Here is a 111,428-nt window from a genome sequence, read left to right on the forward strand (position 1 = left end):
CGTCCGTCATAGCCGCGATACTCGCCGCGCACCGGATAGGGCGGGGGCGGGCCGATCCGGTCGCGGGCGCGGGGCGGCGGGCCGCGGTCGAAGATCGGCGGGCCATAGATGCCGTCCCAGCGGCGGCGGTCGCGGTAGAAGTCGCGGCCCCGGTAGTGGTCGTCCCAGTAGCGGCCGAAGGAGTAGGTCACGACCGGCGCGCCGATATAGCCGACGACGTCCGGCCCGGTGTAGCGCCGACCGCCGCGCACGAAGGCGAGGTAGTCCGACGACATCCAGCCGCGCTGGCCGTAGAAGTCGACGTCGCACCACGAGCGGTTGGCGAGGCACCCGAAGACGTGGACGTCCTCGCCGCCCTGCACGACGTTGACCGCCGGATAGCGCGTCGAGGGGCCGGCGCGCAGGTTCACGTTGGTGGTGGCGATCGCGGTGGCGGCCTGGGCGATCTCGGGCACGAGAACGAGGGCGGCGAGCGCAAGGAGGGAGCGGAGGCGAGAGGGCACGGCGGAGCGTCCGGTTGGCGGTGATGCGTGCGACCCTAGCGCCCCATCCCTCAACGAAGGCGGAACGCGCCGTTCAGCGGGCGTTCAGGATAGCGTCCGCAACTGCAGGAACAGAAGGCTGACGACGCCCGCCAGAACAAAGCCCATCATCCGCTTTAGGACGGCGATGTCGGTCCGCGCGTCGCCGATCTGCTTCTGGAAGTCGGCTACCTCTTCTGCAGCCTTGCGTGCCTTCTCCTCGGTGACGTTCGCCGAGCGAAGCGCGTCGTAGAGAGAACCAACCATCAAGGCCATGGACGAACCGTTTCTCGTGGACCAGCCGTCGTAAGAATGGGGCAGGGTTTGCGGCCGCGCAAAGCAATGCGTCCGCGCCGCCGTCGGTTCAGAGCTTACGCTCCACCGCGTCCCAGAACAGCGCCGCCACGTCCGCCCCGCCGAAGCGCTTCACCTCGCGGATGCCGGTGGGCGAGGTGACGTTGATCTCGGTCAGGTAGTCGCCGATCACGTCGATGCCGACCAGCACCTGGCCGCGCTCCTTCAGTGCGGGGCCGATCGCATCGCAAATCTCGCGCTCGCGCGCCGTCAGCTCCGTCGCCTCGGCGCGCCCGCCCACATGCATGTTGGAGCGCGCGTCGCTCTCGCTCGGCACGCGGTTCACCGCACCCACCGGCTCGCCATCGATGAGCAGGATCCGCTTGTCACCCTTGCGCACGTCCTTGAGGTAGCGCTGCGCGATGAAGGGCTCGCGGAACAGGAGGCCGAAGGTCTCCATCAGCGAGGACAGGTTGCGGTCCTCCTTCGTCAGGTGGAAGACGCCGGCGCCGCCGTTGCCGTAGAGGGGTTTGAGGACGATCTCGCCGAACTCCTGCCGGAAGGCCTGGATCTCGGCCGGGTCCTTGGTGATCAGGGTCTCCGGCATCAGGTCCTGGAACTCGGTGACGAAGATCTTCTCGGGCATGTTGCGCACCCAGGCCGGGTCGTTGACCACCAGGGTCTTGGGATGGATGCGCTCCAGCATGTGCGTGGAGGTGATGTAGTTCATGTCGAAGGGCGGGTCCTGGCGCAAAAGAACCACGTCCATTTCCGACAGATCCACCCGCTCCGGCGCGCCCAGCGTGAAGTGCTTCCCCTCCTCGTCGCGCAGGTTCATGGCCTCGACGCGCGCCGTCAGGACGCCGCCGCGCAGCGCCAGCCGGTCCGGCGTATAGTGGAACAACGCGTGCCCGCGCCGCTCGGCCTCCAGCGACAGCGCAAAGGTCGAGTCGCCCCGGATCTGGATGCTGCGCACATGGTCCATCTGGACCGCGACCTTCAAGCCCATGGCGTCATTCCTTCGGCAAGCCTTTGCTTCCGGGCGAGGTAGCGGGGCAGCCGCCGTCTGTCCATGCGTGCGCGAAAACTGTGGCCGGCGGGCCGCAGCCCGGCAGGGGATCGCTGCCTATCACGCGAACGTCAGAGCGATGGCCCGCCCGAGCGCCTTCCCGCCGCTATCCACAATCTTGGCGAGCACGCAGAACCGGCCTGCAACTCCTGTATTGGACCATCCTCCCTTGAAAAGAACCGTTCTTGCCCTGACAGCGCTCGCCGCGCTCGTCTCCGGCTGCGCCCAGCCCATCGTGAAGACCACCGGGCCGCTCCAGATCCGCAGCGTCGCCGTCGCGGCCGCGCCCACCGTGAAGAGCGACACCGATATCGTGTCGCTGGTACGACAGACCCTGCCGCCGCAGATCGTCAACACGCGCGAGGGCCGATCCGCCGACCTCCAACTGACCCTGACCGAGGTCCACTACAAGAACCCGATCGCCTCGCTTCTGGTGGGCGATGCGAACCGGGTGCTGGCACAGGGCATCCTGCGCGGCGAGGACGGAACCGAGATCGCGCGCTTCGACACCGGCACGCTCGACCAGACGGTGCTGAACGGCATCAGCGGCGCGGTGATCGCGGCGGCGCAGGATCGCGCTCGCGTCGACCGGGCCCTGGCAAGGGGTCTCGCCAAGAACGTCGAGACGCGGATCTACGGCAACAACCATCGCGAGGTCATGACACCCGAGCTCGCCGCCAAGACCGCGCCCGCTCCGGCCGCGCCCGCGGCGCCGGCGCCCCGGCGGCCCGTTGTTCCCGCCCGGGGCGCGGCCGGCGTCTGACGGCTGCTCCGGCGCGGGCGTGCCTTATCGTCCGCGCCAGGCGTCCGGCACGTGCACCGGCCAACGGCGCGGCAGCACGGCCACGATGTCGAAGCGCAACGAGATGCGCGCATGGTCAGGCCGGCGCGTCAGCCACAGATCGGCGGCCGCCGCGATGCGGCGCTGCGAGGTGGCGCTCACCGCCTCCATCGCCGCTTCCAGCGTCGGGCGCGCCTTGACCTCGACGATCGCCACGAGGTCGCCGCGCCGCGCGATCAGGTCGATCTCGCCGAGCTTGGTGCGGTGGCGCACGGCCAGGATGCGGTAGCCCTTGAGGCGCAGGGCCCAGGCCGCGCGCCATTCCGCCCAGTGGCCGCGTCGCTCCGCCGCGCGCCGCCCCGCCATGCCGGTCTTGTTGTCGCCGCTGGTCTTCGGACTTGTCGTCCGCATCGCCTCGTCGCCTCCCCGCCACGATCGCGGATCGCAGCATGGACCGGATGCGTGCGCGCTTCAACCGAGCACGGCCACGCCTCAGCGCTTCTGGCCGCGCATCTCCAGCGCCCGGGCGTAAAGGTCGCGGCGCGCCAGGCCCGTCAGCCGCGACGCTTCCGCCGCCGCCTGCGCCGGCTTCATCTCGGCGAGCAGCCCGCGCAGGATCGCATCCGCCTCCGCCGCGTCCGCCGGTCCCGTCACGTCCGGCGGCGCCACGCAGACCACGATCTCGCCGCGCACGCGCTCCTGTGCGCCGAACGCCGCCGCCAGTTCGCTCAACGTCCCGCGCGTCACCGTCTCGTGCAGCTTGGTCAACTCGCGGCACACCGCCGCCCGCCGTCCCTCGCCCAGAACCGCCGCCATGTCGGCCAGGCTCTCCGCGATGCGATGCGGCGCCTCGAAGAAGAGGAGCGTGCCGGGAACCCGCGACACCTCTTCCAGCCGCCCGCGCCGCGCCGTCTCCTTGACCGGCAGGAACCCCGCGAAGAAGAAGCTGTCGGACGGCAGGCCTGACGCCACCAGCGCCGCCAGCGGTGCGGACGCGCCCGGCACCGGCACGACGGGAAGCCCGCGCGCGCCCGCCTCCACCGCCAGCCGAAACCCCGGATCCGATACCGACGGCGTGCCCGCATCCGTCACCACCGCGACCGAGCGCCCGGCCTCCAGATCCGCCAGAAGCCCTTCGGAAGCCTCACCGCCGCTATGCTCGTGGTAGCTCGTCATGGCGCGCCGGATGCCGTAGCGCGCCAGTAGCTTGCCCGTCACCCGCGTGTCCTCGCAGGCCAGCCGGTCCGCCGCCGCGATCACGTCCAGCGCCCGCAAGCTCACGTCCGACAGGTTCCCGATCGGCGTCGCCACCAGATACAGGCCCGCCTCCGGCCGCCGCGCGCGCATCACCACGCCGCGCAGCGTGAAGGTCCCCGGCTCGCCGGGCGCGGGATCGTCGGCGTCGGGGGGCTCGATGGTCATGGGAACCGGCGGGGCTGCCGCCCCGGTCCCCGCCCGGGAACGAATTCCCGGACCCTTCTACTCGTTTGGACAGCCTTTTCCATTGGGAGATGGGCCAGGGGCCCATCTCCCAATGGAACACTCTTCGAGCGGGGAGGGGTCCAGGGGAAATCATCTCCCCTGGCAGGGGTTTGGGGGTGGAGCCCCCATTGTCCCAGGGCTGCGATGCCCCTCACGCGAGGTCCGCGACCAGCGCGTCGAGCACCATCATGCCGGCGGGGGTGGCGCGGATGCGGTCGGGGCCGAGGCGCTGGAGGAGGCCGTGGCCGGCGAGGTCGCGCTCGGTCTGGCGGTCGATGTCGCGGCCCGAGAGGGCGCGCCAGCGTTTGAGATCGATGCCCTCGGCGAGGCGCAGGCCCATGAGCATGAGCTCGTCGGCCTGCTCCTGGGGCTCGAGGGGCGTGTCCTCGACGTGACCCTCGTCCCAGTCCTCGACCATCTTGAGCCAGGTTTCGGGATGCTTCTCGTTGGCGACCGCGTGGCGGGCGCCGTCCGGGCCCGGCAGGCGGGCGTGGGCGCCGGGCCCGATGCCGGCATAGAGGCCGTAGCGCCAGTAGGTGAGGTTGTGGCGCGATTCCGCGCCCGGCACGGCGTGGTTCGAGATCTCGTAGGCAGGCATGCCGTGGAAGGCGGTGAGCTGCTGCGTCGCCTCGTAGAGGTCGGCGGAGAGTTCGCCGTCGGGAACCTGGAGCTTGCCGGCCTTGTGGAGCGCGTGGAAGGCGGTGCCTTCCTCGATGGTCAGCTGGTAGAGCGACAGGTGGTCGGCGGCCAGGCCGATGGCCTGCGCGAGCTCGGCCTCCCAGGCCATGACGCTCTGGCCGGGGCGGGCATAGATGAGGTCGAAGGAGAGGCGCGGGAAGATCTCTCGCGCGAGCTCGATGGCGCCGAGCGCCTGGCCGACGTCGTGCAGGCGGCCGAGGCGGCGAAGGTCTGCGTCGTTGAGGGCCTGGACGCCGAGCGAGACGCGGTTGACGCCGGCCGCGCGGTAGCCGCGGAAGCGCTCCGCCTCGACCGAGGAAGGGTTGGCCTCGAGCGTGATCTCCGCGCCGTTGGCGACCGTCCACTGTGCGGCGACGGCCTCGAGGATGGCCGAGACGGTGCCGGGTTCCATCAGCGAGGGCGTGCCGCCGCCGAGGAAGATCGAGGAAACGGTGAGGCCGCGCGTGCGCGATCCTTGCGTCGCGATCTCGCGGCGGAAGGCCTCGACGAAGCGGGTCTGGTCGACGGGCTCGCGGCGCACGTGGCTGTTGAAGTCGCAGTACGGGCACTTGGCCGCGCAGAAGGGCCAATGGAGGTAGACGCCGAAGCCGGGATCGCCGGCGGGCGGCGCGAAGGGCTGGAGCGGGACCGGGGCGCGGGCGAGCAGGGTCATGGCGGGACCTATCTGACCCCGAGCGCGCGGGCCGCGAACAATTGGAAGGCGCGGGCGCGGTGCGAGAGGGCGGTGTCTTGTCCGGGACGCCAGCCGTGCTTCTCGTCGGACGACATCTCGCCGAAGGTGCGCGTCTCGCCTGCCGGCAGGAAGAGCGGATCGTAGCCGAAGCCCAAGGCACCGCGCGGCGGCCAGACCACGGTGCCCTCGATCTCGCCGCGAAAGAACTCGGTCTCGCCGGTGGGAGCGGCGAGGCACAGGACCGCGACGAAGCGTGCGGTGCGGCGCTCGGGCGCGGCGGCGCCGGCCGCCTGGAGCTTCTCCTCGACCTGGCGCATGGCCATGGTGAAGTCCTTGGCGGGCCCCGCCCAGCGCGCCGAATAGATGCCGGGATCGCCGCCCAGCGCGTCGACCGCGAGGCCGGAATCGTCCGACAGCGCCAGGAGGCCGGTGGCGCGCGCGGCCGCCAGCGCCTTGATCGCGGCGTTCTCCTCGAACGTGCCGCCGGTCTCGTCGGGCTCGGGCAGGCCCTTGTCGGCGGCCGACACGACCTCGAAGCCGACCGGCGCGAGGAGCTCCCGGAATTCCCGGATCTTGCTCTCGTTGTGGCTCGCCACCAGAAGCGGGCCGTTGGCGGGATCGAGGCGGAGCGTTGAGCCTTGGGTCGTCGAGCTTGGGGTCATGGCGAATCCGAACGGGCGCTGATCTGAGGGTTAGCGGCCGGAGCCGACCTGCGGCTGACCTTCGAGCACGGTGCGCTGACGCTCCACGAGCTGACCGATGCCGTGGCGCGCCAGGCGCATGAGCTCGGCGAGCTCGGCCTCCGAGAAGGGCTCGCCCTCGGCCGTGCCCTGGATCTCCACGATGCCGCCGCGCCCCGTCATCACGAAGTTGGCGTCGGTGCCGGCCGCCGAGTCCTCGAGATAGTCGAGATCGAGAACGGGGGTGCCGTCATGGATGCCGCAGCTGATCGCGGCCACGTGGTCGCGGATCACCTTGTCGCGCACCACCATGCCGCGCGTCTCCATCCAGGAGAGGCAGTCCGAGAGCGCCACGAAGGCCCCGGTGATCGAGGCCGTGCGCGTGCCGCCGTCGGCCTGGATCACGTCGCAGTCCACCGTGATCTGGCGCTCGCCGAGCGCCTTGAGGTCCACCACGGCGCGGAGGCTCCGACCGACGAGGCGCTGGATCTCCTGCGTGCGGCCCGACTGCTTTCCCGAAGCGGCCTCGCGGCGCATGCGCTCGCCGGTGGCGCGAGGCAGCATGCCGTATTCCGCCGTCACCCATCCCTTGCCGGCGCCCTTCAGCCAGCCCGGCACGCGCTCCTCCAGGCTCGCCGTGCACAGGACGTGCGTGTCGCCGAAGCGCACGAGGCACGAGCCTTCCGCGTGGCGCGAGACGCCGCGCTCCAGGGAAACCGCTCGCAACTCGTCGTTCTGGCGCCGGGATGGCCGCATGGGGAAGGTCCGCTTGGCTGATGAGGATGAGCGGCTTTTAGACGGCCCCTTTCGGCACCGCAAAGCAATTCGGCGGGACGCGCGCGGGCCGTTCCGCTTTGCGAGCGTCGCACCCGATCGTATATGAGACGGCATGAAGCCGCTCAACGCCGCGTCCCCGCTCGACCTGATCCACGGCCGCGCCGCCTCGGCGGGCGCGGGGCTGGACGAGCGCTCGCGCGACATCTTCCGTTTGATCGTCGACACCTACCTGGACAGCGGCGAGCCGGTGGGCTCGCGCAACCTGTCGAAGCTCCTCGCCTCGCAGCTCTCGCCGGCCTCGATCCGCAACGTCATGTCGGATCTGGAAGCGCTAGGGCTGATCTATGCGCCCCATGTGAGTGCCGGGCGCCTGCCGACCGAGCTCGGCCTGCGCTTCTTCGTGGACGCCTTTCTGGAAGTGGGCGACGTGCCCGAGCGCGAGCGCGCCGAGATCGAGGAGAAGATCCGCGACATGGGCGAGCGCCGCCCGGTGAACGCGCTGCTCACCGAGGCCTCGCAGCTCCTGTCGGGCCTGTCGCGCGGGGCGGGCATCGTGATCGCGGCGAAAAGCGACCCGCGGCTCAAGCACATCGAGTTCGTGCGGCTCGACGCGCGCCGTGCGCTGGTGGTGCTGGTGGACGAGAGCGGCGAGGTCGAGAACCGCGTCCTGGAGCTGCCCGCCGGCATCGCCGCCTCGCAGCTTGTTGAGGCCGCCAACTTCCTGAACGCCCATGTGGTGGGGCGCACGCTCGCCGAGGCGAGAAGCCGCGTCGACGCCCTGCGCGAGGAGACGGCGCGCGCGCTCGACGCCCTGTCGCGCCAGCTCGTCGACCAGGGGCTGGCCGTGTGGTCGGGCGAGGGCAGCTCGGAGCCCTCGCGTCTCATCGTGCGCGGCCGGGCGAACCTTCTGGAGAACGTGTCCGAGGCCGCCGACCTCGACCGGTTGCGCCATCTCTTCGACGATCTGGAATCCAAGTCCTCGATCGTGGAGCTGATCGACCTCGCGGAAGCGGGCAACGGGGTGCGCATCTTCATCGGCTCGGAGAACAAGCTCTTCTCCTTGTCCGGCTCGTCGCTGGTCATCGCCCCTTATTCCGACGCCGACCAGCGCGTGGTGGGCGCGGTCGGCGTGATCGGCCCGACGCGCCTCAACTACCGGCGCATCGTGCCGATGGTGGACTACACGGCGCGCCTCGTGTCGCGGCTTCTGGCGGGCACCGCGCGTCGACCCTGACGCGCGTCCGTCGCCATGATCCAGCCTTGATTTCGGTGGGGTCGCATTCGATATGCGGCCCGACATGCGTTTTTGGAGCGGCAGGGGTCGGCCCGCCATGCGGGCGGCCTCCGCCTTTGCGTCCGTCAGTGAAGGAGCATTCCCACCCATGACCAGCGATACGCAGCGCGACGAGACCGTCCAGCAGCCCACCGGCGCCTCGGAGGGCGCGGCCTTCTTCAAGGGTTCGGGGGTGGCGGGCGCGGCCGGCGGCGCGCCGGGGCAGTCGTCGCAAGCTTCCGAGGGCGACACGGTGCCGACCGGCGGCGAGGCTTCGGCCGAGACGCCGAGCCAGGCCGGCGCCCTGTCGCAGCGCCTTCTGGAGATGGAAGGCGAGAACGCCGAACTGCGCGACCGCATGATGCGGCTCGCCGCCGACATGGAGAACCTACGCCGGCGCACCGAGCGCGAGATCAAGGACGCGCGCCAGTTCGCGGTCGCCAACTTCGCGCGCGACATGCTGGCCGTGTCCGACAACCTCGCCCGCGCCATCCAGGCCCTGCCGGAGGGTGCGCGCGAGTCGGGCGACGCCGGCTTCTCGGCCCTGGTGGAGGGCGTCGAGATGACGGGTCGCGCCATGCTGTCGACGCTGGAGCGCCACGGCGTGCGCAAGCTCGAGCCCGAGGGCCAGCGCTTCGATCCGAACTTCCATCAGGCGATGTTCGAGGTGCCCAATCCCGACCTGCCCAACAACACCGTGGTGCAGGTGGTCCAGGACGGCTACGCCATCGGCGAGCGCGTCCTGCGCCCGGCCATGGTGGGCGTCGCGAAGGGCGGCCCGAAGGCCGCGCCCGCGGGCGAGACCCCCGCGAAGCCCGGCGTGCCCGACGAGAGCACCAAGGACGCCTGAGGCGTCCTGGCCGCCCGATCAGAAGCGCGGCGGGGTCGCTCCCGCCGCGCGATAGGCGGCGCGCACCGTGTTGGCCATGAGCATGGCCACCGTCATCGGGCCGACGCCGCCGGGCACCGGCGTCACGAAGCCGGCTACGGCCTCCGCCTCGCCATACCGCACGTCGCCCACGAGCCGCGTCTTGCCCTCGCCGCGCTCGGGCGCGTCGATCCGGTTGATGCCGACGTCGATCACCACCGCGCCGGGCTTCACGGCGTCCGCTCCCAGCATCTCCGGGCGCCCGACCGCCGCCACCAGGATGTCGGCGGTCCGGCACAACGCGTCGAGGTCGCGCGTGCGCGAGTGGGCGACGGTCACCGTGGCGTCGGAGCTCAGCAAGAGCTGCGCCATCGGCTTGCCCACGAGGTTGGAGCGGCCCACCACGACGGCAACGAGCCCCGACAGGTTCTCGCCGATCGCCTCGCGGATGAGCCGCATCGACCCCGCCGGCGTGCAGGGCACCATGGCGTCCGCGATCTGGCCGGAGGCGAGGCGTCCCGCGTTCACCAGCGTCAAGCCGTCGACGTCCTTGTCGGGGTGGATGCGGTTCACGACGCGCGCGGCATCGAGCCCCTTGGGAAGCGGCAGCTGCTGCAGGATGCCATGGATCGCGGGGTCGGCGTTCAGCGCGTCGATCAGCGCGAGAAGGTCGGCTTCCGCCACGTCGGCGGGCAGGCGATGCGTGACGGAATGGAAGCCGCAGGCCTCCGCCGTGCGTCCCTTCGAGCCGACATAGACCTGGGAGGCCGGGTCCTCGCCCACCAGCACCACGGCCAGCCCCGGTCGGACACCGTGCGTCTCGCGCAGCCGGTCGCCGGCCTCGCGCGCCTCGGCGAGCACCCTGTCGGCCGAAGCCCGTCCGTCGATCCGTTGTGCCGTCATGAAAGCCTCCGGGCTCCCGCTCATGTTGCGCCGCGATGGGCCTTATAGAAGCGCCGCGCGTGCGAGGCGAGGGCCGTGGACGCGTCCCACCGCGCGCCTATCTCCCGGCCAGGACCATAAGGGGATCGCGATGCAGCTTCGGGATCGGGTGGCGGTGGTGTCGGGCGCAGCTTCGGGGATCGGGCGCGCGATCGCCGAACTCTATGCGCGCGAGGGCGCGGCGGTGGCGGTGGCCGACCTCGACGGCGCCAAGGCCGCCGCGGCGGCGACCGCGATCGAGGCGGCGGGCGGACGCGCGCTCGGCCTCGCCATGGATGTCACCGACGAGGCGGCGGTCGACGACGGCATGCGGGAGATCGAGCGCACGCTCGGGCCCGTGGATGTCATGGTGGCGAACGCCGGCATTCAGATCGTCCATCCGATCGAGGACTTTCCCTACAAGGAGTTCCGGCGCGTCGTGGACATCCATCTCGGCGGCTCGTTCCTTCTCACGAAGGCGGCCGTGCGGCAGATGTATCCGCGACGGCGCGGCTCGCTCATCTACATGGGCTCGGTGCACAGCCACGAGGCCTCGCCGCTGAAGAGCGCCTATGTCGCGGCCAAGCACGCCGTGCTCGGGCTCGCTCGCGTCATGGCCAAGGAGGGCGGGCCGCATGGCGTGCGCTCCAACGTCATCTGCCCCGGCTTCGTGCGCACCCCGCTCGTCGAGAAGCAGATCCCCGAGCAGGCACGAGATCTCGGCATCTCCGAAGAGGAGGTGGTGAGCCGCGTCATGCTGGGCCGCACCGTGGACGGCGAGTTCACGACGCTCGACGACGTGGCGGCGGTCGCGCTGTTTCTCGCCGCCTTCCCTTCGGCCGCGCTGACCGGCCAGAGCATCACCGCCAGCCACGGCTGGTATACCGCCTGAGAGGAATCGCATGGACGTCATCGTCATCCAGCCCGTGGTCGCGCTCATCGCGGGCGTCCTGATCCTCCTGATCCCGCGGCTCCTGAACATCATCGTCGCGGTCTACCTGATCGCGGTCGGGCTGATCGGCCTGACGGCGGGCGTGAGCTGAGCGTGGCGCACCGGCTCCTGATTCTGGGTGGCGGCGCGGGCGGGCTGGAGCTCGCCTCGCAGTTTGCCGGGCACGGCGATATCGAGGTCACGCTGGTGGACCGGGAGGCGACCCATGTATGGAAGCCCCGCCTCCACGAGCTCGCCGCGGGCACGGTCTCGACCTCCCTGTCGGAGATCTCCTTCTACCGGCTCGGGCATCTCCGGCAGTTCCGCTTCGAGCAGGGCAGCGTCGAGGCGCTCGATCCCGAGCGCCGCACGGTGCGCCTCGCCGCCCTGCGCGACCGGGCGGCCGGAATCGAGGTACCCCCGCGCGAGATCGGCTACGACGGCTGCGTAGTGGCGCTCGGCGGCGTGACCGCCGACTTCGGCGTCGAGGGCGTGACGGAGAACGCCGTGCGCCTCGACGGCAAGGAGGATGCCGACGCCTTCCGCGAGCGCTTCGTGCTGGCCATGATCGGCGCGCGCGAGAGCGGTCGCCCGGCCGACGTCGTGATCGTCGGCTCCGGCGCGACCGGAACCGAACTCGCCGCTCACCTTCGCAACTCCGAGCGCGCCTTCTTCGACCAGAACGCGCGCGAGCGCGAGACGAAGCTGCTGGACATCACCATCCTCGAGGCGGGCGACGAGCTGATGCCGGGCGCCAGCGACGAGTTGCGGCGGGGCCTTGCCGCGCGGTTGCGCGAACTCGACGTCAAGGTCGTCACCAACGTCAGGGTCTCGGCGGTGGACCGGGACGAGGTGCGGGCGGGCGGCGAGCGTTGGCCCGCGACCCTGACGGTCTGGGCCGGCGGGCTCACGGGCTCCCCCGTTCTCGGTCGGCTCGGGCCGTTCCAGATCGACAAGCGGGGCCGCATCGTGGTGGACGAGACGCTGGCCGCGGAGGGCGTCCCGCATGTCTGGGCGATGGGCGACGCCACCAGCCTGACCCCGCGCGGCAGCGACAAGCCGCTGCCGCCCACGGCCCAGGTCGCGAGCCAGCAAGCCGACTATCTCGCGGAGGTCCTGCCCCTCACGCTTAAGGGCGAGCCAGTGGAGCCCTTCCGCTACCGCGATCGCGGCAAGCTCGTCTCGCTCGCGCGGGCGGGCGCCGTCGGCTCGTTGCCGGTCGGTCGCAAGAACAAGCTCGAGATCGACGGGGTGGCGGCGGTGGCTGCCTACAACGCGCTCCAGCGCCAGCACCAGTGGCGCGTGCTCGGCCCCTGGCGCGGCACGGTCGCGATCGCGGCCGACATGGTGTCGCCCGCCAAGGGACCCGCGCTGAAGCTGCACGGCGACTGAGCCGGCGGCTGGCCCATCCTTTCGAGAAGGCGGCCTTGCGGGCCTCAGAACTCGATGCCGACCTGCGCCTTCACGCCGGAGCGGAACGGGTGCTTCACCATCTCCATCTCGGTGACGAGGTCGGCGAGCTCGATCAGCTCCTCGCGCGCGTTGCGGCCGGTGACGACGACATGCTTCATCTCCGGCTTGTGGTCGCGCAGGAAGTCGACGACCTCGCCGACCGGGATGTAGTCGTAGCGCAGGACGATGTTGAGCTCGTCCAGCACCACCATCTGGTGCTCGTCGTCGAGGATCAGCGCCTTGGCGCGCTCCCAGGCGGCGCGGGCCGCCGCGATGTCGCGCTGGCGGTCCTGCGTCTCCCAGGTGAAGCCGTCGCCCATGGCGGTGATGGTCACCTGATCGCTGAAGCGCTCCAGCGCCCGTCGCTCGCCGGTCTCCCAGCGGCCCTTCACGAACTGGACGATGCCGACCCGCATGTCGTTGCCGATCGCGCGGAACACGAGGCCGAAGGCGGCGGTCGACTTGCCCTTGCCCTTGCCGGTGTGGACGATGAGGAGGCCCTTCTCCACGGTCTTGGTGGCGATGATCTTGTCGCGCGCGGCCTTCTTCTTGCGCATCTTCTCGGCGTGGCGGGCGTCGAGCTCCTCCTCGCTCATGGTGGCGAGGACGGGGGATTTCTCGCTCATGAGGCGATCCTTTGGTGCAAGTCGTTGCGGCGAGGATGCCAGAAGCCACGCCGCACCGCTTCCCGAAAACGCGCCTCCATCTCGGCGAGCGCCGCCGGATTGTGCCGCTCGATGAAGCCGCGCACCGCCGCGTCGCCGAGATACGCGTCGTGCAGGAGGTCGAAGTGGCGGCCGGGCACGGCGTTGGTGGTGGCGGCAAAGGCGAAGAGGTAGTCCACGGTCGCCGCCATCTCGAAGGCGCCCTTGTAGCCGTGGCGCATGACGCCCGCGATCCACTTCGGGTTGGCGGCGCGCCCGCGCACGACCCGCGCGATCTCCTCGGCTAACGTGCGCGGCACGGGGCGCTCGGGGTTTGAGTGGTCGAGGTGGTAGCTTGCGGGCGCCGTCCCCGAGAGATGCTCGACGCTCGCGGCGAGCCCCCCCTCGAACTGGTAGTAGTCGTCGGAGTCGAGAAGGTCGTGCTCGCGGTTGTCCTGGTTCTGGACGACGGCCTGCACGGCGGCGAGGCGGCGCTCCAGCGCGGGCCTCGCCGGCACGCCCTCCTCGCCGTCGCCATAGCTGTAGCCGCCCCAGACGAGGAAGCCTTCGGCGAGATCGGCTCGGCTTCGCCAGCCGCCCTCGTCGATCAGCGCCTGCAGCCCTGCGCCGTAGGCGCCGGGCCTGGAGCCGAAGACGCGCGCGCCCGCCATGCGGCGTGCGGAGTCAGTCGAATGCCCGTCGCGCCGGAGGCTGTCCGTCTCCTCGCGAAAGCGCGCGGCGATCGGGTTATCCTCCTCGTCCTCGTCGAGCAGCGCCACGGCGCGCACCGCGCGATCGAACAGCGCGATCTGCTCGGGAAAGGCGTCGCGGAAGAAGCCGGAGATGCGCAAGGTCACGTCGACCCGTCCGCGCCCGAGCCGGGCGGGCGTCAGGATCTCGAAGCCGGTGACGCGCCCGCTTGCGCGCTCCCAGGTCGGCTGAACGCCGATCAGCGCTAGCGCTTGCGCGATGTCATCGCCGCCCGTGCGCATGTTGGCGGTGCCCCAGGCGGTGAGCGCCAGCGCGCGCAAGGGTTCGCCGTGGTCCTGCGCGTGGCGGGCGAGCAGCAGCTCCGCCGAGCGGCGCCCGAGGCTCCAGGCGGCTTCGGTCGGCACACCGCGCGTGTCGACCGAGAAGAAGTTGCGCCCCGTCGGCAGCGTATCGGGCCGCCCGCGCGTCGGCGCGCCCGAGGGGCCGGGGGGCACGAAGCGCCCGTCGAGGCCGGCCAGCAGCCCCGCGATCTCGGCCGCTCCCGAGCGGTCCAGCGCGGGCGCAAGGCGCCCCCGAACGTCGCCAAGCACCGCGCGTGTCGCTTCCCAGGCGGCGTCCGGCTCGGTCTCGCCCTCGACCAAGGCGGCGGCCAGCGCCTCCAGCCGTTCCACGGTGTCGCCCCGGCTGCGCCAGGGACCGGTGGCGATGCTGGCGAGAACGGCCGGGCGCGCGCCGTCCCACGGCGCGCCCCAGTCGCCGCCGAGCGGGTCGAAGGCCAAGTCCAGATCGGCGCTCAGCGCGCGCGTCAGCGAGGCCTCGGCCGGCTCCAGGCCGCGCGGCAGGCGGGCGAGCGCCACGAGCGTGTCGCGCCGCAGCCGTCCTTCCGGCGAGCACCCGAAGACATGCAGCCCGTCGCGGATCTGCATCTCCTTGAGCTCGCACAGCCAGCCGTCGAGCTTTTGAACCGTCTCGGGATCGTCGATCGAGCCCAGACCGGCATCGGCGAGAAGCCCGCTCGCCTTGGCGAGGTCGGCGATCTCGCGCGCCAGGAGCCTGGCGCGGCGCGGATCGCCCTCGGTGGCCGTGAAATACTCGTCCACCAGCGCTTCGAGGTCGCGCGCCGCTCCGTGGCTCTCGGCGCGCGCGAGCGGCGGGGTCAGGTGGTCCACCACGACGCCGGCCGTGCGCCGCTTGGCCTGGCTCCCCTCGCCGGGATCGTTGACGATGAAGGGATAAAGGTGGGGCAGGGGCCCGAGGAGCGCCTGCGGCCAGCACGCGTCGCTTGCCCCCAGCGCCTTGCCCGGCAGCCACTCGAGGTTGCCGTGCTTGCCCATGTGGATCACGGCGTCTGCCGCGAAGCCCTCGCGCAGCCAGCCGTAGAAGGCGAGGTAGTTGTGCGGGGGCACCAGCGCGGGATCGTGGAAGCTGGAGGCGGGATCGATGTTGTAGCCGCGCGCCGGCTGGACGCCGATCGCGACGCCGTCGCCCAAGCGCAGGACGGGGATGGCGAAGACACCCTCGCTGAACATCGGGTCGTCCGCCGGCGCGCCCCAGCGATCGGTGACGGCCTGGCGCAGCGCCTCCGGCAGGGTCGCGAGAAAGGTCTCGTGCCGCTCGAGCGGCCAGGTTTCCCGGATTTGGCGGCCGGCGACGCCGGCATTGGTCGGTCCCTCGGCGAGCTGTCGCATCAGCGCGTCGCCGTCCGCCGGGATGTCGTCGACGCGGTAGCCGGCGTTCCGCATCGCCCGCAGCACGTTGACCGTCCCGGCCGGCGTATCGAGCCCGACGCCGTTGCCGAGCCGCCCGTCGCGGTTGGGATAGTTGGCGAGCACGATCGCGACGCGGCGCTCGGCCACCGGCGTGTTCCGCAGCCGCGCCCAAGACCCGGCCAGCGCGGCGGTGAAGCGGATGCCGCTTGCGTCCGGCTCGTGCGCGACCACGGAAATCTCGGTGCGCGCGTCGAAGCGCGCCTGTGCCTTGAAGGCGAGCGCGCGCGAGAAGACGCGCCCGTCCACCTCGGGAAGCGCGACGTTCATGGCAAGGTCCCGGGCGCCGAGGCCGCGTGGCGAGGCGTCCCACGCCTCGCGCGAGCCGGCCGCGAGGATGCCCTGCAGGACGACGGCCCCGCTCTCCTCCAGCACCGTCGGCACCCGCTCGCCGCGCAGGGCCGACACCGCGAAGCTCGTGAGGTTCACGGCGACCGCGGGCGGGCGCTCCCCGAACAGCGTGCGCAGGACGGCGGTGCTGGCCTCGTCCTTGAGGCTCGCGACGAACACGGGAAGCGGGTCGAGCCCCTCGCGCTCCAGGGCAGCGCACAGGGACTCCACGACGCCGAGATGCCCGCTCTGAAGAAGCGCGCGGTAGAAGCAGACGGCGGCCACCGGCGCGCCTGCGTTGCGGCGCGCCCGCTGCCATTCGCCCGCACGCGGCAGGGGACGGGCCGGCTCGGGCCAGGGCGCGTCGCCCAGGATCGCGCGCGTCGCCCGCAGAAAGGCGTCGGCGTTCTCCGGTCCGCCGGCCAGGAGATAGCCGGCGAGCCGCCCCGCCTCCGGCTCGCCCAACGTCGACAGCGCGGCCAGTTCGGCATCCGGCCGCTCGTCGCCCGGCAGGAACAGGACGGGAAATCCGTGCCGCCGGCCCGCCGCGCTCCAGGCCTCGCAGCCATGCGCCCAGTAGCTGCGCCCGCCCAGCACGCGGATCACCGCGAGACGAAGGCGGGGCGCGAGGCGCTCCAGCTGCGCGTCCACCGACATGGGATGGCCGAGCTGGGTCAGGTTCGCGAGCCGCAGCTCGTCGCGCGGCATGTCCAGCCGCTCGGCCGCCGCCGCCAGACTGGCCAGCTCCGTGTCGGCGGCCGACAGGACGAGGACGCGCCCCGGCGTCTGGCCGAGATCGACGGCCGGCGTCCCTTCGCTGAGCGAAACCCCTTGCGCGAGCGGCAGGTGCACGGCGCGGCTACTCGGCGGCCTGCGCCGCCGGGATGCCGGCTGCCGCGCGCAGGGCGTCCGCGATCGCCGCCTCGCCGTCCTCGATCCGGTCGTGCAGCCCGATCACCACCAGCGCCGAGCGTCCGTCCTCGCCGGGCGTGAGCCTGCGGTCGTAGTAGGTCGCGATCCGCTCGCCCACCGCCTGCACCACGAGGCGCATCGGCTTGCCCTCGACGCTCGCGAAACCCTTCACGCGCAGGATGTCGTGCCGGCGGATCGTGTCGCGCAACGCCGCCTCGAAGGCGGCCAAGTCGCGGATCGCGCCGAACTCCGCGACGAAGCTCTCGAAGTCGTCGTGGTCGTGCGGCTCGCCGCCCTCGTGCTCGATCTCGTGATGCGAGCGGCGGCTGGCGATGAGATCCTCGGTGCCGGCGCCAAGGCCCAGCAGCACGTCGGCCGGCAGGCGCCCTTGCGAGGCCTCCACGATCGCGGGCAGGCGATCGCCCGAGCTGTCCGCGATCGTCGCGCGCACGGCGGCGATCGCGGCGGCGTCGAGGAGGTCGCACTTGTTGAGGACGAGAAGGTCGGCCGCGCGGATCTGGTCCTCGAACAGCTCTTCCAGCGGGTCGTCGTGGTCGAGGCTCGCATCGCTCGCGCGCTGCTCGGCGAGCTTGTCCTCGTCATGGGCGAAGCGCCCGGCGCGGACGGCCGCCGCGTCGATCACGGTGACGACGCCGTCGACCGTGACGCGAGCCTTGACCTCGGGCCAGTTGAAGGCGGCGACCAGCGGCTGGGGCAGGGCGAGCCCGCTCGTCTCGATCACGATATGGTCGAGCCGGTCGGCGCGCTCGATCAGCTTTTCCATGGTGGGGATGAAGTCGTCGGCCACCGTGCAGCAGATGCAGCCGTTGGTGAGTTCCACGACGTCCTCCTCGCGGCACGTCTCGACGCCGCAGCCCTTCAGAAGGTCGCCGTCGACGCCGAGGTCGCCGAACTCGTTGATCACGAGCGCGATGCGCCGGCCCCCGGCGTTCTCCAGAAGGTGGCGGATCAGCGTGGTCTTGCCGGCGCCCAGGAAGCCGGTGACGACGGTGGCGGGAATCTTGCGCATTGGTTGTCAGCCCTTGATGCGGAGCGGCAGGCCGGCGACCACGAGGTGGACCTCGTGGGCGAGTGCCGCGACGGATTGATGAAGAAGGCCGGCCTCGTCGCGAAAGCGGCGGGCGAGCGCGTTGTCGGGGACGATGGACAGGCCGACCTCGTTGGACACGAGGACGACCGAGCTTTTGGGGGACAGGTCGCGCAAGGTCGCCAGGAGCGCCTCGCGCTCGGCCTCCATGTCGCGCTCGGCGAAGAGGAGGTTGGTGACCCAGAGCGTCAGGCAGTCCACGAGGACGGCGGTGCCCGCCCCTGCCTCGCGGCGGATCGCGGCGCCGAGCTCCAGCGGCGCGTCCACCGTGCGCCAGGGTGCCGGGCGGCGCGCCTGGTGCTCTGCGATGCGCCGTTCCATCTCGCGGTCGAAGGCCTGGCCGGTCGCGAGATAGACCGGCTCGCGGCCGGTGCCGCGCACGAGCCCTTCCGCAAAGCGGCTCTTGCCGGAGCGGGCCCCGCCCAGAACCAGCGCGAGGCTCACGCCGCGCGAAGCCCTGCGGGTCGACGCGCGCCCGCGAACCGCTCGGCGAGGATCCCGGTGAAGAGCCCCGCCAGCGCCCAGAACGCGGCGGAAACGAGAAGCGAGGCCATCACGAACTCCGCCGCGAGGCTGGCCGGCACGGGCGAGGCGATGTCGGCGGGGTGGGGCGCGCCCACAAGATGCGGCAGGACGAGAAGCGCGACCGCGCCAAGGCGCGCCGCCGTCTCGCGGCGGAAGACGAGAATCGCCGCGCCGCCCGCCGTCATCAGCACGGTCGCCAGCCACCAGATCTGCCGCGCGTGAAGGTCGGCAGCCGGCATGGCGGGCAGCTCCGGTGGCAGGCCCAGCGCCGGGGCAAGCGTCAGGACCGCAAAGCCTGCGAGGCCCCAGAGCGCGCCGTTGCGCCGCGTGATCGGGCGGTTTGCGGCCAGGCTCGCGGCCGACAGGAGCAGCGCGAAGCCGGCGCCGAGCACGAGGTTGGCGAGCAGCGAGCCGGCGAGGCGCTCGGCCGTGCCGGACGCCTCGCCGTCGCTGCCGGCCGGCGCATGGGCATGGGCCGGCGTGACGAGGGCGAGGGCGGAGTGCGCATGGGGCGCGTGGTCGTGGCCGCCGCCCTCGAAGGTCTCGGCCTCGAGGATGAGCGGCGTCGTTTTCAAATGCTGGAGGGGCGTGACCGCCGCGCCGGCCAGAATGCCGGCGACGAGCGCCACGAGAAGGGTTCGAACGATCATGACTTTCACCTGCGCGATCGCGGGGCGGCCTCAAAGGCCGGGCTCGGGCGATCTGGGACAAAGGAGGCAAGCCGCCGGCATCCCACGCCGACGCGATCCCGCCCGGAGGGCCGGTTGGTGCGAAGGCGAGGTTGCGTCGAAGGCCTAAGGCGAGGCGCGTCAGGGCGCCGGCCGTCGGCTCAGTGGCAGGGCAGACCCATGGCGTGGCGCACGTCGTGCGCCGTGTCGTGCAGCGCGTCGGCCGAGGCGAAGCCGGCGCCCCACAGGAGCGGCAGGGCGACGAGAAGGGCGGCCGAGGCGGCGAGCCAGCGGGCGGGCGTGGTGCCTTGCGCGGCGGGAGTCGCGGCGTGCGTGTTCATGACGGTTCAACCTCCGTGACGGCGACCCGGCGGGTCGCCCGATACGGATGGCAGGTCTCCTGGCTCACGGGTCGCTGGTCGTCTCCTGCCTTCCCGGACGCGAATCCAGTGGCGTTTCCGGGGGGTGACGCCCGGTGGAGGAACCTCGCCGCTCTACAGTCGCGGGGTCGGCTGCGATACGGGCGCTTGGTTTAAGTCCGCCCTTCGCATTCCCTCTTAGCCCGTGCGCACGAGGCGTGGCGCGGGACCATCCGCCGCGCAGGATACGGGGGCGGGGCGTGGAGTCAATCGCGCGCCGCGCTGCTAGGGGCGATGATCTTCGAGAGCGAGCGGCAGCTCGTCCAGGAGTTCGCGTGCCAGGAAGCCCACCGTGCCGATGCGGCGCGCCAGACGCCGTCCGGCCTCGGCATGGAGGAAGACCCCCCATTGCGTGGCAAGGCGCGGCGAGGCGCCGCGCGCGAGCAGCCCCGCCACCACGCCCGACAGGACGTCGCCCGAGCCGGACGTCGCCATGCCGACACCGCCGCCCGCGCAAAGCCAGGGCGTCTCGTCCGCCTCGCACACGAAGGTGGAGTTGCCCTTCATGGCCACCACCGCGCCGGTACGCCGGGCCGCTTCCAGGCCGGCGCGGGCGGGATCGGCCTCGACCGCGGCCCGCTCCTGCCCGAGGAAGGCCGCCATCTCGCCGGCGTGCGGGGTGAGCACGAGGCGTCCGGGCGCCGCGCGCAGGCGCTCGGCATCACCCGACAGACTGGTGATCGCGGCCGCATCCAGGACGATCGGCGCCTCGATCCGCTCGATCAGGCCGAGCGCCAGGCTGCGCGAGCCGGTCTCCTCCACCATGCCGGGACCCAGAAGCACGGCATCGGCGCGCGCGGCGTCGTCGACGATCCTCTCCAGCTCGGCCGGGTCGATCTCGCCGTCGCCGGTCTCGCGCAGCGAGATGACGCGTGCCTCCGGCATCACGATCGCCATGGCGAGGCTCATGGAATGGACGGTCGCGATCTGGAGTTTGCCGGCGCCGACCCGCAGGGCGGCGGTGGCGGCGAGCAGCGCCGCGCCCGGCACCTCGCGCGAGCCGGCGATCACGAGGATCGTACCCCGGTCGTCCTTGGAGCCGGCCGCGGCCAGATCCGGCAGCGGCTGCCCGAGAAGGAAGGAACGGTCGACCGCGACGGGTTCGCTCATCCGGCCGCCGCCTTGCGATCCGGCTCGGCCGTGACGGGCGTGCCCTCGCGCTGCATGGGTGCGGTGAAGTTGTAGAGCTTGAGCGCCAGCTCGTCGCCCTCGCGCCGGTACTGCGTGACGCCGCAGTTGGCGACCTCGGTCTCGCGGTCGATCCGCAGGATCGCCTCCTCGTCGAGGCGCTCGATCACGTAGCGAAGGCACAGGACCACGACCTGATGCCCGACGATCAGGACGCGCTTGTTTCCGTAGTGCAGCGCCACGGTGTCGAGCATGGAGCGAAGGCGCAGGATCACGTCGCACCAGCTCTCGCCGCCGGGCGGCCGGTGGTAGAACTTGCCGAGGATGCGGCGAAACTCCGCCTGGTCGGGATAAGTCTCCTGGATGCCGCGCGCCGTCAGCCGGTCGAGAACGCCGAACTCCTTCTCGCGCAGGCGCTCGTCGGTGATGACGCGGTCGACGCCGATGCCCCCTTCCGCGACGATCCGGCCGGCGGTCTGCCGGGCCCGCGTGTAGGGCGAGGACAGGACGATCTCGGGCCGCTCGTCGGCGGGCATGGCCGCGAACCAGTGACCGACCGCGTCGGCCTGCTCCTGCCCGAGCGGGCTCAGCGGCACGTCGACGTCGCGTGCCTCGATGTCGATGCGCGACAGGCCGTCGCGCATGGCGAGGTCGCGCGCGACGTTGCCGAGGCTCTCGCCATGGCGCACGATCCAGAGGCTTGCCGGCCAGCCCGTCCCGTCCGCCATGCGCGTTTCCTTGGTTCTCGCTTCACGTCCCGGTGAGCTAGGGCGGGCGCCCGGCTTCACCAGCGGTGTCGCGCGACGCAATCGTGAGGCGCGAACCGAGCCGAACGGTTGCGGGTGGGCCCGATCCGCTCGCCGACGGTCGCGGCCGGTCTATCTCCTGCCGATCCGCTGCCCCGCTTCGCCGATCGAGGATCCGACCCCATGCATCATCCCGCCATCGCCCCGCTGCACACCGCCGTCATCACGGGCGGCGCATCCGGCATCGGTCTGGCCGCCGCCAAGCGCTTCCTGCGCGCGGGGCTGAAGGTCGCGATCGTCGACCGGCGCATGGAGGAGCTGGAGCGGGCGCAGGAGGAACTTCTCGCCATCGCCGACGAGCCGGGCCAGGTGCTCGCGGCGGCCTGCGACGTGTCGGACCGGCAGGGGCTGGAGCGCACCGCCGCCCATGTCGAGCGCACGCTCGGCAAGGTCCACGTCCTCATGAACAACGCGGCGATCCAGTCGGGTTCATCGATCTTCGGCGAGCAGGCGGTCTGGGACGCGGTGCTGTCGATCAACCTGGGGGGCGTCATCAACGGGACGCGGGCCTTCGTGCCGGCGATGCGCGCGCACGGCGAGCCGGCGCTCGTCATCAACACCGGCTCCAAGCAGGGCATCACGACGCCGCCGGGCGATCCGGCCTACAACGTCGCCAAGGCCGGCGTGAAGGTGTTCACCGAGGCGCTGCAGCACGAGCTGCGCCAGACGGACGGCGGCCAGGTCGAGGCCGCGCTCCTGATCCCCGGCTTCGTGTGGACCGACCTCACGCGCGGGGAGCGCACCGAGAAGCCGGCCGCCGCCTGGACCGCCGAGCAGACCGTGGACTTCATGATGGAGCGCCTGGAGGCCGGCGACTTCTACATCCTGTGCCCCGACAACGACGTCTCGCGCGAGCTCGATGAGCGGCGCATCCTGTGGGCGGCCGGCGACATCGTGGAGAACCGTCCGCCCTTGTCGCGCTGGCACAAGGACTGGGCGGAGCGCTTCAAAGCGTTCGCCGAGGACCGCTGAGGCGTCCCGGCCTTTGCCGAAAACGCGTCAGCGGATCGCCTGAGGCTCCCGCCCGCGCGTCATGCGGCTCAGCGTCGCGTCGCGGCGCACGAGCCCGTGCCAGAGCGCCATGGCGATGTGGCCGGCGACAAGAACGAGAAGCGTCCAGCCGAGGAAGCCGTGCAGGGCGTTGCCGGGCGCGACGAGCGCCGGCACAGGCTCGCCGCCCGGCGCGACGAGCTGGATCCCGTAGACCCGGAAGCCGCGGCCGTTGCCGGCCGCGCGCAGGATGGCGAGCGTCGGCACCACCACCATCAGCGCATAAAGGGCGAGGTGCCCGAGCGTCGCCGCCCTCGCCAGAAGCGGCGGCCCCTCGTGCGGGGGCCGGCGCGACCAGTTGGCCAGGCCCCAGGCGCCGCGCAGGAGCACCAGCACCCAGAGCGTGAAGCCGACCGAATAGTGCGTGCTCCAGAAGAAGCCCTCGATCGCGGTATCCTCGGCCACGGCGCGAAGGATCGCGCTCGTGAACTGCCAGGCGAAGAGAAGCGCCATGCCCCAGTGAAGCGTGCGGGTGACGAGGCCGTAGCCGGACGGCTGGTCGGCAAGGGGGGCGGGGGACTGCGCGCCGGCGATGCTCATGGTCGACCTCGAATCAGACGTCCTCCCCGCCAAGCTAGGGCAGCACGATCCGAGGCGGGGTGAAACCTTGGTAAGGTCCGCGTGACTAACCGCCGACCCGGCGCGCGATGCGCAGAAGCGCGTCGGCGTCCACCGCCGCCTCCAGCCGGTCGGCGATCCGGTCGAGCGCCCGCTCCACGCCCTCGCGGTAGCCGGTCGGGGCGGGGGACACCACAAGGCCGAGCGAGGCGAGCACGGCCTCGGCCGCGCCGGAGCCCGCCAGGACGCCATGCAGGTAGGTGCCGGCCACGCGCCCGTCGGCGGAGCGCGCACCCTCCGCCCGGCCCGCGACCTGGGCAAAGGGGCGCGCCGCGTCGGGACCGGCGCTCTCGCCCATGTGGATCTCGTAGGCCTCGACGGTATGGCCGCCGACCGCGCCCTCGACCTCGCGCAGCGTCTTCTCGGGCCGAAGCTCGGTGTCGACTGCCAGAAGCCCGAGGCCCGGCACCGTTTCGCCGGTCGGTCCCTCGATCCCGTGCGGGTCATGGATCGTGCGCCCCAGCATCTGGTAGCCACCGCACAGGCCGAGCACGCGCCCGCCGCGCGCATGGTGCGCGAGGATGTCGCGGTCCCAGCCCTGGCGGCGGAGTTCGGTGAGATCGCTCGCCGTCGCCTTGGAGCCGGGCAGCACCACGAGCGCGGCCTCGGGCGGCAGCCGCTCGCCCGGCCGCATGAAGCGCACGCGGATCGCAGGGTGGGCGCTGAGCGGGTCGAGGTCGTCGAAGTTGGCGATGCGCGGCAGGCGCGGCACGGCGACGAGCAGCGCGCCGCCCGAGCCCTCGATGCGGCGCTCCAGCGAGACAGAATCCTCGGGGGGCAGGAGCGCGGCTTCCGGCAGCCAGGGGATGAGGCCGAGCGCCGGCCAGCCGGTGAAGCGCGTCACCGCTGCCATACCGTCCGCAAACAGCGCGGGGTCGCCGCGGAACTTGTTGACGAGAAAGCCTTGTACCGGCGCGCGGTCCTCCGCGGGCAGCACGGTGTGCGTTCCTACCAGCGAGGCGATCACGCCGCCGCGGTCGATGTCGCCGACCAGCACCACCGGCATTTCGGCCGCGCGCGCAAAGCCCATGTTGGCGATGTCGCCGCTGCGCAGGTTGATCTCGGCCGGCGAGCCCGCGCCCTCGCAGATCACGAGATCGGCCTCGCCCGCCAGCGCGCGGTAGCTGTCGAGGACCTCGGCCAGAAGCCCGGCCTTCATCCCCTGGTAGTCGCGCGCCGAGAAGGTGCCGCGCACGCGCCCGCGCACCACGAGCTGCGCCCCGGTCTCGCCCTGCGGCTTGAGAAGCACGGGGTTCATCAGGACGCTGGCGGGCACGCCGCAGGCGAGCGCCTGGAGCGCCTGCGCCCGGCCGATCTCGCCGCTCTCCGCCGAGCCCGGAATGCGCGCGACCGCCGCGTTGTTGCTCATGTTCTGCGGCTTGAAGGGGCGGACGCCGAGGCCGCGCCGCGCGAACAGGCGGCAAAGACCCGCCACGAGCACGCTTTTGCCGACATCCGAACCCGTGCCCTGCAGCATGAGGGCGGTGGGGCGGCTCATGCGGTGAGGAGCTTCACGGCCAGCGCGATGCAGACGCTCACGAGGAGCGGGCGGATCAGACGCGCGCCGAGGCGCGAGGCCTGCCAGGCGCCGACCTGCGCGCCCGCGAACTGCGCGACGCCCATCGCCAGACCCGTGCGCCAGTCGATCGTGCCGACGCCCGCAAAGACCGCAAAGGCACCGAGGTTCGAGGCGAAGTTCAGGAGCTTGGTGTGGGCGGTCGCCTTGAGGACGCCGTAGCCGGCGAGCCCCACGAAGGCGAGCATGAAGAACGAGCCCGTACCCGGCCCGAACAACCCGTCATAGGCGCCGATCACGGGCACCAGGAGAAGCGCGAACAATGCGGGCGAGAGGCGGCGATCGCGGTCGACGTCCGACAGGCCCGGCTTGAAGGCGAAGTAGAGCGCGATCGCGATCAGGAGAAACGGCAGAAGCCGCTCTAGGAACTCCAGCGGCAGGACGGTCGCGAGCCCCGCGCCGCCCGCCGCGCCCAGCGCCGACAGCGCGGCCGCCGGCAGGAGGGATCTGAGGTTCACGAGGCCGCGCCGCGCGTAGCCGATCGTCGCCGAGCCCGCGCCGAACAGCCCCTGCAGCTTGTTGGTGCCGAGCGCGGTCAAGGGATCCATGCCCGACAGAAGGAGCGCCGGCACGGTGATCATGCCGCCCCCGCCGGCGATGGCGTCCACGAAGCCAGCGAGAAACGCGGCGCCCACCAGGACGAGAAACAGGAGGTCGGGCGACATGGCAGATCTCTGGACGGCGGATCCCGGGGGCGGGGCGGGCGAGGCGCATAGAGCGCAAGGCGGCCGCCCGAGGCAACGCCTTTATGCGGTTCTCTCGTGTCGGTCCCGACATCGCGACGGAGTGCTCGCGGGTGGGGCGCGGGGGATGGAGGCCGTTCCATCGCTCCCGGCGCGGCACGCGACGGTGCTGGCCGGATGGTCCGCAACCCGCTTCGCCGGCGGTGCCGGGGCGCCGGGACCGCGACGCGACCGGGTTGGAGATCGCGAAAACGCTTCCTTTAGTCGTGGATCCTGCCTGGCAGCACGGCGCCCTGCCGTCGCGGGGGCCGGCGAGACGGCAAGGCCGCGCGCCAAGCTCAAGGGCGCTCCCGCCTGCGCGTGCCCGATCCTCGCCAAGCCCGCCATCGGCGACCGCGTCGGCAAGGACTGACGCTTCGCGTTGACGCCGCCTGTCGCCCGCTGTTTAACCGCCCTTGCCTGACGGTGCCCGCGAGCGCGGGCTCATGAAACGATTCCGGTCGCGGCCGACCCAATCCGGGGGCTGACGGGGAGACTGTCGGAAAGAGACACGCGGTGCCCTCGGGCGACGCGCCTCCTTTCGGCCTTGGGATGAAAGGAGGCGCCCATGAAGGCGCTCATGATGTGCGGCCACGGCTCGCGGGATCGCGGCGCCGTCGAGGAGTTCCGGGGCTTGGCCGAGAAGATGGCGCAGCGCCTGCCGGACTGGCGCGTCGACTACGGCTATCTCGAGTTCGCCACCCCGATCATCCGCGATGGGCTCGACAGGCTGAAGGCGGACGGCGCGAGCCGCATCCTGGCGCTGCCCGGCATGCTGTTCGCCGCCGGCCACGCCAAGAACGACATCCCCTCCGTCCTCAACACATACGCGGCGGCCAACGGCGTCGAGATCGCCTACGGGCGCGAGCTCGGCATTGATCCGAAGATGATCCGCGCGGCCGGGACACGCATCCGCGAGGCGCTGCGCCGCGACGGCTGGCGCGACGGCGAGCCGCTGCACGACACGATGCTGGTGGTGGTGGGACGCGGCGCCTCCGACCCCGACGCCAACTCCAACGTCGCCAAGGTCATGCGCATGCTGTGGGAGGGCCTCGGCTTCGGCTGGGGCGAGACCTGCTATTCCGGCGTCACCTTCCCGCTGGTCGAGCCGGGCCTCGCCCACGTCTCGCGCCTCGGCTACCGGCGCATCGTCGTGTTCCCCTACTTCCTGTTCACCGGCATCCTCGTCGACCGCATCTATGCCGGCGTCGACAAGGTCGCGGCCGAGCATCCCGAGATCCGCTTCCTGAAGGCGGGGTATCTCGGCGCGCACGACCTCGTGGTGGAGACCTTCGTCGACCGGCTCGCCGAGATCGACGCCGGCACCAACACGATGAACTGCCAGATGTGCAAGTATCGCGAGCAGGTGCTGGGCTTCGAGGCCGAGGTCGGCCTGCCGCAGGAAAGCCACCACCACCATGTCGAGGGCATCGGCACGGGACCGGCGGCAGGCGCCCACGACCATTCGCATAACCACGCGCACGACCATGGTCACCACCATCATGGTCACGATCACGCGCATGGTCACGGTCACGACCATGCGCACGGCGACCACGGCCACGCTCACCATGCGCACGGGCACGATCATCCCCATTCGCACGATCACGGCCACGACCACGCGCACGGTCATAGCCATTCGCATGGCCACGGCCACACGCACCATCCCTATCCCCATGCCGACCATCCGCTGGGCCCGCGCTCGATGAAGCGGTGAGGGCGATGGCCCTCAGCTACGAGCGCGATCCCGCGGCGATCTACGAGCAAAGCTTCCGCACCATCCGCGAGGAGGGAGCGGAAGCGCTCGCGCGCCTGCCGGCCGACGCGCGCGATCTCGCCATCCGCATCGCGCACGCTTGCGGCATGGTGGACGCGATCGACGATCTCGCCCTCTCGCCCGATGCGGTGGAGGCGGGACGCGCGGCGCTGGCGAACGGCGCGCCTATCTTGGTCGATGCCGAGATGGTGCGGCACGGCATCATCGCGCGCAACCTTCCCGCCGGCGTCGAGGTCGTGTGCCTCCTCAACGACGCGCGCGTGCCGGCGCTGGCACGCGCGGCCGGCACCACGCGCTCGGCCGCGCAGGTCGACCTGTGGGATACGGGCGGCGCGGTGGTCGCGATCGGCAACGCGCCGACCGCGCTCTTCCGCCTTCTGGAGCGGCTGGATGCCGGCGCGGCGCGCCCGGCCCTGATCCTCGGCTTTCCCGTCGGATTCGTGGGCGCCGCCGAATCCAAGGCCGAGCTGGAGCGGAACCCGCGCGGCGTTCCCTTCGCCGCCCTGCGCGGCCGGCGCGGCGGCTCGGCCGTGGCGGCCGCCGCCGTCAACGCCCTCGTCTCGGGCCTCGCATGACCGCCCCCTGGCTCCATGTGATCGGCATCAGTGATGGCGGGCTCGACACGCTGACCCCCGAGGCGCGCCACGCGCTGGACGGCGCCGAGATCGTGTTCGGGGGCGAGCGCCATCTTGCCATGCTGGGGAACCATCCGGCACGGCGCATCTCCTGGCGCTCGCCGTTCGCCGAGTCCGCCGCCGACATCCTCGCCGCACGCGGGACGCCCGCCGCCGTGCTGGCGACGGGCGATCCGTCCTGGTTCGGCCCCGTACGCTGGCTGCGCACGTTTCTCGACGCGGGCGAGATGCGCGTCCTGCCGGCTCCGTCCGCCTTTTCGCTGGCGGCGGCGCGCATGGGCTGGGCGCTGGAAACCGTGCGCTGCCTGACCGTGCACGGCCGCGCCGTGGAGACCGTCAACCCGCACGTCGCGCCCGGCGCGCGGCTCCTCGTCCTCTCCGAGGACGGCGCCTCGCCGGCGCTCGTCGCCGACCTCCTGCGCCGGCGCGGCTACGGCGCGAGCCGCATCACGGTGCTGGAACACATGGGCGGCGCAGCCGAGCGGGTGCGCGAGGGCGAGGCCGAGGGCTTCGCGCTCGAGGGCATCGCCGCGCTCAACACGCTCGTCGTGGACTGCCGCGCCGACGAGGGCACGCCGCACCACCCCTTCGCCACCGGCCTGCCGGACGACGCCTTCCGGCACGACGGCAAGATGACCAAGCGCGTGCCGCGCGCGCTGGCACTCGCCGCACTCGCGCCCGGCGCCGGCGAACTTCTGTGGGACGTGGGAGCCGGCTCGGGCTCGATCTGCGTGGAATGGCTGCGCGCCGCGCCCGGCGCCCGCGCGGTCGCGATCGAGCCGATCGCGGAGCGCCGCGCGATGATCGCCGAGAATGCCTTTCGCCTCGGCACGCATGGCCTGCGGATCGTCGAGGGCCGGGCGCCCGCCGCGTTCGCGGACCTGCCCGCACCCGACGCCGTGTTCATCGGCGGCGGTCTGACGGACGGCGTCTTCCACGCCGCCTTCGCGGCCTTGAAGCCCGGCGGCCGGCTCGTTGCCCATGCCGTGACGCTGGAGTCGGAGGCGATCCTCTTGGCCCTTCACGAAGTGCATGGCGGCGAACTCCTGCGCGTCGCGGTCAGCCACGCCGAGCCGGTCGGTCCCTATCGCGGCTGGCGGCCGGCCATGCCCGTGACCCACTGGTCGCTACGAAAGGTCCGGCTATGACCGGCACGCTCTACGGCCTCGGTCTCGGCCCCGGCGACCCCGAACTCCTGACCCTCAAGGCGCACCGCATCCTGCGCTCGGTGCCGGTGATCGCCTATCCCGCCGCGGAAGGCTCGACGAGCCTGGCCCGCGCCATCGCCGCACCGCACCTGCCAGGCGGCCAGCGGGAGATCGCGATTCCCATCCTCATGTCGGGCGACCGCGCGCCCGGCCGGGCCGCCTACGACAGCGCGGCGCCCGTGATCGCCGAGCACCTTGCGGCGGGCCGCGACGTCGCGGTGCTGTGCGAGGGCGACCCCTTCTTCTATGGCTCCTTTCTGTATCTTCATGCTCGTCTTGCCGACCGCTTTCCCACCCTCGTCGTGCCCGGCGTCTCGTCCGTGATGGCGGCGGCTGCCGCCAGCCGCCGGCCCTTGAGCGCACGCGGCGACGTCGTGACGGTGCTGCCCGCGACGCTCCCCGACGACGTGCTGCGCCCGGCGATTGAGGCGGCGACCAGCCTCGCCATCCTGAAGCTCGGCCGGCACTTTTCGCGCGTGAAGCGGCTTCTCGCCGAGCTCGGCCTCATGGACGGCGCGATCTATGCCGAGCGCGTCACGCAAGGCGGCGAGCGCGTCCGGCCGCTCGCCGAGACCGGCGACGAGGCGCCCTACTTCGCGATGATCCTGGCCTATCGCGGCACCGAGCCCGCCATCCGGGGCAGCCTCGCATGAGACCCGCCGTCGTCGTCCTTCATTCCGCAGCCCTGCCGCTCGCGCGCCGCGCCGCCGCGCTGGTCGGCGGCGAGGTGCACGGGGCGCGGGGACGCGCCGACGAGGCGGAGGTTCTGTTCGAGGCGGCCGGCGACCATCTGCGCCGCTTGTTTCGGGACGGCCGTCCGCTCGTCGCCGTCATGGCGGCCGGCGCCGTGATCCGCATTCTGGCGCCGCTGCTGACCGACAAGGGCGCCGAGCCGCCCGTGCTGGCGCTGGCCGAGGACGGCTCGGCCGCCGTGCCGCTGCTCGGCGGCCACCATGGTGCCAACGACCTGGCGCGGCGTCTGGCGGAAGGGCTCGGCGGCCAGGCCGCCGTCACCACGGCCGGCGACCTTCGCTTCGGCGTCGCCCTCGACGCGCCGCCCGCCGGCTACACGCTGGAGAACCCGGGCGATGCCAAGCGCGTCATGGCCGAGCTCGTCGCGGGCGCGGAGGCCTGGATCGAGGGCGAGGCGCCCTGGCTCCAGACCTCCCGCATTCCCGTCGCCGACGACGGGCGCGTCACGCTCGCCGTCACCGAAGAAGCGCGCGAGGCCGGGCCGCTCGAACTTCTCTACCGCCCCCGCACGATGGTGCTGGGCATCGGAGCCGAGCGCGGTGCGCCCCCCGAGGAAGCCGTCGCGCTGGCCGAGCGCATCCTGCAGCAGGCCGGCGTCTCGCCGCTGAGCCTTGCCTGCGTCGCCTCGATCGACCTCAAGGCCGACGAGCCGGCGGTGCATGCGGTGGCGGAGCGTTTCGGCGTGCCCGCCCGCTTCTTCGACGCCGCCACACTGGAGCGCGAGCGGCCGCGCCTCCTCAACCCATCCGAGATCGTGTTCCGCGAGACCGGCTGCCACGGGGTGTCGGAAGGCGCGGCGCTCGCCGCCGTCGGCCCGCAGGGCGCATTGATCGTCTCCAAGCAGAAGAGCGCGCGCGCCACCGCCGCGCTCGCCCGCGCGCCGCAGCCGATCGGCCCCGAGACCGTCGGCCAGGCGCGGGGGCGGCTCTTCGTGGTCGGCATCGGGCCGGGCGGTGCGCCCTGGCGCTCGCCGGCCGTCTCGGCGATGGTCGAGCAGAGCACCGACCTCGTCGGCTACTCGCTCTATCTCGACCTCCTCGGCCCCCTGGCCGAGGGCCGGACGCGGCACGACTTCGACCTCGGCGCCGAAGAGCTGCGCGTGCGCCACGCGATGGAGCTGGCAGGCACGGGGCGCGACGTCGCGCTCGTCTGCTCGGGCGACGCCGGCATCTACGCCATGGCGACGCTGGTCTTCGAGCTCCTCGACCGGGGCGACGTATCGAAGGCCGCGCGTCGCATCGCCGTCGAGGTCTCGCCCGGCATCTCGGCGCTCCAGGCGGCGGCCGCAAAGGCCGGCGCCCCGCTCGGCCACGACTTCTGCACCATCTCGCTGTCCGACCTCCTGACCCCCTGGGAGGATATCCAGCGGCGCGTGCGGGCCGCAGCGGAAGGCGACTTCGTCATCGCCTTCTACAATCCCGTGTCGAAGCGCCGCCGCACGCAGCTGGTCTTCGCCCGCGACGTCCTGCTGCAGCACCGCCCCGCCGACACGCCGGTCGTGCTCGCCACCAACCTCGGTCGCGTCGGCGAGAGCGTTCGGATCGTGACGCTCGCCGCGCTCGACGTGGACGAGGTCGACATGCTGACGGTCGTTCTCGTCGGCTCCACCAACACGCGCCGCCTCGTCACGGCGGAAGGGCGTGCGTTCGCCTATACGCCGCGCGGCTATGCCGCCAAGCCTGGCACCGGAATCCAGTCATGACCGTCCACTTCATCGGTGCCGGGCCGGGCTCGCCCGACCTCATCACGCTGCGGGGGCTGCGCCTCATCGAGCGATGCCCGGTCTGCCTCTATGCCGGCTCGCTGGTGCCGGAAGAGATCGTGCGCGCCGCACCCGAGGGTGCCCGCGTCCTCGACACCGCTCCGATGCATCTCGACGAGATCGTGGCCGAGATGAGCCAGGCCCACGCGGCAGGGCTCGACGTCGCGCGCGTTCATTCCGGCGATCCGTCGATCTACGGCGCGACCGCCGAGCAGATGCGGCGGCTGGATGGGCTGGGCATCCCCTTCGACGTGACGCCCGGCGTGCCGGCCTTCGCGGCGGCCGCCGCCGCCTTGAAACTCGAGCTCACCGTGCCGGAGGTCTGCCAGACCGTGGTGGTGACGCGCACCGCCATGAAATCCTCCGCCATGCCGGAGGGCGAGGATTTGCGGACGCTCGCGCAAAGCCGCGCGACGCTCGCCATTCACCTGTCGATCCGCAACCTCGCCCATATCGAGCGCGAGCTGTCGCCGCTGCCGGGCTACGGGCCGGACTGTCCGGTGGTGGTCGCCTATCGCGTCGGCTGGCCGGACGAGCTCTTCATCCGCGGCACGCTCGCGACGATCGCCCGGCAGGTGCGCGAGGCCAAGCTCACGCGCACCGCTCTGGTGCTCGTCGGCCGGGCGCTGGCAGCGGAGGACTTCCGCAACTCCGCCCTCTACGACGCCGCGCATCCGCATATCCTGCGGCCGCACGCCAAGCGCGCGAAAGCCGGCTGAGCGTTCAGCCAGTCGAGGACGGCGTCGAGATCGGTCGCGATCGGCGGCTTGGGTGGCGCGGGCCGCTGGATCATCACGACCGGCAGTTTCAGCTGGCGCGCGGCCTCGATCTTGGCATGGGCGCGACGGCCGCCCGAGTTGCGGCACACGAGATGCGTGACGCCGTGCGCTGCAAACAGCGCCGCCTCCTCCGCCGGATCGGTCGAGGGTCGGCCGAGGACGAGCGCGGCGGGAAAGGGTAGGGACCCTTCCGGCGCATCGACGACGCGCCAGACGAGCCGGAGGTCCGGCCGGTGGCGGAAGGGTGCGACATGTTGGGCGCCGAGCGCCAGAAAGGCCGTCGCCCCCCTCGGCAGGGCATCGCGCGCGCTCCGCAGGCAGTCCACCTCGATCCAGCGGTCCCCTGCCGCCGGCTCCCAGGCTGGGCGCAGGAGCGCGATGCGCGGCACGTTGCCCAGCTCGGCCGCTTCCGCCGCGTTGCGCGACATGCCGACGGCGAACGGATGGGTCGCGTCCACGAGATGCGTCACGCCCTCGGATCGCAGGAAGGCGGCCAGCCCCGCCGCGCCGCCGAAGCCGCCGATCCGGACCGCGACGCCGGGCGGCAGGATCGGCGCGCGCGTGCGCCCCGCAAGCGACAGGACGAGCGGCATCTCGGGATGCTCGCGCGCAAGCCGCGCGCCGAGGAGCGAGGCTTCGGCCGTGCCGCCGAGCACGAGCACCGATCTAGCTCGCATGGGCGATCACGTGGCCGACCCGGTCCACCACCACAACCTCGGGTGCGACGGGCGCCCCGCGCAGCGCCTCGCGCACCGTGCCGAGCGCGCGCGCGCCGACCAGCGCCGCGATGTCGAGCCCGGCCGCCGCGCTGAGGTCGAGCGCTTCCTTGGCCGTGTTGGCGCCGCGGATCGCACGGTCGAGCGCGTCGTCCGCCCCCGCCTTTCGTGCCAGCTCCGCCAGGAAGCCGAGGTCGACCTGCGAGCGTCCGGAATGAAGGTCGAGGGCGCCGTCCGCCAGCTTGGCGAGCTTGGCGAAGCCGCCCGCGATCGTCAGCCGCTCCACCGGGTGGCGGCGCAGATATTTCAGAAGGCCGCCCGCGAAGTCGCCCATGTCGAGATACGAGATCACCGGCAGGTCGGGGTAGAGGCGCCGCGCCGCCGCCTCGCTGGTGGAGCCGGTCGCGCCCACCACGTGCCCGACGCGCTCGGCGCGCGCCACGTCGATGCCGCGATGGATCGAATGGATCCAGGCCGAGCAGGAGAAGGGGTGGACGATGCCGGTCGTGCCGAGGATCGACAGCCCGCCGAGGATGCCGAGCCGCCCGTTCCAGGTCCGCTCGGCCAGGCGCGCGCCGTCGGTGACGCCCACCGTCACCTCGGCGTCGAGCGCCCGGTCGTGGGCCGCGCAAAGGGCTTCGAGCTCGGCGCGGATCATCTGGCGCGGCACCGGATTGATCGCCGGCTCTCCGGGCGGGATTGGCAGCCCCGCCTTGGTCACCGTTCCGACGCCCTCGCCGGCCCGGAATACGAGGCCGCAGCCGGGGCTGAGCCAGCGCACCCGCGCCCAGACCTCGGCCCCGTGGGTCACGTCCGGGTCGTCGCCCGCGTCCTTCACGATCGCGGCCAAGGCTTCGCCCTCGTTGAGCTTTTCGCGCGCGAGCGCGAAGGCCGGCGTCTCGCCGCGCGGCAGCGTGATCTCGACCGGATCGGGAAAGCGGCCCGTCAGCAGCGCCGTGGCCGCGGCCTTGGCGGCGGCGGTGGCGCAGGCGCCGGTGGTCCAGCCCCGGCGCAAGGGAGCGCCCTCGCGGCGGGGATCCGCCGTGCCGTCCCGTCGCTTGCCGAGGTTGAAGCCCATGGGGGGCTTATAGGCGGCGCGCCGTCGTGCGAAAAGCCGCCTGCCATGCCGAGTCCCCCATCCCCTTCCGGCCTTCTCGTCGCCGCCCCGCATTCGGGCTCCGGTAAGACGCTGGTGACGCTCGCGCTTCTCGCCCACCTTCGGCGCGAGGGCATCGCCGTCCAGCCCGCCAAGGCGGGACCGGACTATATCGACCCAGCCTTCCATGCGGCGGCGGCGGGCGTGCCCTCCGTCAATCTCGACCCCTACGCCATGCGCCCGGCGCTGATCCGCGCGCTGGTGCAGGGTCCCGCGCCGCTGGTCGCGGAAGGCATGATGGGCCTCTTCGACGGCGCGGCCGACGGCTCCGGCTCCTCCGCCGATCTCGCCGAACTCCTCGATCTCGCCGTCGTCCTGGTGGTGGACTGCGGACGCCAGTCGCAGTCGGTGGCGGCGCTCGTGCGCGGCTTTCGCGACCACCGGCCACGCCTGCGCTTTGCCGGGCTCGTGCTCAACCGCGTCGCTTCACCGCGTCACGAGCGGATGCTGCGCACAGCCCTCGAACCGCTCGGCCTGCCGGTCCTCGCCGCGCTGCCACCGGCCCCGCACCTTGTCCTGCCGGAGCGCCATCTCGGCCTCGTCCAGGCCGGCGAGCATGCGGGTCTCAGCGCATTCCTCGGCGATGCCGCCGACTGGTTCGCGGCGGGTCTCGTTCCCGGCGCGCTGGACGCTTGGCTCGCCGCGCATGTTTCACGCGAAACGGCGCGGCCCGAGACGCTCGCGCCGCTCGGCACCCGCATCGCGGTGGCAAGCGACACGGCCTTCGCCTTCAGCTACCCCCACCTCCTCGACGGCTGGCGGGCGGCGGGCGCGACGCTGCATCCCTTCTCGCCGCTCGCCGACGAGGCGCCCGACCCGTCTGCCGATGCGGTGTTTCTGCCGGGCGGCTATCCCGAGCTCCATGCCGGGCGGCTGGCCGCGAACGCCGTGTTTCGAGACGGGATGCACCGTGCCGCTGCGGGTGGTGCACGGATCTACGGCGAGTGCGGCGGCTACATGGTGCTGGGCGAGGGGCTGGTGGATGCCGCCGGCGCGCGCCACGCGATGCTCGGGCTGCTGAGGCTCGAAACCTCGTTCGCGGAGCGGAGGCGGCATCTCGGCTATCGCCGGCTGGAGGCCCAGCCGGGCGGCCCTTGGGACGGGGCGCTCACGGCGCACGAGTTTCACTACACCAGTACGCTTTCGGAGCGCGGCGAGCCCTTGTTTCGTGCTCGCGATGCGCTGGGCGATGATCTCGGGTTCTCCGGCCTGCGGGCGGGCCGCGTCGCCGGCTCCTTCCTCCACGTGATCGACCGCGCATGAAGGAGGCGCTCGTCCACGGCGGCGCGCTCCAGGCCGCGATCCGCACCTATGGCGGCGCGCGCACCGACTGGCTCGACCTGTCCACCGGCATCAACCCATGTCCGCCCGCGCTGCCGCCGGTTCCGCCGGAAAGCTGGACACGCCTGCCGGAAGCCGAGGACGAGGCGCGTCTCTGCGACGCCTTCCGGCGCTTTGCGGGCACGGGACCCGAGGCGTGCATCGTCGCGGCGTCGGGCTCAGGCGCCCTGATCGCGGCGCTCCCCCACCTCGTGCCGCAGGGGACCGCCGTTGCCCTGCGCTTCACCTATGGCGGGCACGCCAAGGCGCTGGAGTCCGCCGGCCATGCGGTCGTGCGGGTCGAGGACCCACAGGACCTGCCGGCCGACGCGTCGCTCGCCTTTGTCGCGAACCCCAACAATCCCGACGGGCGGCGCTTCGCGGCCGCAGCGCTCCTCGATATCGCCGACCGGCTCGCGGGGCGCGGCGGCCTCCTCGTCGTGGACGAGGCGTTCATGGACGCCGACCCGCGCGAGAGCCTGGCATCCCACGCTGGGCGTCCCGGCCTCGTGGTGCTGCGCTCCTTCGGCAAGACCTTCGGCCTGGCGGGCCTTCGCCTCGGCTTCGCGCTCGTGCCGCCCGAGCTGGAGCAGCCGCTGCGCGACCGGCTCGGCGAGTGGCCGGTCTCGGGACCCGCCATCGCGGTCGGCCGCGCGCTGCTGGAGGACGGGCCGGGCCTGGAACAGCTGCGCCGGTCGATCGCGCAGGCGAGCGCCTGGACGCGTCGTGCGATCCGGAACGCCGGGCTGGAGCCGACCGGCGACGCCGCGCTCTTTACCCTCGTGCGCCACGGCCGCGCGCCCGCGCTGTTCGAGGCGCTGGCACGGCGGCACGTGCTCGTGCGTCCCTTCGCGATGGAGCCCGATGCCCTGCGCTTCGGCCTGTGCGCGAGCGGGTCCGAGGCCGAGAGCCTCGGCGCCTCGCTGCGCGACGCCGTGCGGGAGATCGCCGCGTGATCGCGCTGTCGCTTGCCCTCCTGATCGACCGGTTGTTCGGCGACCCGGACTGGCTCTGGCGCCGTGTCCCCCATCCCGTTGTCGGGCTCGGCTGGCTGATCGGCCGCGCCGAATGGCATCTCAACCGCCCGGACTGGTCGGAGCGGCGGCGCAGGCTGGCCGGCACGTTGGCGATCCTTGCGCTTCTCCTGCTGGCGGTGATGGTGGGCGCCGGGATCCAAGCCCTGTTTCGCGCGATCGCCCCGTTCGGCCTCGTGCTGGAGGCCGTGGTCGCCTCGATCTTCATCGCCCAGAAGAGCCTCGCCGATCATGTGGAGCGCGTGGAGCGCGCGCTGGACCGCGAGGGGCTGGAAGGCGGACGCACAGCCGTGTCGATGATCGTCGGGCGCGATCCCGACGGACTCGACGAGAGCGGCGTCTGCCGCGCGGCGATCGAGAGCCTGGCCGAGAACGCGTCCGACGGCGTCGTGGCGCCTTGGTTTTTCTATGCGCTGTTCGGCCTGCCGGGGCTTCTCGCCTACAAGATGCTGAACACAGCCGACTCTATGATCGGCCATATGGACGACCGCCGCCGCGCCTTCGGCTGGGCGAGCGCGCGGCTCGACGATCTCGCCAACCTCGCGCCGGCACGCCTTTCAGCCGCGCTCTTCGCGCTGAGCGCCGGACGCTACGGCTTCGCCGCCATGGGGCGGGCCTGGGCCGTGGCGCGGCGCGACGCGCCCCACCACCGCTCGCCCAATGCCGGCTGGCCGGAAGGGGCGATGGCGGGCGCCCTGCGCCTCGCGCTCGGCGGTCCGCGCCGCTACGGCGAACTGGAGGTGGACGCGCCGTTCCTCGGCGGGGAAGGGCGGCACCAGGCGGGTCTGTCCGACATCGCGCGGGGCTTGCGCGTCTTCCGCCGCTTCTGCGACCTTCTCCTTGTCGCGACGCTCGGGCTGGCGATCGTGTTCGCCTAGAGGACGAACGCGAAGCCGAGAAGCAGCGCGATCTCGCAGAGCTGCTGCGCGGCGCCGAGCGTGTCGCCGGTCTGGCCGCCGAGCCGACGGCGCAGGACGCGCGCGAGCCACAGGACCGGCAGGCCCGAAACAAGCGCGGGCAGGACGAGACCGGGCCAGCCCGCCACGGCAAGGCCGAGCGCCGCCGCGATCGCGAGGCCGAGAACGAGGCCGGCGAGCCCGGCCGACACCGACGGACGGCCGACACGGTCCGCCAGTCCGCCCGGATCGGCGGTCGCAAGCCGGCTCCAGAGCCACGCCATCCAGCCCCGGCTCGCGGCGGCCGCCGCTAGGAGCGCAAGCGCCGCCGCGCCCGGCCGGACGGCGCAGAGCTCGGCGAGAAGCGCCGTGCGCAGCATCAGCGAGCCCGTCAGCGCCAGCGCGCCGTAGGTGCCGATCCGACTGTCCTTCATGATGCGCAACGCGTCGGCGGCCGGCCGATGGCCGAAGAGCCCGTCCGCCGTGTCGCCGAGGCCGTCCTCGTGCAGAGCGCCCGTCAGGGCCACCAGCGAGAACACCGCGAGCGTCGCCGCCACGAGCGGTGACAGGCCCAGCGCGACCCCCAGCGGGAGGAGGAGCGCGGGTGGCAGGGCGATCACCGCTCCCGCAAGCGCAAACAACGGCGCGTCGCGTCCGAGCGGATGGGGCCCGCCGCGAAAGGCGACGGCCACGGGCGGCAGGCGCGACAGGAAGGCGAGCGTGCGAAGGAGGGCGAGGTCGGGGCGCATCGCGCCATAGGCCGGTATCGCCCTGATTCGCGCAAAGGTTTCCGGCGCGCGCACCGCTTGCCACGAGGCGCGGGAGGGGCCAAGACCGCCGCAACGCGTTTGCCAGGAAGACCCATGTCCAGCATCACCGGCCTGCCCTTCGACGACATCCGCGCTCTCCTGCGCACGATGCCGGGTCCCGATACGCAGGCGCGCCACGACGCGCGCCACCGGCAGGAGGAGCTGACCAAGCCTTCGGGCTCGCTCGGGCGCCTCGAGGAGATCGCCGAGTGGATGGCGGCCTGGCAGGGTCGCGCGCCGACCGTCGACCGGCCCGTGGTCTGCGTGTTCGCGGGCAACCACGGCGTGGCGGCGCGCGGCGTCTCGGCCTTTCCCGTGTCGGTGACGCAGGCCATGGTCGAGAACTTCGCGGCCGGGGGCGCGGCGATCAACCAGATCTGCGCGACCTACGACCTCGGCCTCAAGGTCTTCGACCTCGCCCTCGACGTGCCCACCGGCGACATCTCGCGCGAGGCCGCCTTCAGCGAGCGCGACTGCGCGGCCACCATGGCCTTCGGCATGGAGTGCCTGGCCGGCGAGCCGGATCTCCTGTGCATCGGCGAGATGGGCATCGGCAACACGGCGGTGGCGGCGGCGATCTTCGCCGCGCTGTTCGGCGGATCGGCCGCGGACTGGGTGGGCGCGGGGACCGGACACGACGCCGCCGGGCTCCAGCGCAAGGCCGCCATCGTGCAGGAGGCGCTCGACCTCCACGCCGGGCACCTGTCGGACCCCTTGGAGGTTCTGCGGCGCCTGGGGGGACGCGAGATCGCGGCGGCGGTGGGCGCGATCCTGGCCGCGCGCATGCAGCGCGTGCCGGTGATCATCGACGGCTTCACGGTGACGGCCGCGGCCGCCGTCCTCCACGCGCTCGACCCCTCAGCGCTCGACCATTGCCTGTTCGGCCACGTCTCGGCCGAGCGCGGCCACCAGGCGGCGCTCCAGCGCATGAACAAGGTGCCGCTTTTGGCGCTCGGCATGCGGCTCGGCGAGGGCACGGGCGCGGCGCTGGCCGCCGGCCTCGTCAAGGCCGCGGTCGCCTGTCATGCGGGCATGGCGACCTTCGCGCAGGCGAACGTCGCCAACCGGGACTAGCGAGCGGTCAGTCCTTGCGCGCCGGCTCGGCCGGCGCCGTCTGGTAGGTGATCAGGAAGGTCCAGGCCGCATAGGCGGCGACGATCCCGATCATGATCGCCCAGGTCGAGTCGCCCACGACAAGGAGCTCGACCAGCGCCCAGCCGGCGCAGAAGGCGACCAGAAGCACGCGCCGCCAGAGCGGTCGGAAGAAGGGGTGATTGTTGTCGCCGAGCGCCATGCGCCGCGTATCTCCGCGTCTGTGGTCCGCCTTACCCTTACGCCGCTCCCGGCCACCGAGGCCAGCCCGGCCGCGCTCACACGGGCGAGAGCGAAGGGCTGGCGGGTCAGGCGAAGAGTTGCAGCGCGCTGCGCAGCGTCATGACGAAGCCCCACACGAGGGGGATGCCGACGAAGCCCCAGGCCAGCGCGATGCGCCAGGCGGGGGTGGTGACGGTCTGCGTGGGCGACATGGCGTCTTTCCTTCAGGCCCGGGCCGGCTCGGCCGGCAGGTGGTGGCGCTTGTCCACCGGCGTCATCAGGAGGTTGAGGACGAGGCCCACCGCCAGCAGGCCGGCCATGATGTACATGGTGACCGTGTAGGCGTCGGCCTTCGCCACGCCCCCGTCGAGCTGGTACTGGCGGATGTAGTTGACGAGCACGGGGCCCGCCACGCCCGCGACCGACCAGGCGGTGAGCAGCCGACCGTGAATCGCGCCGACGTAGCGAACGCCGAAGACGTCCCGAAGGTAGGCCGGGATCGTGGCGAAGCCGCCGCCGTACATCGACATGATCACGGCGTAGAACAGGACGAACAGCACCACCGAGCCCATGCGCCCCGACGAGGGAACCAGCGCGTAGAGCACGAGGCCGAGCGCGAAGAAGATCATGTAGGTGGCGCGCCGGCCGATATAGTCCGAGGTCGAGGCCCAGACGAAGCGGCCCGCCATGTTGAACAGCGACAGGAGGCCGACGAAGCCGGCGGCCGCCGCCGCCGTGATGACGCCCGGAAACATCTCCTGGATCATGGCGGAGGCCTGGCCGAGAACGCCGATGCCGGCGGTCACGTTCAGGCAGAGCATGCCCCAAAGGAGCCAGAACTGCCGCGTCTTCATGGCTTCGTCGACATGGACGTCGGCGGTCGTGACGAGGCCCGACGACGTGCGCGCGGGCGCGTAGCCGGCCGGCACCCATCCGGCGCGCGGCACGCGCACGATCGCCGCGCCCACCATCATGAACAGGAAGTAGCCGATGCCGAGCACCACGAAGGTCTCCGCGACGCCGACGGAGCCGGGCGAGGCGAAGCGGCCCATCAGCCAGACCGAGAGCGGCGAGGCGACGAAGGCGCCGCCGCCGAAGCCCATGATCGCCATGCCGGTGGCCATGCCCGGCCGGTCGGGGAACCAGGTCATCAGCGTCTTGACCGGCGAGATGTAACCAAGGCCGAGGCCGGTGCCGCCCAGGACGCCGTAGCCGAGGTAAACCAGCCAGAGCTGGTGGAGATGGACGCCGAGCGCGGCCACCAGGAAGCCGCCGCCGAAGAAGGCGGCCGAGGTCGCCATGGTGCGGCGAGGGCCGACGCGCTCCACCCAGGCGCCGCCGAAGGCGGCCGCCAGGCCCAGGAAGACGATCGCGATCGAGAAGATCCAGCCGATCTCGGTGAGCGCCCAGTCGCCGGCGGTGGGCTCGGTGACACCCAGAAGCCGCGTCATCGGCAGGTTGAAGACCGAAAAGGCATAGGCCTGGCCGATGCACAGGTGGACGCAGAGCGCGGCGGGCGGCACCATCCAGCGGCTGAAGCCGGGTTCGGCAACGGTGCGCTCTCGCGACAGCCAGGAGCCGCGTGGCTCCGCCGTGTTGGTCACCATGATTCGCCTCCCGTTTCGAGGCGTTATGGTTTCAGAACGGGTCCGGGGCGGCAACCCGTCGGCCTGCCACTCCCCATCCCGAACGGCGTGGAAGAACGGCGCTCAGGCCGGATGGGGCGCGAGCTGCGGTTTGTCGGATGCGCTGGCCGGCAGGGCGGAGCGGGGCGCCTCGCGCGCGGCGACCTCGTCCGCGAGGCGCCGCCGCCACCTCTCCGAGGCGCGGATCACGGGCTCGGGGTCGATCTCGAACGGGGTGGCCAGAAGCCCCGAGCGACGGATGCGGTCGCCGAAGGCCGGATTGCCGGTGAGCGAGATGAAGACCGGGGCGACCAGAAGCGGCACCGCGATCGGGCACACCCAAAGAAAGAGCTCGAAGGCGTAGAAGAAGGTGGTGAACAAGAGCGCCGCCCCCGCGATCACCATCCACCAGGACGCCTCGAACGCGACGCCGAGCGGCAACCCCTCGTCGTCGCGGTCGGTGGAAGGCCAGCCGCTGTCGGTCTGGGCGAGGATCTCCACCACGGCCTTGGTCTGGAACATCATCATGATGGGCGCCAGCGCCGAGGTGAGCGCAAGCTCCAGCGCGCCGCCGAGCACGATGTTGGCCGCTCCGCCGAAGGCCGGTGCCCGGCGCGAAAAGGCGGTGCGCAGCGCGATCAGCGTCTTGGGCAGGAGGAGAAGCAGGAAGATGCCGAGCAGCAGCAGCAAGGCCTTGCCGGTCTCGGGGCGCGGAAACACGGGAAACAGCGAGTCCGCGGGAAAATAGTCGGGCGCGGGCGCCAGGATCGGATCGAGCAGCGAGACGATCAGGAACAGGAGCCAGATCGGCGAGGCGGCATAGGCCATGATGCCGGTCACCATGGAGATGCGGCTCCACAGGTTGATGCGCGGCGCGGGGATCAGCCGGCCGTGCTGCAGGTTGCCCTGGCACCAGCGGCGGTCGCGCTTGGCGTATTCGATAAGGTTGGTGGGCGCCTCCTCGAACGAGCCGTGGAGATCCGGATCGACACGCACCTTCCAGCCGGAGCGGGCCAGAAGCGCCGCTTCCACGAAGTCGTGGGAGAGGATGTGCCCGCCGAAGGGCGGCTTGCCGGACAGGTTCGGCAGGCCGCAGTGGGCGGCGAAGGCGCGGGTCCGCACGATCGCGTTGTGGCCCCAGAAGGGTCCCTCGCGGCCCTGCAACTGCGCGATGCCACGCGAGAAGACCGGCGAATAGAGCGCGGCCGAGAACTGGAGCGCGCGGCCGAACAGGGTGCGCCGGCCGATGATGAGGGGCTGGGTCTGGAGAAGCGCGAGCTCGGGGTCGGCGTCCATGCGCGCCACCATCTCGACCATGGTCTCGGGCCGCATCAAGCTGTCGGCGTCGAGGATCAGCATGTAGTCGTAGGCGCCGCCGCTGTTGGTGACGAAGTCGGCGATGTTGCCGGCCTTGCGGCCGATGTTCTTGGTGCGGTTGCGATAGAAGAGGTGGCCGCCCGCTTCCAGCGCCGAGGCAACCAGGAAGGTCGCGCGCCGCTCGGCCACGACGCATTCGGGCCGGGTCGAGTCCGACAGGACGTGGACGTCGAACCGGTCGAGCTTGCGGATGCCCCGCAGCCCCTCGATCATGGCGGCGACGCGCGCGAGCACCGCTTCCGCGTCCTCGTTGTAGACCGGCATCAGGATCGCGGTGCGGCCGGGCAGGCGGCCCGGCACGACCGGCGCGCGCCAGCGCTGGCCGCGCCGCGACGCGATGCCCACCACCGCCGTGTTGAAGCCCCAGGCGAGCCAGAGGCAGCAGATCGACAGGAGCAGGACCTGCACGACGTGGAGCCAGGTCGTTCCGTTGGCGGTGACGACGATGGCGAAGAGAACGCCCGCCGCCAAAGCGAGCAGGAGGGCGGTCAGCGCAAAGAGCAATCTGCCGAGAGCGATCATGGGCCTGTCCGCATGCCTTCAGGTCGGCGCCCTCTCGCCGGGGAGGATCGGCGGGGGCGGAGCGCGTTCCGATCGGCTATTTGCCGACGGAAATCAATGCGTTCCTTCGGCGCCTGCCGCAAGATGCTCGCGCAGGATCGGCTGCACCGGCATCTCGAGGCGAACGCGAGGCGGGGGCAGGACGAGCTGCCGCAGGAAGGTCAGCGCCTTGCGCTTGCCGAGCCGCGCCGCCTCGATCACCACGGCGGGCTCGGGGCCGGTGCGGTTCTCGAAGGCGAGGCGCTCGGCGATCGCCTGAAGGAGCTGGGCTTCGGTGAGATCCGGGCGACCCACCAGCTCGCCGGCCGGCCGCGTGTCGAAGGGTCGCGTCTCGCCGGGAGGGGCGGCGACGCTCACGGGCGTCCCGTCCACTGGTAGTGCCAGGTCTCGGACACGGTGGTCTGGTTGAACAGAAGCTTGGCACGCAGCTCGACCGGCATGGCGTCGAGCTTCTGAAGCTCGATCGACAGGCGCCACCCGCCGTCCGGCAGGCGGGCCATGCCGGTGTGCACGAGACGGGCGTTCTCCGGCACGTCGACGATCGGCGTCAGCATGGCGTCGGTGGGCAGGTTCTGCGCCGTGCCGCCGCCGAAGTTGATCTCGAAGCGCCTGAGGTCGGTCTCGGCCGTGTCGGCGCCGTTGCCGCCGACCCCCGCGAACGTGCCGGTGACGCGGGCCTGATGGCTCAGCGCATCCTCCAGGAAGCCCCAGCGCATGCGGTAGCGGAACTCGAACTGCGACCCCGGCTGCGGCTTCTCCTCGGGGACCCAGAAGGCGACGATATTGTCGTTGACCTCGGAGTTGGTCGGAATCTCGACGAGTTGCACGATGCCTCGGCCCCAGTCGCCCATGGGTTCGATCATGAGCGAGGGGCGCAGTTCGTAGTGCGCCTCGACGTCCTGGTAGTGCGAGAAGTCGCGGTCGCGCTGGAGAAGACCAAAGGCGCGCGGCGAGGTCTCGCCGAAGTAGGAGAGGGCAAGGTCGTCCGGGTTCTTCAGCGGACGCCACAGGTGCTCGCCGCTCGGACGCTGGATCGACAGGCCGTCCGAGTCGTGGATCTCCGGCCGGAAGTCCTCGCGCACGTTGTGGTCGTTCTCGCCGAAATGGTACATCGAGGTGAGCGGGGCGACGCCGAGCCGCTCCACGGCGCTGCGGAAGAACAGGCGGGCCGTCACGTCGATCACGGTCTGGACGCCGGGGCGCACGAGGAACGAGTAGGCGCCCGCCAGGCTCGGGCTGTCGAGCTCGGCGAAGATCTGGATGGTCACCTCGCCGGGCTGCGGCTTCACCACGTAGAAGTTGGTGAAGCGCGGAAACTCCTCCTCCACCGAGGTGGCGGTGTTGAGCGCGAGGCCGCGGGCCGACAGGCCGTAGCGGTTGTTCATGCCGAGCGCGCGGAAGTAGGACGCGCCCAGGAACGAGACGAGTTCGTCGAAGAGATCGGGCCGGTCGAGCGGCGTGTTGAGGCGGAAGCCCGCGACGCCCGGCAGCGCGAGACCCTGGTAGAGCGTCGGATCGAGCGGCGCCAGGAACTCGAAGTCGGCGCCCGAGAAGGCCTGGAGCTGGAAGCGCGTGCCGTCGCCGATGAAGACGTGCGTCGGGTCCTTGTAGAGGAAGCCCGGGAAGTAGGCCTGCATCTGGAACTGAAGCGGCTCGTTCGCCCAGACCGTGCGCTCGCGCCGGAACAGGATCCGGCGATAGCCGTCGTAGTCCAGCTCCTGGACAGGCTGGGGCAGGACATCGCCCGGCGCCTGGTAGGGCTGCGCGGCGCGGTTGCGCATGGCGGCCGTCAGGGCGTCGAACGAGAAGTTCTGGGTGTCCACCATGGTGGGCGGGGTCGCGGGCGGAGCCGGGGGCGCGGCGGCGGGCGCCGCGGAGGGCGGGCTCGCGGGGGCGGCCGGGTCCGTCTGGGCGCGGGCGTCGCGTGCCCACCAGACCAGCGACAGGGCGCCGGCCAGACCGTATTTCAGCGCGCTGCGCCGGGAAGCGATGGGACTCGGCACGATGGGAGGGATCTTCTCTCGATTCGACAACGCACGCATGGACTTGAGCATAGAGCAACAGGCAAGAGTTTGCCCAGCAGGTGCCCGAAACGGGTGCCTGCTGTCCACCGGTTCCGGCAGGTCGCGGCTAGGTGCCTGCCGGGCGAAGCGAAAATGTGGCGGCGCGCCGCGCAACGACGGCGTCCTTGTTCCGTGCGTCGCCGGCAGTCGCCTAGCGCAGACGGCGCAGCTTGGCCGTGAGAAGTCCGTCGATCTGGCGCAGAGCCTGGAGAAGGGGCTGGCGGTCGGCTTCCGGCAGGGCGGCGCCGAGTTCCGTTTCCAGTCGATCCCAGAGCTTTCGAACGTCGCCGCGGGCGGCCTCGCCGGCGGGCGTCAGCATCACCATCGTGCGACGCGCGTCGCTGGCGTTGCTGGAACGGTTGACCAGCTGCTTCTCGATCAGCCGATCCAGCATCTTGGAAACGGTGGACGGGCGTACCGCCAACTGTTCGGCGAGCGCCGACACGCTGATCGGTTGGCCCGGAACGAGGCGATGAAGGAGCTGATCCTGACCGGGGTGGAGGTCGATCTCTATCAGAAGAAGCGACAGAAAGGCCCGGGTGGTCTTCGAGATCGACAGGAGCGACGTCACCAGGCCCGCCTCTTCGGCGTCCTGGACCGTGATCGCAGCGGAAGCAACAAGCGAGGGGCGTTCGTTCATGCCGGCACAATGCGGCGGGCGAAGCAAATCGCGCATTAAACCATTTATAAGAGCAACAAATAAAACCTCGAAATACAGCCGCCCGGACTGGTATTGGCGGGTTCAAGTGACTCCGGTCGGTCCATCCAGAACCATGCGAACCCTTCGCGCGAGGTCCTGACGACCGTAGGGTTTGTTGAGAAGCTCGAATTCCAGGCCCCCGGCGTCGGTCCGCTCGATCGAGGTTTCGGCGTAGCCCGTGGTGAGAAGGATCTTGATACGCGGCCGCCGGCGGCGCGCCTCGCGGGCGAGCGCCACGCCGTTCATGCCGCCCGGCATCACCAGATCCGTGAACAGGAGATCGGCCGGCTGGCCTTCGTCCAGGCGGCGCAGCGCCTCGCGCGGCGCGTTCTCCACCACGACGCGGTAGCCGTAGTCCTCCAGCATGTCGCGGGCGAGTTCGGCGACGTCGGGCCGGTCGTCCACCACCAGGATCGTCTCCGTGCCCCGGCTGTTGGAGGCCCGCTGGCGCTCGCGCGGACGCGCGATCTCGCCCGCCGCCGCCGGAAACAGAAGCTCCACCGTGGTGCCGCGCCCGACCTCGGAGTCGATGCGCACGGTTCCGCCCGACTGCTTGGCGAAGCCGTAGACCATGGACAGGCCGAGGCCCGTGCCCTTGCCCTCGTCCTTGGTGGTGAAGAAGGGATCGAGCACGCGCGCCAGAATGTCGCGCGGGATGCCGGTGCCGGAGTCCGCCACCGAGACCGACACGAAGTCGCCGGGCTGGACGTTTCCGAAGGCGTCGGCGTCGTCGGCCGAGACGGACAGGTTGCGGGTGCGGATGCGCACGGTGCCGCCGGAGGAGGCCGACATGGCGTCGCGCGCGTTGATCAGGATGTTGAGAAGCGCGACCTCGGCCTGCGTCGTGTCGATGCGGCAGTTGGCCAGATCGGGGGCGAGCTCGGTCTCCACCGTGATCTGATCGCCGAAGGTCCGGTTGGCCATGTCGGTCATGCCGCCGACGAGGCCGTTGAGGTTCACCACGCGCCCCTCGAGGCGCTGCTTGCGCGCAAAGGCCAGAAGCTGCTGGGTCAGCGTCACGGCCCGTCCGGCGGCCGAGCGCACGTTGTCCACCGCCCGCGACAGGCGGGGGCGATCGATCTCGCTCTTGTCGATGCCCGACGAGATCACCTCAAGATAGCCGGTGACGACCTGCAGGAGGTTGTTGAAGTCGTGCGCGATGCCGCCCGTCAGCTGGCCGAGCGCTTCCATCTTCTGCGACTGGCGCAGGGCGTCCTCGGCGTCGCGCCGGCGCGAGACGTCGAGCTGGGAGCCGAAGAAGTAAACGAGCTTTCCGTCCGTGTCGTAGACCGGCGAGATGAACAGCGCGTTCCAGAAGGACGAGCCGTCCTTGCGGTAGTTCAGGATCTCGGTGGCGAGCTCGCGACGCTCGGCGATCGCCTCGCGCACCTCGTCCACGACCGCGGCCTCGGTGCTCGGTCCCTGAAGGAAGCGGCAGTTGCGGCCAATGATCTCATCCAGCCGGTAGCCGGTCATCTGGATGAAGGCGTTGTTGGCGAAGACGATCGGGTTGTCGGGCTGATGAGGGTCGGTGACCGTCATCGGCATGCGCGTGGTTTCGACGGCCTTGAAGAAGATGTCGTGGTGCGAGCCGTTCGGCTGGAGGGCCTGACCCGACACGCGCACGTCGTTGGGCTCCCGCGGCGGGGTCTCGGGAGTGTCGGTCATGAAAAGCCTGTGACTCTGTTTACTCGAAACATGGTTCCGACCTATGCCAAGGCAAGGCGCCCTCGGGGGGCGAGGCGCCGGACGGGCCCCTCGGCCGGCCGAAACTCTAAGAAGATGGCGAATGTCTGAACACGAAGCGCCGACGCGCGGCAAGGTCCTCCTCGTGGAGGATGATCCGATGATCCGGGCGCTGACCGTGGAATGGATCGAGGATGCCGGCTTCGAGTGCCAGGAAGCGGGCTCGGGCGAGGAGGCTCTGGAGAGCTTCGCCGGGACCGACGGCTACCGCGCCGCGATCCTCGACGTGACACTGCCCGACCTGTCGGGTCCCGATCTCGCGCAGGAACTTCGTCGGCGTCGGCCCGGCTTCCCGGTGCTGTTCGCCACCGGAAACCTCAACCTCCTGCCGGACGGGATCCTCGAGGAGACCGCGACCGACGTCCTGTCGAAGCCATACTCCAACCAGGAACTGCGAGAAGCGCTGACGACGCTGCTCGGCGGCTAGGGACCGGCCGTCGGCTCCCCGTCCTCGATCAGGAGGATGTGGAGCGTCGCGGGGCCGTGGACGCCGATCACGAGGCTTCCCTCGATGTCGGTGGTCCCGCTCGGGCCGGTCACCACGACGAGGTTGCGCGACCGCGAAAGATCGCTTCGCGCGACCGCATCTTCCAGGTGAGGCACGACGTCGCGCACGCGCACCGCCACGAGGTGGTGAAGCGGCAGAAAGGCGTCGAGTACGGCCATGCGCGGTCCCGATCGCAGAACCAGACTCGCGGTCTCGGCGACCGCGCATTCCGCGATCGACAGCGCGGCGCGCTCGTTGGCGTCGGCCACGAGGCGGATGCCCGAGCCCGACCAGTCGAGGTCCTCGAGGACGGGCTCGGGCGCGAGCTTCAGCGCCGGCTCGATCCCGAGGCCCGCAAGGCGGGCGGCCACATGGTCCGGCAGAGAATGCCAGCCGGCGACACGCGCCACCGAGGCGCCGGGCGGCAGCTTCGCCACCGCCACCTCGAAGAGCACGGAGGGCTCCGCATCGGGCAGGACGGGACGAACGCGCTCGGGTTCGCGCAACAGCCTGTGCGCGTCCGCCGCGATCTCCCCGGGCGAGCGGCGCGGGGGAGCGCCCAACGCGGCGCGCACCGCGCCCATCACGCGCTCGCGCGCGCCCGTCACGGCCGCGTCTCGCGGCGCAGGCGTTCCGCTTCCCGTTCCAGAAAGGTCGGCCCGGCCGGCGGAACGGGCAGGTCGCGATAGCGCGTCCAGGCACCGGCCAGAAGCGGCAATCGGCCGAGGCGGCCCCGGCCGCGGGCCACCAGGCGCAGCGCGCGCGCGGCCAGCGCCGCGCCCAGCCGGTACAGGCGCGGATGCGTTCCCGCCCACCGCCAGAACCCGAGCCCTCGGCGCATGGTCTCGGGCTCCAGTCCCTCGCGCCAGGAACGCGTGCGCCAGCCCTTGAGAAGGGTGGGGAGCGGGATGTCGACCGGGCACACCTCGCGGCAGCGACCGTTCAGCGTGCAGGCATGGGCGAGGTCGCGCGTCTCGGTCGACAGCCCGTCGAGCGCGGGCGTCAGCACCGCGCCCATCGGGCCGGGATAGGTTCCGCCGTAGGCATGGCCGCCGATCTGGTTGAACACCGGGCAGTGGTTCATGCAGGCGCCGCAGCGGATGCAGCGCAGCATGGGGCGCATCTCGCGGTCGGCGAGCATGCGCGAGCGCCCGTTGTCGACGAGGACGATGTGGAACTCGTCGGGCCCGTCGAGATCGCCCGCGCGCTTGGGACCCGTGTGGAAGGTCGTGTACTGGGTGAGCGCGGCGCCGGTCGCCGAGCGCACGAGAAGACGCAGCATCATGGCGGCATGGGCCGCCGTGGGCACGAGCTTCTCGATGCCGGCCGTCGCGATGTGGATGCGCGGCGGCGTGGTGGTCATCTCCGCGTTGCCCTCGTTGGTCACGGTGCACACCGAACCGGTGTCGGCGACCAGGAAGTTCGCGCCCGAGATGCCGACATCGGCCCGCAGGAAGCGCTCGCGCAGGTGCCGGCGCGCCGAGGCCGCCATGGCCTCCGCCGTTTCCTCGCGGTGCGGATCGGCGTGGTGCTGGCGGAAGAGGTCGGAAATCTCCTCGCGCGTCTTGTGCATGGCGGGCCAGATGATGTGGCTCGGCCGCTCGCCGGCGAGCTGGACGATGTGCTCGGCCAGATCCGTCTCGACGCGCTCGATGCCGGCCGCCTCCAGCGCATGAGGCAGGCCGATCTCCTCGCCAAGCATGGATTTCGAGCGCGTTACCGAGCGCGCGCCCGCACGCCGGCAGATGTCCACGACGATGCGGCAGGCCTCACCCGCGGTCTCGGCCCAGTGCACCACGGCACCGGAGGCTAAAGCGTTGCGCTCGAACTCGGCGAGGTAGTGGTCGAGGTTCTCAACGACGTGGTCCTTGATCTCGCGGCCGCGCTCGCGCGCCACGGCGAAGTCCGGCCAGGCGCCGACGATCGCGGCGCGCTTGGCCCGCGCCGTGCCGGCCGTGCGGTCAATCGCGATCTTGAGGCGGGCGTCGGCGAGCGCCTGGCCGGTGCGGGCGTCGAAGCCAGAGGTCTCGGCGAGCACGCTCATGCGCTCGGCTCCCCGAGCGCGGGCCCGTCGAGGCGTCCGGCCAGCGCCTCCACCGTATGGAAGACGCGCACGGGCGAGCCGCGCCGCTGCAGCTTGCCGGCCATGTTCATGAGGCAGCCGAGGTCGCCGCCGATCAGGAGTTCGGCGCCGGTGGATTCCACGCAGCGCGCCTTTTCCTCCACCACGGCATTGGCGATCGCGGGATACTTCACGCAGAACGTGCCGCCGAAGCCGCAACAGGTCTCGGCCTCGGGAAGCGGGACCCATTCCAGATCGGGAATGCGGCCAAGCAGCGCCTTGGGTTGATCGCGCAGGCCCAACTCGCGCAGGCCCGAACAGGTGGGATGGTAGGTCGCGGTGGCCCGATGGGCGGGCGGGGCGGGCCGGAACCCGAGGACGTCGTGGAGAAAGCCGACGATCTCGTGGGTGCGCGCCGCGAGCCGGCGGGCACGCTCGCCCCAGACCGGGTCGTCGGCCAGCGCCGTGCCCGCATCGTGACGCAACGAGCCGACGCAGGAGCCGGACGGGGCCACGACGTAGTCGTAGCCTTCCAGGACCTCGATCTGGTGACGCGCCAGCGCCTTGCCGCCCTCGCGGTCGCCCGAGTTGAAGTTGGGCTGGCCGCAGCACGTCTGGCGCAGGGGCACCTCGACCCGGCAACCCGCCGCAACGAGCAGGTCTCGCGCGCATTCGGCGATCGCCGGACGCATGACGTTCACAAGGCAGGTGACGAAGAGCGCGACGCGCGGTCCCTCGCCGGACGGGTTGGTGGTTGCCGCTTGCATGGGGAGCCTCCCGCTACCGTCATGGCGTGGCTGGGCTTCCGGTGCAAGCGTCGCCGGCCGCGGGGTGCGGCCGGGAGGGATATCAGAACGGGTAGTTGCGGCGAACGAAGAGGCCGCGGTCGATCTCGCGCTGGCGTCGCTCCAGATCCACGAGCGAGGTCGCCTCGTTGAGGTAGCGGTTGGCGCGGTCCTCGGGGGACACGGTGCGCAGGGCCTGGCGGAGGCGGCTGGTGATGGTCATGGGTTCGTTCCTTCTTGGCTGAACCCAATCTATGAACCCGCCGGCTCTGCTGCAACGCAACATAACTCATGGTCGCCATGCGCGGCGATCATGGCTCGCGGTAAGGTTTCCCTAACCCATGCCGAGTTTGCAGGCGCCTAGATCCGAAGCCCGGTGCCGAGCCCCATCGATGCCAGCATGACAGCGGTGTCGGGCTCGCGCATGGCAAGCGGCGCACCCAGACCGTCGCGAACGGCGACGACGGCGATCTCGGCATCGTCGGTATCGGCCACGTCGAACACGCTGGCCGCCCCGTCCTGCGTCTCGTCGCCGGAGCGACGAGCGTAGGCGAAGGCGTCGCGCAGGCGACGGAAAGCGCGGAACTTGCGGACTTCCTCGGTCTCGATCCTCACGACGAACATTGCGGTGTCTCCCGGTTCGCTATGAGGAAAAGTTAATCACGTGTGAATGACGCTGCCAAGACAGGCAGACCGGTTCTCCTCAGATCGGCAGATCGAACCGCTGCCGGGCCTCCAGGCACTCCGGATCGCCGGGCTCGCAGTCGCGGCACACGAGGGGTCGCAGCGCATAGATCGTGCAGCGCGTGGCCTCGCCGACCCGGCCCGATAGAGCCAGGCAGCGCTCGCCCTCGCAGCGCATCGCGCCGACATCGCGCAAGGGCTCGGGAATGCGCTCGATCTCCTCGTCGCTTTCCAGGGAAAAGCGCGGCCATTCGCGCGAGGTCGAACAGCAGGCGCCGCAGAGTTGGCAGTCGAAGGGAGCGGCCGGCGAGGGGGCGGGGATCATGACCGATCGCGGCCCGCCCGTGCGGACACGGGCTTGATGCCGTCAGGCACCTTGACCGGGGCGCACCCGACCGCGCGCCGCGACATGGGGGGCATCGTTGGCGAGCGTCGCGGCGACGCGGATCGCGGAATGGATGCGGGTCAGGCGCTCGACGTCGTCGGGCACGGCGCGTGGGACCTCGGGTGTGGCACCCGGCACCAGGGTGAAGCGCTCCACCAGCGCCTCGGCCTCGCGGCGCATGGCCTCGCTGCGGCGCGCGGCGCGCTGAGGCGCCAGGGTCAGGCGCGACCAGAAGCCGCCCTGCGCGTCGCGCGCCTCTTCGATCGAGCGCATCAGCTGCCAGAAGCGGATCTCGGCCTGCGCGTCGGTCCAGATACGCTGAAGCTGCATGGAACGGGATCCATCATGGTTAACGGAGACCAGTCATATCGAACTGGGCACGGGGGTTTCAACGTGGCACGGCCAACTGGCGCGAGCCTGCCCTGGCGCCGGTCCGGTTGTAGTCCGCTAACCCTTCCCGGAATCTTGCGATGCCTTTCGCTCAAATTGCAGCGGTTTCGGTGGCGATCGCGCAAGGACCTCGGGCGTAAGGTCCCCTCATGTCTCGCACGGACCTGCTTGTCCGCGCCGCCTCCAGGGGACCCGTCTTGCCCATGTCGAACCTGTCCACGATGGCCGTCGCCCGTTCCGGCCGCACCGCCGGCCGGCGTTCCGCCCGCGCCGCCACCGCCCGCAACGAGGGGCTCCGCCCCGCCAAGGGACTGCTGCTCGGCCTCGGCCTGTCGTCGCTGATCTGGTCCGCCCTGGTCGCCCTGGTGGTGTTCTGAACCGTCAGCCGGCGCCTCGGCAGCGACCCGCCAGCGCCGGGTCGCCATAGGCGATGAAATGCGGGTTGCGCCAGTCGCCGCCCCCTTGTCCATAGCGCAGCGCCTCGCCGTCCAGCGTCGCGGTCAGGCCGCCGGCCGCGCGCAGCACCGCGTCGCCCGCCGCCGTGTCCCATTCCATCGTGGGCCCGAGCCGCGGGTAGAGGTCGGCCTCGCCGGCCGCGATCCGTCCGAACTTCACCGACGATCCGCAGGGCTCGGCGCCGTGGCCGGGAAAGCGCTCCAGCCAGAGCATCGTTTCGGCGGTCGCGTGCGATCGGCTGCCGAGCACCACCGGACAGGTCGGCGCGGCGCGCACGCGCAGCGGGCGCCGCGATCCGTCCGGCGTGATCTCGAAGGCGCCCGTCTCGCGCGAGCCCGCGAACAGCCGCCCCATGGCAGGGGCCAGAACGACGCCGGCCACCGGTTCGCCGTTCTCGATCAGCGCGATGTTGACCGTGAACTCGCCGTTCCGGCTGATGAACTCGCGCGTTCCGTCGAGCGGGTCGATCAGGAAGAATCGTTCGCCGTTCGCGCCCGGCGACGCACCCGTCTCTTCGCCCACCGTCGGCACGTCCGGCTGATCGCGGCGAAGGCTGGCGAGGATCGCCGCCTCGGCCTCGGTGTCGGCGAGCGTCACGGGCGAGCCGTCGCTCTTGGCCCGTGCCTCGACCCCCGCCGCGTAGTGCCGCATCACCACCTCGCCGCCGAGGCGGGCGGCGTGGACGAGCGTATCGAGAAGCGTGGTCATGCGGTCATCGTCCCGGCTGGCTCGGCGTTGGCCGCCCCCTAGCACGATTCGCGCGATCAAAGGCGCTCGGCGATCCGGTCCGCCACGCGCAGGGCGTTGGCGATGATGGTGAGGGTCGGGTTCACGGCGCCGATCGAGGGAAAGAAGCTCGCATCCGTGACGTAGAGGTTGTCGATCCCGTGCGCCCGGCATTCGAGGTCGAGGACGCTGGTGGCCGGATCGGCTCCAAAGCGCAGCGTGCCGGCCTGATGCGCCGTGCCGCCGATCGGCGTGTCCTTGCCCAGATACAGCGTGCGGTCCATGAGGTGCGGGTGGATCGCGGCCTTGTCGCAGATTTGGCGCAGCATCTCGCGCAAGCCCCGTGCGCCTTCCAGGTTGGTCTGCGTCAGGTCGAGATGCACCTGGTTGTTGCGGTAGAAGATCCGGTTCTCCGCCTTGGGCAGGTCCTCGGAGGTCAGCCAGAAGTCGATCGAGTGCCGCGCGATCCAGTCGAACGGCTTTTCCGGCAGCCACTGGAGGAAGCCCGGCAGGCCCTCCGCCTCGATCTGGGTGCCGTCGGACTTGCCGACCATCTGGATGTGGCCGAGCGGATACTCGAACGGGTTCAGCGGCGACGTCGCGTGGGCGTGGTAGAAGTCGTTGAGGCCGAGCGTCTTCTGGAACTCGGTCGGGTTCGGATCGCGCGAGATGGCGAGCACGGTCGCGTTGTTGTGGCGCATGTAGTTGCGCCCGACCTGGCCCGAGCGGTTGGCGAGCCCATCGGGATGGCGGTCGTTGCCCGAGCGCAGGAACAGGAGCGCCGAGGAGAGCGCGCCGCAGGCCACCACCACGATGTCGCCCCGGATCGTGTGCGTGCGGCCCTCGATCACCGTCTCGACGCCTGCGATGCTCGTGCCCGCCGCGTTCGTCACGAGGCGCTCGACATAGGCGTTCTTGAGGAGCGTCAGGTTCGGGTGGTCGCGCAGCGCGGGATCGACGCAGATCACCTGGCTGTCCGACTTGCCGTTGGTGAGGCTGGGGTAGCCGTCGAACGGGTCGCAGCGCAGAAGCGGCGAGTGCGGGGTCGCGGCGCCCGTCTCGTCCTGGTCGAGAAGCGCGCCCATCGGCAGGTGGAACGGGTGGAGCCCCTCGCGCGCCCAGTCGTCGGCGAGCTGCTGGATGCGCGGCTCGTGGCGGATCGCCGGGTGCTTGTAGGGCTTGGGGGAGGGCGGCTCGGTCGGGTCCTCGCCGCGCTGGCCGCGCACCTCGAAGAGTTCTTCCGCCGCCTGGTAGTAGGGCTCGAACGTGTCGTACTTCACCGGCCATTCCGGCGCGACGCCGTCGGGGTGCGCGACCTCGTCGAAGTCCTCGGTGCGCAGGCGCAGGAGCACACCGCCGTAGACCTTGGAGTTGCCACCCACGAAGTAGTGCAGCCCCGGACGGAAGCTCTCGCCGCTCGACGAGACCCAGGTCTCCTGCGCCTGGTAGCGTCCCTTGGCGAAGACCTCCTCGGTATCCCAGTTCTCCCGCTCGCGCTTGAGGTAGTCGCCGCGCTCGACGAGGAGCACGCGCTTGCCGGTCTGGGCGAGGCGCCAGGCCATCGTGCCGCCGCCCGGCCCCGCGCCCACGATCACGACGTCGTAGCGGTCATTCATGGCCCGTGTCCCTGTTTCCTCGGATTAGCGAGCCGGGCAACGATCGGGCCGGGGCCCCGTTCCCAAACGCGTGATGACGATTCGTCCACCTGTGCAACCGCGCGAGGGCCGCGGCGTTCAGCGGCGGCACGCTCCAGCGGAAGGCCAAGGTCCCATGTCGCTCGTCATCGCCTTCGCCATCCGTCTCCTGCTCGTCGCGCTGTTCCTGCCCTTCAGCGCGATGGACAAGATCGTGAACTTTCGCGGCGCGGTCGGCCAAGCCGGCGAGATCGCCCCCTCGCGCACGCTTGCGAAAGCGCTGATCTGCCTCGGTCTTGCGGTCGAGATCGTGATGTCGCTCGGCGTCCTGACGGGGGTCGCCGACCGCATGGCCGCGCTCATCCTCGCCGGCTACTGCATGGTGACCGCCGTCCTGTGGAAGCGCTTCTGGGCGCAAGGCGACTTCGCCTTCACCGGCCCGAGCAAGGGCCGCGACCTGTTCTGGGACTTCCTCAAGAACTTCGCGCTGGCGGGCGGCTTCCTGCTCGTCACCTTCGGCACGACAGCGGCCAGCGTCGATCGCTTCTTCGCCGACCCGTTCGGCTCCACCCATCCCTACAGCCTCACCGAGATGCAGCCATGAGCGACGACACCGCGCCCCGCGTGCCCTACTGGCACCTCTACACGGACGAAGACGGCGTCAGCCGGCAGCGCCGATGCGAGATGACCGAGTTCGAGCTGAAGAGCATGCAGCCGCCCGCCGCCCCGCAATGGCAGGGGGAGAAGCACCACGACGGCATGACCGTGATGGTGACGGTGCAGCCGGTGGGCTGGGAAGGCGCCTGGCACGAGAACCCCGCGCCGCAATGGATCATCCCCTTGTCCGGCCGCTGGTACGTCGAATCCATGGACGGCACGCGCGTCGAGATGGGGCCGGGCGAGATCTCGTTCGGCGAGGACCAGGGCACGCGGGAGAAGGATGGCCGCAAGGGTCACATGTCGGGCACGGTGGGCGACGAGCCGGCCGTCCTCATGGTGGTGCAGTTCGACTCCCAGCGCGACCGGACGACGCCGTGCCGTTTCCGCTGACCGGCGGCGTCCCAGATGCCGGGCTTCCCATCGCCGACTTCCGCTTCGAGACGGTGGAGCCCGAGTTCGACCAGCTGACGCTCTCGAACGCGCCGGTAGAGGTGCTGGCGACGGGCTTTCGCTGGATCGAGGGGCTGGTCTGGATGGGCGACTGGGCGACGCTCCTGTTCCAGGACCTGCCGCGCGGGCGCACGATGGCTTGGAGCGAGCGCGGCCGCCTCGCCGTCTGGCGCGAGCCGTCGGGCAACGCGAACGGGCAGGCGCGCGACCGCCAGGGCCGCGTCGTCGCCTGCGTCAACCTCGAGCGCGCGGTGGTCCGCGTCGAGCACGACGGGTCCGTCACGAGGCTCGCCACGCATTTCGAGGGGCGTCGCCTCAACTCGCCCAACGACGTCGTGGTGAAGAGCGACGGCTCGATCTGGTTCACCGACCCGCCCTACGGCATCGCCAACGACTACGAGGGCGAGCGGCAGGCGAGCGAACTCCCGCCCGCCGTCTACCGGCTCGACCCGGACACGGGCGAGCTCGCCGCCGTCAGTCTCGACTTCCAGGGGCCGAACGGCCTCGCCTTCTCGCCCGACGAGAGCCGCCTCTACGTCGCCGAGACGGGCGACCAGAGCCGTCCCGAACCCACCCAGGTCCTGCGCGTCCTCGATGTCTCCGGTGAGGGGCGCTCGCTCGGAAAGCCCCGCGACCTCGCCAAGGTCTCGCCCGGCTACACCGACGGCATGGCCGTCGACGAGGCGGGGCGCATCTGGTCGAGCGCCGGCGACGGCGTCCACTGCCTCGGCCCCGACGGCCGCCTCCTCGGGCGCATCCACCTGGGGCTCACCGTCTCGAACCTCACCTTCGGCGGCGGTCCGCACCTCAACCGGCTCTTCATCGGAGCGAGCCACACGCTGATGGCCGTGTTCCTGAACACGCGCGGGGCGCGCTGGCCATGAGCGACACGCTGCGTATCGCCGCGATTGTGCGCGAGGCGCGCGACCCGGCCGCGCTCGGCGCCTTCTATCGTGCGGCCTTCGACGCCGTGGCGGACGGCGCGGGGGCGGCGCGGCTCGGGTGCGAGCGCGTCGAGTTCGTGCCCGGCGACGGCCCGCCGGCTTCGGCCCCGTCGAACTCGGTCGGCTTCCAGCACCTGGCGATCATCGTCTCCGACATGGCGGCGGCGATGGATCGGCTGCGCGCGGTGCCGGGCTGGAGCGCGATCTCGCTAGACGGACCCGAGCAGTTGCCGGAAGCCTCGGGCGGCGTTGCGGCCTTCAAGTTCCGCGATCCCGAAGGGCATCCGCTGGAATTCCTCCGCTTCCCCGATGGACGGGCACCGGACCCCTGGCGCGATCGTGCGGGCCTGTTTCTGGGCATCGACCACAGCGCCATCTCGGTGCGCGACACCGACGAGAGCCTGCGCTTCTACGAGCGGCTCGGCTTCACCGTTCTGTCGCGACAGACGAACCGGGGCGCCGAGCAGGCGCGCATGGACGGGCTGTCCGACGTCGACCCGGCGCGCGTCGCGGTGGAGGTGACGGGGCTGCAGCCGCCCGGCGGCGCGCCGCCGCATCTGGAGCTCCTGTGCTACCGCACCCCGGCGTCGATCGCCGCCGTGCCGGGTCTGCGAACGGCACTGCGCCTATCGGGCGCCGGCGCGCTGCCGGCGCACGATCCCGACGGGCACGCCCTTCTCGCACATTGAACCTGTCGCCTCAGCGTCACGGGCAGGCGCTATGCCCTTGCGCTCAAGCGAGCGGCAGGGGACGGCACATGCAGATCGACGGGATCGGGCGGGAGCGGGGTTCGAAGCGCGGCATCCGGATGCCGCGCATGCGTCAGCCGCGCGACGAGGTGGCGGCGATCAGCTACGCCCGCCCGAGCGACCCGCTGGCGCGGCGCGCGCTGATCCGCTCGCTGGAGGTGCTGTCGGGTCGGCGCGAGCTGGAGCGTCTCTACCGGCTCTGGCGCGAGCGCGTGGCCGCCGGCCATCCCCAGCCCTTCCACCTCATGCTGGAGATGATGCGCATCCGCATGGACGTCGGCGGCGCCTGGCCGGTTCGGCCGCAGGATCTGCCCGAGCGCCTCGTCATGGTGGCCAACCATCCGTTCGGCATCGGCGACGGGGCGGCGATGCTGGCGCTCACTGAGCGGCTCGGGCGGCCGGCGCGCGTCCTTCTCCACAACGACCTCATGCAGATCCCCGAGATGGCGCGCTACGGTCTCCCGGTCTCGTTCGAGGAAACGCGCGAGGCGGTGGCGCTGAACCTTTCCACCAAGCGGCGCGCCGCCGAGCTTCTCGCCGAGGGCACGATCGTGATCGTGTTTCCGGCCGGCGCGGTCGCCACCGCGCCCAGGCCCTTCGGCCGCGCCGAGGACCTGCCCTGGAAGACGTTCGCGGCCGGGCTCGTGCGCCAGGGTCGCGCGGGCGTGCTGCCCGTCCACTGCGCGGGGCAGAACGGGCCGCTGTTCCACCTTGCCAGCCGCGTGTCGGCGACCGTGCGCCTCGGGCTCCTGGTGGGCGAGTTCCGCCGCCTGCGCGGACGGCAGATCCACGTCACGGTCGGCCGCCCGATCGCGCCGGAGGAGATCGGGCAGGCGAGCGACCGCCTCGCGCTGACCGAGCGGCTGCGCCGCTCCGTGCTCGCGCTCGGCTAGCGCGGCTCAACGGTAGCCGGCGGCCTGCAGCTCGAAGAGCTCGGCATAGCGCCCGCCGGCCGCCATCAACGCCTCGTGCGTGCCCTCCGCCTCGATCCGCCCGCCGGCCAGAACCAAGATGCGGTCGGCCCGGCGCACCGAGGAGAAGCGGTGCGAGATGAGGACCGCCGTGCGTCCGGCGCTGAGCTCGCGGAAGCGCTCGAAGACCGCGAACTCGGCGCGTGCGTCGAGCGCCGCGGTCGGCTCGTCGAGGATCAGCACCTCGGCGTCGCGCATGTAGGCGCGGGCGATCGCGATCTTCTGCCACTCGCCGCCCGACAGCTCGACGCCACCGGCGAACAGGCGGCCCAGCGGCTGTTCGTATTGTTCGGGCAGGCGCTCGATCACCTCGTCGGCAAGGCTGCGGCCGGCCGCCTCGCGGATGCGGTCCGCGTTCCCGCGCGCCTCGATGCGCCCGACCGCGACGTTCTCGCCCGCCGTCAGGTCGTAGCGCACGAAGTCCTGGAAGATGACGCCGACACGCGAGCGCAGCTCGCCGAGGTCGAAGTCGCGCAGGTCCGTGCCGTCGAGAAGGATGCGCCCCTCGCTCGGGTCGTAGAGGCGGGCGAGAAGCTTCACGAGCGTCGTCTTGCCGGCGCCGTTCTCGCCGACCAGCGCCACGACCTCGCCGGCGGGCAGCCGGAAGTCGAGGCCGCGCACGGCCCAGCGCTCCGACCCGGCGTAGCGGAAGCCGACGTTCTCGAAGCGGAAGCCCTCGCGAAGCGGGCGCGGTACGGGCCGGGGATGCGCGGGCACCGGCAGGCTCGCCCGCTCTTCCAGGAGGCCGAACAGGTCGTCGAGATAGAGCGCCTGGCCAGCCGTCGAGGAAAAGGAGGAGAGAAGGCCTTCCACCAGCGAGCGCAGGCGCAGAAAGGCACCCGACAGGAAGGTAAGGTCGCCGATCGAGAAGGCGCCCTGGAGCGTACGCGCGACGATCACGCCATAGGCGAGGTAGTAGGCCGCCGTGCCGAGCCCCGCCCAGAGCGTGCCCCATCCGGCTCGTCGGGCGGAGAGCGAGGCGTTGGAGCGATAGAAGGCGTCCGAGAGGCGGCGGTAGCGCTCGATCAGGAAGGGGTGGAGCCCGAAGATCTGCACCTCGCGCGCCGTGGAGGCGCTGGCCGCCGTGATGCGCACCGAATCGAGCTCGCGCCGCTCGGCGGTCTGCGCAAAGGACAGGCGGTAGCCCTCGGCGTTGAAGTGAGCCTCGGCCAGGAAGCCCGGCACCAGCGCGACGAGGAGCAGGCCCAGAAGCCACGGCGCGTAGGCGACGAGCCCGGCGGCGAAGCCCACGACGGTGACGAGGCTCTGCGCCTGGCCGAGAATGTTCGACAGGAGCGTCGTGCGCCCGCTCGCGAACCGCCGGGCCCGGTCCAGCTGATCCTGGAAGCCGCTATCCTCGAAGCGCGCGAGATCCAGCGTCGCCGCATGCTCCATGATGCGGATGCTGGTGAGGATCGACAGGCGGTCGGCGAGCAGCGCCTCCGCATAGGTCACGAGCCGGCCGAGAAGATCCATGGCGACGGCCAGCGCGAACTCGGCCAGAACGAGCCACAGGACGAGGCGGTAGCGCGCGTCGAGAAGCGAGAACACCGGAGCCGGCGGCAGGGCGGCGAGGCGCACCACCTCGTCCACGATCAGCTTGGCGACAAAGAGCGCGGCGATCGGCTGGAGCGCGCGGGCGAGCCGAAGCACGGCCGACAGGAGGGCGAGGCCCGGCTCGGCGCGGAACACCAAGGCGAGAAAGGGCGGCACATGGCGCAGCGCCGCGAAGCGATCGCGCCAGGTCGAGAGCTGACGGGGACGGGCCGGAGGAGCCAAGGCGGATCGAGGGGTCAGCCGTCGGGCGTCGCGCTGGCCGCCAAGCGCCCGTTGCCGATCGCCTGGACCAGCGCCTCGTGGTCGAGCGCGTTCTGCTCGCCGTAGCCCTCGGCCCAGTCGGCGAGCGCCTCGTCGAGACCCTCGTCCTTGGCGCTGCCGCAATAGCCCGAGATGGCGGCGGCGTCCCCGGTTCGGGCGTGCGCCCGGGCGAGCAGCGCGCCGTAGCCGAAGGCGAAGAAGACCAGCGAGCGCCCTTTGAGCATGGCGTGCGGAATCTCGCCCTTCATGTTCTTCATTTGGCGGACGTAGAAGGGCCGGTCCTCGATCGTGGTCCAGCCGAGCAGCGGGTCGCCGACCGCCTGGAGCAGGCGCTGGCCGTAGACGACGCGTGCCCCGTCGTGCGAGCCGTAGGGCTCGGGAAGCGGCGCGACATAGGGCGCCGCCGCGGGGCGGATCGCTTCCTTGACCTGCAGGAACAGGGCGTCGTGGTCGCAGTTGCCGAAGAGCAGCGCCACGAAGGCGCGCGTGCCGACGCTGCCCACACCCACCACGCGGTGCGCGACGTCCACCACGTGGTAGCGGCTCAGCATGAAGCGTCGCTCGCGCGGCAGGCTCTCGGCATAGTGCTCGAGTCCCGTGATCACGGCCTCGCGCGTCGCGTCGTCGACCGCGGTCAGGATTGGGGGATCGGTGCGGAAGCGCCAGCCGCCGTCCACCTGCCGCTCGCCGACCTTGTCGAGCAGCGACTGGTTGTTGCGCCGTCGCGCCTTTTCCACGGAGCGGTGGAGGATCTCGGCGGACTCGGGGTCGATGCTGATGCCCTTGAAGTCGAGGTGCTCGGCACGCGCGGCGCGATGCCAGACGTCGATCGGCCCCTGGGGGGCGAGCTCGATCATCGACAGACGGTAGCCCTCGACGCAGCCCTTCACGACGCGCCGCCGCTCCGAGCGACCGACGCCGGCATCGCGCGCGGCGATGTTGAGCGAGGCCGCAAGGCGCTTGATGTCCCATTCCCAGGGACCGATCGTCACCTCGTCGAAGTCGTTGAGGTCGAGCACCACGTCGCGCTGGGGCGTGCCGAACAGGCCGAAGTTGGCAAGATGCGCGTCGCCGTTGAGAACGACGTCGATGCCCGAGCGCGGCGTTCGGGCGAGGTCCGCCGCCATGACCGAGGCCGCCCCGCGCAGGAAGCTGAAGGGCGACTGCGCCATGCGCGCGGTGCGCATGGGCACGAGGCGCGCCTGGCGGCCCTCGTTCGAGGCCTCGACGAGGGCGACCGGGTCGGCGCGTCCATCCCTCGGCACGGGCTCGGCATGGGCGGCATGGGGCACGGCCTCGCGCAGCTTCTTGCCGGCGAGCCGTCGCCGTTCCCAGGGCTCGCCCGGCACGCGCAGGTCGATGCGGGGATAGCTTTCGGCGGGGGCGAGTACCTTGGCCTCGCGCGGGGCGGCCGCGTCGGGGCGCACCTCGGCCCCCTCGTCCGCTTCGGCGCCGGGCATCATCCAGTCCATCGCGCCATGCTCCTCGGCCGTCCGCATCCCGTCTGCGCAAAGAGGGGAGTTCACGAAAACGTCAAGAAAGCTCGCGTGCGAGCAAAGGCGGCCGTAGCCCTCGTGCAAACGAAAAAGCCCCGCCGGAGCGGGGCTTTTCGAACTTGCTGCGGCCAAACAGCCGATGCGAAAGCAGAGCGTAAGGTCAGGCCGACTTCAGGTTGACGGCCTTGGGGCCCTTGCCGCGCGTGTCGTCCTGCGTGTCGAAGGAGACCTTCTGGTTGTCCTTCAGCGAGGTCATGCCGGAACGCTCGACGTCGGAGATGTGGACGAAGACGTCCTTTCCGCCGTTGTCGGGCGTGATGAAACCGAAGCCCTTATCCGCGTTGAAGAACTTCACAGTGCCGATGGCCATTAAACTTTTCCATTGTTCCCGGGCGGACACTCATCCGCCTGCATCCTTCATGCGGGATTGTGAACGGGGAAGCAATGGAGGAGTTGCAAAGAATTACAAGAGTCTTCACGCGGCCGGGCGCGACAGAAGATAGGTCGAGGTCAGGATCAGGGTGATCGCGACGAGCCCGAGCACCGGAATCGGCGCCCCGCCGGCCCACAGCAGGAGCCAGCTCGCGCCCATCGACAGGACCGCCAGGACCTTGGCGCGGCGCGGCACCGCGCGCCGCTCGCGCCATGCCCGGAGCGAAGGGCCGAAGCGCGGGTGGTTGTCGAGGCGCGCTGCCCATTCGGGCGAGCCGCGCCGGAAGGCCCAGGCGCCGAGCAGCGCGAAGGGCGTCGCCGGCAGGCCGGGCAGCACGACGCCCGCGATCGCTAATCCGAGAAACAGCAGCCCCAGCGCCTTGTAGAGACGCCGCAGCGCGGGGCTGCGCACCGGGCCGGCGGAAGGATCGGGGTCGCTCGGGGACGGGCGTGAAGCGGTCAAGGGTCCGAGATCGCAAGGGGCGCGGCGCGCCGTGCCCCGTTATGGGTGCCGCAGGATCGCACGGCAAGGTGCGGTGCCGTCGGGCACGGCGTGCCTGTTCCCGGCCGTTCGCCGCGCCGGCGGCCGCAGCTTGAGGGCGGCGGCTCGTCAGTGCAGCGGCTCGACCCGCTCGCCGCTCGCCTCGTCGAACAGATGCAGCCGCTCGGGCGGCAGGCGCCAGGCGACGCGCTCGCCCGCCAGTCCGGGGGGCGGTCCCATCACGAAGGCCTTGAGCGCATGCGCGCCGAGCCGGGCATGAACGATCGTGCCGAGGCCCGTCGGCTCCACGAGGTCGATGGGAAGGCGAAGCGCGCCCTGTTCGTCTGCGGAGGTGCCGACCAGAACGTGCTCGGGCCGGATGCCGGCGACGAGGCGCCGGTTCTCGGGCGTGCCCGGCGGCAGCGGCAGGCTCGTGCCCTCGCCCAGATCCAGAAGCGCCGCACCCGACACGCGGCGCGATGTGCCCGACACGAAGTTCATGGCGGGCGAGCCGATGAAGCCGGCGACGAAGCGGTTGGCCGGGCGCTCGTAGAGCTCGGCCGGCGTGCCGATCTGGCGGATCTCGCCGCCCTCCATGGCGACGATGCGGTCGGCGAGCGTCATCGCCTCGATCTGGTCGTGCGTGACGTAGATCGAGGTCGCGCCGAGCTCGGCATGGAGCTTCTTGATCTCGGCGCGCATGTGCTCGCGCAGGCGCGCGTCGAGGTTGGACAGCGGCTCGTCGAACAAGAAGGCGGCGGGCTCGCGCACGATGGCGCGGCCCATGGCGACACGCTGGCGCTGACCGCCCGACAGGGCCTTGGGGCGGCGCTTGGTCAGGGCGGTGAGGCCGAGCTTGTCGGCGGCGCCAGCGACCGCGTCCCGGATGCGCTCGCGCGGGGTGCGCCGGAGCTTGAGCGCGTAACTCATGTTGTCCTCGACGCTCATGTGCGGATAGAGCGCGTAGGACTGGAACACCATGGCGAGGTTCCGGTCGCGCGGCGGCACGTCGTTGACGCGGGTACCGGCGATGGCGATCTCGCCGCCCGTCACCTCCTCCAGCCCCGCGATCATGCGCAGGAGCGTCGACTTCCCGCAGCCCGACGGGCCGACCAGAACCACGAACTCGCCGGAGCGGATCGCCAGGTCCACCTCGCGCAGGACGGTGACGGGGCCGTAGGACTTGCGGACGGAGCGGATGTCGATCGTGGCCATGGAAGCGGTTCCCTCAGCCCTTCACCGCGCCGGCCGTAAGGCCCGCGACCAGGAAGCGCTGGATCAGGAGAAAGAACAGGACGGCGGGGATCAGCGCGAGGACGCCGGCCGCCATCATCTGCCCGAAGTCGACGCCGAACTTCGAGACGAAGGACAGGAGCCCGACCGGGAAGGTCGAGGCGTCGGCCTTGGACACCAGCATCAGCGCGAAGAGAAGCTCGCTCCAGGCGGCCGTGAAGACGAAGCCGAGCGTCGCCGCCATGCCGGGCAGGGTGAGCGGTACGATGATCTCGCGAAACGCTCGGAAGCGGCTGGCCCCGTCGATCTCGGCGGCCTCCTCGAGGTCGCGCGGGATGGCGTCGAAGAAGCTCTGCATCAGGAAGATCGCGAAGGGCACGTTGAAGGCTGTGTAGACGATCACGAGGCCGGACAGCGAGTTGGTGAGCCCGAGCGTCGACATCATGCGGAAGATCGGGGCGATCAGCATGACGAGCGGAAACATCTGGGTGACCAGAAGCAGGCCCGTGACGACCAGCTTGCCGCGGAAGCGGAAGCGCGAAAAGGCGTAGCCGCCGAGCGCGGCGATCACCGTCACGATCGCCGCCGTCGACAGCGACACGATCAGGCTGTTGCGGAAGAAGAGCGGGAAGTTCGAGTTCTCCAGCACGAAGCGGAAGTGCTCGAGGCTGACGCGCGAGGGCCAGAGCCGCACGCCTTCCGAATACATGAGGTCGTTGGGCGTCAGCGAGACCTTGAGCAGCCAGAACAAGGGGAACAGGGCGAAGACGACGAAGACGAGGACGCCCAGGCGATGGGCGAGCGTGCCGGCGATCCGGGAAGCGCGCATGGCGGCTCAGTCCTTGTTCAGGAGCATCTGGCGCAGGGACACCAGAAGCAGCGAGTAGACGAGGAGCAGCGCCAGGAGCACCAGCGAGATTGCGGAGGCGTAGCCGAAGTCGAGCTTCCGGAAGGCGGTGGTGAAGATGTAGCTCGCCACGATCTGCGTCCGGTCGGCGGGGCCGCCGCCGGTCATCACCACGATGAGGTCGGCAAAGTTCGCGACCCAGACCGTGCGCAGGAGGATGGTGATCGCCATGGTGGGGGCGAGAAAGGGCAGCGTGATCGACAGGAACTGGCGAACCGGTCCCGCGCCGTCGATCGAGGCGGCCTCGTAGATGTCGCGCGGGATCGACTGGAGCGCCGCCAGCATGGTGATCGCGAAGAAGGGAATGCCCCACCACACGTTGGCGACGATCGGCCCGATCAGGGCGAGCTGAGGGTCGGCGAGGATGTTGACGGGCGCGTCCAGGATGCCGAGCGCGGCCAGCCAGTGCGGCAGCGGCCCGACCACGGGGTTGAACAGCCAGGCCCAGTCGAGGCCGCCGAGAAACGTCGGCACGGCCCAGGGTACGAAGCACAGCGCCTGCGCCACCGCACGGCCGGGAAAGGGCCGGTTCAGGAGAAGCGCCAGCGTCAGGCCGAGCGCGAACTGGAGCGCGACCGAGGAGGCGGTCCACCAGAGCGTGTTGTCGAGTGCCGTCCAGAAGTTGCGGTCGCTCCAGAGCGCCACGAAGTGCTTGAGACCGACAAAGCCGCCCGAGAAGGGGTTGAGGATGCGGATGTCGCGAAAGGCGTAGGAGATGCCGATCACGAGCGGCACCAGCATCACGGCGGCGATCAGGACGAGCGCGGGCGCGGCGTAGAGATAGGGCTCGGCGCGTCGCAGGAGATGCGAACTCGTCCTCGGCCTGGCACCGGGCTTGGCCTTGAGGGCGGCGGTCAGGGTCACGGCGATCCTTGGAGCTTCGAACGAAACGGGAGGCGGCGCGACTGTTCGCGCCGCCCCGTGCGGATCGGCAGGCTTACTGCGCGGTGGCCATGTACTTCTGCTGGGCGGCGGTCAGGTAGTCCGCCCACTCCTTGGCCATCTCTTCCGCTGTGATCTCGCCGAGCAGCGCGCGCTGCGAGGAGGTGGGCACGAGGCTGTCCTTGAAGTAGGCGAACTCCTCGAGGTAGCTCGGCAGCGAGGTCGGCACGATGTTGGGATCGCGCAAGCTATCGAACCAGCCCTTGAAGGCGTCGCTGGCGTAGAACGGGTCGTTCTCGGCGCTCTTGAGCGCCGGCAGGGCGCCGGTGCGCTTGTTCCAGGCGACGTTGCCCTGCGTGCCCTCCAGCGTCTCGATCAGCTTCCAGGCCATCTCCTTGTTCTCGGAGTTGGCAAACATCGACCAGCCGGCGTAGCCGATCACCGGAAACGCCTTGCCCGCCTCGCCCTTGGGCAGCGGCACGACGCCGTATTCCTCCGGCTTCATGCGCTCGGAGATGGCGATCAGGGCGTCGGGGTCCTGGTTCAGCATGGCGCAGGTGCCGGAATAGAAGCCCGCCACCGTTTCGTTGAAGCCCCAGGAGATGGAGTCCTTCGGCGCCAGACCCTTCTTGTAGTAGTCGACGTACCAGGCGAGGCCCTTCACCTTCTCGGGGTCGGCGAAGGTCGAGGTGCCGTCCGGCTTGAAATAGGTGTTGTCGCCCGCGATGGCGTTCATGAAGACGGTCCAGTCATTCAGGCCGCCGCGTCCGCCGCGCAGGCAGTAGCCCGTCTTGCCCGGCAGCTTCGACACGGCCTCGGAGGCCGCCTGGAACTCGGCGATGGTCTTCGGCGGCTCGGCGATGCCGGCCTCCTTGAACAGCGTCTTGTTGTAGAACATGGCGCCGAGATAGAAGCCGTAGGGCAGCATGTAGGCCGTCTTGCCGTCGGTCATGCGGCCGAACTGGAGCGCGCGCTCGTTGAGGTCGGCCGCGCCGGACCACTTGGCGAGGTAGGGCTCCAGGTTCTCCAGCGCCCCGTTCTTGGCGTAGAGCGCGACCCAGGTATCGGGCATCTCGACGACGTCCGGCGTCTCGCCCGCCGACACGGTGGTGGCGAACTTCTCGAAGGCCTCGCCCCAGGGCAGCGAGGTGATCTCGACCGTCACGCCAGGGTTGGCCGCCTCGAACGTCTTGACGATCTCCTGCAGCGTCTGCGTGCGCGCGGGGCTGGTGATGACCTCGGTGAGCTTCAGCGTCGTCTGGGCGAGCGCGGCCCCCGACAGGAGCGTCGTGCCGAGTGCGGCGGCGAGAAGCGCGGCGGTGGCGGATCGGGCAGTCGTCATGCAGGTCTCCTTCGGGGTTGAGATGACAATCAAAGCGTCGCGGCGCCGATCGCCGCGTCGAGGTCGGCCGTGAGCGCGCCGGCGCCCTCCAGGCCCACGTGGAGGCGCACGGAGCGCGGCGAGATGCCGAAGGCGTGGCCGGAATTGGGGCCCTGGTTCTGCGAGAGCACGACGCGCCCGGGCACGCACAGGCTCTCATGCCCGCCCCAGGAGACGCCGAGCTTGAAGAGCTCGAGCGCGTCGGCAAAGCGCGCGACGTCGACCCCCTCGCGGAACGTGAACGAGAAGAGGCCGCTCGTGCCGGTGAGGCCCGGCGGCAGCGCGTTGCCAAGGCCCGGGTGCTGGACGCTTTCCACGGCCTCGTGCGCCAGGAGATGGCGCGCGACGAGAAGCGCGTCCGCCTCGTGGGCGCGCATGCGCAGCGGCAGCGTGCGCAGGCCCCGCGCCAGAAGCCAGGCGTCGAAGGGCGACAGCTTGGCGCCGAGATAGGGATAGGTGTGGGCGCGGATCGTCGCGATCGACGCCCTGGTGCCGGCGACGACGCCCGCCACGACGTCGGAATGGCCGCCGAGATACTTCGAGGCCGAGTGGATCACGAGATCGACGCCGAGCTGGGCGGGCTTCTGGAAGACCGGCGTCGCCCACGAGTTGTCGATCACCGTCATGACGCCGTGATCCCTGGCGAGGCCCGCCAGCGCGCCGACGTCGTGGGCGTCCATCACCCAGCTGGTCGGGCTCTCCATGTAGAAGAGCCTGGCGCCGGGCAGCGCCTTGGCGACTGCGTCGTGGTCGAGCCCGTCGACATAGGTCACCTCGACCTTCAGGCGGCGCAGCAGGATTTCGAACAGGCGGTAGGCGTCGGGATAAACGTGGCGCACGGCGACGATCCGGTCGCCCGGCTCCACGAAGGCGAGCACCGTGGACGAGATCGCGCCCATGCCGCTCGCGAACCCCATCGCGTCCTCGGTTCCCTCGAGCCCGGCGAGCTTCTCCTCGAAGAAGCGCACGGTCGGGTTGAGGCCGCGCGTATAGGTCGGGCGCACGCGCCGGCCGAGATAGGTCTCCTCCATCTCCTGGAAGGAGCCGAAGGTGAAGAGCGAGGTCTGCGCGATCGGCGGCACCACGGCGTCGAAGGCGTGCGACTCGTCATGGGCGAGAAGCAGGCGGGCGTGCTCGAAATCGTCGTCGGGGGAGAGGTCGTTCACGGCTGCGACATGTCCTTGATGTCCTCCTCCACGATGCGGAGGATGGCGAGGGTCTTGTCGCGGGCCCCCGCCGCGTCGCCGCGGGCGATCGCCTCGAAGAGCTCGCGATGAAAGGGAAAGGAGCGGCGCGCGAAGTCCGGCCGGTCGAAGGGCTTGGCGAAGAAGCTCTCGAAGGCCTCGCGCATCTGCTCCAGAAGCTGGGCGAACAGCGGGTTTCCGCTCGCGTCGTAGATCGAGAGGTGGAAGGCGAGGTCCTCGCGCCCCGCCGTGCCCTTCTCGAGGTGCACGGCCTCCATGAGCGCGAGCTTGCGTTCGATCTCGGCGATCGCGTCGCGCCCGGCCCGCTCGGCCGCCAGCGCCCCGGCCTCGGCCTCCAGGCCGCGCCGCACGTCCAGCGTTTGAAGCAGGGCCTCGCGCAAGCTGCCCGCGTTGATGGTCAAGGGAAGGTGGCGGCTGGAAGCGGTCAGCGGACGCCGCAGAAAGGAGCCGCTTCCCTTTCGCGTCTCGACGAGGCCGAGCGCCTGCATCTGCCGGATGGCCTCGCGGATCGTGGAGCGCCCGACGCGCAGGGCCTCGGCCAGCGCCCGCTCCGTCGGCAGCCGGTCGCCCGCGCCGAGGCCCGAGCGTTCGGCAAAGCGGCCGATGGCCTCCACCGTGTCGCGGAGCCGGTCAACCGGGGGAAGGGCGGGCAAGCTGTCCAGGACGACGCGATCCAGATCGTGCGAATTGGTCTGACATCCTACCGATCGGGCTTCGGTCGTCAATCTGTCACACGGGAAAAGATCCCGCCGAAACGGGGCGGGGCGGAACCGTCGCCGATCCCGCCCCGCCGCCTGAATGCTGCGTCGTCCGGCCGCTCAGCCCGCCACGAGGCGCAGCCCTTCCGCAAAGACCGGTCGGGCCGCGATCGCGGCCGTGCTCGCCACGAGGTCGAGGCGGATGCGACGCTCCAGGGCGTGGATCTCGTTCGCCGGGCAGAACAGGAGCACGTCGAAGCGCGGCAGGCCGATCTCCGTGGTGGCGAGCGCGACGCGCCCGGGCGTCGCGTCGAGAGGCCGGTGCAGGCGCCGCCCCGCTTCGGCACCGATCTCGGCCGCCGGACCGGCGAAGGCCGCCGCCGCCCGGTCCACGGAGGTTTCCAGAACCTGCAGCGCGTGCGCGACGTCGGTCTCGGCGCCGCTCGTGATCGAGAAGGCGTGAAAGACGAAGCCGCCCGCGGTGCGCTCGACCCGCAGGTCGGCGGAGAACAAGCGGCTGTTGGGCAGGACGCGCGAGCGGCCCGTCGCGCGGCGGCCGAAGCCGTCGCTCTCAATCTCGGCGACGTGGGTGGCGAGCCAGGTCCCGTCGATCACCTCGCCCAGCATGCCGTCGACCTCGATCACGTCGCCGATCCGGTACATCGCCCCGCCGACCCGCAGGAGCGAGCCGGTCGCGCACAGCACCAACTCCTTGAACGCCATGACGATCGCCATGGTGAAGGCGGCCAGCTGAAGCGCCGCGGCGCCGATCTCGCCGCGCCACACGAGGCCGAGCGCCAGAAGCGCCGCCAGGGCGCAGGCCCCTTTCAGGAGGCGCAGGCGCCGCCGCGCCGCGCCGCCGAGCGGCCCGGCCGTGCCGCGCCCCGCGTGCCGCGCGGCCAGGCGACGCGTCGCCGCCACGGCGACGAGGATGCCGACGCTGGCGCCGATCGGGGCGAGCGGGCCGTGAAACAGAAGGTCGGTGCTGAAGGCGAGCATGCGAATGGTCCCTGGGAAGGCCGGCGCCGGAAGCGGCGGCGTTCGTGACCGGGCATGGCGCCCCGGTCGGACCGAACCTCTAGGCGGGCGGCGTTTCGGCGCGACGCCGTCCACGTGACGTCGCGCCCCGATCGCGTTTCGCCGTCGCGTCCCCGTGGGGTGCCTTTCTTTCATCGCCGCGACGTCGGGGACCTGGCGTGACGACCGGGTCCCGGCGCGCAATCTCGACGAAACACAATCGCTCCAGCACGACCGAGCGGCGAAACGAGGCCCCGTTAATCACCCTTCCCGACGAGGCCGGGCACCCCGAACCTCGAGGTCCTTGCGGGAAGCGCGAGGCAGAAGGGAGACGCCGTCATGTTGAGAACCATCTTTGCCGGACTGGACCGTGCCGGCGCCCTGATGCTGGAGCGCCACTCCGCCGGCGGCCGCGGCGCCGCCGGCCTCAGGCCCGGTCGGCCGACCCCGACCTGCGAGTTCGACTATGAGTACTACGGTGCCCTGGCCGGCCGCGTGCGGCGGTCGCTCTAGGGGCACGGACGGGCTCGCCCGCGCCCCGCCTTCCGGAAGGTAAGGCGGCCGGGCGATCCCTTTCGGCCCGCCATCGAGGCGTGTATGCTTCGTGGCAAAAGCAAGGCAAGATGGGGCAGGGGCGCCTTCGGGCAAGAAGCCAAGACGATGCGGGATGGATGGATCAGTTTCGCCGCGGCCGATCGGGAGCCGGCGTCGGCCTTGCCGCGCTGGAAGCTCCTGATCGTCGACGACGACCAGGCCGTTCACGACGGCACGCGCTTCGCCCTGCAGCGCTTCGCGCTGAACGGACGGCGGCTCGAGTTCCACAGCGCCTATTCCGGCACGGAGGGTTTCGAGGCGCTGCGCGCCCATCCCGATACGGCCGTGGTGCTGCTCGACGTCGTGATGGAGAGCGAGGACGCCGGGCTGCGGCTGGCCCGTCGCATCCGCAACGAGCTCGGCAACGACCTCGTGCGCATCATCCTGCGCACCGGCCAGCCCGGCCAGGCTCCCGAGCACAAGGTCGTCGTCGACTACGACATCAACGACTACAAGGCTAAGACCGAGCTGACCGCCGAGCGCCTGTTCACCGCGTTGACGGCGGCGCTGCGCTCCTTCGAGCAGCTGCGCCGGCTCGACGACACGCGGCGCGGACTGGAGCTGATCGTCCAGGCCTCGTCCGACCTGTTCTCGCGTCGCTCGCTGGAGACGCTGGGGCTCGGCGTCCTTCTCCAGCTCAACGCGCTGCTCGCGCTGGAGGCCGCCGGCATCGTTCTGGCGCGCGAGAGCGCGAACGCGGCGCATTCGGTCCTTGCCCGGCTCGGAACCTTCGCGGGGGAACGGGGCGAGCGGATCGACTTCGACGCCTTGTTCCAGCGCCTCGCCACCGAGGACCGCCGCGTCCTCCACGAGGACGGCACGACGCACCTCTTCCTGCGGACCGAGGGCGGGTCGGAGTTTCTGGTGCTCGTCGACAATCCGTCCGAGCCGAGCCCGGCGCAGGTCTCGCTTCTGGCGGTGTTCGCCGCCAAGCTCGCCATCGCCTTCGACAACGCCCGCCTTCATGCCGAGATCCTGGCTGCCAACGAGGAGCTGGAGGAGCGCGTCCACCGCCGCACGGGAGAACTGGCCACCGCCAACGCGCGGCTCGAGGCGCAAGGGGCGCAGCTTCGCCGCGTCAACGCGTTCAAGAACGAGATCCTCGGCACGATCGCCCACGACCTGAAGAACCCGCTTGGCGTCATCATGGGGCGCGCGGAGATGCTGGCGGCGCTGGCCGACCGGCTGGACGAGGCGGCCGCCGCCCCCTTCCGGCAGCAGACCGGCCCCATTCGCGAGGCCGCGCAGCGCCTCACGCGCATCCTCGACCGCTCGCTCAACGACGCCATGGCCGACGCGGTGGACATCGTGATCGAGGCGCGTCCCGCCGATGTCGGCCGCATCGTGGAGCGCACGGCGGAACTCGCGCGAAGCCTCGCCGAGGCCAAGGCGCAGACGCTCTCGCTCGCCGTGGAGCCGGGTCTGGGCGCACGCTGCGATCCCGACCGCGTCGCGGAGGCCGTGGAGAATCTCGTCGGCAACGCGGTGAAGTACACGCCGGCCGGCGGGCGCATCGAGGTGTCGGCCGCCCGGCAGGCGGGCGAGATCGCCATCACCGTGGCCGATTCCGGCCCCGGCCTTCGCCCCGAGGACGTCGCACGCCTGTTCGGCCGCTTCCAGCGCCTGTCGGCCCAGCCTACGGGCGGCGAAAGCGCGACCGGGCTCGGCCTGTCGATCGTGCGCAAGATCGCCGAGCTGCACGGCGGACGCATCGAGGCCGCCGAGCACGGTCCGCTCGGCGGCGCCGCCTTCACCCTGACCCTTCCCGTCGATCGCACGATGGGCACCGACACGCCGACGAGGACACGAGAACAACCATGAGCGAGCCCCTGATCGTCGTGGTGGACGACGAGGCGCCGACGCGCGAGATGATCGGCGACTACATCCGCATGAACGGCTACGAGGTCGAGCTGTGCGACGGGGGGGCGAGCTTCCGCCAGCTTCTGGAACGCCGCACGCCCGACCTCGTGGTGCTCGACCTCAACATGCCGGGCGAGGACGGCTTGTCGATCGTGCGCTTCCTGAAGGGCGAGACGCAGATCCCCGTGGTGATGCTGACCGCGACCGCGAGCCTCATCGACCGCGTGGTGGGTCTGGAGCTCGGCGCCGACGACTACCTCGCCAAGCCCTGCGAGCTGCGCGAGCTGCTGGCCCGCATCCGCTCGGTGATCCGCCGCAGCACGGTCACGGCCGCGGCCGCCGCGGCCCTGCCCGAGGAGCCGCGCCCGCGCGTGCGCTTCGGCACGAAGTGGCTGGACCTCGAGGCGCAGCTCCTGTGCGACGACGACGGCCAGGCGGTGCAGCTCGTCCACAGCGAGTTCAGCCTTCTCAAGGCCTTTGCCGAGAACCCGCGCCGGGTGCTCACGCGCGAGCGCCTGCTCGACCTCGCCTCGGCGCGCGACACCGACGCCTTCGACCGCGCCATCGACGTGCGCATCACGCGCATCCGCAAGAAGATCGAGCCCGATCCGCAGAACCCGACCGTGATCCGGACCGTGCGCGGCTCGGGCTACGTCTTCTCGCCCACCGGATGAGCGGGGCGGTTGCATCGCGAAATCGGGACGAAACACGGACGAGCGACAATGAGGTCCTGTTCCTCGTGATCCCCGCCCGGTCGCCTGCCGCCTCATGATCCTGTCCCGCCGCCTTCCCGTCCGTGCCCTCCAGATGTTTCGCCGCAAGCGCGTGGCGGGTGGCGTCGCCGGCCGCGGTCTGGGCTGGATGCCGCGCGGGTTGCGCCCCACGATCGCGCATCGCGTGTTCCTGGTGGGGGCGATCCCGATCCTCGCGATCGGCGCGATCGCCGCGCTCTCGATCGTGCTCCTCGACCGGGCGGACCTGGCGCGCGCCGGCGCGCTGGAGGCCGCCACGATCTATCGCCAGGTCGTCTCCGGCATGGCGGCGCAGGATGCCTTCGTGCGCGCGCAGGCGAACGAGCGGGCGCGCTACGGCTCGGCCTTCAGCGCCTCGGTGACCAGCGCGGCGACGGGCCTTCAGAACCTGTCCGCGCGCATCCGCGACCCCGACCAGCTGTCCGCGATCGAGGGCACGCTCTCCACGCTCGAGCGCTACCGGCGCCTGATGGCCGATCTCACCGTCTCGACCCGCTCCAGCGACCGGCTGACCCAGTCCATGGACCGGCGCCTGGAGGAGCTCGTGCTTCTGACCGACGAGGCGCGCGCCCGCCAGAAGCGCGCCAACCGCGACCTCGTGACGACGCTGGAGGGACGCGACGCCCGGCTTCAGCGCCTGCGCGAGGTGGTGGACGGCGCGCAGGCGCTGCGCGGGGCGCTGGCCGACGGGCTGATCGCCGGCGCGCTCGACCCGGTCTCGGGCGATGCCTTCGAGCGCGCCCGCATCCAGAACGGCTACGACCAACTCGCCGAGGCGCTCCAGCGCGCCCGCAACGCCGGCATCACGGCGGAGCGCGTGCCCCCGCTCGCCGCCGGGCAGGGGGGCGCGCAGGCGCTTCTCGGCTGGCTCGACCGCGAGCTGAAGATCAACGGCACCGCCCAGCGCGCGCTCCAGACCGAGATCGGCGATCTCCTGACCTACACGATCAACGCGCAGGAGACCGAGCAGGCGACCCAGTCGATCGCCATCGACACGCTGAAGCTCGGGCGCACCTCGGAGGGCGTCCTCCAGCGCCGCTCGCCGGCCGAGGTGGCGGGCCTGCTCACAATCAGCCGCACGATCGGCGACAAGATCGCCTCGCTGCCGATCTCGCCGCTGATCCAGTCCGACATGATCGACACCGTCAAGCGGTGGCAGGACGGGTTCGACGCCATGCGCGAGGGGCTCGCCACGCAGAACGGGCTCCTGATCGCCATGTCCGACACGGCGGGCGTCATGCTGCTGCAGGTGACCGGCCTCAACAACGAGCTGTCGCGCCATGCCGACGAGATCGGCACGGCGGTGCGCCGGATCATGGTGCTCGGCGGCGCGCTCGCGTTTCTGCTCGCCTCGGTCAGCGGCCTCCTGGTCGCGCGCTCCATCACGCTGCCGCTGCGCCGGCTGGAGCACGACATGAACGACCGTGCGGCCAACGGCGGCCTCGCGCTTCTGCCGGGCACCGAGCGCCGCGACGAGGTCGGCTCGATGACGCGCGCCACGAACCGCTTCCTGTCGGAGCTGAACCGGCGTGAAACGGCGCTGCGCCGCGCCAAGGACGATGCCGACGACGCCCTGCGCCGCCTGCGCGACACGCAGTCCGACCTGATCCAGGCCGAGAAGCTGGCCTCGCTCGGCCAGCTCGTCGCCGGCGTCGCCCACGAGATCAATACCCCGCTCGGCGTCGCGCTCACCACCTCCACCGCCATGAGCGGCGAGGTGGCGCGCTTCCGCGACGAGGCACTCGCGGGGCAGTTGACGCAGGCCGACTTCGAGGAGTTCGTGGAGCGCCTGATCGAGGGCGCGCGCCTGACCACCAGCAACGTCCAGCGCGCCGCCCAGCTCGTCCACGCCTTCAAGCAGGTCGCCGCCGACCGCACCAGCGACGACCGGCGCCGCTTCGAGCTCGGCGCCTTTGCGGCCGACCTCTTCACGAGCCTGGGGCCGATGGGCCGGCGCGGCGGGCACCACGTCGCGGTGTCGTGCGAGGAGGGCATCCTTCTCGACTCCTATCCCGGCGCGCTCGCCCAGGTTCTCACCAACCTCCTGTCCAACGCCTATGCCCACGCCTTCGCCGACCGGAACGGCGGCCAGGTGCGCGTGGCGATCTCGCGCCGCTGCGCGGAGGGTTTCCGCATCCGCTTCTCCGACGACGGGCGCGGCATCGCGCCCGCCGACCGCCCGCACATCTTCGATCCCTTCTTCACGACGCGGCGCGCCGAAGGCTCCACCGGTCTGGGGCTCCAGATCGTCTACAATCTCGTGACCGCGACGCTGGGCGGCACGATCCGCTTCACGAGCGACGTCGGACGCGGCACGACCTTCACGCTGGACCTGCCGCTCACCGCGCCCAGCCAGCCCGCCGAAGGGGCCGCCGACGCCCATCGCGCAGCCTCCAGCCGCCAGCTTCCCGCCCCCTCGCTCGAAGGCGCTATCGCATGATCCGTTATGCCGCCGCCCTGCCGCTCGTGTGCGCGCTCGGCCTCCTGGTCGCCGCGCCCGTGCCCGCCGCCGCCAAGACCTTCGTGTTCTGCTCGGAGGGCAACCCGGAGGCGATGAACCCGCAGCTCGCTATCACCGGCACGGCGATGGACGCCACGCGGCCGATGTTCGACACGCTGGTGGAGTTCGAGCCCGGCACGACGCAACTGCGGCCCGCGCTCGCCGAGTCGTGGACCGTGTCGGCGGACGGGCGCGAGATCGTGTTCCACCTGCGCCCCGGCGTCGCGTTCCACGACAGCGACATCTTCCAGCCGACGCGCACGCTGGAGGCCGCCGACGTCGTCTTCTCGATCGAGCGGCAGTGGCGGAGCGACCATCCGTTCCACGCGGTCTCGACGCCGCGCTTCGACTACTTCCAGGACGCCGGCATGCCCGAGCTTCTGGAAAGCGTCGAGGCGGTCGACCCGCTGACGGTGCGCATTCGGCTGCGGGACGCCAACGCGCCCTTTCTCGCCAACTTCACCATGCCCTTCCTGTCGATCCTGTCGGCGGAGTACGCCGACACGCTCCAGCGCCGCGGGACGCCCGCCGAGATCGACACCAAGCCGATCGGCACGGGTCCTTTCCGCTTCGTCGACTTCCGCCCCGACGTTCTGGTGCGCTACCGCGTCTTCGATCGCTCCTGGCGCGGCCCGCAGGCCATCGACACGCTGGTCTTCTCGATCACGCCCACCGCCTCGGCGCGCCTGGCCAAGCTCGCCTCCGGCGAGTGCCATGCCAGCGCCTATCCCGACGCCGAGGACATGCGCGCCATCCGCGCCAATCCCGAGCTCAAGCTCTACGAGAGCCCGGCCTACAACGTCGGCTACATGGCCATCAACACGTCGCGCCCGCCGTTCAACGACCGCCGCGTGCGCCAGGCGCTGAACTACGCCATCGACAAGCGCGCCATCATCGACGCCGTCTACGGGGCCGGGGGCGTCGAGGCCGTCAACCCGCTGCCGCCCGCCAACTGGGCCTATGACGAGACGGCCAAGGGCTATCCCTACGATCCCGAACGGGCCCGCCAGCTCCTGCGCGAGGCGGGTCTCGAGAAGGGGTTCGACGTCGATCTCTGGTACACGCCGGTCTCGCGCCCCTACAATCCGAACGGCATCCGCGTCTACGACATGATCAGCGCCGACCTCGAGAAGCTCGGCATCCGCACCTATCCGCGTACCGCCGAGTGGAACAGCTACCGCTCGGTCATGCAGGACGGCAACGTGCCGCTCGCGCTCTACGGCTGGACCGGCGACAACGGCGATCCCGACAACTTCATGACGACGCTGCTCAGCTGCGACACCGCGCGTATCGGGGGCAACAACATTGCCCGCTGGTGCGACAAGCGCTTCGACGATCTGGTCCGCCGCGCCCGGACCGGAGCCGATCCGGAGATCCGCCGCGAGCTGTATGTCGAGGCCGAGCGCATCTTCCGGGACGAGGCGCCATGGGTGCCGATCGCCCACTCGGTCTTTGCGGTGGGGGCGCGCCGCGAGGTGCGCAACTTCGTGATGGACCCGCTTGGCTACCACAACTTCACCGGCGTCGACCTCGCCGGAAGCACCGACGCAGCGGCAGGCCGGAATCGTACGGCACCCTGATCGTGCAAAAAATGATCGCGTCCGGTCGATAGCCGGGCAACCTCCACGGCCGTCTCACATTATCGCGAGCGGCTCGGCCCGGACGCACGAGACGTGCGCGCGGGAGCCTGCCTGGTGGAGACCGATATGAGCACACTCGCGGCCGCGGCACCCGCCGCCCGTCCCGCCCGCTCGCGCTCGCTCAAGGCGCTGGGCGCGGTGAACTTCTTTCTGGCCGACGTTCGCGACGGCCTGGGACCCTTTCTCGGCATCTTTCTGATCGGACGGGGCTGGGACACGGCGACGATCGGCCTCGTGATGACGATCGGCGGCATCGCCGGCATGCTGGCCACGACGCCGCTCGGCGCGCTCGCCGACGCCACGCGCGCCAAGCGCTTCATGGTCGCCTTCTGCGCCGCGCTCGTGATCGCCGCCTCGCTCGCGATCCTCTTCGTGCCGAGCTTCGCCTTCGTCACGGCCTCGCAGATCGCCACCGGCATCGCGGGCGCGGCGATCGGCCCGGCCATCGCCGGACTGACGCTCGGCCTCGTCGGGCAGAAGGGCCTGGCACCCCAGCTCGGCCGCAACGAGGCCTGGAACCATGGCGGCAACGTCGTGGCGGCGGCCGGTGCCGGCTTCTTCGGCTACGAGTTCGGCCTGCCGGCGGTGTTCATGCTGATGACGCTGATGGCGGTCGGCTCGATCATCGCGGTTCTCACCATCAAGGCGGACGATATCGACCACGACGCCGCGCGCGGCCTGGAGCGCCAGGAGGGCCAAGACCGCGAGGCGCCGTCGGGCTTCGGTGTCCTGTGGCGCTCGACGCCGCTCCTGATCCTGGCCGGAACCCTAATGCTCTTCCACTTCGGCAACGGCGCCATGCTGCCGCTGCTCGGTCAGCAGGTCGCCGCCCAGCAGGTGGCCGAGGAAACGGGCGCCGGCTCGGCCGATGCGGCCGCGACCGGCGGCGCGGCCGTGCCCAGCGCCAACCAGCCGGCCGGCAACGGCACCGCCACGGCGACCGCCATCGCGCCGGGCCAGGCGACCGCAGGCCGCCCGGCGGCCGAGCCGGTCCAGCAGCAGACGAGCCTCAAATCGCTCCTGAGCGATCCGGTCTCCTACACGGCGGCGACCGTCATCATCGCGCAGCTCACCATGATCCCGGTGGCGCTGCTCGCCGCCGGATTTGCCGGTCGGCGCGGCTACTTCCTGCTGCTGGTGGCCGCGCTCGTGGCGCTTCCCGTGCGCGGCCTCATCGCCGGCCTGTGGCCGAACCCCTACGCGCTGATCCCCGTGCAGATGCTGGACGGCGTGGGCGCGGGCTTGCTGGGCGTTGCCGTGCCCGGCCTTGTCGCGCGCATCCTGCGCGGCACGGGCCACGTCAACGCTGGCCTGGGCGCGGTGATGACGGTGCAGGGCGTCGGCGCCTCGCTCAGCCCCGCGATCGCCGGCTTGATCGTCGAGCGCTTCGGCTTCTCGACCGCCTATCTGGCGCTTGCCGGCTTTGCCGTGTGCGGCCTCGTCCTGTGGCTCGTCTCCGCTCCCAAGGTTGCCGCCGCCTGCAAGGGCGAATAGAGCGCCGCAGGTCCGTGCAGCCGGGCGGCTCCCGCCGCCCCGCTCCACGGATCTGCGGCATCCGCTTCTGCGCGCCGCGCTGACCGCACGGCACGGCTATGGGCACGTGGTTCAGGGCGCCCGGCGGCGGAGCGTCGAATCTTCAGGAGAACGGCAGGCGATGGGCGCAAACGCGGGTATCTGGCTGATCAGCGCGCTGAGCGTCGCGGGCGTCATCTTCCGGCCCTTCCGGTGGCCGGAATGGGTCTTCGCGCTGGTGGGCGCGGTTCTTCTGGTCGCCCTGGGCCTGATCGCGCCGCGCGAGGGGCTGGTCGGCGTCCGCTCCGGGCTCGACGTCTACCTGTTCCTGGCCGGCATGATGCTGCTGGCCGAGATCGCGCGCCGCGAGGGCCTGTTCGACACGCTGGCGGCGCTCGCCGCCGGGCGGGCCAACGGCTCGCCCGAGCGCCTCTTCGTCCTGATCTACCTCGTCGCGACGCTGGTGACCGTATTCCTGTCGAACGACGCGACCGCCGTGGTGATGACGCCGGCGGTGGCCGCGGTGGCGCGCGCGGCCCGCGCGTCCGATGCCGTGCCCTATCTTCTCGTCTGCGCCTTTGTCGCGAACGCCGCCTCGTTCGTCCTGCCGATCTCCAATCCCGCCAACCTCGTGGTGTTCGGCGAGCACCTGCCGCACCTCGGCGAATGGCTGGCGCGCTTTCTCCTGCCCTCGGTCCTGTCGATCGTGGCGACCTTCCTGGTGCTGCGTTGGACGCAGCGCGAGGCGCTCCGGGGACAGCTGGGCGAGATCGTCACCGTTCCGCCGCTCAGCCACGGCGGACGCGTCGCCGCGATCGGCCTCGCGGTTGCCGCATTGGTTCTGGTGGTCGCCTCCTGGCTCGGCTTCGAGCTCGGCTGGCCGACGCTGATCGCCGCGCTCGGCACGCTTCTGGTCACCTCGATCGCCGAGCGGCGTGCGCCCTGGGGAGCGCTCGGCGGCGTGTCCTGGGATACGCTGGTGCTGGTGGCGGGCCTGTTCGTGATCGTGCGCGCGCTGGAGCTCAGCGGGTTGCAGGATGCGCTGGCGAACGCGCTGCAGGAACCGCTGAACGCGGCCCCGCGCATCGGCGCGCTCGCGATCGGCTCCGCACTCGCGGTGGGCACCAACCTCACCAACAACCTGCCGCTCGGTCTTCTGGCGGGCGCCTTCGCGCAAGGTGTCGAGCTGCCGCGCCGCGTCGTCGACGCGATCCTGGTAGGCGTCGACATCGGTCCCAACCTGTCGGTCACCGGCTCGCTCGCGACCATCCTCTGGCTGACCGCGCTGCGGCGCGAGGGGATCGAATTCGGCGCCTGGCGCTTCCTGAAGCTCGGCTTCGTGGTGATGCCGCCCGCGCTCGTTCTGGCGCTTCTGGCGGTCGCCTTCCAGCCCTGGTAGGCGATTTCGCTCCGTTCGCCGACGTTTCGACGCAGTTATCCGATTTGTCATGATCGGAGCGACGGATCGGGTGTAGGAGATTGTCGCGCGAACCGTTGTCGCCGTCAGCGACAACGCCGGACATCGGAGGAATTTCTATGGCCCAGAGCTCGCAATCCCGCTTTTCGCTTCCCACGCTCGCCATGCTGGCCATGGGCGGCGCGGCGGCCGTGGTGGTGCTCGCCTCGAACGGCGCGGAGGCCGACGAGGCCATGCGCCGCGTTCCCGCCCCTCCGGCCGAGACCGCCGCAGCCGCGGGACCGCAGACGGCGGTGCTGGCTGGCGGTTGCTTCTGGGGCGTCGAGGGGGTCTTCGAGCACGTGCGCGGCGTGACCCACGTCGAGTCCGGCTATGCCGGCGGCCAGGCGAAGACGGCGACCTACGACGAGGTTTCGGGCGGCCGCACCGGCCACGCCGAGTCCGTTCGCATCACGTACGATCCCTCGCAGATCACCTATGGCGAGATCCTGCAGATCTACTTCTCGGTGGCGCACGACCCGACGCAGCTCGACCGCCAGGGTCCCGACCACGGCACGCAGTACCGCTCGGCGATCTTCGCGCAGACCCCGGCGCAGGCCGCCGAGGCGAAGCGCTACATCCAGCAGCTCGATGGCGCCAAGACCTATGGCAAGCCGCTCGTGACCCGGATCGAGACCGGCGCGTTCTACCCGGCCGAGGAGTACCACCAGGACTTCATGGCCCGGAACCCGGCCTATCCCTACATCGTCGTGAACGACCGCCCGAAGGTCGAGGCGCTGCAGAAGTTCTTCCCCGAGCGCTACCGCACCGAGGTCGCCGCCAAGGCGGGCTGACGGGTCAGGGTATCGCGCGGATGCGGCGCAGCTCGGCCAGAACCGCGCGCGCCGCCTCCTCCGGCGTCGGTCCGACGAGCCGCGTGCCCGCGCCCGTGGCCGCGTCCGCCACGATCGGCGCGCGGCGGCGCAGGGGCCGCTCCTCGACCATCCCCGAGGGATGCATCTCGTCCGGCGCTGCCGGCTCGCGTCGCTCGACGCGGCCGCGGCGCTCCTGCGCGTAGGCATACGGGGCGGGCGCCGGTGCGCCCGCATGCGCGATAGCGATGAGCGGCCGGGCCGACGCGAGAACGCGGCGCGCACCGCGCGGCAGGGCCTCCGTGACCTCCACGCCCGCGCTTGTGCGCGCGACCGCGACGATGCCGGCCGCGATCTCCCAGCCCAGCCGTCCCGCGAGCCGATAGGGAACGAGGCCTGTCTCGTCGCCGCCCACGGAGCGTGGCCCGGCCAGCGCCAGCGAGAACCCGTCCGCCCGCACGGCTTCGGCCAGCGCCGGCACGGGGTCGGTGCCCTCCGGCAGGCGAAGATGCACGAGGTGGTCGAGCCCATGGCCGAGCGCCTGGGTCGGCCCCGCCGGATCGGCACCGGCAAACAGGCCCACGACCTCGCCGCCGAGCGTGCGGGCGAGCGCCAGCGCCTGCAGCTCGCCGCGCGTCGGCACGGGGCGACCCGATACGGGGTGACGGCTCGCCGACAGGAGAAGGGCGATGCGCACGCTCACTCGCCTCGCTGGAGAAGCTTGAGCATCGCCCGCATCACCGGTCCGGCGTCGGCGACGACCGCAAGGCTCGCGCGCTCCACCATCGCGGCGTGAAGGTCGGTGTTGACGGCGACGACGTTGCGACAACCCGCGATGCCCTGCAGGTGCTGCGGCGCGCCGGCGATGCCGAGCGCGAGATAGCAATCGGCCATCAGCACGGTGCCGCTCGCCCCGACCTGGGCCGCACGCGGCATGAGGCCGGCGTCGCACAGCATGCGGCTGGCGCCGGGCGTGGCGCCCAGCGCCTCGGCCAGCGCGCGAAACAGCGCGAGGTCCGCGACCCCGTTGCCGGCGGCGGCCACGAAATCGGCCTCGGCCAGGGGCTGGGCGCCGCGCGCCGCGGCAAGGCGTCGTGTTTCACGCGAAACCGGATCGGCCACCGCGACCTCGACCGCGCGGCCCTCGCGCGGGGCCTCGGGCTTCACGGCGATCCTGTTCTTGGCCAGCGTGACGATCGCGGCGCTTCGCGCGATCTGGTCGATGCCGCGGCCCGGCACGGCGCGCGTGAGCGTGCCCTCGGTCGACACGGCTTCCGCGGCCGCGAAGAAGGCACGATCGGTGCGGGCGGCGAGCCGGCGCGCGAGATCGCCGCCCGCCTCGCTCTCGGGGCAAAGGATGTGCGGCAGGGCGAGTTCGTCCCAGACCGCCAGCACCCGCTCGAAGCGGCTCGCGGGGTGATCCTCGGGCGGGATCACGACGAGGCGGTCCGCGCCGAGCCGCCCGGCATCCGCGACCGGGCGGTCGGCGACTAGGACGACGCCTCCCGACGCGTCGGCCCAGCGCCGCGCGGCGGCCAGGCACTGCCGGTCGTGCGGCGTCAGCTCGTCTTCTCCCGGATCGGCCACCACGAGGATGCGCAGCGCCGCGTCCTCGACCCGGATCGGCTCAGGCTCGCGCGCTGGGGCAAGCACCGGCGCGGCGGCGATGCCTGCGGCGGGTGCGTGGCTGCGGTCGAGGCGCGGGCGACCGGCGGGACCCGGCAGGAGCACGGTGTCGCGGCGCGGGTCGCGGCGAGGGCGCTTGGCCGAAGCACTGGCCCAGTCGAAGCGCAGTCGCCCCGCGCCCCCGGCGAGGCGATGGGCTTCGCGCTCCGCGCGCGGGTCGCGGCGCGGGCGCATCAGGCCGGCACCGCTGCGCGGGACGGCTCGGCGGGCTCGAGCGCCCGCAGGGTGAGCTCGGCGATGTCGAGGACGTCGGGCCGCTCGCCCGCCACGCCCTCCAGCATCACGGCGCATTGCGGGCAGGCGACGGCGACCAGCGCCGCACCGGTCTCGGCGGCCTGCGCCATGCGGATATCGGGGATGCGCCGCTCGCCCGCGACGTCGCTGAGCGGCGCGCCGCCCCCGCCGCCGCAGCACAGGGCGCGGGTGCCCGAGCGCGCCATCTCGCGGCGCTCCAGGCCGAGCCGGTCGAGGAGCCGGCGCGGGGCGTCCACCTCGCCGTTGTAGCGCGCGAGATAGCAGGGGTCGTGGAACGTCACGGCCTCGCCGCCGGCCGGCCGCAACGCGAGACGGCCCGTGGCGGCGAGCTCGTCCAGAAAGGCGGTGTGGTGGACGACCTCGAAGCGGCCGCCGAGCGCGGGATACTCGTTGCGGATCGTGTGGAGCGAGTGCGGGTCGGCGGTGAGGATGCGCATGAACCTGTACCGGTTCAGCGTCTCGATGTTGAGCCGCGCGAGGCGCTGGAACGTCGCCTCGTCGCCGAGCCGGCGCGCGAGGTCGCCGCAGTCGCGCTCCTCCTCGCCCAGCACCGCGAAGTCGACCTTCGCGGCCCGCAGGAGAGCCACCAGCGCGCGCAGGGTGCGGCCCGTGCGCAGGTCGTAGGCGCCGGTTCCCAGCCACAGGAGAAGCTCGGCGCCGCCCCGTTCGCCCATCAGCGGCAGGTCGGGCGCGAAGTCGGTGCGGTTGGCGAGCGGGTTGCCGCCCGGCTCGTCGGCACCGCGCAACTCGGCCAGCGCGGCTTCCGCGTGGATCGGTACGGCGCCGCGCTCCAGCGTCTGGAAACGGCGAAGATCCACGATCGCGTCCACATGCTCGATCATCATCGGACATTCGCTGACGCAGGCGCGGCAGGTCGTGCAGCTCCAGAGCGTGTCGGGATGCACCAGCGCATCCTTGCCGATCACCGGCGCATGAAGGCCGGAGACGCCGGCGACGGCACGCGCATGGGGATAGGGGCTGCCGGCATAGGCCGGGTTGCCGCCGGGCGTCATCGCGGCCGCCAGATCCTGGACGAGGCGCTTGGGGTTCAGCGGCTGACCGGCCGCAAAGGCCGGGCAGGCCGCCTCGCAGCGCCCGCACTGGATGCAGGCGTCGAAGGACAGGAGCGTGTTCCACGTGAAATCGGCGGGCACGTCCGCGCCGAGCCTCTCCGCGTCGAGGTCGAGCGGGCGTAGCGCCGTGTCGCGCCGGTCGTGGCCGAAGCGCGCCGGCCGGGGGTGAGCTGCGAGCCAGGTGGCGCCGGCCACCGCATGGCGCATCGGTCCGGCGCCGACGCTCCAGGCAAGGCCGAGGCCCCCCGCGACGGCGAGCGCGAACCCGGTCCAGCCAAGGACCGGCGACAGGGCGAGCGCCTGCGCGCCAGCCGCGAGCGTGCCGCCCAGCGCAAGGCCGAGCAGCAGAAAGGGCAGGACCTGGAACGCGCCGCCCGACAGGCGCTGCGGCCTGGCGGGATAGCGCCGCGCGCCGACCGCCAGCGTTCCCGCCAGCATCAGAAGAAAGGCGAGCGCGGCAAGGCCGGCAAAGACGCGCGAGGCGCCGAGCGGGGGAAGGAGCGCGAGCGCGGCGAGGGCGCAGGCCGCGATGAGGCCGCCCGCCACGGCTGCGTGCATGCGCGCGGCATAGGGGTCGCGCGCCACAACAGTGTGGACGTCGTGAAGGTAGCGGCCGGGAAGCGCCAGAAGTTCGGCGCGCCAGTCGACCGGAGCGGGTGCGCCCGCGCGCCAGAGCCGGACCCGCGGCCAGAGCCGCAGCGCCGCGACGAGGACCATCAGGAGAACGAGGAGCCCCAGCGCGGCGGTCACGGGCGCGGCCTCACAGGTCCTTGCACAGGCGCAGCGCGTCGTAGATCGCGGCGTGGATGTTGCGCCCCGCCACCGCATCGCCGAGCCGGTAGAGCTGGAAGCCCTCGCCGTCGCCGGGCTGCGGGCGGCCCTCGACCAGCGCCTCCTGGTCGATCTGGCCGTGATTGGCCGAGCGGTCCTTCAGCGCGAAGTAGAGCGCGTCCACGGGTCTGGTGCCGTAGTCCACCACGACTCGGTCGACGACGCGCTCCTCTTCCGCGTCGGTGTAGGTGTTGCGCAGCGCGGCGACGAGGCGGTTTCCCTCGGGATAGACCTCGATCAGCTCCATGTTGGGCGTCATCACGACGCCGAGCTTGTAGAGCTCGCGCAGGTGGATCGGCTGGTTCGTGGTGCCGATCTCCTCGCCCACCATGCGGTCGTGGGTCGCGATCTCGACGAGGCAGCCGCGCTTGGCCATGAGCTCGGCGGTCGAGGCGGCGTTGTGCTGGCCCATGTTGTCGTAGAGGAGCACGGTTCCGGTCGGCTCGACGCGGCCCTCCAGAACGTCCCAGGTGGACACGGCGTGGCGCTCAGTGCCGGTCGCGTGGCCCATGTTCGGCAAGCCCCCTGTCGCCACGATGACGACGTCGGGCGCCTCGGCCTCGACGAGCGCGGCGGTGGCCTCCGTGCCGAGGCGCACGTCGACGCCGAGCTTTGCGACCTGCCCCTCCAGCCAGCGCGGGATGCCGGTCAGCGCCTCGCGCCACGTGCCCTTGGCGGCGATGCGCACCTGTCCGCCGAGCTGGTTCGAGCGCTCGAACAGGACGACGCGGTGGCCGCGCGCGGCCGAGACGCGGGCCGCCTCGAGCCCCGCGACGCCGCCGCCGACCACCACCACGGTCTTGCGGCGCCCGTCGGTCCTGGGAACGACGTGCGGCATGGTCGCCTCGCGCCCCGTCGCCGCGTTCTGGATGCAGAGCGCGTCGCCGCCGACATAGATGCGGTCGATGCAGTAGCCGGCGCCGACGCACTGCCGGATGTCGTCGGCCCGGCCGGCTTCCAGCTTTCGCACGAGGTGCGGGTCGGCGATGTGCGCGCGCGTCATCGCGACCATGTCGACATGGCCCTCGTGGACGGCGCGGGCGGCGGTCGCGAGATCCGTCACGCGCTGGGCGTGGAAGACCGGCACGTCCACCTCGCGCTTCACCGCGCTCGCGATGGGAAGGAACGGCGCGACGGGAAAGCTCATGTTGGGCAGCGACACGGCGTGGGCGATGTGGTCGCGCGCCTGTCCGCCCATCACGTTCAGGAAGTCGACGAGGCCGCGCCGGCTGTATTCGGTGGCGATGCGCGTCAGGTCGTCGGCCGTGAGGCCGTCCGGGATCAGCTCGTCGCCCGACATGCGAATGCCGATCACGAAGTCCTCGCCGGCCGCCTCGCGCATAGCCTCCAGCACCTCGATGCCGAAGCGCATGCGGTTCTCCAGCGAGCCGCCGTAGCCATCCGTGCGCCGGTTCGAGCTCGGGCTCCAGAACTGGTCCACGAGATGGCCGTGGGCGGCCGAGATCTCGCAGCCATCGAGGCCCCCCTCGCGGCACCGGCGCGCGGCCTCTGCAAAGCTGCGCACGATGCGCGCGATGTCCTCGGGCTCCATCTCCTTGGGCGTCGAGCGCGAGGCCGGCTCGCGCTCGACCGACGGGGCGACCACCGGCATCCAGTTGTCGGTGTTGTCCTTGGTGCGCCGGCCCATGTGGGTCAGCTGGATCATCAGCTTGGCGCCGTGCCGGTGGATGCGGTCGGCGAACTCGCGGAAGAACGGCACCACCGCGTCGTCGACCACGGAGACCTGGGCCCAGGGCGTCGCCGGGCTGTCGATCGCGACCGACGAGGAGCCGCCGAACATGGTGAGGCCGATGCCGCCCTTGGCCTTTTCCTCGTGGTAGAGCTGGTAGCGCTCGGCCGGCTTGCCGCCGACGCCGTAGCCCGGCGCATGGCTCGTCGACATGACGCGGTTGCGGATCGTCAGGCCCCGGATGGTGATCGGGCGCAGAAGCGCTTCGGCATGGGCGATCACGAGGCGAGCTCCGGCTGGCGGATGGGGCTGGCGCGCTCGGCGCGCGGCGGGCGGCCGAAGCGGCGGCGATAGGCGGCCGAGAAGTGCGGCGGCGAGGCGAAGCCGCAGGCCACCGCGACCGCCGTGACGGCCAGATCCGACTGGCGCAGCAGCGCGCGCGCGTGGTCGAGCCGCAGGCGCATCGAGAACTCCGCCGGGCCGACGCCGAGATGGTGGCGGAACAGGCGCTCCAGCTGGCGCACCGACAGGCCGACGCGGCTCGCCACCGCCTGCACGGCGAGCGGCTCGCTGAGCGTGCGGCGCATGAGCTGGGCCGCCTCGGACAAGGCAGGATGGCCGCGCGGCGAGGGCGGCACGGCCGGATGCTGCGGCTCGGCACCGCCGCGCAGACGGTCGAGAACGAACTGTTCCGACAGGCGCCGCACGGTCTCGGACCCGAGCCGTGCCTCGATGAAGCGGGCCATCATGTCGAGGGGGGCGGCGCCCCCGGTGCAGGTGAAGCGGTCGCGGTCCACCACGAAGAGGTCGTCCGTGAACTCGACCGCATCGAACTCCTCGCGCACGGCGGCCAGATTCTCCCAGTGCACGGCGCAACGGTAGCCGTCGAGAAGCCCGGCCTCGGCGAGCGCGAAGGCACCCGTGCACAGGCTTCCGAGCGGCGTGCGGGCGCGGGCGAGGCGTCGCAGCGCCTCGACGGTCGCGCGGTCCACCGCATGGCGCACGTCGACGCCGCCGCAGACCAGAAGTGCATCGAAGGGCGCGGCCTCGCGCAGCAAGCGGGTCGGGCCGAGCGCGAGACCGTTGGATGCCGAGACGCCCGCGCCGTCCGCGGTGACGATCTGCCAAGCGTAGGTTTCGCCGGCGAGGTAGTTCGCCATGCGCAGGGCCTCGACCGCGGCCGACAGCGCGATCATCGAGTAGTTCGGCAGCGTCAGGAACGCGAAGCGCGTGACGGCGCCGAGGTCGACCGCTGCGCTCACCGCTCGATCACCACGTCGGACAGGGGCCTGGAGCAGCACAGGAGGATCTGCCCGGCGTCGATCTCGCGCTGGCGGATGCCGCCGCCATGGTGCATGGCGACCTCGCCGCTCGCCTTCTTCGACTTGCAGGTACCGCACAGGCCCTTGGTGCAGGAGGCGGGCAGGCGGATGCCCGCGCGCCGCGCGGCCTCCAGGATCGTCACGTCCTCGGGGCAGTCGACCTGGCGGCGCGTCTTGGCGAACTCGATGCGGAAGGTGCGCGCCTCGGCCTTCAGGTCGGCCTCGGCCTCGACGGCCTCCGTCTTTTCGGTGCCCGTCAGCTCCGCGAAGTCGAAGCTTTCCTCGTGGTGGTGCGCCATCGTGAAGCCGGCGCCCGCCAGCATCTGGCTGACGGCACGCATGAAGGGCGCGGGGCCGCAGACGAAGACCTCGCGCTCGCGCCAATCCGGCGCGATCGACTCCAACATGGGAAGCGTCAGACGGCCGCGGTATCCGCCCCAGCCGACGCCCGGTGCGTCGCCTTCCACCACGAAGGCCGCGCGGAACGCGCGGTCGCGGCGCGCCATGAGGTCGAGCTCGTCGCGGAACACGATGTCGAGCGGCGTGCGGGCGGCGTGGACGAAGACCGTGTCGCGCGTCTCGGCCCTGTCGAAGCCCGTGCGCGCCATGGACATCATGGGCGTGACGCCGCTGCCGCCCGACACGAGGAGATAGCGCGCACGGGGGGAGGGGTGGCGCGCCCAGGAGAACTCGCCCATCGGCCCGCTCGCCTTGACCACGGTGCCCGGGCGCATCGTGTCGTGCAGCCAGTTCGAGACGGGGCCGCCGGGCACGCGCTTGACGGTGATCGACACGGTGTCGGGGCGCGAGGGGGCCGACGCGATCGTATAGCAGCGGTAGACCGGCTCGCCCGCGACCGGAAACTCGAAGGTCAGGAACTGGCCGGGCTCGAAGCGGAACGCGCCGCCCGAGCGCGCCGCGAAGACGAAGGTGCGCACGTCGTGCGTTTCCTCGCGTACGGCGCGGCAGACGAGGTGCTCGTCCTCCTCCGGGTTCCAGAGGGCGGGACCGTTGCGGGGGGCGAGCGCATCCATGGCGCAGATCCTTAAAGCGGCCCGCCGGCCGGATCGAAGTGCTCGCGCATACGCTGGACGTACCAGTTGCAGAACTTGTCGACGAGCATCTCGGTATGGGGCGAGTAGGGGCCGGGCTGATAGGCGCTGGTGCGCGCGCCGGCCTGGCAGAAGCCGACGAGCTCGGAGTCCTGCGCGTTGGTCGCCATCCAGACGTCGATGAGGTTCTGGAGATCGTAGTCGACCCCTTCCACCGCATCCTTGTGGACCAGCCACTTGGTGCGCAGGAGCGAGCGCTCGGCGTCGAGCGGGATCACCGAGAAGCAGACCGCGTGGTCGCCCATGAAGTGGTGCCAGGAGTTGGGCTGGGTCCAGAAATGGAGGCCGCCCATCTTGGAGGACGGGAAGCGGCCCATCGGAATCCGGCTGGCGGCCTTGGTGTCCATCGTGTGGGACTCGCCGTCACCGTCGAGCGGCAGGCGCTCGGTGCGGTAGCCCGTCACCATGTCGTCGAGATGCTCCAGCATGCGGCTCGGGATGCCGGCGCGCTCCCATTCGCCGTGGCTATCGGTGACGAGGCAGCCGTATCGGGCGGCCTGCTCGCGCTCGGCCTCGTCGAGCTCTTCCGGCGCGAAGCCGAAGCCGTAGGCGAAGAGCGGCACGGTGAGCTCGGGATGGTTCGCGCCGCAGTGGTAGCACTCGCGGTTGTTCTCCATCGTGAGCTTCCAGTTGCCGGGCTCGATGAGGTCGTGCGTGTAGGCGATCTTCGCGTTTCGGATGTCGTGCGGCGCGATGTAGGGGCCCATGGCGGCGGCCATGTCGTCGAAGTCGGCCGGCGGCTCGTCGGCGAGGCACACAAAGAGCAGCCCCTCCAGCGAGCGCAGATGGACGGATTTCAGGCCGTGGCACTTCGGGTCGAAGTCGGCGCCCATGTGCTCAGCGTGGATCAGGTCGCCGTCGAGATTGTATGTCCAGGAATGGTAGCGGCAGACGAGGTTGCCGACCGTGCCCTTGTCCTCGTGGACGAGGCGGGCGCCGCGGTGGCGGCACACGTTGTGGAAGGCGCGGACCTTCATGTCGTCGTCGCGCACGATCAGGATGGCATTGCGCCCGATGTCGAGCGTCATCACGTCGCCGGGCTCGGGCACGTCCGGCTCGACGCCGACGAAGATCCAGGTGCGCTCGAAGACCGCCTCCATGTCGGCGGCGAAGATCGCGGGGTCCGTATAGAACGGCGCTTCCAGCGAGTAGCCCGGCCGACGGCGGCGCAGGAGCGAGGCGAGCGGCGTCTGCGTGCGGTCGAGCATGGCATCACACCTCAAGAAGGCGGGCGGCGATAGCGGGCAGTCTGGAGCGTTTCCACCTCGCCCACATCCATGGAGGCGACAGGAAATGTCATTTTTGCGACACGAGCCTCACGCCGCCAACGAACGCGCCTCCTCGCGTAGGAGGCCGAGCGCATAAGGGGCGAAGGAGCGCCAGACGTCGACCAGGAAGCGGTCCGGCGCCTCGCGCCACAGCACGATCTCGGTCTTGCCGAGAACCGTGCGCGTGACGGCGCCCGGCGGAAAGGCGGCGAGGCCGAGGTCTAGCGGGCAGAATGCGTTGAGCGCGAGCGCGGCGTCCGCGCCCTCGACGCGCAAGGTGACGGAGCGGTGGGAGACGTCGACGAGGCTGTGCGGCGTGTCGCCGATCGCCTCCGCCGCGCGAGCGGCGAGCACCTTCGCCGCCTCGGCGCGCGAGACGAGGAGCCACTCGTCGGGCCCGAGCCAGAGGGCCGAGGCGTCGGCCCCGTCCGCCGCGCGGCAGGCCTCGCGCGGAAGCGCAAGGCCGAGCGCCGCGCCAAGCCGGTCGACCGCCGCCTCGTCGCGCAGGCGCAAGGACAGGCGCAAGGCGATCGGCTCGGCCGCCACCTGCAGGCGTGGCGTCCGGAGGGGCGCAGCGTCGAGCGCGTCGAGGGGGGAGGCCGGTTCAAGCATGGAGGCGCTCGTTCTCACGGTCGTAGAAGACGGGATCGACGATGGTGGCGGGCACGCGGCCCGACGGCATGGGCACGTCGACGGTCTCGCCGATGCGGCCCCGCCCGCCCTCCACCAGTGCCAGCGCGATGGTGCGGCCCACGGCCTGCGAGCGATAGGAGGAGGTGACGTGGCCGAGCGCGTGGTCCGGCACGAAGGCCTGGACGTCCTCGTCGTGCGGCACGACCTGCGCGCCCTCTTCCAGAAGATGCGCGGGGTCGCGGGTCAGAAGGCCGACCATCTGCTTGCGGTTCGCGGCCTGCAGCGCGGGCCTTGCCAGCGAGCGCATGCCCACGAAGTCGTGCTTCTTCTTGGCGACCGCCCAGGCGAGGCCGACATCGTCGGGCACGGCCGTGCCGTCGGTCTCCTGGCCGATGATGATGTAGCCCTTCTCGGCGCGCAGGACGTGCATGGTCTCGGTGCCGTAGGGCGTGATGTCGAAGGGCCGGCCGGCCTCGACGATCTGCTCCCAGACCTGCCGGCCGTAGCCCGCCGGCACGTTGACCTCGAAGCCGAGCTCGCCCGTGAACGACACGCGCCACAGGCGCGTCGGCACGCCGCCGGCAATCGTCCCGGCGCGCCAGGTCATGTGCGGCATGGCGCTCGCCGAAAGGTCGATGCCCTCGACCAGGGGCTCGAGGACGGCCCGCGCGTTCGGCCCCTGCACGGCGATGGTCGCCCATTCCTCGGTGACCGAGGTCAGCCACACGTCGAGATGGGGCCACTCGGTCTGGAGATAGTCCTCCATGTGATGGAGGACGCGCGGCGCGCCGCCCGTGGTGGTAGTGAGCTGGAAGCGGTCCTCGGATATGCGCGCCACGACGCCGTCGTCCATCACGAAGCCGTCCTCGCGCAGGAGGACGCCGTAGCGAAGGCTGCCCACAGCGAGTTTCCGGAACGGGTTGGTGTAGAGCCGGTCGATGAACTCGGCCGCGTCCGGTCCCACGACCTCGATCTTGCCGAGCGTCGAGGCGTCGAAGAGGCCGACGCTTGCGCGCACGGCCCGGCACTCGCGCGCGACCGCCGCGTGCATGTCCTCGCCCCCGCACGGGAAGTAGTGCGCGCGCTTCCAGAGCGACACGTCCTCGAAGGCCGCGCCGTTTTCAGCCGCCCAGTCGTGGATCGGCGTACGGCGCACGGGATCGAAGAGCTCGCCCCTGGCCGTGCCCGCGAACAGGCCGAACGAGGTCGGCGTGTAGGGCGGGCGGAAGGTCGTGAGGCCGATCGCGGGCTCGGGCCGCTTCAGCTCCTTCGAGACCACGGCCAGCGTGTTGATGTTGGACAGGCGTCCCTGATCGGTCGCCATGCCGCTCGTCGTGTAGCGCTTGACGTGCTCGATCGAGCGGAAGCCCTCCTGCGTGGCGAGGCGCACGTCCTTGGCGGTCACGTCGTTCTGGAAGTCGACGAAGCTCTTCACCTCGCGCGGATCGTGCGGATGGGGGCACTCGCCCCGGAAGCCGTCATGGCCCGTGTCGCGCGCGTCCACGTGCCAGGGCAGGGCGGCCTCGGTGGCGTTCGCGCCCGCCGCCCAGCCGTCGCGAAGGCAACCGGCGAGGTCGAAGACGCCGCGGCAGGCGCCGGCCGAGCGCTCGGCCTCCACGGACTCCGCCGGCACGTAGGCCTTCAGCCCCTCGTCCCAGCGCATCTTGCCGCGCGACTGCGAGAAGAGCGAGATGGTGGGCGTCCAGCCGCCCGACATCAGGAGCGCATCGCACGCGAAGTCCTCGCCGCTCCAGTCGCCGCGCCGCGTGAGCGTGGCCGACGAGACGCGCAGCCGCCCCGCGGTGCCGGTGACGGCGGTGTCGGTGAGGATGCGGATGCCGGCTTGCCGCGCGGCCTCGACGAACGGACCGTCCGGCGACTCGCGAAGGTCCGCGATCGCCGCGATCTCGACGCCCAGCGCATGAAGGTCGAGCGCGGCGCGATAGGCGCTGTCGCCGGCGGTCGCGACCACCACGCGCCGCCCGACCAGCGCGCCGTAGCGTCGCGCGAAGACGCGGGCGCTTTCGGCCAGCAGGATGCCGGGCCGGTCGTTGCCGGGAAACACGAGCGGGCGCTCGATCGAGCCGGTGGCGAACACGACGCGGCCAGCACGCACCTGCCACATGCGCTCGCGCGGCAGGTCGGGCGAGGCGTCGGGACGGTGGTCGGCGAGACGCTCGGCCAGGCCCAGCATGTTGTGCGGGTAGAAGCCGAAGGCGGTGGTGCGGGGAAGCAGCGTGACGTTCGGCCGGCGCGAAAGCTCGGCCAGGCTCCGCTCGGCCCATTCGACGGGCGGCTGCCCGTCGATCGTACCGTCGCTCTCGTGCAGGAGCGAGCCACCCATCTCGGCCTGCTCGTCGCACAGGATGACGCGGGTTCCGGCGTCCTCGGACGCGGCGAGGGCGGCCGCCAGGCCCGCCGGGCCCGCGCCCACCACCAGCACCTCGCAATGGCTGAAGCGCTGCGCGTAGCGGTCGGCATCGGGCGCAGTCGGCGCGCGGCCAAGGCCTGCGGCGCGGCGGATCATCGGCTCGTAGACGCGCTCCCAGGCTTTCGGAGGCCACATGAAGGTCTTGTAGTAGAAGCCCGCCGACAGGAAGCGGCCGAGCGCGCCGTTCACCGCGCCGACATCGTGCTCCAGCGAGGGCCAGCGGTTCTGGCTCTCGGACACGAGCCCTTCCGTGATCTCGACCTGCGTGGCGCGCAGGTTCGGCGTGTAGCGGCTTTCCCGGTCGCCGACGCCCACCAGCGCGTTGGGCTCCTCGGAGCCGGCCGACACGAAGCCGCGCGGGCGGTGGTACTTGAACGATCGCCCGACGAGGTGGACGCCGTTGGCGATCAGGGCCGAGGCGAGCGTGTCGCCCCGAAAGCCGCCGTAGCTGCGGCCGTCGAAGCGGAAGCGGACGGGACGATTGCGGTCGATCCGTCCCGTGGACGCGTGGCGAAAGTCGCTCATCGCACGCTCTCCCCGGACCAGGTGCCGTGGTTGTCGCCGCTCAAGGCCGGCGCGTTCTCCTCCGCCCCGTCGTCCGGACGCGGCTCGCCGACCTTGTAGGTCGCCTGGAAGAAGTCGGTGCGCGTGTCGCGCAGCGCGTTGAAGAAGCGCGCGCAGCCGTGGACGTGGCGCCAGCGCTCGGCATGGAGGCCGCGCGGGTTGGCGCGCGTGTAGAGGAAGTCGCCCCAGCTATCCGCCGGCTCGGCGGACGGCGTTTCGGCGCGCACGACATGGGCCTGGCCGGCGTAGCGGAACTCGAGTTCGGGGCGGGGGCCGCAATAGGGGCAGTGGATGAGGAGCATGGCGGGTTTCCTCAGTGCGCGACGGCGGCGGCGGCCGCCTCGTCGATCAGGACGCCGTCGCGGAAGCGCTCGATCGTGAAGGGCGCGTTGATCGGGTGCGGCTCGCCGGTCGCGACCGTGTGGGCGAAGACGTGGCCCGAGCCCGGCGTCGCCTTGAAGCCGCCCGTGCCCCAGCCGCAGTTCACGAAGAGACCGGGCACCGGCGTCTTGCCGATGATCGGCGAGCGGTCCGGGGTCACGTCCACGATGCCGCCCCAGGAGCGCAGCATGCGCATGCGCCGGAACTGCGGGAAGAGCTCGCAGATGGCGTCCAGCGTGTGGTTGGCGATGTGAAGGCCGCCGCGCTGGGTGTAGCTCGTGTAGGCGTCGGTGCCCGCCCCGATCACGAGTTCGCCCTTGTCGCTCTGCGAGATGTAGGCGTGGATCGTGTTCGACATGACGACGCACGGGAAGACCGGCTTCACCGGCTCCGAGACGAGCGCCTGGAGCGGGTAGCTTTCCAGCGGCAGGCGCACGTCGGCCATGGACATGACCACGGAGGTCGCGCCCGCCGCCACCACGCCGATGCGCGGCGCGTCGATCGACCCGCGCGTCGTCTCGACGCCGACGACCTGCCCGTTGCCGCCGCGCCGGATCGCGGTGACCTCGCAGTTCTGGACGATGTCGACGCCCATCGCGGAGGCCGCGCGCGCGTAGCCCCAGGCGACCGCGTCGTGGCGCGCCGTGCCGCCGCGCCGCTGCAGCGCGCCGCCGAGCACGGGATAGCGCATGGTGGACGCGTCGATGTTGAGCGGCGGGCAGTAGGCCTTGCACTCCTCGGCCGTGAGCCACTCGTTGTCGACGCCCGCCAGGCGGTTGGCGTGGACGTGGCGCTTGAAGACCTGGATGTCGTGGACGTTGTGAGCGAGCATCATGACGCCGCGCGGGGAGTACATGACGTTGTAGTTGAGGTCCTGGGAGAGGCCCTCCCACAGCTTCACGGCGTGCTCGTAGAGCCGGGCCGACTCCTCGAACAGGTAGTTCGAGCGGATGATCGTGGTGTTGCGGCCCGTGTTGCCGCCGCCGATCCAGCCCTTCTCGAGGACCGCGACGTTGCGGATGCCATGCTCCTTGGCGAGGTAGTAGGCGGTGGCGAGCCCGTGCCCGCCGCCGCCCACGATCAGGGCGTCGTAGCTCTTCTTGGGCGCGGCGTCGCGCCATTGCTCCTGCCAGTCCCGGTTGGACCCGAGGGCCTTGCGCACGACGGCATAGGCGGAGAAGCGCTGCATGGGAGCGATGTCCTTGGCGTCAACGATCACCGGCGAATTTCGCACCGCACCGCGCGCGGCGGCCAGTACGAAACGGCGATGGTTCGGTATGGAGGCGACATGAGGCGGAGGATCGCGACATGGCGCGGTTCACAGGATGCGGAGCGCGCGGGGCGAGCCCGAGGCGTCGAGGAGGGCAGCGAGATGCTCCCCCGCCGCGCGGTCGCGCAGGGCGAGCGCGAAGGCGTGGGGCGCTGCGCGGCCATCCGCGAGAAGTCCCACCAGCGCGCGGGAGATCGCGGCCTCGTCCCGCGGACCGGGCCGGGCGGGGGCGGCGAGGTGCAGCCCCTGCGCGGGGAAGGGCAGGAGTCGTTCGCCCGCCCGCTCGCCGAGCGAGGCGAGGGCGCGCGGCGACAGGCAGCTGAGACCCATCTGCGCGGGAGCTGCGCCTTCGGCGACGAGCACGAGACCGGCGGGCCGGGGCGCCCCGAGACGCAGCCACAGCTGATCGGCGGTGAGCGGCTCGGGCAGGACGAACAGCGGCGGCCGCGCATCTGCCCGCGCTGCGTGGCCGGGCAGAGCGAGACCGGCCGCAAGAGCCGCGCCGCCGGCAAGCACGTCGCGCCGGGTGGGTCCGCCGCTCACGAGGCGCCGTCCTCGACGCGGATGCGCGCACGCAGGAGCCCGGCGGGATCGGCGGAAGGGCCGACCAGAAGCTCGTACTCGCCCCGCTCGACGCTTCGCACGAGATCCGGGCCGGGAAAGGCGAGCGCCGAGACGGGCAGGGGGATCGTGCAGCGCGTCCGTTGGCCGGGTGCGAGCGAGACGCGCGCAAAGCCCTGCAGCTCGAAGCGGGCGCGCGCGACGCGGGCGACGGGCTTGCGCGAGAACAGGAACACGGTCTCCTCGGCCGTGTGCGTGCCCTCGTTGCGCAGGTCGAGCGAGACGAGCACCGTCTCGCCCTCGCGCGCGGCGGCGGGCTCGGCCCGAAGGTTTTCGCGCACGACCCGGCCGTAGGACAGGCCGTGGCCGAACGGGAACTGGGGGTCGGGCGAAAGATCGATGTACTTGCTGGTGTAGTGCTGGTCGGAAGGCGGGCGGCCGCCGGGGCGCTCGCCGAAGAAGATCGGCACCTGACCCACCGCGCGCGGCCAGGTGATGGGGAGGCGTCCCGAGGGGGAGACGCGTCCCGTGAGCACGTCGGCAAGCCCCGAGCCCGCCTCCGTGCCGCCGAACCAGATGGCAAGAACCGCGCCCGCCCGGTCGAACAGCCAGGGCACCGCGAGCGGCCGGCCGGCGGCAAGAAGCGCGACCGTCGGGCGGCCGAGCGCCAGCACGGCGCGCGCGAAGTTGGTCTGGTCGCCCGGCAGGTCGAGGCCGGTGCGGCTCGCCGCCTCGCCGGTCATGGCGCGCGACTCGCCGAGCGCGAGAATCACGAGGTCGGCGCCGCGCGCCAAGGCCAGCGCCGGCTCGAACCCGTCCGGCTCGGACTGGTCGATGCCGACGCCGCGCGCATAGACGACCTCGCAGTCGGGCCGCGCCGCGCGCAAGGCTCGCAGGATGGTAACGCTCTCCTCGGCCTCGCCCGCGCCCGACCAGCTTCCCATCATGTCGGTTGGCGCCTCGGCGAGCGGCCCGAGCACCGCGATGCGCATCGCGCGGTCGCCGAGCGGCAGGATCGCGGGATCGCGCTGCGACAGGAGGACGACCGAGCGCGCAGCGGCGCTTCGGGCGAGCGCGCGGTGGCTTGAGACCTGCGGTCCCGCCCCCCGATCGCCGCGCGCGAGCGCCCGCCAGGGATCGCGGAAGAGGCCGAGCCGCTCCTTGAGGGCGAGCACGCGCCGCACGCTCCGGTCGATGTCGTCGACGGTGACGAGGCCGCGGCGCAGCGCCTCGGGCAGGCCGGTCTCGTAGGCGCCGCCGCTCATCATGTCGATGTCGACGCCGGCCCGCAGCGCGAGGCTGGCGGCCTCGGCGAGATCGGCCGCGACGCCGTGCGGGATCAGCTCGGCCACCGCGTTGTAGTCGCTCACCACCACGCCGCGAAAGCCCATCTCCCCGCGCAGCCAGCCATCCAGCAGCGCGCCGTTCGCCGTCATCGGCACGCCCGAGAGGTCGGAGAAGGCCGGCATGATGCAGGCGCAATCCTCCTCCAGCGCCGCCTCGAAGGGAGGCAGGTAGGTTTCGCGCAGCGTGCGCTCCGAGACGTCGGTGGAAGCGTAGTCGCGCCCCGCCGAGGCCGCGCCATAGGCGACAAGATGTTTGGCGGTGGCGGCCAGGCGGTCGGGATCGTCTAGGTTCGAGCCCTGAAAGCCGCGCACCTTGGCGCGGGCGTAGAGCGCGACGACGAGCGGGTCCTCGCCGGCGCCTTCCGCCACGCGCCCCCAGCGCGGGTCGCGCGCGATGTCGAGCATGGGCGCGAAGGTCAGAGCGACGCCGTCGGCCGCCGCCTCGCGCGCGGCCACGCGCGCCGTCTCCTCCCAGAGTGCGGGATCGAACGAGGCGGCCTCGCCGAGCGGGATCGGAAACACGGTGCGGTGGCCGTGCACGACGTCGAAGCCGAGGAGCAGCGGGATCTTGAGGCGCGACTCCTCCAGCGCGACGCGCTGGATCTCGCGCACCGCGCCCGGCCCGAAGACGTTGAGAAGGCTGCCGGCGCGGCCCTCGCGCACCGACTGCGAGACGTCGCCGCCGACCACCGGTCCGGTCACCGAGAAGCCGGCGGCGAGCATGGTGAGCTGGCCGATCTTCTCGCTCAGCGTCATCTGCGCCAGAAGCGCCTCGATGGCGGGCGATGGCGTGTCGGACATGGGTCGGGCGCGCTCCGTCTCGTCGTGCGGAGCCGCCTTCTCGCGAAGAAATGTGGCGACCGCCAGTCCTCTCTGGGATTAGCGGCCCCTGCCTTCAAGCCGCGACAGGCGTTCCGGCGGTGCGGCGCTGAGGTTCGATCCGCTCGCCACCCTCGCGCCCGAAGAGGTGGAGCTGCGCGGCGGGCAGGAGCACGGCGATGCCCTCGCCCGCCCGCACCTCGGCGGCGTCGTGCGGGATGGCGACCGCGAACATCGTGCCGGCGAGGTCGGCGTAGACGATGCGCTGAGCGCCGAGCTCCTCCACCACGTCCACCGTGGCGCGCAGCGCGCCCGGCGTGCCGGGACGCGCGAGGACCGCCTGCTCGGGACGGATGCCGAGGGTGACCGCCCGCGCGCCGACGCCGGCGCGGGTGCCGGGGGCGAGCTCGACGCGCTGCCCGTCGGCAAGGCGGAAGCTGTCGCCACCCTCCAGCTCGCCGTCCAGGAGGTTCATCGGCGGCGTGCCGATGAAGCCCGCGACGAAGCGCGTGGCGGGCCGGTTGTAGACCTGCGCCGGCGACCCGACCTGCTCTATGCGACCCGCGCGCATGACGACGAGCTTGTCGGCCATGGTCATGGCCTCGACCTGGTCGTGCGTCACGAAGACCGAGGTCGTGCCGAGCCGGCGATGGAGGCGGCGGATCTCGGCGCGCATGCCCACGCGCAGGATCGCGTCGAGATTGGAGAGCGGCTCGTCGAACAGGAAGATGCGGGGCTCGCGGATCATGGCGCGGGCCATGGCGACGCGCTGGCGCTGGCCGCCCGACAGGGCCGCGGGCTTGCGCTGGAGCATCTCGGCAAGGCCCACGGTCGCGGCCACCGCTTCGACGCGCCGCTGGCGCTCGGGCTTGGGCACGCCCGCGACCTTCAGCGCGTAGCCGATGTTCTGCCCGACCGTCATGTGCGGGTAGAGCGCGTAGTTCTGAAACACCATGGCGCAGCCGCGCTCGCGCGGCTCGAGCCGGTTCACCACGCGGTCGCCGATGGCGATCTCGCCCGACGTGATGTCCTCCAGTCCCGCGATCATGCGCAGGAGCGTCGACTTCCCGCAGCCCGACGGCCCGAGGATCACGACGAACTCGCGCTCCTCGATCTCGAGGTCGACGCCGTGGACGACCGGCGACTGGGCGTAGGACTTGGCGACGCGGCGGATCGAGATGGCGGACATCGTGTGTCTCCTACTTGTCGGTGGCGGCGAGGCCGCGCACGAACCAGCGCTGCATGAGGGCGATCACCAGGAGCGGCGGCAGCATCACGAGGAGGCAGCCGGCCATGGCGACGTTCCAGTCGGGCATGCCGTCCTCAGACGGGATCAGCGCCTTGAGCTGGGTGGTGGCGGTGCCGAACGAGGCGTCGGTGGTGACGAGAAGGGGCCAGAGATACTGGTTCCAGGCCCAGACGAACATGATGGTGGCGAGCGCGGCCATGGTGGGTTTCGACAGGGGAAGCAGAATGTCGAAGAAGAAGCGCACGGGCCCCGAGCCGTCCATCTTGGCGGCTTCCGCCAGCTCGTCCGGCAGGGTCAGGAAGAACTGGCGGTAGAGGAACGTGCCGGTGGCGGTGGCGACCAGCGGCAGCGCCAGCCCGGTGTAGGAGTTGAGAAGGCCCCAGTTGAGCTGAAGGCGGATGCCGGTCGCCCAGTTTATCGCCTGCGTCAGGCCGGTCACGTCGAGGATCGCCTGGAAGGGCTGCAGCGCGTTGGCGGCCACCGCGTAGGTCGGCACAATGCGCACCTCGAGCGGCAGCATGAGCGTGACGAACACGGCCCAGAACAGGAGCATGCGGCCGGGAAAGCGGAAGTAGACGATCGCAAACGCCGCCATGGCCGAGAAGACGACCTTGCCCAGCGCCACCGCGGAGGCGAACACGAAGCTGTTGAAGATCTTCGAGCCGAGGTCGGCGCGCGTCCAGGCTTCCGTGATGTTGGCGAGGAAGTGCGAGCCGGGCGCGAGCGGCATCGGCACGCGGTTCACCGTGACGATGTCGTGCGAGGCGGCGATCACGACGATCGCGAAGGGCAGGACGGCGGCCAGGAGGCCGACGAGGAGCACGGCCTGGCACGCGAGGTTGAAGAGCGGGCGGTTCTCGACCACAGGCGGCTCCTACTTGTAGTGGACGCGCCGCTCGATGAAGCGGAACTGGACGATGGTCAGGACGACGACGAGCAGCATCAGGACGATGCTCTGGGCGGCGGCGCCGGAGTAGTCGAGGCCGCGGAAGCCGTCGAAGTAGAGCTTGTAGACCATGAGCTCGGTGGAGCGGGCCGGCCCGCCGCCGGTCATGATGTCGACGATGCCGAAGGAGTCCTGGAAGCTCTCGGTGATGTTGATCACGAGCAGGAAGAAGAAGGTCGGCATGAGGAGCGGCACCTTCATGTCGACCATGCGCCGCATGGGGCCGGCGCCGTCCATGGCGGCGGCCTCGGTGAGGTTGTTCGGGATCGACTGGAGGGCGGCGAGAAAGAAGATGAAGTTGTAGGCGATGTACTTCCACGAGAAGGCGAGGATCACCGCGATCATCGCGTCGCGCCCGCTGAAGGCGGGGTTCCAGATGCCGGGCCAGATGTCGTTCAGCGCCGATAGGAGGCCGGCCTGGGGCGCCATGATGAAGCTGAAGGCGAGACCCACGGCCGGCGCCGCGATGGCGTAGGGCCAGACGAGAACCGAGCGGTAGAAGCGGCTGCCGGCCAGCTCGCGGTCGACAAGAAGCGCCAGCACCAGGGAGACGAACATGGTGAGGGCGGTGGAGGCGAGCGCGAAGACGAGGCTGCGGATCACCGCGTTCCAGTAGACCGCGTCCGCGAACAGGTGCCGGAAGTTCTGGAAGCCGACGAACTGGTTGCCGCCGCCCCACGGGCGCTCCAGCGTGAAGGCCCAGAACAGCGCCTGGCCGGCGGGCCAGTAGAAGAACACGAAGATCAAGAGGAGCACGGGCGCGGCGTAGAGAAGGCCGACCGTGGTGGAGGAGAAGGTGGCGCGCTTTTCCATGGAGATCCGCCCGTAGGTCCCGATGCAGTGCGCCCCGGACGGGCGTAGCCGTCCGGGGCGCGAGGCGAGAGGTCGTGCGAGGCGGCTTACGGGAGCTGCTTGCCCTCGTAGGTCTGCTCGAAGCGACGCAGGATCGCGTTGGAGCGCGTGGCCGCATCGTCGAGCGCCGTCTGGACGTCGGCGTTCTGGATGAAGATCGCCTGGAGGCCGTTCGCGATCTCGTTGCGGATCTGCAGAAGGCCGCCCAGGCGGTTGCCGCGCGTCACGCCGGTCGGCGGCGTGACCGTCAGGCTCTGGATGGCGATCTCGCGGCCGGCATAGGGCGCCTTATCGTAGAAGCCCTGGTTCTTCAGGTACTCGAAGCCCGACTGGCGGACCGGAATGTAGCCGGTGACGGTCGACCAGGTCAGCGCCTCTTCCGGCTTGGCGATGAAGTTCAGGAAGGCGGCGGCCGCCTTGTACTCAGGCTCCGACTTGCCGGCGAGGACCCAGAGCGAGGCGCCGCCCACCAGCGAGTTCTTCCGTTCGGTGCCCTCGTAGACGGGCAGCATGGCCACGCCCCAGTTCATGCCTTCCTTGGCGGTGCGGCCGATCGCGCCGTGGTCGCCGACCGAGGTCAGGATAGTCTGGCAGTCGCCGGCGGCGAACGCGTCGACAAAGGTCTGCCCGGTCTCCTTGGACTTGATGACCGCCGCGCCCGCGTCGTACCAGCTCTTCAGGTCGCGGACGAACTGGACCCACTTGCCCCGGTTGAAAACCATCTCGGCGCCGAGGCCGTCATAGCCGTTGTTGAGCGTCGCGTTGGGCTCGCCGTGAACGGCCAGGAACTGCTCCTCGTACTGCCACACCTCGTTGGAGGAGATGTTGAAGCCGAGCGGACAGCTGTAGCCGGCGGCCTTCAGCGCCTTGAAGTCGGCCGCCGCCTCCTCCCAGGTCGCGGGAGCCTCGGTCTTGCCGATCTTGGCGTAGGCGTCCTTGTTCCAGTAGAGGAGCGCGGTCGAGGAGTTGAACGGGAAGGAGTACATCTCGCCGGCGGAGGTGGCGAAGTAGCTGCGGATGCCGCCGAAGTAGTCGTTCCAGTCGATCGTGTAGCCGTTGTCCTTCATCAGCTTCTCGGCCGGATAGAAGGCGCCCGACAGCATGATGTCGAGCGTGCCGACATCGGAGACCTGGGCGATGGTGGGCTGCTGGCCGGCGCGGAACGCGGCGATCGTGTTCTGCAGCGAGGCGTCGTAGGAGCCCTGGCTGGTGCAGACGATCTGGTAGTCGGTCTGGCTGGCGTTGAAGCGGTCGCACTGCTCGCCGACGCGCTTGGCGATGTCGCCCGTGTTGCCGAACCACATGTCGATCTTCACGGGCGCAGCGGCGGCCGTGCCCGCGCCAACCAAGAGCGCGATCGCGCTCGCGGCACCCCAAATCTTCGTCAGCATCGCGGATGGACCCCGGTCTCGAATGATCGTGCGACCCCGGTCGGGGTGCCGAGGGCGCCAATAGAAGTCCGGGCGTCGGATGTACAATGAACATTCCATGACGCTTCTTGCTTGCATCGCGATCGTTTCTAGAAGTCGATCGGCTCGAAGGTCAGTTTTCATTCGGCGGTTGCGTCATGCCGTTGTCATGAATGGTATGTTAGGCGCGGCGATCATCTTGAGATCGGCGCGACCGGCGCCCGTCATCGGCGGCTGCCTGTTCGGCCCGCGCACGCGAAGGTTCCTTTCCATGTCCCTAGTCGCCGCCCGACCGGCCGCCGACCTCACGCCGCTGGAGCGTGCGCTTTCGCCCGGCAACCGCGACGTCCTCATCATCGCCCATCGCGGCGACTGGGCCCGGGCACCGGAGAACTCGCTCGAAGCCGTGCGCGGCGCGATCGAGCTGGGGTTCGACATGGTGGAGATCGACGTGCGCCTCGCCCGCGACGGCGTGCCGGTGGTGATCCACGACAAGACGCTGGAGCGCACAACGGAAGGCGCGGGGCCCGTCTCGGACCGCACGTCCACGGAGCTTTGCGCGCTGCGCCTGCGCGAGGGCGAGGGCGGTCCGGGCACCGCCTTGACCAACGAGCGGCTGCCGACCCTGGCCGCTCTTCTGGAAGAGGCGCGCGGCCGCATCCTCGTCAACCTCGATACCAAAAGGCCGTCCGAGCTCAGGCGAATCGCCCCGCTCGTCGCCGACATGGGGATGGCGGGCGAGGTGGTGGTGAAGTGCGAGGTGAAGCCGGAGGAGGCCGCCCGGCTTCCCGCCGACCACCCCGCCCACGGCCCGCTGCCGTTCATGCCGATCCTGGACGTGGCCGCCGGGCATATGGAGGGCGGCGTCGAGGCGCTTGCGCAACTCTCGCCGCTCATGATCGAGTGTCATCCGGAAGCGGCGGCGATTCTGGCGGACGGCCGCGAGGCACTGGCCTCGTCCGGCATCAGACTCTGGGTGAACACGATCGACTGCTCCCACATTCCCGACTTCAACGACAGCCGTGCGCTCGCGGACCCGCAAGCCGTCTGGGGACGGCTCGTGGACTGGGGCGCGGGCGCGATCCAGACCGACCGGGGCGCCGAGCTCGCCCGGTTCCTTCGCGAGATCGGACGCCGCGCATGACCGCCTCACCCGAGATGACGCATCGCCGCGAGGTCGCGCGGCGCGTGGTGGACGAGGCGGCGGCGGAAGCGCTGGCCCTGTTCCGGCGACGCGGCGAGCTGATCGTCGACGCCAAGGGCCCGCAGGACTTCGTGTCCACCGCCGACCGGCAGATCGAACTCATGGTGCGCGAGCGCCTAGCCGAGCTCTGCCCGGGCGAGACCGTGGTGGGCGAGGAGGAGGGCGGCGAGATCGCGAGCCGCTACTGGATCGTCGATCCGATCGACGGCACCTCGAACTTCCTGGCCGGCTCGCCGCTCTGGGGCGTGTCGCTCGGCTTCGTGGTGGACGACCGGCCGGTGGCCGGCGCGATCCGGGCGCCGGTGCTGGGCGAGGGACTGGCGGCTGCGGAGGGCGCGGGCGTCCTCCTGAACGGCGAGCCGTTCCGGCGCCCGGTGCCGCCCGCCGATCTCCAGCTCATGTCGATGGGCGAGAGCCTCGGCGAGGACCTGGAGGCATCGCTGGCGATCCAGCGGCGGCTGCGCGAACGGCGCTGGATCGCTGAAAGCTTCCACTCGACCTCGATCGGCCTCCTGTTCTCGGCGCTCGGCCGGATCGAGGGCCATATCCAGCCCGTCACCACGATGTGGGACATCGCAGGGGGAGCGGCGGTCTGCCGCGAGGCGGGCCTCCATGTCGAGATCGAGCGTCATGCGGACGGCGCTTACGCCATCCGCGCCGGAACGCCCGCGCTTCTCGCCGCGCTCGGGTAGACCGGCCTAGCCGACGTCGAACGTCACGCCCTGCGCCAGCGGCAGGGTGCGGCCGTAGTTGACGGTGTTGGTGGCGCGCCGCATGTAGGCGCGCCACGCGTCCGACCCGCTTTCGCGCCCGCCCCCGGTCTCCTTCTCGCCGCCGAAGGCTCCGCCGATCTCGGCGCCCGACGGCCCGATGTTGACGTTGGCGATGCCGCAGTCCGAGCCGCGCACGGACAGGAAGGTCTCGGCCTCGCGCAGGTCGTTGGTGAAGATCGAGGACGACAGGCCCTGCGGCACGTCGTTCTGCAACGCGATCGCCTCATCGAGGTCGCTGTAGCGCAGGACGTAGAGGATCGGCGCGAAGGTCTCCTCGCGCACCAGGCCCGACGGCTCGGGCATCTCGACCAGCGCGGGCCGCACGTAGACGCCGTTCTCGCAGCCCTCGACGGCAACGCGCTCGCCCCCCGCCAGCACCCGGCCGCCGGCCGCCTTGGCCGCCTCCAGCGCCCGGTCCATCGCCTCGAAGGCCGCCTCGTCGATCAAGGGGCCGACCAGCGTGCCCTCCGTCAACGGGTTGCCGATCGCGACCGAGCCGTAGGCACCGACGAGGCGCGGCACGAGCCTGTCGTAGACGCTCTCGTGCACGAAGAGGCGGCGCAGCGTCGTGCAGCGCTGGCCGGCGGTGCCCATGGCGGCGAACGCCACGCCTCGCAGCGTCAGGTCGAGATCGGCCGTGGGCGCGACGATCGCGGCGTTGTTGCCGCCGAGCTCCAGGAGCGAGCGTCCGAAGCGCGCGGCCACGCGCGGGCCGACCTCGCGGCCCATGCGCGTCGAGCCGGTCGCCGAGACCAGCGCGACGCGCCGGTCGTCCACCAACGCCTCGCCCGCCTCGCGCCCGCCGATCACGAGCTCCGACAGGCCGTCCGGCGCCCGGCCGCCGTTCTCGCGATAGCGGGCGAGCGCCCGCTCGAAGAGGCCTTGCGTGGCGAGCGCGGTGAGCGGCGTCTTCTCGGACGGCTTCCAGACGCAAGCGTTGCCGCAAACCAGCGCCAGCGCCGCGTTCCACGACCAGACCGCCACGGGAAAGTTGAAGGCCGAGACGATGGCGACGACGCCCAGCGGGTGCCAGGTCTCCATCATGCGGTGCTCGGGCCGCTCGGTCGCGATCGTGAGCCCGTAGAGCTGGCGCGACAGGCCGACCGCGAAGTCGCAGATGTCGATCATCTCCTGGACCTCGCCCAGCCCTTCCGAGACGATCTTGCCGGCCTCGACGGAGACGAGGCGGCCGAGCTGCGTCTTGTGCTCGCGAAGCTCCTGCCCGAGGAGCCGTACCAGCTCGCCGCGCTGCGGGGCGGGCACGAGGCGCCACTCGCGAAACGCGGCCGCCGCGCGGCCGACGGCCGCGTTCGTCTCGTCGGCCGAGGCGAGCGCGAGCTCCGCCAGCGTCTCGCCGGTGATGGGCGAGCGTGCCGCGTGCCCGCCACCGTCCAGACGCCCGGACGGCACGCCGAGCCCGACGACAAGGCTCCGGACCTCGTCGCGAAGGGTGCTTCCGGCCGCGGGCTGGCTGTGGTTATGAACGTTCATCGGGCACTCCTGGCGTCTCGGTCATGGGCGTCAGACGCGCGACGACAGGTGCGCGATCTGGCTTCCCACCTCGTAATAGGCTTCGCGCGCCGCGCGAAGCCCCTGGGTCCGAACCGGGGTGAGGGGCAGGGGCATGTCGGCCTCCGCGACGCGGCCGAGGATGTGCCCGGCGAGCGACCGACCGAACACGGTGCCCGGCGCGATGCCGCGCCCGTTGTAGCCGCTGAAGGACAGGATGCGCGGCGCCAGGCGGTGAAAACGCGGCACGGCATCCGTCGTCATGCCGATCCGCCCGTACCACTCGGCCTCGAAGGCGACATCTCCCAGCTGCGGAAACAGGCGCCGGAGCGTCTGCCGCGCCCAGCGCCGGTGGATCGTCGTGCCGGTGCCCCGCAGGGCGCCGACGCTGCCGATCACGAGCCGCCCCGCCTGGTCGAGCCGAAACGAGGACAGGACCTCCTTGGTATCCCAGCAGCCCTCGCGCCCCGGCAGAATCGAGCGCGCGAGGTTGGAGGAAAGCGGCCGGGTGGCGATGTTGAAGTAGGGCAGGCGTACCAGCTCGCCGGCGATCTGGGGAAAGGGCGCGCTCGTATAGGCGTTGGTCGCCACCACGACCCAGTCCGCGAGCACCGAACCGGCCGCCGTGCTCACGCGCCAGCGCGCGCCCTCGCTCTCGCAGGCCGTGACGGGGCTACTGGTGAAGACCTCGGCCCCCGCTGCGATCGCCGCACGCGCCAGACCTCGAACATAGCCGAGCGGCTGGATCGTTCCCGCGCGATGGTCGAGAAGCGCGGCCCCATAAGTGCCCGTTCCCGTGCGCCGCGCCGTTTCGGCGGCGTCCAGGACCTCGACGGCGGCCCCGCGGGCCTGCCATTGCCGCGCGCGCTCGTTGATCTCCTCGGCTCCCGCCGGGCCGACCGCCAGATGCAGCGTGCCGGCCCGCACCGGCTCGCAGGCCATGGCATGACGCTCCACGAGGTCGAACACGGCGCGGGGCGCATCGCTCAACACCTGCAGCACGCGCTCGCCGTGAACCGGGCCGAGCGTGCGCGGCACCTCGTCCGGCATGACCCACAGCCCGGCGTTGACGAGGCCGACATTGCGACCCGACCCGCCGAAGCCGATCTCGGCCGCCTCCACCACCGCGACCCGCGCCCCGCCTTCCGCCAGATGAAGCGCGGCGGAGAGGCCGGTGAAGCCGGCTCCGATCACCGCGACGTCGACGGTGCGGGCCCCCTCCAGCGGAGAGGTGGCCGGTGCCGGCGGGGCCGTGCGCGCCCAGAGCCCATGCGAACGCGGATCGTTCAGCACCGGAACGAGCCGTCAGGCGACGGCGCGTGCTGCATGGGGGCCGAGCGCCGCCATCGTGTCCGCGACGGAGCGCCGCTCGGCCTCGGCGTAAAGCGCGGTCTCGTCGGCAACCGGGCGACCGAGCGCCGCTTCGAAGGTCTCTCGGTCGCCGCTCGAAGCGTCGTTCGACTGGCGGTCCGTTCCCAGATTCGATTGGAAGATGCCGGCTGCCGAGACCGGCAGGAAGTCCTCGTAGACGAGCGGGTCGCAGCTGGCGTGACCCGCTTCCACCAGGGCATCCATGTCGCCCGCCGTCTCGCCGCGCCGCGCCGCCGCCAGACCCTGCGGCGTCGGCGCGTAGCGGAAGAAGGCCAGGCCCTCGCGCCGCAGGGCGGCGAGATCGTCCGGGAAGGCACGGAAGCGGGTGGCCAGATCGTCGGCATAGCTGGCCGCGCCCGCGCCGCCGGCGCCCACCTGCACCTCGCCGCGCGTGTCCGACAGCAGCGCGTCGTAGAGCGCGCGGCCCTTGGGCGTCAGCGCGGCGCCGCGCTGCTCGATCTCGCCGAAGCGCGCCGTGTGGCGACCGGCCTCGGCGCCGGTCTCGCCCCGGAACAGGATCGGCTCCTCGAGCGCCTTGAAGCTCGTCTGGCGCAGCAGGATCGGAGCACGGCGCTCGGGCGGACCCTCGATCACCGCCTTGGGGTCGATGCCGCGCGCGGGCATCCGCCGTTGCACGGCCTCGATGTCGAGCGTGCGCGGCGTCAGGTGGTTGATATGGGGGCCCCGGAAGCACACGACGTCCGCCACCAGACGGTGCGCCTTGGCCAGACGCTCGTAGGTCGCGCGGTCGACGGTCGCCTCGGAATGCCAGCGAAAGGTTTCCAGCGCCTCGGACACGAAGCGCTCGCCCTCCTCGCGCGTCAGTCCGCCGCGTGCCTCGTAGCGCTCGATCAGCTCGATCGCCCCCGGCGTGAAGATGCGGCGGCGCGATAGGATCGCGGCCGCTTCCGCGCGCAGCGCCTCGTCGGCGACGAGGTCGAGCCGCAGCAGCGAGGTGAAGACGCGAAACGGATTGCGCGCCAGCGCCTCGTCACCCACCGGCCGAAAGGCCGTCGAGTGAACCGGGATGCCGGCGACCGACAGGTCGTAGTAGCCGACCGGCTCCATGCCCATCACCGCAAAGAGCCGCCCGATCGTGGCGAGCTCCTCGGGCGTGCCGAGCCGGATGGCCCCGTGACGCTCGTCCGACAGGCGTTCGATCTCGCCGGCGCGCGCGAGACTCTCCGCCAGCTCCGGATGCGCCTCGAGCGTCTCGGCGTTGACCTCGGCGACCAGTTCCATGAGCGTCCCGTACTGGGGCACCTCGGCGCGATACATCTCCGACATGGCCTGCGAGAAGCGGGCGCGGATCTCGTCGGGGCTGGCGAAGACGGGTTGCATGGCGGAGCTTCTCCTGGCCTGTCGGCTCTTCTTGGAGGCGCCATTTTGGCCCGGCTTCGCCCGCGCGCCAAGCCGAGCGGCTGCGAAAATCCCGATCGTGGCGACGGGACGCCTGCCGCCCGCAGGCGGTTCCGACCCGCTCCCGCACCCGGACCGGGTTGCGCTTGCGGCCGCGCCATGCCATAGAGCCGCCCACCCCGGCTGCGGTAGCTCAGTGGTAGAGCACTCCATTGGTAATGGAGAGGTCGAGAGTTCAATCCTCTCTCGCAGCACCATTTTTCCTAATGATTACAGTGCGTTGATGAGTCGCCTCCGCTGAGGCGGCTGACCTTCTCGTTGTGGGCAGCACGCGGGCAGCACGATTTTTACCCTGTATGCCGGCAATTTGTCCTGTCGGATCCGTAAGTCGGGACGGGGAGGGGACGTCCCGAACGCTAAAACGGCTGCTCGCACAACCCTCTGCGATATTTTTCGTGCTGCTTGGGTTGGGCTCGGTGCTGCCTAGATGCAGAAAGGGCCGCCCGCGCGAAAGGGCACGGGCGGCATGTCAGTCGTGACCTTAAACGCGGCGCATGGAGCGCAATCAGCCCATGATCGATCGAGCCAACTGCGTATGTTGCTCGTCGGCTTGCTTGGCTTCTTCGACCGACTTGCGCATGTTGTCAGCGGTTTGGGTCATCCCGACCTTGGCTGCATAGCTCTGCAGCGTGCCGAAGCTGGCGATCCAATAATGCAGCGCGAGCTGGCCGGCTGCGATGATGCCGAGATCGCGGGACTGGTCGTCCTTGGCATCTTGGCGGATCTTTTTGCTCACGTCGTAGTGGGCCTGGAGGATCTGGTTTTCGATCGCTGGAACGCCGCCCACTTCCTGAACGGCTTGGTCGATCCGTTGCGACCACTGTTTGGACGTCTCGTTGCCCTGCTGCAAAGCGGCCTTCAGATCAGGGTGCTTGGCGTCGTTCTGGATCTCGGCCGTCGCCTTTGCGGCGACTTGGCTGCCCGACTTGGCAGCGGCGAGTCCCTGCGACACGAGATCCTTGATGGCGTCGTCTGCCATGGTGCTACTCCTCTTGCGGTACCCGCAATCGGCGGGTCATGAGGAGGCAAGGACCCAACTGGACAGTCGTTCCTGCGCATTCGGGGACGATCCGACGCACGCTGAGAAAGGGCCTGCAAACGTGGGTCCTAGCGTCTCAACTGATTGGGGTCGGGCCTAAACGAAGCTTGCTTCGCTCCCAGGTCGGAGTTTCGAGAAGTCGACCACGATCAGCTCATCACCAGATCGTAGGTTTTGATGACGGGAACCTCGTCCTCGTTGATCTCGGCTCGCTTCTTGGCCTTGGACAAGGCGTCGAGGCTGAGCCCCTCCGGCATGTCGCAGAGTTGTGCCAGGGCTGACTGCGCAACGCGGAATGTACCGCAAGGTCGGACATTCGACCTCGATGAAGTCGCCGATGCCGGTTTGCGTCGTCGCGGCCTCATCGGTCACAGGGCACCGGTCGGTCGGGGTCATCGATCATCTCCGTCTGGAAACCCTAGGGGTCGAGGGTGTGTGTCGATCCGTTGCATGACTTCCTCCGGCGTCTCCAGCACGGAGAAGACCCGCCCCAGACCTTCGCCGAGAGCGCCGGTGAGGCCGATGACGGTCTTGCCCCGCGACAGGGAGACGTAAACGACCTGCTGGGGGTTCACGTACAGGGGCGTCTAGGGGCGTCTAGGGGCGTCTTTCCGTCATCACGCGTGAGCTTTGCAAATGCCATGCTGCCTCCAATGCGATGGGGATCAAACTACCGGATCGGATCATGCGCTCAAAAGCTTGGCGTTCCTGACGTCTGGCTACC

Annotated in this window: 106 protein-coding genes, 1 tRNA gene and 1 riboswitch (1 of these 108 only partly in view); of the genes, 35 read left to right on the forward strand and 72 right to left on the reverse strand. The window is 71.2% G+C overall.

All coding sequences use genetic code 11. The annotated features are described in order from the left end of the window. From BLQ76_RS03025 to gshB, 3 genes are all read right to left on the reverse strand, one after another. Window positions 1-503, reverse strand: partial view of an SH3 domain-containing protein gene (locus tag BLQ76_RS03025; protein WP_170842445.1) — the 5' portion only. Its footprint begins 157 nt before the window's first position; 503 of the gene's 660 nt are visible here — the first part of the coding sequence; the start codon lies at window positions 501-503; its stop codon lies beyond the left edge, outside the window. 84 nt (window positions 504-587) lie between these two features. Further along, window positions 588-797, reverse strand: coding sequence for a hypothetical protein (locus tag BLQ76_RS03030; RefSeq protein WP_090668610.1), 210 nt, complete (start codon window positions 795-797; stop codon window positions 588-590). A gap of 88 nt (window positions 798-885) precedes the next feature. Then, on the reverse strand, window positions 886-1,824 hold the full coding sequence (gene gshB / locus BLQ76_RS03035) for a glutathione synthase (RefSeq protein WP_090668612.1): 939 nt from the start codon (window positions 1,822-1,824) through the stop codon (window positions 886-888). A gap of 229 nt (window positions 1,825-2,053) precedes the next feature. Here gshB and BLQ76_RS03040 point away from each other — a divergent pair, with 229 nt between their 5' ends. After that, on the forward strand, window positions 2,054-2,647 hold the full coding sequence (locus BLQ76_RS03040; protein ID WP_090668615.1) for a hypothetical protein: 594 nt from the start codon (window positions 2,054-2,056) through the stop codon (window positions 2,645-2,647). A 24-nt stretch (window positions 2,648-2,671) separates the two neighbouring features. Here the strand turns inward: BLQ76_RS03040 and BLQ76_RS03045 are convergent, their stop codons facing one another. The 5 genes from BLQ76_RS03045 to rph form a co-directional block, all read right to left on the reverse strand. Continuing rightward, entirely contained in the window at window positions 2,672-3,076 is a 405-nt protein-coding gene (locus BLQ76_RS03045) for a YraN family protein (protein WP_425285128.1), read from the reverse strand. 81 nt (window positions 3,077-3,157) lie between these two features. Then, window positions 3,158-4,087, reverse strand: coding sequence for a 16S rRNA (cytidine(1402)-2'-O)-methyltransferase (rsmI, locus tag BLQ76_RS03050; protein ID WP_090668618.1), 930 nt, complete (start codon window positions 4,085-4,087; stop codon window positions 3,158-3,160). A gap of 211 nt (window positions 4,088-4,298) precedes the next feature. Further along, window positions 4,299-5,498: a radical SAM family heme chaperone HemW gene (gene hemW / locus BLQ76_RS03055; RefSeq protein WP_090668621.1), complete on the reverse strand. Its 1,200-nt coding sequence runs from the start codon at window positions 5,496-5,498 to the stop codon at window positions 4,299-4,301. Between the two features lie 8 nt (window positions 5,499-5,506). Further along, entirely contained in the window at window positions 5,507-6,181 is a 675-nt protein-coding gene (gene rdgB, locus BLQ76_RS03060; protein WP_090668623.1) for an RdgB/HAM1 family non-canonical purine NTP pyrophosphatase, read from the reverse strand. A gap of 30 nt (window positions 6,182-6,211) precedes the next feature. After that, entirely contained in the window at window positions 6,212-6,955 is a 744-nt protein-coding gene (rph, locus tag BLQ76_RS03065) for a ribonuclease PH (RefSeq protein WP_090668625.1), read from the reverse strand. Between the two features lie 133 nt (window positions 6,956-7,088). Here rph and hrcA point away from each other — a divergent pair, with 133 nt between their 5' ends. After that, entirely contained in the window at window positions 7,089-8,210 is a 1,122-nt protein-coding gene (hrcA, locus tag BLQ76_RS03070) for a heat-inducible transcriptional repressor HrcA (protein ID WP_090668628.1), read from the forward strand. A 148-nt stretch (window positions 8,211-8,358) separates the two neighbouring features. After that, window positions 8,359-9,099: a nucleotide exchange factor GrpE gene (gene grpE, locus BLQ76_RS03075; protein WP_090668631.1), complete on the forward strand. Its 741-nt coding sequence runs from the start codon at window positions 8,359-8,361 to the stop codon at window positions 9,097-9,099. An 18-nt stretch (window positions 9,100-9,117) separates the two neighbouring features. On the opposite strand, the gene folD is transcribed toward grpE, so the two are convergent. Beyond that, entirely contained in the window at window positions 9,118-10,020 is a 903-nt protein-coding gene (folD, locus tag BLQ76_RS03080) for a bifunctional methylenetetrahydrofolate dehydrogenase/methenyltetrahydrofolate cyclohydrolase FolD (RefSeq protein WP_090668633.1), read from the reverse strand. 130 nt (window positions 10,021-10,150) lie between these two features. Between folD and BLQ76_RS03085 the strand changes: the two genes are divergently transcribed. From BLQ76_RS03085 to BLQ76_RS03095, 3 genes are read left to right on the forward strand one after another with little or no spacing between them, the layout of a single operon-like run. Beyond that, a complete protein-coding gene (locus BLQ76_RS03085) occupies window positions 10,151-10,930 on the forward strand; it encodes a 3-hydroxybutyrate dehydrogenase (RefSeq protein WP_090668635.1) in 780 nt (259 codons plus the stop codon). Window positions 10,931-10,940: 10 nt separating this feature from the next. Then, the gene (locus BLQ76_RS03090) at window positions 10,941-11,081 is read left to right on the forward strand and encodes a DUF3096 domain-containing protein (RefSeq protein ID WP_090668638.1); all 141 of its coding nucleotides are present in this window, start codon (window positions 10,941-10,943) and stop codon (window positions 11,079-11,081) included. Between the two features lie 2 nt (window positions 11,082-11,083). Beyond that, window positions 11,084-12,361 carry an NAD(P)/FAD-dependent oxidoreductase gene (locus tag BLQ76_RS03095; RefSeq protein ID WP_244519447.1) on the forward strand — a complete coding sequence of 426 codons (1,278 nt, stop codon included), beginning with the start codon at window positions 11,084-11,086 and terminating at the stop codon, window positions 12,359-12,361. 44 nt (window positions 12,362-12,405) lie between these two features. On the opposite strand, the gene cobO is transcribed toward BLQ76_RS03095, so the two are convergent. The 8 genes from cobO to BLQ76_RS03135 form a co-directional block, all read right to left on the reverse strand. After that, window positions 12,406-13,047, reverse strand: a complete 642-nt coding sequence (gene cobO / locus BLQ76_RS03100; RefSeq protein ID WP_090668644.1) for a cob(I)yrinic acid a,c-diamide adenosyltransferase — start codon at window positions 13,045-13,047, stop codon at window positions 12,406-12,408. Next, window positions 13,044-16,724, reverse strand: a complete 3,681-nt coding sequence (gene cobN / locus BLQ76_RS03105; RefSeq protein ID WP_090668646.1) for a cobaltochelatase subunit CobN — start codon at window positions 16,722-16,724, stop codon at window positions 13,044-13,046. The genes cobO and cobN overlap by 4 nt, the downstream gene beginning before the upstream one ends. Window positions 16,725-16,731: 7 nt before the next feature. Continuing rightward, entirely contained in the window at window positions 16,732-17,814 is a 1,083-nt protein-coding gene (cobW, locus tag BLQ76_RS03110) for a cobalamin biosynthesis protein CobW (RefSeq protein ID WP_090668649.1), read from the reverse strand. Window positions 17,815-17,820: 6 nt separating this feature from the next. Then, the gene (cobU, locus tag BLQ76_RS03115; protein WP_090668652.1) at window positions 17,821-18,336 is read right to left on the reverse strand and encodes a bifunctional adenosylcobinamide kinase/adenosylcobinamide-phosphate guanylyltransferase; all 516 of its coding nucleotides are present in this window, start codon (window positions 18,334-18,336) and stop codon (window positions 17,821-17,823) included. Then, window positions 18,333-19,067 carry a CbtA family protein gene (locus BLQ76_RS03120; protein WP_090668654.1) on the reverse strand — a complete coding sequence of 245 codons (735 nt, stop codon included), beginning with the start codon at window positions 19,065-19,067 and terminating at the stop codon, window positions 18,333-18,335. The genes cobU and BLQ76_RS03120 overlap by 4 nt, the downstream gene beginning before the upstream one ends. Window positions 19,068-19,246: 179 nt before the next feature. Next, window positions 19,247-19,426 carry a CbtB domain-containing protein gene (locus BLQ76_RS03125; protein WP_090668657.1) on the reverse strand — a complete coding sequence of 60 codons (180 nt, stop codon included), beginning with the start codon at window positions 19,424-19,426 and terminating at the stop codon, window positions 19,247-19,249. A gap of 32 nt (window positions 19,427-19,458) precedes the next feature. Continuing rightward, window positions 19,459-19,693: riboswitch (cobalamin riboswitch) on the reverse strand. Window positions 19,694-19,729: 36 nt separating this feature from the next. After that, window positions 19,730-20,614 carry an NAD(P)H-hydrate dehydratase gene (locus BLQ76_RS03130; protein ID WP_090668659.1) on the reverse strand — a complete coding sequence of 295 codons (885 nt, stop codon included), beginning with the start codon at window positions 20,612-20,614 and terminating at the stop codon, window positions 19,730-19,732. Then, window positions 20,611-21,360 carry a histidine phosphatase family protein gene (locus BLQ76_RS03135; protein WP_090668662.1) on the reverse strand — a complete coding sequence of 250 codons (750 nt, stop codon included), beginning with the start codon at window positions 21,358-21,360 and terminating at the stop codon, window positions 20,611-20,613. Before BLQ76_RS03135 ends, BLQ76_RS03130 begins: the two co-directional genes overlap by 4 nt. Window positions 21,361-21,561: 201 nt before the next feature. Between BLQ76_RS03135 and BLQ76_RS03140 the strand changes: the two genes are divergently transcribed. Beyond that, complete coding sequence (locus tag BLQ76_RS03140) at window positions 21,562-22,410, forward strand: SDR family oxidoreductase (protein ID WP_090668665.1); 849 nt, start codon at window positions 21,562-21,564, stop codon at window positions 22,408-22,410. Window positions 22,411-22,437: 27 nt separating this feature from the next. Here the strand turns inward: BLQ76_RS03140 and BLQ76_RS03145 are convergent, their stop codons facing one another. From BLQ76_RS03145 to BLQ76_RS03155, 3 genes are all read right to left on the reverse strand, one after another. Beyond that, the gene (locus tag BLQ76_RS03145; protein WP_090668668.1) at window positions 22,438-23,028 is read right to left on the reverse strand and encodes a cytochrome b; all 591 of its coding nucleotides are present in this window, start codon (window positions 23,026-23,028) and stop codon (window positions 22,438-22,440) included. An 85-nt stretch (window positions 23,029-23,113) separates the two neighbouring features. Continuing rightward, a complete protein-coding gene (locus BLQ76_RS03150; RefSeq protein WP_090668671.1) occupies window positions 23,114-24,604 on the reverse strand; it encodes a cobyric acid synthase in 1,491 nt (496 codons plus the stop codon). Continuing rightward, window positions 24,601-25,347: a TSUP family transporter gene (locus tag BLQ76_RS03155; protein ID WP_090668674.1), complete on the reverse strand. Its 747-nt coding sequence runs from the start codon at window positions 25,345-25,347 to the stop codon at window positions 24,601-24,603. Before BLQ76_RS03155 ends, BLQ76_RS03150 begins: the two co-directional genes overlap by 4 nt. Window positions 25,348-25,972: 625 nt before the next feature. Between BLQ76_RS03155 and BLQ76_RS03160 the strand changes: the two genes are divergently transcribed. From BLQ76_RS03160 to cobM, 6 genes are read left to right on the forward strand one after another with little or no spacing between them, the layout of a single operon-like run. Continuing rightward, on the forward strand, window positions 25,973-27,118 hold the full coding sequence (locus BLQ76_RS03160) for a sirohydrochlorin chelatase (RefSeq protein WP_090668677.1): 1,146 nt from the start codon (window positions 25,973-25,975) through the stop codon (window positions 27,116-27,118). A 5-nt stretch (window positions 27,119-27,123) separates the two neighbouring features. After that, entirely contained in the window at window positions 27,124-27,753 is a 630-nt protein-coding gene (locus BLQ76_RS03165) for a precorrin-8X methylmutase (RefSeq protein ID WP_090668680.1), read from the forward strand. After that, a complete protein-coding gene (cbiE, locus tag BLQ76_RS03170; RefSeq protein WP_090668683.1) occupies window positions 27,750-28,961 on the forward strand; it encodes a precorrin-6y C5,15-methyltransferase (decarboxylating) subunit CbiE in 1,212 nt (403 codons plus the stop codon). The genes BLQ76_RS03165 and cbiE overlap by 4 nt, the downstream gene beginning before the upstream one ends. After that, the gene (cobI, locus tag BLQ76_RS03175) at window positions 28,958-29,674 is read left to right on the forward strand and encodes a precorrin-2 C(20)-methyltransferase (protein WP_090668686.1); all 717 of its coding nucleotides are present in this window, start codon (window positions 28,958-28,960) and stop codon (window positions 29,672-29,674) included. Before cbiE ends, cobI begins: the two co-directional genes overlap by 4 nt. Then, window positions 29,671-31,476, forward strand: coding sequence for a precorrin-3B C(17)-methyltransferase (gene cobJ / locus BLQ76_RS03180; protein WP_090668689.1), 1,806 nt, complete (start codon window positions 29,671-29,673; stop codon window positions 31,474-31,476). The genes cobI and cobJ overlap by 4 nt, the downstream gene beginning before the upstream one ends. Next, window positions 31,473-32,255 (forward strand): precorrin-4 C(11)-methyltransferase, encoded by a 783-nt coding sequence (cobM, locus tag BLQ76_RS03185; protein WP_090668692.1) that lies wholly within the window; start codon window positions 31,473-31,475, stop codon window positions 32,253-32,255. Before cobJ ends, cobM begins: the two co-directional genes overlap by 4 nt. On the opposite strand, the gene BLQ76_RS03190 is transcribed toward cobM, so the two are convergent. Both BLQ76_RS03190 and BLQ76_RS03195 read right to left on the reverse strand, forming a co-directional pair. Next, window positions 32,195-32,992: a cobalt-precorrin-6A reductase gene (locus BLQ76_RS03190; protein ID WP_090668695.1), complete on the reverse strand. Its 798-nt coding sequence runs from the start codon at window positions 32,990-32,992 to the stop codon at window positions 32,195-32,197. The two genes, cobM and BLQ76_RS03190, sit on opposite strands and share 61 nt — an antisense overlap. Continuing rightward, window positions 32,982-34,109 carry a cobalt-precorrin-5B (C(1))-methyltransferase gene (locus BLQ76_RS03195; RefSeq protein ID WP_090668698.1) on the reverse strand — a complete coding sequence of 376 codons (1,128 nt, stop codon included), beginning with the start codon at window positions 34,107-34,109 and terminating at the stop codon, window positions 32,982-32,984. Before BLQ76_RS03195 ends, BLQ76_RS03190 begins: the two co-directional genes overlap by 11 nt. Window positions 34,110-34,154: 45 nt before the next feature. Between BLQ76_RS03195 and BLQ76_RS03200 the strand changes: the two genes are divergently transcribed. The 3 genes from BLQ76_RS03200 to cbiB are packed head-to-tail and all read left to right on the forward strand — an operon-like array spanning window position 34,155 to window position 37,419. Further along, complete coding sequence (locus BLQ76_RS03200) at window positions 34,155-35,450, forward strand: cobyrinic acid a,c-diamide synthase CobB (RefSeq protein WP_090668701.1); 1,296 nt, start codon at window positions 34,155-34,157, stop codon at window positions 35,448-35,450. Then, a complete protein-coding gene (gene cobD / locus BLQ76_RS22440) occupies window positions 35,447-36,463 on the forward strand; it encodes a threonine-phosphate decarboxylase CobD (protein WP_244519448.1) in 1,017 nt (338 codons plus the stop codon). Before BLQ76_RS03200 ends, cobD begins: the two co-directional genes overlap by 4 nt. Continuing rightward, window positions 36,463-37,419, forward strand: coding sequence for an adenosylcobinamide-phosphate synthase CbiB (cbiB, locus tag BLQ76_RS22445; RefSeq protein WP_244519471.1), 957 nt, complete (start codon window positions 36,463-36,465; stop codon window positions 37,417-37,419). The genes cobD and cbiB overlap by 1 nt, the downstream gene beginning before the upstream one ends. Here the strand turns inward: cbiB and BLQ76_RS03210 are convergent. Continuing rightward, a complete protein-coding gene (locus tag BLQ76_RS03210; protein WP_090668703.1) occupies window positions 37,416-38,186 on the reverse strand; it encodes an adenosylcobinamide-GDP ribazoletransferase in 771 nt (256 codons plus the stop codon). The genes cbiB and BLQ76_RS03210 overlap by 4 nt on opposite strands. A 114-nt stretch (window positions 38,187-38,300) precedes the next feature. Here BLQ76_RS03210 and cobT point away from each other — a divergent pair, with 114 nt between their 5' ends. Beyond that, the gene (gene cobT, locus BLQ76_RS03215; RefSeq protein ID WP_090668706.1) at window positions 38,301-39,320 is read left to right on the forward strand and encodes a nicotinate-nucleotide--dimethylbenzimidazole phosphoribosyltransferase; all 1,020 of its coding nucleotides are present in this window, start codon (window positions 38,301-38,303) and stop codon (window positions 39,318-39,320) included. Window positions 39,321-39,327: 7 nt separating this feature from the next. Here the strand turns inward: cobT and BLQ76_RS03220 are convergent, their stop codons facing one another. The 8 genes from BLQ76_RS03220 to BLQ76_RS03250 all read right to left on the reverse strand — a co-directional run bounded on the left by BLQ76_RS03220 (window position 39,328) and on the right by BLQ76_RS03250 (window position 47,554). Then, window positions 39,328-39,540, reverse strand: a complete 213-nt coding sequence (locus tag BLQ76_RS03220) for a hypothetical protein (protein ID WP_090668709.1) — start codon at window positions 39,538-39,540, stop codon at window positions 39,328-39,330. A 106-nt stretch (window positions 39,541-39,646) separates the two neighbouring features. Next, window positions 39,647-39,772, reverse strand: coding sequence for an MFS transporter small subunit (locus BLQ76_RS22645; RefSeq protein WP_280140044.1), 126 nt, complete (start codon window positions 39,770-39,772; stop codon window positions 39,647-39,649). A gap of 12 nt (window positions 39,773-39,784) precedes the next feature. Beyond that, complete coding sequence (locus tag BLQ76_RS03225) at window positions 39,785-41,167, reverse strand: L-lactate MFS transporter (protein WP_090668712.1); 1,383 nt, start codon at window positions 41,165-41,167, stop codon at window positions 39,785-39,787. Window positions 41,168-41,269: 102 nt separating this feature from the next. Continuing rightward, a complete protein-coding gene (mdoH, locus tag BLQ76_RS03230) occupies window positions 41,270-43,084 on the reverse strand; it encodes a glucans biosynthesis glucosyltransferase MdoH (RefSeq protein ID WP_090668715.1) in 1,815 nt (604 codons plus the stop codon). A 93-nt stretch (window positions 43,085-43,177) separates the two neighbouring features. Continuing rightward, a complete protein-coding gene (locus BLQ76_RS03235) occupies window positions 43,178-43,480 on the reverse strand; it encodes a hypothetical protein (RefSeq protein WP_139183907.1) in 303 nt (100 codons plus the stop codon). Continuing rightward, on the reverse strand, window positions 43,477-45,126 hold the full coding sequence (locus BLQ76_RS03240) for an OpgD/OpgG family glucan biosynthesis protein (RefSeq protein ID WP_244519449.1): 1,650 nt from the start codon (window positions 45,124-45,126) through the stop codon (window positions 43,477-43,479). The genes BLQ76_RS03235 and BLQ76_RS03240 overlap by 4 nt, the downstream gene beginning before the upstream one ends. A 211-nt stretch (window positions 45,127-45,337) precedes the next feature. Then, window positions 45,338-45,826 carry a MarR family winged helix-turn-helix transcriptional regulator gene (locus BLQ76_RS03245; protein WP_244519450.1) on the reverse strand — a complete coding sequence of 163 codons (489 nt, stop codon included), beginning with the start codon at window positions 45,824-45,826 and terminating at the stop codon, window positions 45,338-45,340. Between the two features lie 102 nt (window positions 45,827-45,928). Next, the gene (locus BLQ76_RS03250; protein WP_090668721.1) at window positions 45,929-47,554 is read right to left on the reverse strand and encodes a histidine kinase famiy protein; all 1,626 of its coding nucleotides are present in this window, start codon (window positions 47,552-47,554) and stop codon (window positions 45,929-45,931) included. Between the two features lie 121 nt (window positions 47,555-47,675). Here BLQ76_RS03250 and BLQ76_RS03255 point away from each other — a divergent pair, with 121 nt between their 5' ends. Next, entirely contained in the window at window positions 47,676-48,059 is a 384-nt protein-coding gene (locus tag BLQ76_RS03255; RefSeq protein ID WP_170842446.1) for a response regulator, read from the forward strand. Here the strand turns inward: BLQ76_RS03255 and BLQ76_RS03260 are convergent. The 7 genes from BLQ76_RS03260 to BLQ76_RS03290 all read right to left on the reverse strand — a co-directional run bounded on the left by BLQ76_RS03260 (window position 48,056) and on the right by BLQ76_RS03290 (window position 52,365). Next, window positions 48,056-48,727 (reverse strand): LutC/YkgG family protein, encoded by a 672-nt coding sequence (locus BLQ76_RS03260; protein WP_090668727.1) that lies wholly within the window; start codon window positions 48,725-48,727, stop codon window positions 48,056-48,058. The genes BLQ76_RS03255 and BLQ76_RS03260 overlap by 4 nt on opposite strands. Next, window positions 48,724-50,163: a LutB/LldF family L-lactate oxidation iron-sulfur protein gene (locus BLQ76_RS03265; protein ID WP_090668730.1), complete on the reverse strand. Its 1,440-nt coding sequence runs from the start codon at window positions 50,161-50,163 to the stop codon at window positions 48,724-48,726. The genes BLQ76_RS03260 and BLQ76_RS03265 overlap by 4 nt, the downstream gene beginning before the upstream one ends. Further along, on the reverse strand, window positions 50,160-50,948 hold the full coding sequence (locus tag BLQ76_RS03270; RefSeq protein ID WP_090668732.1) for a (Fe-S)-binding protein: 789 nt from the start codon (window positions 50,946-50,948) through the stop codon (window positions 50,160-50,162). Before BLQ76_RS03270 ends, BLQ76_RS03265 begins: the two co-directional genes overlap by 4 nt. Before the next feature lie 82 nt (window positions 50,949-51,030). Next, window positions 51,031-51,189: a DUF3563 family protein gene (locus BLQ76_RS03275; RefSeq protein WP_139183908.1), complete on the reverse strand. Its 159-nt coding sequence runs from the start codon at window positions 51,187-51,189 to the stop codon at window positions 51,031-51,033. A 137-nt stretch (window positions 51,190-51,326) separates the two neighbouring features. Next, window positions 51,327-51,590: a hypothetical protein gene (locus BLQ76_RS03280; RefSeq protein WP_090668738.1), complete on the reverse strand. Its 264-nt coding sequence runs from the start codon at window positions 51,588-51,590 to the stop codon at window positions 51,327-51,329. Between the two features lie 79 nt (window positions 51,591-51,669). After that, window positions 51,670-51,975: a YkgJ family cysteine cluster protein gene (locus tag BLQ76_RS03285; protein ID WP_090668741.1), complete on the reverse strand. Its 306-nt coding sequence runs from the start codon at window positions 51,973-51,975 to the stop codon at window positions 51,670-51,672. Window positions 51,976-52,017: 42 nt separating this feature from the next. Further along, complete coding sequence (locus BLQ76_RS03290; protein ID WP_090668744.1) at window positions 52,018-52,365, reverse strand: hypothetical protein; 348 nt, start codon at window positions 52,363-52,365, stop codon at window positions 52,018-52,020. Between the two features lie 263 nt (window positions 52,366-52,628). Between BLQ76_RS03290 and BLQ76_RS21935 the strand changes: the two genes are divergently transcribed. Next, window positions 52,629-52,802 (forward strand): hypothetical protein, encoded by a 174-nt coding sequence (locus BLQ76_RS21935; RefSeq protein ID WP_170842447.1) that lies wholly within the window; start codon window positions 52,629-52,631, stop codon window positions 52,800-52,802. Between the two features lie 4 nt (window positions 52,803-52,806). Here BLQ76_RS21935 and cysQ read toward each other — a convergent pair whose 3' ends face one another. Together cysQ and BLQ76_RS03300 are read right to left on the reverse strand one after the other, a co-directional pair. Continuing rightward, entirely contained in the window at window positions 52,807-53,589 is a 783-nt protein-coding gene (cysQ, locus tag BLQ76_RS03295) for a 3'(2'),5'-bisphosphate nucleotidase CysQ (protein ID WP_090668747.1), read from the reverse strand. Window positions 53,590-53,645: 56 nt separating this feature from the next. After that, on the reverse strand, window positions 53,646-55,223 hold the full coding sequence (locus BLQ76_RS03300) for a GMC family oxidoreductase (protein WP_090668749.1): 1,578 nt from the start codon (window positions 55,221-55,223) through the stop codon (window positions 53,646-53,648). A gap of 154 nt (window positions 55,224-55,377) precedes the next feature. Between BLQ76_RS03300 and BLQ76_RS03305 the strand changes: the two genes are divergently transcribed. The 5 genes from BLQ76_RS03305 to BLQ76_RS03325 all read left to right on the forward strand — a co-directional run bounded on the left by BLQ76_RS03305 (window position 55,378) and on the right by BLQ76_RS03325 (window position 58,937). Beyond that, window positions 55,378-55,845 carry a DoxX family membrane protein gene (locus tag BLQ76_RS03305; RefSeq protein WP_090668752.1) on the forward strand — a complete coding sequence of 156 codons (468 nt, stop codon included), beginning with the start codon at window positions 55,378-55,380 and terminating at the stop codon, window positions 55,843-55,845. Continuing rightward, window positions 55,842-56,291, forward strand: a complete 450-nt coding sequence (locus tag BLQ76_RS03310) for a cupin domain-containing protein (RefSeq protein ID WP_090668756.1) — start codon at window positions 55,842-55,844, stop codon at window positions 56,289-56,291. Before BLQ76_RS03305 ends, BLQ76_RS03310 begins: the two co-directional genes overlap by 4 nt. Beyond that, on the forward strand, window positions 56,276-57,235 hold the full coding sequence (locus BLQ76_RS03315; RefSeq protein ID WP_425285129.1) for an SMP-30/gluconolactonase/LRE family protein: 960 nt from the start codon (window positions 56,276-56,278) through the stop codon (window positions 57,233-57,235). Before BLQ76_RS03310 ends, BLQ76_RS03315 begins: the two co-directional genes overlap by 16 nt. Beyond that, window positions 57,232-57,984 (forward strand): VOC family protein, encoded by a 753-nt coding sequence (locus tag BLQ76_RS03320; RefSeq protein ID WP_090668759.1) that lies wholly within the window; start codon window positions 57,232-57,234, stop codon window positions 57,982-57,984. Before BLQ76_RS03315 ends, BLQ76_RS03320 begins: the two co-directional genes overlap by 4 nt. 68 nt (window positions 57,985-58,052) lie before the next feature. Further along, window positions 58,053-58,937 carry a lysophospholipid acyltransferase family protein gene (locus BLQ76_RS03325; RefSeq protein ID WP_244519451.1) on the forward strand — a complete coding sequence of 295 codons (885 nt, stop codon included), beginning with the start codon at window positions 58,053-58,055 and terminating at the stop codon, window positions 58,935-58,937. A gap of 6 nt (window positions 58,938-58,943) precedes the next feature. On the opposite strand, the gene BLQ76_RS03330 is transcribed toward BLQ76_RS03325, so the two are convergent. The 11 genes from BLQ76_RS03330 to BLQ76_RS03380 form a co-directional block, all read right to left on the reverse strand. Further along, window positions 58,944-60,794 carry an ABC transporter ATP-binding protein gene (locus tag BLQ76_RS03330; protein ID WP_090668763.1) on the reverse strand — a complete coding sequence of 617 codons (1,851 nt, stop codon included), beginning with the start codon at window positions 60,792-60,794 and terminating at the stop codon, window positions 58,944-58,946. A 14-nt stretch (window positions 60,795-60,808) separates the two neighbouring features. Beyond that, window positions 60,809-62,305, reverse strand: coding sequence for a DUF2252 domain-containing protein (locus BLQ76_RS03335; protein ID WP_244519452.1), 1,497 nt, complete (start codon window positions 62,303-62,305; stop codon window positions 60,809-60,811). Window positions 62,306-62,489: 184 nt separating this feature from the next. Next, the gene (locus BLQ76_RS03340; protein ID WP_062013956.1) at window positions 62,490-62,699 is read right to left on the reverse strand and encodes a cold-shock protein; all 210 of its coding nucleotides are present in this window, start codon (window positions 62,697-62,699) and stop codon (window positions 62,490-62,492) included. Window positions 62,700-62,804: 105 nt separating this feature from the next. Further along, entirely contained in the window at window positions 62,805-63,224 is a 420-nt protein-coding gene (locus BLQ76_RS03345; protein ID WP_210184134.1) for a YbaN family protein, read from the reverse strand. 147 nt (window positions 63,225-63,371) lie between these two features. Continuing rightward, window positions 63,372-64,457, reverse strand: coding sequence for an ABC transporter ATP-binding protein (locus BLQ76_RS03350; protein ID WP_090668765.1), 1,086 nt, complete (start codon window positions 64,455-64,457; stop codon window positions 63,372-63,374). A 13-nt stretch (window positions 64,458-64,470) separates the two neighbouring features. Beyond that, a complete protein-coding gene (locus BLQ76_RS03355) occupies window positions 64,471-65,304 on the reverse strand; it encodes a carbohydrate ABC transporter permease (protein WP_090668767.1) in 834 nt (277 codons plus the stop codon). A gap of 6 nt (window positions 65,305-65,310) precedes the next feature. Continuing rightward, window positions 65,311-66,183, reverse strand: coding sequence for a carbohydrate ABC transporter permease (locus BLQ76_RS03360; protein ID WP_244519472.1), 873 nt, complete (start codon window positions 66,181-66,183; stop codon window positions 65,311-65,313). Window positions 66,184-66,319: 136 nt separating this feature from the next. Beyond that, window positions 66,320-67,606 carry an ABC transporter substrate-binding protein gene (locus tag BLQ76_RS03365; RefSeq protein ID WP_090668769.1) on the reverse strand — a complete coding sequence of 429 codons (1,287 nt, stop codon included), beginning with the start codon at window positions 67,604-67,606 and terminating at the stop codon, window positions 66,320-66,322. Window positions 67,607-67,635: 29 nt separating this feature from the next. Next, window positions 67,636-68,811: a PLP-dependent transferase gene (locus BLQ76_RS03370; RefSeq protein WP_090668771.1), complete on the reverse strand. Its 1,176-nt coding sequence runs from the start codon at window positions 68,809-68,811 to the stop codon at window positions 67,636-67,638. Next, window positions 68,808-69,503 carry a FadR/GntR family transcriptional regulator gene (locus BLQ76_RS03375; RefSeq protein WP_090669588.1) on the reverse strand — a complete coding sequence of 232 codons (696 nt, stop codon included), beginning with the start codon at window positions 69,501-69,503 and terminating at the stop codon, window positions 68,808-68,810. The genes BLQ76_RS03370 and BLQ76_RS03375 overlap by 4 nt, the downstream gene beginning before the upstream one ends. 165 nt (window positions 69,504-69,668) lie before the next feature. Then, entirely contained in the window at window positions 69,669-70,547 is an 879-nt protein-coding gene (locus BLQ76_RS03380) for a mechanosensitive ion channel family protein (RefSeq protein ID WP_139183909.1), read from the reverse strand. 357 nt (window positions 70,548-70,904) lie between these two features. Between BLQ76_RS03380 and BLQ76_RS21940 the strand changes: the two genes are divergently transcribed. The 8 genes from BLQ76_RS21940 to msrA all read left to right on the forward strand — a co-directional run bounded on the left by BLQ76_RS21940 (window position 70,905) and on the right by msrA (window position 81,673). Beyond that, complete coding sequence (locus BLQ76_RS21940; RefSeq protein WP_170842448.1) at window positions 70,905-71,078, forward strand: hypothetical protein; 174 nt, start codon at window positions 70,905-70,907, stop codon at window positions 71,076-71,078. Window positions 71,079-71,225: 147 nt separating this feature from the next. Further along, the gene (locus BLQ76_RS03385) at window positions 71,226-72,980 is read left to right on the forward strand and encodes a sensor histidine kinase (protein WP_090669591.1); all 1,755 of its coding nucleotides are present in this window, start codon (window positions 71,226-71,228) and stop codon (window positions 72,978-72,980) included. Beyond that, a complete protein-coding gene (locus BLQ76_RS03390) occupies window positions 72,977-73,693 on the forward strand; it encodes a response regulator (RefSeq protein ID WP_090668776.1) in 717 nt (238 codons plus the stop codon). Before BLQ76_RS03385 ends, BLQ76_RS03390 begins: the two co-directional genes overlap by 4 nt. A gap of 94 nt (window positions 73,694-73,787) precedes the next feature. Then, window positions 73,788-76,211: a sensor histidine kinase gene (locus tag BLQ76_RS03395; RefSeq protein ID WP_090668779.1), complete on the forward strand. Its 2,424-nt coding sequence runs from the start codon at window positions 73,788-73,790 to the stop codon at window positions 76,209-76,211. Beyond that, a complete protein-coding gene (locus tag BLQ76_RS03400) occupies window positions 76,208-77,851 on the forward strand; it encodes an ABC transporter substrate-binding protein (protein ID WP_090668783.1) in 1,644 nt (547 codons plus the stop codon). Before BLQ76_RS03395 ends, BLQ76_RS03400 begins: the two co-directional genes overlap by 4 nt. A 126-nt stretch (window positions 77,852-77,977) precedes the next feature. Next, window positions 77,978-79,405 (forward strand): MFS transporter, encoded by a 1,428-nt coding sequence (locus BLQ76_RS03405; protein WP_090668785.1) that lies wholly within the window; start codon window positions 77,978-77,980, stop codon window positions 79,403-79,405. Window positions 79,406-79,565: 160 nt separating this feature from the next. After that, on the forward strand, window positions 79,566-80,822 hold the full coding sequence (locus BLQ76_RS03410) for an arsenic transporter (RefSeq protein ID WP_090668788.1): 1,257 nt from the start codon (window positions 79,566-79,568) through the stop codon (window positions 80,820-80,822). A 137-nt stretch (window positions 80,823-80,959) separates the two neighbouring features. Next, a complete protein-coding gene (msrA, locus tag BLQ76_RS03415; protein ID WP_090668791.1) occupies window positions 80,960-81,673 on the forward strand; it encodes a peptide-methionine (S)-S-oxide reductase MsrA in 714 nt (237 codons plus the stop codon). A 4-nt stretch (window positions 81,674-81,677) separates the two neighbouring features. On the opposite strand, the gene BLQ76_RS03420 is transcribed toward msrA, so the two are convergent. The 17 genes from BLQ76_RS03420 to BLQ76_RS03500 all read right to left on the reverse strand — a co-directional run bounded on the left by BLQ76_RS03420 (window position 81,678) and on the right by BLQ76_RS03500 (window position 103,371). Then, a complete protein-coding gene (locus BLQ76_RS03420; protein WP_090668794.1) occupies window positions 81,678-82,388 on the reverse strand; it encodes an adenine nucleotide alpha hydrolase family protein in 711 nt (236 codons plus the stop codon). A 2-nt stretch (window positions 82,389-82,390) separates the two neighbouring features. Continuing rightward, the gene (locus tag BLQ76_RS03425; RefSeq protein WP_244519453.1) at window positions 82,391-83,551 is read right to left on the reverse strand and encodes an electron transfer flavoprotein subunit alpha/FixB family protein; all 1,161 of its coding nucleotides are present in this window, start codon (window positions 83,549-83,551) and stop codon (window positions 82,391-82,393) included. Continuing rightward, window positions 83,551-85,455, reverse strand: a complete 1,905-nt coding sequence (locus tag BLQ76_RS03430) for a DUF3483 domain-containing protein (protein WP_280140045.1) — start codon at window positions 85,453-85,455, stop codon at window positions 83,551-83,553. Before BLQ76_RS03430 ends, BLQ76_RS03425 begins: the two co-directional genes overlap by 1 nt. A 10-nt stretch (window positions 85,456-85,465) precedes the next feature. Next, complete coding sequence (locus BLQ76_RS03435; RefSeq protein WP_090668800.1) at window positions 85,466-87,508, reverse strand: NADH:flavin oxidoreductase; 2,043 nt, start codon at window positions 87,506-87,508, stop codon at window positions 85,466-85,468. Then, entirely contained in the window at window positions 87,505-88,488 is a 984-nt protein-coding gene (locus BLQ76_RS03440) for a GlxA family transcriptional regulator (protein ID WP_244519454.1), read from the reverse strand. The genes BLQ76_RS03435 and BLQ76_RS03440 overlap by 4 nt, the downstream gene beginning before the upstream one ends. Next, a complete protein-coding gene (locus tag BLQ76_RS03445) occupies window positions 88,485-89,582 on the reverse strand; it encodes an FAD-binding oxidoreductase (RefSeq protein ID WP_090668802.1) in 1,098 nt (365 codons plus the stop codon). Before BLQ76_RS03445 ends, BLQ76_RS03440 begins: the two co-directional genes overlap by 4 nt. 11 nt (window positions 89,583-89,593) lie before the next feature. Then, window positions 89,594-90,868 (reverse strand): aromatic ring-hydroxylating oxygenase subunit alpha, encoded by a 1,275-nt coding sequence (locus BLQ76_RS03450; protein ID WP_090668805.1) that lies wholly within the window; start codon window positions 90,866-90,868, stop codon window positions 89,594-89,596. Between the two features lie 108 nt (window positions 90,869-90,976). Beyond that, complete coding sequence (locus BLQ76_RS03455) at window positions 90,977-91,540, reverse strand: sarcosine oxidase subunit gamma (protein WP_090668808.1); 564 nt, start codon at window positions 91,538-91,540, stop codon at window positions 90,977-90,979. After that, the gene (locus BLQ76_RS03460; RefSeq protein ID WP_090668811.1) at window positions 91,533-94,517 is read right to left on the reverse strand and encodes a sarcosine oxidase subunit alpha family protein; all 2,985 of its coding nucleotides are present in this window, start codon (window positions 94,515-94,517) and stop codon (window positions 91,533-91,535) included. Before BLQ76_RS03460 ends, BLQ76_RS03455 begins: the two co-directional genes overlap by 8 nt. Further along, window positions 94,514-94,858: a sarcosine oxidase subunit delta gene (locus BLQ76_RS03465; RefSeq protein WP_090668814.1), complete on the reverse strand. Its 345-nt coding sequence runs from the start codon at window positions 94,856-94,858 to the stop codon at window positions 94,514-94,516. Before BLQ76_RS03465 ends, BLQ76_RS03460 begins: the two co-directional genes overlap by 4 nt. Window positions 94,859-94,869: 11 nt before the next feature. Next, window positions 94,870-96,126 carry a sarcosine oxidase subunit beta family protein gene (locus BLQ76_RS03470; protein ID WP_090669599.1) on the reverse strand — a complete coding sequence of 419 codons (1,257 nt, stop codon included), beginning with the start codon at window positions 96,124-96,126 and terminating at the stop codon, window positions 94,870-94,872. Between the two features lie 129 nt (window positions 96,127-96,255). Then, complete coding sequence (locus tag BLQ76_RS03475; RefSeq protein WP_090668817.1) at window positions 96,256-96,750, reverse strand: hypothetical protein; 495 nt, start codon at window positions 96,748-96,750, stop codon at window positions 96,256-96,258. Beyond that, a complete protein-coding gene (locus tag BLQ76_RS03480) occupies window positions 96,747-98,915 on the reverse strand; it encodes a glycoside hydrolase family 3 N-terminal domain-containing protein (protein WP_090668820.1) in 2,169 nt (722 codons plus the stop codon). The genes BLQ76_RS03475 and BLQ76_RS03480 overlap by 4 nt, the downstream gene beginning before the upstream one ends. Before the next feature lie 94 nt (window positions 98,916-99,009). After that, a complete protein-coding gene (locus tag BLQ76_RS03485) occupies window positions 99,010-100,122 on the reverse strand; it encodes an ABC transporter ATP-binding protein (protein ID WP_090668823.1) in 1,113 nt (370 codons plus the stop codon). 10 nt (window positions 100,123-100,132) lie between these two features. After that, window positions 100,133-101,047 carry an ABC transporter permease subunit gene (locus tag BLQ76_RS03490; protein ID WP_090668826.1) on the reverse strand — a complete coding sequence of 305 codons (915 nt, stop codon included), beginning with the start codon at window positions 101,045-101,047 and terminating at the stop codon, window positions 100,133-100,135. Window positions 101,048-101,056: 9 nt separating this feature from the next. Beyond that, complete coding sequence (locus BLQ76_RS03495; RefSeq protein WP_090668828.1) at window positions 101,057-101,941, reverse strand: carbohydrate ABC transporter permease; 885 nt, start codon at window positions 101,939-101,941, stop codon at window positions 101,057-101,059. Window positions 101,942-102,027: 86 nt separating this feature from the next. Beyond that, the gene (locus BLQ76_RS03500; RefSeq protein ID WP_090668831.1) at window positions 102,028-103,371 is read right to left on the reverse strand and encodes an extracellular solute-binding protein; all 1,344 of its coding nucleotides are present in this window, start codon (window positions 103,369-103,371) and stop codon (window positions 102,028-102,030) included. Window positions 103,372-103,660: 289 nt separating this feature from the next. Between BLQ76_RS03500 and BLQ76_RS03505 the strand changes: the two genes are divergently transcribed. Both BLQ76_RS03505 and BLQ76_RS03510 read left to right on the forward strand, forming a co-directional pair. After that, window positions 103,661-104,533 carry a glycerophosphodiester phosphodiesterase family protein gene (locus tag BLQ76_RS03505; protein WP_170842449.1) on the forward strand — a complete coding sequence of 291 codons (873 nt, stop codon included), beginning with the start codon at window positions 103,661-103,663 and terminating at the stop codon, window positions 104,531-104,533. Further along, window positions 104,530-105,285 carry an inositol monophosphatase family protein gene (locus tag BLQ76_RS03510; protein WP_090668837.1) on the forward strand — a complete coding sequence of 252 codons (756 nt, stop codon included), beginning with the start codon at window positions 104,530-104,532 and terminating at the stop codon, window positions 105,283-105,285. The genes BLQ76_RS03505 and BLQ76_RS03510 overlap by 4 nt, the downstream gene beginning before the upstream one ends. Before the next feature lie 6 nt (window positions 105,286-105,291). On the opposite strand, the gene amaB is transcribed toward BLQ76_RS03510, so the two are convergent. The 3 genes from amaB to hglS are packed head-to-tail and all read right to left on the reverse strand — an operon-like array spanning window position 105,292 to window position 109,587. Continuing rightward, entirely contained in the window at window positions 105,292-106,857 is a 1,566-nt protein-coding gene (amaB, locus tag BLQ76_RS03515; protein WP_090668840.1) for an L-piperidine-6-carboxylate dehydrogenase, read from the reverse strand. 30 nt (window positions 106,858-106,887) lie between these two features. After that, on the reverse strand, window positions 106,888-108,168 hold the full coding sequence (locus BLQ76_RS03520; protein ID WP_090668843.1) for an NAD(P)/FAD-dependent oxidoreductase: 1,281 nt from the start codon (window positions 108,166-108,168) through the stop codon (window positions 106,888-106,890). Window positions 108,169-108,180: 12 nt separating this feature from the next. Continuing rightward, entirely contained in the window at window positions 108,181-109,587 is a 1,407-nt protein-coding gene (gene hglS, locus BLQ76_RS03525) for a 2-oxoadipate dioxygenase/decarboxylase HglS (protein ID WP_090668847.1), read from the reverse strand. A 200-nt stretch (window positions 109,588-109,787) separates the two neighbouring features. On the opposite strand from hglS, the gene BLQ76_RS03530 reads away from it, so the two are divergent. Further along, window positions 109,788-109,862: transfer RNA gene (locus tag BLQ76_RS03530), tRNA-Thr, on the forward strand. Between the two features lie 308 nt (window positions 109,863-110,170). Here the strand turns inward: BLQ76_RS03530 and BLQ76_RS03535 are convergent. Beyond that, window positions 110,171-110,644, reverse strand: a complete 474-nt coding sequence (locus BLQ76_RS03535) for a DUF892 family protein (protein ID WP_090668850.1) — start codon at window positions 110,642-110,644, stop codon at window positions 110,171-110,173. Window positions 110,645-111,428: the final 784 nt, after the last annotated feature.

It is taken from the genome of Aureimonas jatrophae (genome assembly GCF_900104035.1).
GTDB classification, from domain to species: Bacteria; Pseudomonadota; Alphaproteobacteria; order Rhizobiales; family Rhizobiaceae; genus Aureimonas; species Aureimonas jatrophae.

Coding starts and splice junctions, on each gene's coding strand:
- BLQ76_RS03090 (WP_090668638.1), top strand. CDS start 10,941: ATGGACGTCATCGTCATCCAGCCCGTGGTCGCGCTCATCGCGGGCGTC.
- cobM (WP_090668692.1), top strand. CDS start 31,473: ATGACCGTCCACTTCATCGGTGCCGGGCCGGGCTCGCCCGACCTCATC.
- BLQ76_RS03455 (WP_090668808.1), bottom strand. CDS start 91,540: ATGCTTGAACCGGCCTCCCCCCTCGACGCGCTCGACGCTGCGCCCCTC.
- BLQ76_RS03150 (WP_090668671.1), bottom strand. CDS start 24,604: ATGAGCCGCCCCACCGCCCTCATGCTGCAGGGCACGGGTTCGGATGTC.
- BLQ76_RS03410 (WP_090668788.1), top strand. CDS start 79,566: ATGGGCGCAAACGCGGGTATCTGGCTGATCAGCGCGCTGAGCGTCGCG.
- BLQ76_RS21940 (WP_170842448.1), top strand. CDS start 70,905: ATGTTGAGAACCATCTTTGCCGGACTGGACCGTGCCGGCGCCCTGATG.
- BLQ76_RS03130 (WP_090668659.1), bottom strand. CDS start 20,614: ATGAGCGAACCCGTCGCGGTCGACCGTTCCTTCCTTCTCGGGCAGCCG.
- BLQ76_RS03190 (WP_090668695.1), bottom strand. CDS start 32,992: ATGCGAGCTAGATCGGTGCTCGTGCTCGGCGGCACGGCCGAAGCCTCG.
- rdgB (WP_090668623.1), bottom strand. CDS start 6,181: ATGACCCCAAGCTCGACGACCCAAGGCTCAACGCTCCGCCTCGATCCC.
- BLQ76_RS03300 (WP_090668749.1), bottom strand. CDS start 55,223: ATGAATGACCGCTACGACGTCGTGATCGTGGGCGCGGGGCCGGGCGGC.
- mdoH (WP_090668715.1), bottom strand. CDS start 43,084: ATGATCGCTCTCGGCAGATTGCTCTTTGCGCTGACCGCCCTCCTGCTC.
- BLQ76_RS03310 (WP_090668756.1), top strand. CDS start 55,842: ATGAGCGACGACACCGCGCCCCGCGTGCCCTACTGGCACCTCTACACG.
- BLQ76_RS03270 (WP_090668732.1), bottom strand. CDS start 50,948: ATGCAAGCGGCAACCACCAACCCGTCCGGCGAGGGACCGCGCGTCGCG.
- BLQ76_RS03535 (WP_090668850.1), bottom strand. CDS start 110,644: ATGGCAGACGACGCCATCAAGGATCTCGTGTCGCAGGGACTCGCCGCT.
- BLQ76_RS03140 (WP_090668665.1), top strand. CDS start 21,562: ATGCATCATCCCGCCATCGCCCCGCTGCACACCGCCGTCATCACGGGC.
- BLQ76_RS03165 (WP_090668680.1), top strand. CDS start 27,124: ATGGCCCTCAGCTACGAGCGCGATCCCGCGGCGATCTACGAGCAAAGC.
- BLQ76_RS03450 (WP_090668805.1), bottom strand. CDS start 90,868: ATGCTCGACCGCACGCAGACGCCGCTCGCCTCGCTCCTGCGCCGCCGT.
- BLQ76_RS03045 (WP_425285128.1), bottom strand. CDS start 3,076: ATGCGGACGACAAGTCCGAAGACCAGCGGCGACAACAAGACCGGCATG.
- BLQ76_RS03505 (WP_170842449.1), top strand. CDS start 103,661: ATGTCCCTAGTCGCCGCCCGACCGGCCGCCGACCTCACGCCGCTGGAG.
- BLQ76_RS03285 (WP_090668741.1), bottom strand. CDS start 51,975: ATGATCCCCGCCCCCTCGCCGGCCGCTCCCTTCGACTGCCAACTCTGC.
- hemW (WP_090668621.1), bottom strand. CDS start 5,498: ATGACCCTGCTCGCCCGCGCCCCGGTCCCGCTCCAGCCCTTCGCGCCG.
- BLQ76_RS03500 (WP_090668831.1), bottom strand. CDS start 103,371: ATGCTGACGAAGATTTGGGGTGCCGCGAGCGCGATCGCGCTCTTGGTT.
- BLQ76_RS03085 (WP_090668635.1), top strand. CDS start 10,151: ATGCAGCTTCGGGATCGGGTGGCGGTGGTGTCGGGCGCAGCTTCGGGG.
- BLQ76_RS03290 (WP_090668744.1), bottom strand. CDS start 52,365: ATGCAGCTTCAGCGTATCTGGACCGACGCGCAGGCCGAGATCCGCTTC.
- BLQ76_RS03220 (WP_090668709.1), bottom strand. CDS start 39,540: ATGGCGCTCGGCGACAACAATCACCCCTTCTTCCGACCGCTCTGGCGG.
- BLQ76_RS03325 (WP_244519451.1), top strand. CDS start 58,053: ATGCAGATCGACGGGATCGGGCGGGAGCGGGGTTCGAAGCGCGGCATC.
- BLQ76_RS03400 (WP_090668783.1), top strand. CDS start 76,208: ATGATCCGTTATGCCGCCGCCCTGCCGCTCGTGTGCGCGCTCGGCCTC.
- BLQ76_RS03395 (WP_090668779.1), top strand. CDS start 73,788: ATGATCCTGTCCCGCCGCCTTCCCGTCCGTGCCCTCCAGATGTTTCGC.
- cobI (WP_090668686.1), top strand. CDS start 28,958: ATGACCGGCACGCTCTACGGCCTCGGTCTCGGCCCCGGCGACCCCGAA.
- BLQ76_RS03030 (WP_090668610.1), bottom strand. CDS start 797: ATGGCCTTGATGGTTGGTTCTCTCTACGACGCGCTTCGCTCGGCGAAC.
- BLQ76_RS03355 (WP_090668767.1), bottom strand. CDS start 65,304: ATGCGCGCTTCCCGGATCGCCGGCACGCTCGCCCATCGCCTGGGCGTC.
- BLQ76_RS03485 (WP_090668823.1), bottom strand. CDS start 100,122: ATGTCCGCCATCTCGATCCGCCGCGTCGCCAAGTCCTACGCCCAGTCG.
- BLQ76_RS03460 (WP_090668811.1), bottom strand. CDS start 94,517: ATGAGCGACTTTCGCCACGCGTCCACGGGACGGATCGACCGCAATCGT.
- BLQ76_RS03125 (WP_090668657.1), bottom strand. CDS start 19,426: ATGAACACGCACGCCGCGACTCCCGCCGCGCAAGGCACCACGCCCGCC.
- BLQ76_RS03510 (WP_090668837.1), top strand. CDS start 104,530: ATGACCGCCTCACCCGAGATGACGCATCGCCGCGAGGTCGCGCGGCGC.
- BLQ76_RS03305 (WP_090668752.1), top strand. CDS start 55,378: ATGTCGCTCGTCATCGCCTTCGCCATCCGTCTCCTGCTCGTCGCGCTG.
- BLQ76_RS03250 (WP_090668721.1), bottom strand. CDS start 47,554: ATGACCGACACTCCCGAGACCCCGCCGCGGGAGCCCAACGACGTGCGC.
- BLQ76_RS03160 (WP_090668677.1), top strand. CDS start 25,973: ATGAAGGCGCTCATGATGTGCGGCCACGGCTCGCGGGATCGCGGCGCC.
- cobT (WP_090668706.1), top strand. CDS start 38,301: ATGTCCAGCATCACCGGCCTGCCCTTCGACGACATCCGCGCTCTCCTG.
- hglS (WP_090668847.1), bottom strand. CDS start 109,587: ATGCAACCCGTCTTCGCCAGCCCCGACGAGATCCGCGCCCGCTTCTCG.
- BLQ76_RS03340 (WP_062013956.1), bottom strand. CDS start 62,699: ATGGCCATCGGCACTGTGAAGTTCTTCAACGCGGATAAGGGCTTCGGT.
- BLQ76_RS03445 (WP_090668802.1), bottom strand. CDS start 89,582: ATGGATGCGCTCGCCCCCCGCAACGGTCCCGCCCTCTGGAACCCGGAG.
- rsmI (WP_090668618.1), bottom strand. CDS start 4,087: ATGACCATCGAGCCCCCCGACGCCGACGATCCCGCGCCCGGCGAGCCG.
- BLQ76_RS03135 (WP_090668662.1), bottom strand. CDS start 21,360: ATGGCGGACGGGACGGGCTGGCCGGCAAGCCTCTGGATCGTGCGCCAT.
- BLQ76_RS03425 (WP_244519453.1), bottom strand. CDS start 83,551: ATGCGCCCGCGCCGCGACCCGCGCGCGGAGCGCGAAGCCCATCGCCTC.
- BLQ76_RS03480 (WP_090668820.1), bottom strand. CDS start 98,915: ATGTCCGACACGCCATCGCCCGCCATCGAGGCGCTTCTGGCGCAGATG.
- BLQ76_RS03280 (WP_090668738.1), bottom strand. CDS start 51,590: ATGTTCGTCGTGAGGATCGAGACCGAGGAAGTCCGCAAGTTCCGCGCT.
- BLQ76_RS03275 (WP_139183908.1), bottom strand. CDS start 51,189: ATGACCATCACCAGCCGCCTCCGCCAGGCCCTGCGCACCGTGTCCCCC.
- cobO (WP_090668644.1), bottom strand. CDS start 13,047: ATGAGCGAGAAATCCCCCGTCCTCGCCACCATGAGCGAGGAGGAGCTC.
- BLQ76_RS22645 (WP_280140044.1), bottom strand. CDS start 39,772: ATGTCGCCCACGCAGACCGTCACCACCCCCGCCTGGCGCATCGCGCTG.
- BLQ76_RS03225 (WP_090668712.1), bottom strand. CDS start 41,167: ATGGTGACCAACACGGCGGAGCCACGCGGCTCCTGGCTGTCGCGAGAG.
- BLQ76_RS03195 (WP_090668698.1), bottom strand. CDS start 34,109: ATGGGCTTCAACCTCGGCAAGCGACGGGACGGCACGGCGGATCCCCGC.
- amaB (WP_090668840.1), bottom strand. CDS start 106,857: ATGAACGTTCATAACCACAGCCAGCCCGCGGCCGGAAGCACCCTTCGC.
- cobW (WP_090668649.1), bottom strand. CDS start 17,814: ATGCGCAAGATTCCCGCCACCGTCGTCACCGGCTTCCTGGGCGCCGGC.
- BLQ76_RS21935 (WP_170842447.1), top strand. CDS start 52,629: ATGTCGAACCTGTCCACGATGGCCGTCGCCCGTTCCGGCCGCACCGCC.
- BLQ76_RS03245 (WP_244519450.1), bottom strand. CDS start 45,826: ATGAACGAACGCCCCTCGCTTGTTGCTTCCGCTGCGATCACGGTCCAG.
- BLQ76_RS03495 (WP_090668828.1), bottom strand. CDS start 101,941: ATGGAAAAGCGCGCCACCTTCTCCTCCACCACGGTCGGCCTTCTCTAC.
- BLQ76_RS03320 (WP_090668759.1), top strand. CDS start 57,232: ATGAGCGACACGCTGCGTATCGCCGCGATTGTGCGCGAGGCGCGCGAC.
- BLQ76_RS03385 (WP_090669591.1), top strand. CDS start 71,226: ATGCGGGATGGATGGATCAGTTTCGCCGCGGCCGATCGGGAGCCGGCG.
- BLQ76_RS03265 (WP_090668730.1), bottom strand. CDS start 50,163: ATGAGCGTGCTCGCCGAGACCTCTGGCTTCGACGCCCGCACCGGCCAG.
- BLQ76_RS03120 (WP_090668654.1), bottom strand. CDS start 19,067: ATGATCGTTCGAACCCTTCTCGTGGCGCTCGTCGCCGGCATTCTGGCC.
- rph (WP_090668625.1), bottom strand. CDS start 6,955: ATGCGGCCATCCCGGCGCCAGAACGACGAGTTGCGAGCGGTTTCCCTG.
- cobJ (WP_090668689.1), top strand. CDS start 29,671: ATGAGACCCGCCGTCGTCGTCCTTCATTCCGCAGCCCTGCCGCTCGCG.
- cbiE (WP_090668683.1), top strand. CDS start 27,750: ATGACCGCCCCCTGGCTCCATGTGATCGGCATCAGTGATGGCGGGCTC.
- BLQ76_RS03210 (WP_090668703.1), bottom strand. CDS start 38,186: ATGCGCCCCGACCTCGCCCTCCTTCGCACGCTCGCCTTCCTGTCGCGC.
- BLQ76_RS03155 (WP_090668674.1), bottom strand. CDS start 25,347: ATGTCGCCCGACCTCCTGTTTCTCGTCCTGGTGGGCGCCGCGTTTCTC.
- BLQ76_RS03390 (WP_090668776.1), top strand. CDS start 72,977: ATGAGCGAGCCCCTGATCGTCGTGGTGGACGACGAGGCGCCGACGCGC.
- BLQ76_RS03470 (WP_090669599.1), bottom strand. CDS start 96,126: ATGCAGCGCTTCTCCGCCTATGCCGTCGTGCGCAAGGCCCTCGGGTCC.
- BLQ76_RS03365 (WP_090668769.1), bottom strand. CDS start 67,606: ATGACGACTGCCCGATCCGCCACCGCCGCGCTTCTCGCCGCCGCACTC.
- BLQ76_RS03380 (WP_139183909.1), bottom strand. CDS start 70,547: ATGCTCGCCTTCAGCACCGACCTTCTGTTTCACGGCCCGCTCGCCCCG.
- cobD (WP_244519448.1), top strand. CDS start 35,447: ATGAAGGAGGCGCTCGTCCACGGCGGCGCGCTCCAGGCCGCGATCCGC.
- grpE (WP_090668631.1), top strand. CDS start 8,359: ATGACCAGCGATACGCAGCGCGACGAGACCGTCCAGCAGCCCACCGGC.
- msrA (WP_090668791.1), top strand. CDS start 80,960: ATGGCCCAGAGCTCGCAATCCCGCTTTTCGCTTCCCACGCTCGCCATG.
- BLQ76_RS03465 (WP_090668814.1), bottom strand. CDS start 94,858: ATGCTCCTCATCCACTGCCCCTATTGCGGCCCCCGCCCCGAACTCGAG.
- BLQ76_RS03255 (WP_170842446.1), top strand. CDS start 47,676: ATGTCTGAACACGAAGCGCCGACGCGCGGCAAGGTCCTCCTCGTGGAG.
- cysQ (WP_090668747.1), bottom strand. CDS start 53,589: ATGACCACGCTTCTCGATACGCTCGTCCACGCCGCCCGCCTCGGCGGC.
- folD (WP_090668633.1), bottom strand. CDS start 10,020: ATGACGGCACAACGGATCGACGGACGGGCTTCGGCCGACAGGGTGCTC.
- gshB (WP_090668612.1), bottom strand. CDS start 1,824: ATGGGCTTGAAGGTCGCGGTCCAGATGGACCATGTGCGCAGCATCCAG.
- BLQ76_RS03350 (WP_090668765.1), bottom strand. CDS start 64,457: ATGGCCACGATCGACATCCGCTCCGTCCGCAAGTCCTACGGCCCCGTC.
- BLQ76_RS03145 (WP_090668668.1), bottom strand. CDS start 23,028: ATGAGCATCGCCGGCGCGCAGTCCCCCGCCCCCCTTGCCGACCAGCCG.
- BLQ76_RS03335 (WP_244519452.1), bottom strand. CDS start 62,305: ATGGACTGGATGATGCCCGGCGCCGAAGCGGACGAGGGGGCCGAGGTG.
- hrcA (WP_090668628.1), top strand. CDS start 7,089: ATGAAGCCGCTCAACGCCGCGTCCCCGCTCGACCTGATCCACGGCCGC.
- BLQ76_RS03405 (WP_090668785.1), top strand. CDS start 77,978: ATGAGCACACTCGCGGCCGCGGCACCCGCCGCCCGTCCCGCCCGCTCG.
- BLQ76_RS03200 (WP_090668701.1), top strand. CDS start 34,155: ATGCCGAGTCCCCCATCCCCTTCCGGCCTTCTCGTCGCCGCCCCGCAT.